Annotated in this window: 110 protein-coding genes and 5 tRNA genes (2 of these 115 cut by a window edge); 57 read left to right on the top strand and 58 right to left on the bottom strand. The window is 39.7% G+C overall.

The features are described 5' to 3' along the window. Positions 1-889: the 3' portion of a CPBP family intramembrane glutamic endopeptidase gene (locus tag DI060_RS15150; protein WP_108977780.1), read on the top strand. 5 nt of this gene lie to the left of the window's left edge; the window shows 889 of its 894 coding nt (coding positions 6-894); the start codon falls outside the window, past its left edge; its stop codon occupies positions 887-889. Then, positions 880-1,611 (top strand): hypothetical protein, encoded by a 732-nt coding sequence (locus tag DI060_RS15145; protein WP_108977779.1) that lies wholly within the window; start codon positions 880-882, stop codon positions 1,609-1,611. Before DI060_RS15150 ends, DI060_RS15145 begins: the two co-directional genes overlap by 10 nt. Here DI060_RS15145 and DI060_RS15140 read toward each other — a convergent pair. Then, positions 1,601-1,936: a hypothetical protein gene (locus DI060_RS15140; protein WP_108977778.1), complete on the bottom strand. Its 336-nt coding sequence runs from the start codon at positions 1,934-1,936 to the stop codon at positions 1,601-1,603. The genes DI060_RS15145 and DI060_RS15140 overlap by 11 nt on opposite strands. Positions 1,937-1,956: 20 nt before the next feature. Between DI060_RS15140 and DI060_RS15135 the strand changes: the two genes are divergently transcribed. Beyond that, positions 1,957-2,358, top strand: coding sequence for a DUF423 domain-containing protein (locus DI060_RS15135; RefSeq protein WP_108977777.1), 402 nt, complete (start codon positions 1,957-1,959; stop codon positions 2,356-2,358). Here the strand turns inward: DI060_RS15135 and DI060_RS15130 are convergent. Together DI060_RS15130 and DI060_RS15125 are read right to left on the bottom strand one after the other, a co-directional pair. Next, on the bottom strand, positions 2,337-2,666 hold the full coding sequence (locus tag DI060_RS15130) for a hypothetical protein (protein WP_108977776.1): 330 nt from the start codon (positions 2,664-2,666) through the stop codon (positions 2,337-2,339). The genes DI060_RS15135 and DI060_RS15130 overlap by 22 nt on opposite strands. A 7-nt stretch (positions 2,667-2,673) precedes the next feature. Next, the gene (locus DI060_RS15125) at positions 2,674-4,176 is read right to left on the bottom strand and encodes a carboxypeptidase M32 (RefSeq protein ID WP_108978162.1); all 1,503 of its coding nucleotides are present in this window, start codon (positions 4,174-4,176) and stop codon (positions 2,674-2,676) included. Between the two features lie 87 nt (positions 4,177-4,263). On the opposite strand from DI060_RS15125, the gene DI060_RS15120 reads away from it, so the two are divergent. The 3 genes from DI060_RS15120 to DI060_RS15110 all read left to right on the top strand — a co-directional run bounded on the left by DI060_RS15120 (position 4,264) and on the right by DI060_RS15110 (position 6,624). Beyond that, positions 4,264-4,334: transfer RNA gene (locus DI060_RS15120), tRNA-Gly, on the top strand. Between the two features lie 198 nt (positions 4,335-4,532). Next, complete coding sequence (locus DI060_RS15115) at positions 4,533-6,365, top strand: PAS domain-containing sensor histidine kinase (RefSeq protein WP_108977775.1); 1,833 nt, start codon at positions 4,533-4,535, stop codon at positions 6,363-6,365. Continuing rightward, entirely contained in the window at positions 6,346-6,624 is a 279-nt protein-coding gene (locus DI060_RS15110; protein WP_108977774.1) for a DUF3817 domain-containing protein, read from the top strand. The genes DI060_RS15115 and DI060_RS15110 overlap by 20 nt, the downstream gene beginning before the upstream one ends. An 8-nt stretch (positions 6,625-6,632) precedes the next feature. On the opposite strand, the gene DI060_RS15105 is transcribed toward DI060_RS15110, so the two are convergent. Then, the gene (locus DI060_RS15105) at positions 6,633-7,097 is read right to left on the bottom strand and encodes an ankyrin repeat domain-containing protein (protein WP_108977773.1); all 465 of its coding nucleotides are present in this window, start codon (positions 7,095-7,097) and stop codon (positions 6,633-6,635) included. A gap of 187 nt (positions 7,098-7,284) precedes the next feature. Between DI060_RS15105 and DI060_RS15100 the strand changes: the two genes are divergently transcribed. Then, the gene (locus DI060_RS15100) at positions 7,285-8,067 is read left to right on the top strand and encodes a hypothetical protein (RefSeq protein ID WP_108977772.1); all 783 of its coding nucleotides are present in this window, start codon (positions 7,285-7,287) and stop codon (positions 8,065-8,067) included. Positions 8,068-8,123: 56 nt separating this feature from the next. On the opposite strand, the gene DI060_RS15095 is transcribed toward DI060_RS15100, so the two are convergent. Further along, a complete protein-coding gene (locus DI060_RS15095; RefSeq protein WP_108977771.1) occupies positions 8,124-8,525 on the bottom strand; it encodes a YidB family protein in 402 nt (133 codons plus the stop codon). A gap of 43 nt (positions 8,526-8,568) precedes the next feature. Further along, positions 8,569-9,060, bottom strand: a complete 492-nt coding sequence (locus DI060_RS15090) for an ankyrin repeat domain-containing protein (RefSeq protein ID WP_108977770.1) — start codon at positions 9,058-9,060, stop codon at positions 8,569-8,571. Between the two features lie 25 nt (positions 9,061-9,085). On the opposite strand from DI060_RS15090, the gene DI060_RS15085 reads away from it, so the two are divergent. Next, complete coding sequence (locus DI060_RS15085) at positions 9,086-9,895, top strand: prohibitin family protein (protein ID WP_108977769.1); 810 nt, start codon at positions 9,086-9,088, stop codon at positions 9,893-9,895. Between the two features lie 63 nt (positions 9,896-9,958). Here the strand turns inward: DI060_RS15085 and DI060_RS15080 are convergent, their stop codons facing one another. The 6 genes from DI060_RS15080 to DI060_RS15055 all read right to left on the bottom strand — a co-directional run bounded on the left by DI060_RS15080 (position 9,959) and on the right by DI060_RS15055 (position 18,284). After that, positions 9,959-12,952, bottom strand: a complete 2,994-nt coding sequence (locus tag DI060_RS15080; RefSeq protein ID WP_108977768.1) for a TonB-dependent receptor — start codon at positions 12,950-12,952, stop codon at positions 9,959-9,961. A gap of 102 nt (positions 12,953-13,054) precedes the next feature. Continuing rightward, complete coding sequence (locus tag DI060_RS15075; RefSeq protein ID WP_108977767.1) at positions 13,055-13,627, bottom strand: hypothetical protein; 573 nt, start codon at positions 13,625-13,627, stop codon at positions 13,055-13,057. A gap of 68 nt (positions 13,628-13,695) precedes the next feature. Continuing rightward, positions 13,696-15,654, bottom strand: a complete 1,959-nt coding sequence (locus DI060_RS15070; protein WP_108977766.1) for a hypothetical protein — start codon at positions 15,652-15,654, stop codon at positions 13,696-13,698. Between the two features lie 144 nt (positions 15,655-15,798). Then, positions 15,799-16,071, bottom strand: coding sequence for a hypothetical protein (locus DI060_RS15065; RefSeq protein WP_108977765.1), 273 nt, complete (start codon positions 16,069-16,071; stop codon positions 15,799-15,801). Then, positions 16,071-17,087, bottom strand: a complete 1,017-nt coding sequence (mltG, locus tag DI060_RS15060) for an endolytic transglycosylase MltG (protein ID WP_439956935.1) — start codon at positions 17,085-17,087, stop codon at positions 16,071-16,073. Before mltG ends, DI060_RS15065 begins: the two co-directional genes overlap by 1 nt. A gap of 60 nt (positions 17,088-17,147) precedes the next feature. Beyond that, positions 17,148-18,284, bottom strand: a complete 1,137-nt coding sequence (locus DI060_RS15055; RefSeq protein WP_244594436.1) for a UDP-N-acetylmuramate dehydrogenase — start codon at positions 18,282-18,284, stop codon at positions 17,148-17,150. On the opposite strand from DI060_RS15055, the gene DI060_RS15050 reads away from it, so the two are divergent. After that, positions 18,268-18,627, top strand: coding sequence for a Spx/MgsR family RNA polymerase-binding regulatory protein (locus tag DI060_RS15050; protein WP_108977763.1), 360 nt, complete (start codon positions 18,268-18,270; stop codon positions 18,625-18,627). The genes DI060_RS15055 and DI060_RS15050 overlap by 17 nt on opposite strands. A 3-nt stretch (positions 18,628-18,630) precedes the next feature. Here DI060_RS15050 and DI060_RS15045 read toward each other — a convergent pair whose 3' ends face one another. The 15 genes from DI060_RS15045 to DI060_RS14975 all read right to left on the bottom strand — a co-directional run bounded on the left by DI060_RS15045 (position 18,631) and on the right by DI060_RS14975 (position 37,636). Next, the gene (locus DI060_RS15045) at positions 18,631-19,524 is read right to left on the bottom strand and encodes a transglutaminase family protein (RefSeq protein WP_108978160.1); all 894 of its coding nucleotides are present in this window, start codon (positions 19,522-19,524) and stop codon (positions 18,631-18,633) included. Further along, positions 19,517-22,051, bottom strand: a complete 2,535-nt coding sequence (locus DI060_RS15040; RefSeq protein ID WP_108977762.1) for a circularly permuted type 2 ATP-grasp protein — start codon at positions 22,049-22,051, stop codon at positions 19,517-19,519. The genes DI060_RS15045 and DI060_RS15040 overlap by 8 nt, the downstream gene beginning before the upstream one ends. 13 nt (positions 22,052-22,064) lie before the next feature. Next, positions 22,065-25,316 carry a transglutaminase family protein gene (locus tag DI060_RS15035; RefSeq protein ID WP_108977761.1) on the bottom strand — a complete coding sequence of 1,084 codons (3,252 nt, stop codon included), beginning with the start codon at positions 25,314-25,316 and terminating at the stop codon, positions 22,065-22,067. 1 nt (position 25,317) lies between these two features. Beyond that, positions 25,318-26,286 carry an alpha-E domain-containing protein gene (locus DI060_RS15030; RefSeq protein ID WP_108977760.1) on the bottom strand — a complete coding sequence of 323 codons (969 nt, stop codon included), beginning with the start codon at positions 26,284-26,286 and terminating at the stop codon, positions 25,318-25,320. Between the two features lie 8 nt (positions 26,287-26,294). Next, positions 26,295-27,719 (bottom strand): circularly permuted type 2 ATP-grasp protein, encoded by a 1,425-nt coding sequence (locus DI060_RS15025; protein ID WP_108977759.1) that lies wholly within the window; start codon positions 27,717-27,719, stop codon positions 26,295-26,297. 176 nt (positions 27,720-27,895) lie between these two features. Continuing rightward, positions 27,896-28,678 carry an SDR family NAD(P)-dependent oxidoreductase gene (locus tag DI060_RS15020; RefSeq protein ID WP_108977758.1) on the bottom strand — a complete coding sequence of 261 codons (783 nt, stop codon included), beginning with the start codon at positions 28,676-28,678 and terminating at the stop codon, positions 27,896-27,898. Between the two features lie 17 nt (positions 28,679-28,695). Continuing rightward, entirely contained in the window at positions 28,696-29,250 is a 555-nt protein-coding gene (locus tag DI060_RS15015; protein ID WP_439956925.1) for a YqgE/AlgH family protein, read from the bottom strand. 8 nt (positions 29,251-29,258) lie between these two features. Beyond that, complete coding sequence (locus tag DI060_RS15010; protein WP_108977756.1) at positions 29,259-30,221, bottom strand: Gfo/Idh/MocA family protein; 963 nt, start codon at positions 30,219-30,221, stop codon at positions 29,259-29,261. Between the two features lie 25 nt (positions 30,222-30,246). Beyond that, the gene (gene dnaJ, locus DI060_RS15005; protein ID WP_108977755.1) at positions 30,247-31,362 is read right to left on the bottom strand and encodes a molecular chaperone DnaJ; all 1,116 of its coding nucleotides are present in this window, start codon (positions 31,360-31,362) and stop codon (positions 30,247-30,249) included. 12 nt (positions 31,363-31,374) lie between these two features. After that, positions 31,375-33,297, bottom strand: a complete 1,923-nt coding sequence (gene dnaK, locus DI060_RS15000; protein ID WP_108977754.1) for a molecular chaperone DnaK — start codon at positions 33,295-33,297, stop codon at positions 31,375-31,377. Between the two features lie 22 nt (positions 33,298-33,319). Next, a complete protein-coding gene (grpE, locus tag DI060_RS14995) occupies positions 33,320-33,898 on the bottom strand; it encodes a nucleotide exchange factor GrpE (RefSeq protein ID WP_108977753.1) in 579 nt (192 codons plus the stop codon). 9 nt (positions 33,899-33,907) lie between these two features. Further along, positions 33,908-34,939, bottom strand: coding sequence for a heat-inducible transcriptional repressor HrcA (gene hrcA / locus DI060_RS14990; RefSeq protein ID WP_108977752.1), 1,032 nt, complete (start codon positions 34,937-34,939; stop codon positions 33,908-33,910). A gap of 115 nt (positions 34,940-35,054) precedes the next feature. After that, positions 35,055-35,987, bottom strand: a complete 933-nt coding sequence (locus DI060_RS14985) for a sensor domain-containing diguanylate cyclase (protein ID WP_108977751.1) — start codon at positions 35,985-35,987, stop codon at positions 35,055-35,057. After that, positions 35,980-37,170: a glycoside hydrolase family 172 protein gene (locus DI060_RS14980; RefSeq protein ID WP_244594435.1), complete on the bottom strand. Its 1,191-nt coding sequence runs from the start codon at positions 37,168-37,170 to the stop codon at positions 35,980-35,982. Before DI060_RS14980 ends, DI060_RS14985 begins: the two co-directional genes overlap by 8 nt. After that, positions 37,130-37,636, bottom strand: coding sequence for a hypothetical protein (locus DI060_RS14975; protein ID WP_135355069.1), 507 nt, complete (start codon positions 37,634-37,636; stop codon positions 37,130-37,132). Before DI060_RS14975 ends, DI060_RS14980 begins: the two co-directional genes overlap by 41 nt. A 22-nt stretch (positions 37,637-37,658) precedes the next feature. Here DI060_RS14975 and DI060_RS14970 point away from each other — a divergent pair, with 22 nt between their 5' ends. Both DI060_RS14970 and DI060_RS14965 read left to right on the top strand, forming a co-directional pair. After that, positions 37,659-40,208, top strand: coding sequence for a [protein-PII] uridylyltransferase family protein (locus DI060_RS14970; RefSeq protein WP_108977748.1), 2,550 nt, complete (start codon positions 37,659-37,661; stop codon positions 40,206-40,208). 1 nt (position 40,209) lies between these two features. Continuing rightward, positions 40,210-41,832, top strand: a complete 1,623-nt coding sequence (locus tag DI060_RS14965) for an alpha-glucosidase (RefSeq protein ID WP_108977747.1) — start codon at positions 40,210-40,212, stop codon at positions 41,830-41,832. Here the strand turns inward: DI060_RS14965 and DI060_RS14960 are convergent. The 7 genes from DI060_RS14960 to aroC all read right to left on the bottom strand — a co-directional run bounded on the left by DI060_RS14960 (position 41,829) and on the right by aroC (position 48,445). After that, positions 41,829-42,173, bottom strand: a complete 345-nt coding sequence (locus DI060_RS14960; protein WP_244594434.1) for a Zn-ribbon domain-containing OB-fold protein — start codon at positions 42,171-42,173, stop codon at positions 41,829-41,831. The two genes, DI060_RS14965 and DI060_RS14960, sit on opposite strands and share 4 nt — an antisense overlap. Positions 42,174-42,289: 116 nt before the next feature. Beyond that, a complete protein-coding gene (locus tag DI060_RS14955; RefSeq protein ID WP_108977746.1) occupies positions 42,290-43,504 on the bottom strand; it encodes an acetyl-CoA C-acetyltransferase in 1,215 nt (404 codons plus the stop codon). A gap of 65 nt (positions 43,505-43,569) precedes the next feature. Continuing rightward, positions 43,570-44,553: a hypothetical protein gene (locus DI060_RS14950; RefSeq protein ID WP_108977745.1), complete on the bottom strand. Its 984-nt coding sequence runs from the start codon at positions 44,551-44,553 to the stop codon at positions 43,570-43,572. Continuing rightward, entirely contained in the window at positions 44,554-45,081 is a 528-nt protein-coding gene (locus tag DI060_RS14945) for a NuoI/complex I 23 kDa subunit family protein (protein WP_108977744.1), read from the bottom strand. Beyond that, positions 45,068-46,519: an NADH-quinone oxidoreductase subunit G gene (locus DI060_RS14940; protein WP_108977743.1), complete on the bottom strand. Its 1,452-nt coding sequence runs from the start codon at positions 46,517-46,519 to the stop codon at positions 45,068-45,070. Before DI060_RS14940 ends, DI060_RS14945 begins: the two co-directional genes overlap by 14 nt. 60 nt (positions 46,520-46,579) lie before the next feature. After that, on the bottom strand, positions 46,580-47,305 hold the full coding sequence (locus tag DI060_RS14935; protein ID WP_108977742.1) for a response regulator: 726 nt from the start codon (positions 47,303-47,305) through the stop codon (positions 46,580-46,582). A gap of 9 nt (positions 47,306-47,314) precedes the next feature. Then, positions 47,315-48,445 (bottom strand): chorismate synthase, encoded by a 1,131-nt coding sequence (gene aroC / locus DI060_RS14930; protein ID WP_108977741.1) that lies wholly within the window; start codon positions 48,443-48,445, stop codon positions 47,315-47,317. Between the two features lie 99 nt (positions 48,446-48,544). On the opposite strand from aroC, the gene DI060_RS14925 reads away from it, so the two are divergent. Genes DI060_RS14925 through DI060_RS14910 form a run of 4 tightly spaced genes read left to right on the top strand, consistent with a single transcriptional unit; the run spans position 48,545 to position 51,248 of the window. Then, complete coding sequence (locus DI060_RS14925) at positions 48,545-49,033, top strand: LIC_10042 family TonB-like protein (RefSeq protein WP_108977740.1); 489 nt, start codon at positions 48,545-48,547, stop codon at positions 49,031-49,033. Next, positions 49,020-49,559 (top strand): UpxY family transcription antiterminator, encoded by a 540-nt coding sequence (locus tag DI060_RS14920; protein WP_108977739.1) that lies wholly within the window; start codon positions 49,020-49,022, stop codon positions 49,557-49,559. The genes DI060_RS14925 and DI060_RS14920 overlap by 14 nt, the downstream gene beginning before the upstream one ends. Next, entirely contained in the window at positions 49,556-50,524 is a 969-nt protein-coding gene (locus tag DI060_RS14915) for a KpsF/GutQ family sugar-phosphate isomerase (RefSeq protein WP_167837023.1), read from the top strand. The genes DI060_RS14920 and DI060_RS14915 overlap by 4 nt, the downstream gene beginning before the upstream one ends. Positions 50,525-50,528: 4 nt before the next feature. After that, entirely contained in the window at positions 50,529-51,248 is a 720-nt protein-coding gene (locus DI060_RS14910) for a type I 3-dehydroquinate dehydratase (RefSeq protein WP_108978157.1), read from the top strand. On the opposite strand, the gene DI060_RS14905 is transcribed toward DI060_RS14910, so the two are convergent. Genes DI060_RS14905 through DI060_RS14895 form a run of 3 tightly spaced genes read right to left on the bottom strand, consistent with a single transcriptional unit; the run spans position 51,220 to position 54,951 of the window. After that, positions 51,220-52,779 (bottom strand): tetratricopeptide repeat protein, encoded by a 1,560-nt coding sequence (locus DI060_RS14905; RefSeq protein WP_369689628.1) that lies wholly within the window; start codon positions 52,777-52,779, stop codon positions 51,220-51,222. The two genes, DI060_RS14910 and DI060_RS14905, sit on opposite strands and share 29 nt — an antisense overlap. Positions 52,780-52,831: 52 nt before the next feature. Beyond that, complete coding sequence (locus DI060_RS14900) at positions 52,832-54,439, bottom strand: GMC family oxidoreductase N-terminal domain-containing protein (protein ID WP_108977737.1); 1,608 nt, start codon at positions 54,437-54,439, stop codon at positions 52,832-52,834. 14 nt (positions 54,440-54,453) lie between these two features. Then, positions 54,454-54,951, bottom strand: coding sequence for a hypothetical protein (locus DI060_RS14895; RefSeq protein ID WP_167837022.1), 498 nt, complete (start codon positions 54,949-54,951; stop codon positions 54,454-54,456). On the opposite strand from DI060_RS14895, the gene DI060_RS14890 reads away from it, so the two are divergent. From DI060_RS14890 to DI060_RS14875, 4 genes are read left to right on the top strand one after another with little or no spacing between them, the layout of a single operon-like run. Next, entirely contained in the window at positions 54,902-56,320 is a 1,419-nt protein-coding gene (locus tag DI060_RS14890; RefSeq protein WP_439956924.1) for a peptidoglycan recognition protein family protein, read from the top strand. The genes DI060_RS14895 and DI060_RS14890 overlap by 50 nt on opposite strands. 8 nt (positions 56,321-56,328) lie before the next feature. Then, the gene (pepN, locus tag DI060_RS14885) at positions 56,329-58,971 is read left to right on the top strand and encodes an aminopeptidase N (protein ID WP_108977735.1); all 2,643 of its coding nucleotides are present in this window, start codon (positions 56,329-56,331) and stop codon (positions 58,969-58,971) included. 17 nt (positions 58,972-58,988) lie between these two features. Further along, positions 58,989-59,288: a TRL-like family protein gene (locus DI060_RS14880; protein WP_108977734.1), complete on the top strand. Its 300-nt coding sequence runs from the start codon at positions 58,989-58,991 to the stop codon at positions 59,286-59,288. A gap of 35 nt (positions 59,289-59,323) precedes the next feature. Further along, positions 59,324-59,623: a TRL domain-containing protein gene (locus DI060_RS14875; protein WP_209452054.1), complete on the top strand. Its 300-nt coding sequence runs from the start codon at positions 59,324-59,326 to the stop codon at positions 59,621-59,623. Here DI060_RS14875 and DI060_RS14870 read toward each other — a convergent pair. From DI060_RS14870 to DI060_RS14860, 3 genes are all read right to left on the bottom strand, one after another. Continuing rightward, positions 59,620-60,564 (bottom strand): glycerophosphodiester phosphodiesterase family protein, encoded by a 945-nt coding sequence (locus tag DI060_RS14870; RefSeq protein ID WP_108977732.1) that lies wholly within the window; start codon positions 60,562-60,564, stop codon positions 59,620-59,622. The genes DI060_RS14875 and DI060_RS14870 overlap by 4 nt on opposite strands. Before the next feature lie 66 nt (positions 60,565-60,630). Further along, a complete protein-coding gene (gene fliG, locus DI060_RS14865; protein ID WP_108977731.1) occupies positions 60,631-61,644 on the bottom strand; it encodes a flagellar motor switch protein FliG in 1,014 nt (337 codons plus the stop codon). Between the two features lie 58 nt (positions 61,645-61,702). Then, the gene (locus DI060_RS14860; RefSeq protein WP_108977730.1) at positions 61,703-62,287 is read right to left on the bottom strand and encodes a hypothetical protein; all 585 of its coding nucleotides are present in this window, start codon (positions 62,285-62,287) and stop codon (positions 61,703-61,705) included. Between DI060_RS14860 and DI060_RS14855 the strand changes: the two genes are divergently transcribed. Beyond that, the gene (locus tag DI060_RS14855; RefSeq protein ID WP_244594432.1) at positions 62,286-63,323 is read left to right on the top strand and encodes a hypothetical protein; all 1,038 of its coding nucleotides are present in this window, start codon (positions 62,286-62,288) and stop codon (positions 63,321-63,323) included. The genes DI060_RS14860 and DI060_RS14855 overlap by 2 nt on opposite strands. On the opposite strand, the gene DI060_RS14850 is transcribed toward DI060_RS14855, so the two are convergent. After that, positions 63,303-64,265 carry a M23 family metallopeptidase gene (locus DI060_RS14850; protein WP_108977729.1) on the bottom strand — a complete coding sequence of 321 codons (963 nt, stop codon included), beginning with the start codon at positions 64,263-64,265 and terminating at the stop codon, positions 63,303-63,305. The two genes, DI060_RS14855 and DI060_RS14850, sit on opposite strands and share 21 nt — an antisense overlap. A gap of 30 nt (positions 64,266-64,295) precedes the next feature. Next, complete coding sequence (locus tag DI060_RS14845; RefSeq protein WP_108977728.1) at positions 64,296-66,737, bottom strand: sensor domain-containing protein; 2,442 nt, start codon at positions 66,735-66,737, stop codon at positions 64,296-64,298. Positions 66,738-66,969: 232 nt separating this feature from the next. On the opposite strand from DI060_RS14845, the gene DI060_RS14840 reads away from it, so the two are divergent. Genes DI060_RS14840 through DI060_RS14825 form a run of 4 tightly spaced genes read left to right on the top strand, consistent with a single transcriptional unit; the run spans position 66,970 to position 70,984 of the window. Continuing rightward, the gene (locus DI060_RS14840) at positions 66,970-67,539 is read left to right on the top strand and encodes a hypothetical protein (protein WP_135355068.1); all 570 of its coding nucleotides are present in this window, start codon (positions 66,970-66,972) and stop codon (positions 67,537-67,539) included. Positions 67,540-67,550: 11 nt separating this feature from the next. Further along, a complete protein-coding gene (locus DI060_RS14835; protein ID WP_108977726.1) occupies positions 67,551-68,222 on the top strand; it encodes an HmuY family protein in 672 nt (223 codons plus the stop codon). Positions 68,223-68,229: 7 nt separating this feature from the next. Further along, positions 68,230-70,368: a TonB-dependent receptor plug domain-containing protein gene (locus tag DI060_RS14830; protein ID WP_108977725.1), complete on the top strand. Its 2,139-nt coding sequence runs from the start codon at positions 68,230-68,232 to the stop codon at positions 70,366-70,368. Then, entirely contained in the window at positions 70,289-70,984 is a 696-nt protein-coding gene (locus tag DI060_RS14825) for a hypothetical protein (RefSeq protein WP_167837021.1), read from the top strand. The genes DI060_RS14830 and DI060_RS14825 overlap by 80 nt, the downstream gene beginning before the upstream one ends. On the opposite strand, the gene DI060_RS14820 is transcribed toward DI060_RS14825, so the two are convergent. Both DI060_RS14820 and DI060_RS14815 read right to left on the bottom strand, forming a co-directional pair. Beyond that, the gene (locus tag DI060_RS14820; protein WP_135355067.1) at positions 70,981-71,772 is read right to left on the bottom strand and encodes a DUF7840 domain-containing protein; all 792 of its coding nucleotides are present in this window, start codon (positions 71,770-71,772) and stop codon (positions 70,981-70,983) included. The genes DI060_RS14825 and DI060_RS14820 overlap by 4 nt on opposite strands. Positions 71,773-71,855: 83 nt before the next feature. Continuing rightward, on the bottom strand, positions 71,856-72,077 hold the full coding sequence (locus DI060_RS14815) for a hypothetical protein (protein WP_108977723.1): 222 nt from the start codon (positions 72,075-72,077) through the stop codon (positions 71,856-71,858). A 188-nt stretch (positions 72,078-72,265) separates the two neighbouring features. Between DI060_RS14815 and DI060_RS14810 the strand changes: the two genes are divergently transcribed. Both DI060_RS14810 and DI060_RS14805 read left to right on the top strand, forming a co-directional pair. Continuing rightward, complete coding sequence (locus DI060_RS14810; protein WP_108977722.1) at positions 72,266-73,189, top strand: FAD-binding oxidoreductase; 924 nt, start codon at positions 72,266-72,268, stop codon at positions 73,187-73,189. A gap of 1 nt (position 73,190) precedes the next feature. Beyond that, entirely contained in the window at positions 73,191-73,412 is a 222-nt protein-coding gene (locus tag DI060_RS14805) for a transcriptional coactivator p15/PC4 family protein (RefSeq protein ID WP_108977721.1), read from the top strand. On the opposite strand, the gene DI060_RS14800 is transcribed toward DI060_RS14805, so the two are convergent. After that, positions 73,409-75,052 (bottom strand): anti-sigma factor antagonist, encoded by a 1,644-nt coding sequence (locus DI060_RS14800; protein ID WP_108977720.1) that lies wholly within the window; start codon positions 75,050-75,052, stop codon positions 73,409-73,411. The genes DI060_RS14805 and DI060_RS14800 overlap by 4 nt on opposite strands. Before the next feature lie 75 nt (positions 75,053-75,127). On the opposite strand from DI060_RS14800, the gene DI060_RS14795 reads away from it, so the two are divergent. Genes DI060_RS14795 through DI060_RS14755 form a run of 9 tightly spaced genes read left to right on the top strand, consistent with a single transcriptional unit; the run spans position 75,128 to position 83,032 of the window. Then, entirely contained in the window at positions 75,128-75,838 is a 711-nt protein-coding gene (locus DI060_RS14795; RefSeq protein ID WP_108977719.1) for a 7-carboxy-7-deazaguanine synthase QueE, read from the top strand. Beyond that, entirely contained in the window at positions 75,838-78,681 is a 2,844-nt protein-coding gene (locus DI060_RS14790; protein ID WP_108977718.1) for a DEAD/DEAH box helicase, read from the top strand. The genes DI060_RS14795 and DI060_RS14790 overlap by 1 nt, the downstream gene beginning before the upstream one ends. A gap of 42 nt (positions 78,682-78,723) precedes the next feature. Further along, entirely contained in the window at positions 78,724-79,971 is a 1,248-nt protein-coding gene (locus DI060_RS14785) for a dicarboxylate/amino acid:cation symporter (protein WP_108977717.1), read from the top strand. Positions 79,972-79,973: 2 nt separating this feature from the next. After that, complete coding sequence (locus tag DI060_RS14780; RefSeq protein WP_108977716.1) at positions 79,974-80,819, top strand: SGNH/GDSL hydrolase family protein; 846 nt, start codon at positions 79,974-79,976, stop codon at positions 80,817-80,819. Continuing rightward, entirely contained in the window at positions 80,816-81,724 is a 909-nt protein-coding gene (locus tag DI060_RS14775; protein ID WP_244594431.1) for a hypothetical protein, read from the top strand. Before DI060_RS14780 ends, DI060_RS14775 begins: the two co-directional genes overlap by 4 nt. Continuing rightward, the gene (locus DI060_RS14770; protein WP_108977715.1) at positions 81,721-82,038 is read left to right on the top strand and encodes a TRL-like family protein; all 318 of its coding nucleotides are present in this window, start codon (positions 81,721-81,723) and stop codon (positions 82,036-82,038) included. Before DI060_RS14775 ends, DI060_RS14770 begins: the two co-directional genes overlap by 4 nt. Further along, on the top strand, positions 82,035-82,283 hold the full coding sequence (locus DI060_RS14765; protein WP_108977714.1) for a hypothetical protein: 249 nt from the start codon (positions 82,035-82,037) through the stop codon (positions 82,281-82,283). The genes DI060_RS14770 and DI060_RS14765 overlap by 4 nt, the downstream gene beginning before the upstream one ends. Continuing rightward, positions 82,276-82,578 (top strand): TRL-like family protein, encoded by a 303-nt coding sequence (locus DI060_RS14760; RefSeq protein WP_244594430.1) that lies wholly within the window; start codon positions 82,276-82,278, stop codon positions 82,576-82,578. The genes DI060_RS14765 and DI060_RS14760 overlap by 8 nt, the downstream gene beginning before the upstream one ends. 34 nt (positions 82,579-82,612) lie before the next feature. After that, positions 82,613-83,032, top strand: coding sequence for an Ig-like domain-containing domain (locus DI060_RS14755; protein ID WP_167837020.1), 420 nt, complete (start codon positions 82,613-82,615; stop codon positions 83,030-83,032). A gap of 48 nt (positions 83,033-83,080) precedes the next feature. Here the strand turns inward: DI060_RS14755 and DI060_RS14750 are convergent, their stop codons facing one another. Further along, positions 83,081-85,228 (bottom strand): sodium-translocating pyrophosphatase, encoded by a 2,148-nt coding sequence (locus DI060_RS14750; RefSeq protein ID WP_108977712.1) that lies wholly within the window; start codon positions 85,226-85,228, stop codon positions 83,081-83,083. Between the two features lie 72 nt (positions 85,229-85,300). Between DI060_RS14750 and DI060_RS14745 the strand changes: the two genes are divergently transcribed. After that, a complete protein-coding gene (locus tag DI060_RS14745; RefSeq protein WP_108977711.1) occupies positions 85,301-86,464 on the top strand; it encodes a tetratricopeptide repeat protein in 1,164 nt (387 codons plus the stop codon). Here the strand turns inward: DI060_RS14745 and acs are convergent. Next, complete coding sequence (acs, locus tag DI060_RS14740) at positions 86,461-88,428, bottom strand: acetate--CoA ligase (protein WP_108977710.1); 1,968 nt, start codon at positions 88,426-88,428, stop codon at positions 86,461-86,463. The two genes, DI060_RS14745 and acs, sit on opposite strands and share 4 nt — an antisense overlap. 71 nt (positions 88,429-88,499) lie before the next feature. Beyond that, the gene (folE, locus tag DI060_RS14735) at positions 88,500-89,051 is read right to left on the bottom strand and encodes a GTP cyclohydrolase I FolE (protein WP_108977709.1); all 552 of its coding nucleotides are present in this window, start codon (positions 89,049-89,051) and stop codon (positions 88,500-88,502) included. Between the two features lie 146 nt (positions 89,052-89,197). On the opposite strand from folE, the gene DI060_RS14730 reads away from it, so the two are divergent. The 5 genes from DI060_RS14730 to DI060_RS14705 all read left to right on the top strand — a co-directional run bounded on the left by DI060_RS14730 (position 89,198) and on the right by DI060_RS14705 (position 93,090). Then, positions 89,198-90,298: a glycosyltransferase family 4 protein gene (locus tag DI060_RS14730; RefSeq protein ID WP_244594429.1), complete on the top strand. Its 1,101-nt coding sequence runs from the start codon at positions 89,198-89,200 to the stop codon at positions 90,296-90,298. Between the two features lie 229 nt (positions 90,299-90,527). After that, a complete protein-coding gene (locus DI060_RS14720; RefSeq protein ID WP_108977707.1) occupies positions 90,528-90,998 on the top strand; it encodes a WbuC family cupin fold metalloprotein in 471 nt (156 codons plus the stop codon). After that, on the top strand, positions 90,980-91,972 hold the full coding sequence (locus tag DI060_RS14715) for a CE1 family esterase (RefSeq protein ID WP_108977706.1): 993 nt from the start codon (positions 90,980-90,982) through the stop codon (positions 91,970-91,972). Before DI060_RS14720 ends, DI060_RS14715 begins: the two co-directional genes overlap by 19 nt. Then, positions 91,972-92,853 carry an alpha/beta fold hydrolase gene (locus DI060_RS14710; protein WP_108977705.1) on the top strand — a complete coding sequence of 294 codons (882 nt, stop codon included), beginning with the start codon at positions 91,972-91,974 and terminating at the stop codon, positions 92,851-92,853. Before DI060_RS14715 ends, DI060_RS14710 begins: the two co-directional genes overlap by 1 nt. A 33-nt stretch (positions 92,854-92,886) precedes the next feature. Beyond that, positions 92,887-93,090, top strand: a complete 204-nt coding sequence (locus DI060_RS14705) for a YgaP family membrane protein (protein WP_108977704.1) — start codon at positions 92,887-92,889, stop codon at positions 93,088-93,090. 54 nt (positions 93,091-93,144) lie between these two features. Here the strand turns inward: DI060_RS14705 and DI060_RS14700 are convergent, their stop codons facing one another. Beyond that, positions 93,145-94,290, bottom strand: a complete 1,146-nt coding sequence (locus tag DI060_RS14700) for a class I SAM-dependent RNA methyltransferase (RefSeq protein WP_108977703.1) — start codon at positions 94,288-94,290, stop codon at positions 93,145-93,147. A 42-nt stretch (positions 94,291-94,332) separates the two neighbouring features. Between DI060_RS14700 and DI060_RS14695 the strand changes: the two genes are divergently transcribed. From DI060_RS14695 to recR, 8 genes are all read left to right on the top strand, one after another. After that, positions 94,333-94,416 (top strand) — tRNA-Ser (locus DI060_RS14695). Positions 94,417-94,422: 6 nt separating this feature from the next. Then, positions 94,423-94,511, top strand: a tRNA-Ser gene (locus tag DI060_RS14690). A gap of 394 nt (positions 94,512-94,905) precedes the next feature. Continuing rightward, a tRNA-Arg gene (locus DI060_RS14685) sits at positions 94,906-94,979 on the top strand. A 4-nt stretch (positions 94,980-94,983) separates the two neighbouring features. Next, positions 94,984-95,421 (top strand): nucleoside deaminase, encoded by a 438-nt coding sequence (locus tag DI060_RS14680; protein WP_108977702.1) that lies wholly within the window; start codon positions 94,984-94,986, stop codon positions 95,419-95,421. A gap of 45 nt (positions 95,422-95,466) precedes the next feature. After that, positions 95,467-95,550, top strand: a tRNA-Ser gene (locus DI060_RS14675). A gap of 11 nt (positions 95,551-95,561) precedes the next feature. After that, on the top strand, positions 95,562-96,878 hold the full coding sequence (gene dnaX, locus DI060_RS14670) for a DNA polymerase III subunit gamma/tau (RefSeq protein ID WP_108977701.1): 1,317 nt from the start codon (positions 95,562-95,564) through the stop codon (positions 96,876-96,878). A gap of 8 nt (positions 96,879-96,886) precedes the next feature. Further along, a complete protein-coding gene (locus tag DI060_RS14665; RefSeq protein WP_108977700.1) occupies positions 96,887-97,234 on the top strand; it encodes a YbaB/EbfC family nucleoid-associated protein in 348 nt (115 codons plus the stop codon). A 12-nt stretch (positions 97,235-97,246) separates the two neighbouring features. After that, positions 97,247-97,840, top strand: a complete 594-nt coding sequence (gene recR / locus DI060_RS14660) for a recombination mediator RecR (RefSeq protein ID WP_108977699.1) — start codon at positions 97,247-97,249, stop codon at positions 97,838-97,840. On the opposite strand, the gene DI060_RS14655 is transcribed toward recR, so the two are convergent. The 5 genes from DI060_RS14655 to DI060_RS14635 all read right to left on the bottom strand — a co-directional run bounded on the left by DI060_RS14655 (position 97,837) and on the right by DI060_RS14635 (position 103,636). Further along, positions 97,837-99,375, bottom strand: a complete 1,539-nt coding sequence (locus DI060_RS14655) for a hypothetical protein (protein ID WP_108977698.1) — start codon at positions 99,373-99,375, stop codon at positions 97,837-97,839. The two genes, recR and DI060_RS14655, sit on opposite strands and share 4 nt — an antisense overlap. Further along, positions 99,372-100,217 (bottom strand): substrate-binding periplasmic protein, encoded by an 846-nt coding sequence (locus tag DI060_RS14650; protein WP_108977697.1) that lies wholly within the window; start codon positions 100,215-100,217, stop codon positions 99,372-99,374. Before DI060_RS14650 ends, DI060_RS14655 begins: the two co-directional genes overlap by 4 nt. Before the next feature lie 80 nt (positions 100,218-100,297). Then, the gene (locus DI060_RS14645; protein WP_108977696.1) at positions 100,298-101,551 is read right to left on the bottom strand and encodes an OmpA family protein; all 1,254 of its coding nucleotides are present in this window, start codon (positions 101,549-101,551) and stop codon (positions 100,298-100,300) included. A gap of 29 nt (positions 101,552-101,580) precedes the next feature. Next, positions 101,581-102,837 carry a serine--tRNA ligase gene (serS, locus tag DI060_RS14640; RefSeq protein WP_108977695.1) on the bottom strand — a complete coding sequence of 419 codons (1,257 nt, stop codon included), beginning with the start codon at positions 102,835-102,837 and terminating at the stop codon, positions 101,581-101,583. After that, complete coding sequence (locus tag DI060_RS14635; RefSeq protein WP_108977694.1) at positions 102,830-103,636, bottom strand: TatD family hydrolase; 807 nt, start codon at positions 103,634-103,636, stop codon at positions 102,830-102,832. Before DI060_RS14635 ends, serS begins: the two co-directional genes overlap by 8 nt. Positions 103,637-103,741: 105 nt before the next feature. Here DI060_RS14635 and DI060_RS14630 point away from each other — a divergent pair, with 105 nt between their 5' ends. The 4 genes from DI060_RS14630 to DI060_RS14615 are packed head-to-tail and all read left to right on the top strand — an operon-like array spanning position 103,742 to position 107,354. After that, positions 103,742-104,728 (top strand): M23 family metallopeptidase, encoded by a 987-nt coding sequence (locus tag DI060_RS14630; protein ID WP_108977693.1) that lies wholly within the window; start codon positions 103,742-103,744, stop codon positions 104,726-104,728. Then, entirely contained in the window at positions 104,728-105,081 is a 354-nt protein-coding gene (locus tag DI060_RS14625) for a bactofilin family protein (protein ID WP_108977692.1), read from the top strand. The genes DI060_RS14630 and DI060_RS14625 overlap by 1 nt, the downstream gene beginning before the upstream one ends. 9 nt (positions 105,082-105,090) lie before the next feature. Then, the gene (locus tag DI060_RS14620) at positions 105,091-105,555 is read left to right on the top strand and encodes a YaaR family protein (RefSeq protein WP_108977691.1); all 465 of its coding nucleotides are present in this window, start codon (positions 105,091-105,093) and stop codon (positions 105,553-105,555) included. Positions 105,556-105,560: 5 nt separating this feature from the next. Next, a complete protein-coding gene (locus DI060_RS14615) occupies positions 105,561-107,354 on the top strand; it encodes an ABC transporter transmembrane domain-containing protein (RefSeq protein ID WP_108977690.1) in 1,794 nt (597 codons plus the stop codon). Here DI060_RS14615 and DI060_RS14610 read toward each other — a convergent pair. The 3 genes from DI060_RS14610 to DI060_RS14600 are packed head-to-tail and all read right to left on the bottom strand — an operon-like array spanning position 107,310 to position 109,707. Further along, on the bottom strand, positions 107,310-108,203 hold the full coding sequence (locus DI060_RS14610; protein ID WP_108977689.1) for a ParB/RepB/Spo0J family partition protein: 894 nt from the start codon (positions 108,201-108,203) through the stop codon (positions 107,310-107,312). The genes DI060_RS14615 and DI060_RS14610 overlap by 45 nt on opposite strands. Positions 108,204-108,209: 6 nt before the next feature. Then, a complete protein-coding gene (locus DI060_RS14605) occupies positions 108,210-108,971 on the bottom strand; it encodes a ParA family protein (RefSeq protein WP_108977688.1) in 762 nt (253 codons plus the stop codon). A gap of 1 nt (position 108,972) precedes the next feature. Beyond that, a complete protein-coding gene (locus DI060_RS14600; protein WP_108977687.1) occupies positions 108,973-109,707 on the bottom strand; it encodes an RsmG family class I SAM-dependent methyltransferase in 735 nt (244 codons plus the stop codon). Between the two features lie 56 nt (positions 109,708-109,763). On the opposite strand from DI060_RS14600, the gene DI060_RS14595 reads away from it, so the two are divergent. Continuing rightward, entirely contained in the window at positions 109,764-110,525 is a 762-nt protein-coding gene (locus tag DI060_RS14595; protein ID WP_108977686.1) for a hypothetical protein, read from the top strand. A gap of 1 nt (position 110,526) precedes the next feature. Here DI060_RS14595 and mnmG read toward each other — a convergent pair whose 3' ends face one another. Beyond that, complete coding sequence (gene mnmG, locus DI060_RS14590) at positions 110,527-112,401, bottom strand: tRNA uridine-5-carboxymethylaminomethyl(34) synthesis enzyme MnmG (RefSeq protein ID WP_108977685.1); 1,875 nt, start codon at positions 112,399-112,401, stop codon at positions 110,527-110,529. Positions 112,402-112,546: 145 nt separating this feature from the next. Here mnmG and DI060_RS14585 point away from each other — a divergent pair, with 145 nt between their 5' ends. From DI060_RS14585 to dnaA, 3 genes are all read left to right on the top strand, one after another. After that, a complete protein-coding gene (locus tag DI060_RS14585; protein ID WP_108977684.1) occupies positions 112,547-113,470 on the top strand; it encodes a branched-chain amino acid transaminase in 924 nt (307 codons plus the stop codon). A 9-nt stretch (positions 113,471-113,479) separates the two neighbouring features. Then, positions 113,480-114,421: a hypothetical protein gene (locus tag DI060_RS14580; protein ID WP_108977683.1), complete on the top strand. Its 942-nt coding sequence runs from the start codon at positions 113,480-113,482 to the stop codon at positions 114,419-114,421. 135 nt (positions 114,422-114,556) lie between these two features. Beyond that, positions 114,557-115,343, top strand: partial view of a chromosomal replication initiator protein DnaA gene (dnaA, locus tag DI060_RS14575; RefSeq protein ID WP_108977682.1) — the 5' portion only. Its footprint extends 539 nt past the window's final position; 787 of the gene's 1,326 nt are visible here — the first part of the coding sequence; the start codon lies at positions 114,557-114,559; the stop codon falls past the right edge of the window.

Genomic DNA, 115,343 nt, shown 5'->3' with positions numbered 1-115,343 from the left:
TTCTCGTTTTTTTGAGATTTTTCGCCTGACAACTTTTGCCTTGGGCATGATTTTCATTGCGAATTTTACGTTCACCCTTATCTACCAGCAATTCATACACTCCGTCAATTTGAACGACAGAATACCAGAAGAACTCACGGAAAGTTTGAATGAAGATGCAGCCAACCCAGACGTATCTTTCAAAGAATCATTCAGCAAAGTGCGAAAGGCTATCGAAGGAATTGAGAATGAATACCTTGCAGAGGTAAAGGCTAATCCCGAAAAAAGTTTTGAGCGCTTTTATGATATTATGCTCAAAGACAAATTATACTTTCTCTTCCTCCAATCTCTGTTCTGGGGACTTTCCTATGTTGGTTTGGCTTACCTAATTTTGAAAAAAATTTTAAAGTACGACCTTTGTGATTTAAGTGATGAACTTTCCTTTCAAAATCTCTCCACCGGAATCAAAAACGGATTACTGATATTTTTTATTATTTTGCTCGTTGGGGTTCTGATCAAGTCCTTAGGCATTGAGGCCAATCCCGGACTTTTCCCTGCCAAACTATTCCACGAACTGCAAGGAAATGCCAATCTTCTCGCTTGGTCCATTTACACTGTTGGTATCATGACTGGGATTTTGGAAGAATTGTTTTTCCGTGGTTATCTTTTGAAAAGTTTTATCGATAAAGGCTATGGCCAAGAAGGACTTCTCATCATTTCCCTGTTATTTGGGTTTTTACATTTTGGTATTGGAACATCTGTTGTAGTTCCGTTTCTCATTACATTTGTGGGTTTATTTTTTGGTTTTTTGTACTTGAAGCATAAGAATATCTGGGTACCGATTGCCTGCCACGCAACATACAACAGCTTAGGTCTGCTCATTGCTTACTTTAGAGGTGAATCTCTGTGATCTGGAAATTCTGTATCATCTTATTTTTTCTTTTTCCATCACTGGTCTCGGCAGGCGAGACCATAGAAGTCCAAGGTTCACCAGAAGATTTAAACGTGAAACTACTTGCTATTTTAAATAAGCTGGATCCTGACTTCTACTCCGAAGAAAAAACGCGCGGCTTTGTGTATCGTTATCGCAATCGCTGGAGCAATCCTTTTGACTTTAACATTTACATAGGAAAGGTAAGTAAAACATCTCCAGATTCCATCTTGAGAGTTGAATCTCCGCGCACCGGGCAAGAACGAATGTGGAAACAAATCTTTGAACAAGAGCTTTTACAAAAAGATCCAGGTCCCGGAGCTGTAAAGCTCGGTACAAAATCACATATTATCTCCCAAGGATTGAATTTAGTCACTCCTATGGCATCGGTAGGATACAATTCATGGAACTCACCTCTCTTTAGCGGGAGAGATACCTTTGTGAGTATGGCAATATATTTTTTAACAGATTTAATTTTGGTTGGTGGAGCATATTATTACGCAGAGTCCAATCTTCCAAATAAAAACATTTGGGACAATTTAGCCAACCAAAAGGGTCCAGGAAACGTCTGGGATAGCCCGAACGCTGTAGGAATCTTCACTGCATTAGCAGTTTCAAGAACCATACGTGCGTTTGATGCTTGGGAAGACACAAGTGCCCACAACAAAGCAGCACAATTTAATTGGTCGTTTAGGTTTTAAAAAGATCCTTTACGGCATCGCGAGCGCTGGATTTCTCAAAGTCATCCCTCTCTATTAGCGTAAGGTCCAGATTTTCTTTTTGGATGCGTGAAAGTATCTTACCAATCTCTGCAGGATTGGTTAACTTTGTTGCCAAATATTTGAATGTTATGCCACACTGAGGGCAAGATTTATCCTTCAGGTAATTGAGTCCCAATCGTTTACAATTGCCGCAGGTTCCGTACAAATCATCTATATAGAGTAGATGCTTTCGGATCAGGTCTCCATCAATCTGCTTCCAAACTCGAATGAATTTTGAATTGTTTCCCTGATTCTCTTGGCCCATAATTGAAAGAAAGGTAATTTATGAAACTTGTCAACCAGCAATCATCTAAACTATATCTTGTTATGATAGGAATCAGTGGTTTTTTAGCAGTTGCCATTGGTGCTTTCGGAGCACATGCTTTAAAAGGTATCATTCCACCCGAGAGGATGGTAATTTTTGAAACGGGTAACAAATACCACTTTTACCATACAATCATGAGCCTGATCGCTATTTACTTTTCTGAATTCACCGACAATCGAATTTGGAAATGGGCAAGTGGTTTCTTTCTGATTGGCATAGTTTTCTTTTCATTTAGTCTCTATGCCTTAGCAATCACTGGTATCAAAATATTAGGTGCCATTACTCCTTTCGGAGGAGTATGTTTTTTGGTAGGATGGGCTTTCATTCTCTTTGCGAGTATTCAATCTCGCAAAGTTCCATAAAAAAATTGTCCTTTCTTCTGGATAAGATTTCTCGTAATGAGACCGTCCGCAATGATGAGTAGTCCTTCAGCTGCGGATTGTTTTGCTTCTTTTGGTGCATCTTTTTGCAAAGCCATCATTTCGTGTACGTATTTCCTTCGTTTGATGTCCAAAACACCTAACATAGATCCGCTAATCTTAGAATCTAGTTCCAAAAAGGCTAAGGCCAATGTTTGCGGTGGGGTTTCCAAACATAAATAATACAAAGCTCTATTGTCAAAATAGGAGAGTTGTTCGATTTTTTCGATGTGAGATTCCGAGCCTGACATATTTTGATTATCCTACTTCTGCCACTTTTGTTTTTAAATATTGAATGAGATGTTTTGCATCTGGCAACTCACCTGTAGCTTCCTTGATGAGATCTTGCGCATCCAATTCCTTTCCTCTCAGATGGATTTTTTTACGAAGCCAATCTAATAGAGAACTAAAATCTCCTCTTTTTGAAAATGCCTCATTATAATCAGGATTTTCACTTTCAAACTTAGAAAAAAGCTGAGCGGAAAAAATGTTTCCTAATGTATAGGTTGGAAAGTACCCGAATGCCCCCATTGACCAATGAATATCTTGCAGTACACCTTCCGCATCATTTTCAATTTTGAGCCCTAGATACTCTTTTATTTTCGAATTCCAAATCTCTGGTAAATCTTTGACTTTAATTTTTTCATTGATCAGATCACTTTCTATCTCAAATCGCAAAATGATGTGCAAATTGTACGTTACCTGGTCTGCCTCAACTCGAATTTTACTCTTTTGGGTACTGTTTATATATTGATATAAACTCTGAAATGTAATTTCGTTTTCATTCAATTGAAAGTCATTCATTACCTTGGGGTAAATAAACTCCCAAAAGGATCGACTTCTGCCAACTTGGTTTTCCCATAAACGGCTTTGTGATTCGTGCATCCCTAAGGAACAAAATTCTGCGATTGGGTTCGGCCAATCTTCAATTCGTGACAATCCTGCTTCATACAGTGAGTGGCCAGTCTCATGAAGAACTCCGAAGATGGAGGAAAGTGGATCGGATTCAGAATAACGGGTCGTGATACGTTTATCATATTTTCCTAAACTAGTAGAAAAAGGATGGTGGCTAGTATCCAAACGACTTTCACCACGGGACAGACCTAGAAGACTAGGGAGATCTTTGCAAAATGATTCTTGCAGAGCAGCTGGTATTGGTTTTGAAAGTGGTGAGGGAAAAGATTTGGCTGAGGCAACAATGGGAATGAGATCTTTCTTTAAGCGATCAAATAGTTTTGCGATCTCTTCTGTCTTCGCTCCTTTTTCATATCCATCCAAAAGTGCATCGTAGGCTGTGCTCGTATAACCAATATAATCTGCTTGTCTCTTCGAGAGTGATACAATTTTCTCTAAGGTAGATGCAAAATCAGAAAACTTTGCATTCTTTCTTGCTTCTGCCCAAACTCCATGCGCCTTGTTGGTCTCTTGTGCAAACTCTGCTACAAATTCTGAAGGAAGTTTTTTGGCCTTATCTCTTTCTTCGGCTAGGATGGCAAACTCTCTTTGCCATCTACTCCTTTGCGAGGGATCTAGACTCGAAATCGACTTCTCCGCCTCTTGGATCAATGTTTGGTATTCTTCACCCGTTAACCAATCGTGGGTCAATTGGCTTATGTCGGCAATTTGTTGGGAGCGATATTCGCTTCCCTCTTTTGGCATCGTTACCTCAGAATCCCAATGGAGTAAAGATGTGATATCTTGAAAGGATTTCAGTTTTCGAAAGAAATTTCGGTACGTAAGGATAGTGTTCGGGAGTGCCATTCTCTCCCATTCTGGAAAGGGAAAGGATTCTGAAATCAAAAATCATTGACCAAAGACCTCTCATAAAAACTATGTATTTACCCACTTGCGGGTGTGGTGTAACGGTAGCACAGCAGCCTTCCAAGCTTCTGGCGAGGGTTCGAGTCCCTTCGCCCGCAGATAAATCCAGACAACAAACATATATAAGGGACGAGAACGATTGCGAGGCTTTGCGATTGTAGCGACCCATAGGAAGCGTAGCAATCGCACCGAAGACAGGATGTCTGAGGAGCCGAGCAAGACGGGCGGAGTTCCGTAGGCACGAAGCCTATTTTTCTTGCATTTGTCTCGCACATAGAGAACCTTCTAATTCTCTCATGAAAGGAATCTCTTACCTTCCTACAGAAATATGGAGTAAAATTTTCCAACTCAGTCCGGTTGGAATCACGATTACCTCTCTCGTGACTGGTAAGTACGTAGATGTCAATGATCGTTTTTTAGAATGGCTCAAATTGGACCGAGAGCAGGTCATTGGAAAATCTTCACTTGAATTGAATGTCTATGCAGACAATCGTTCCAGAGAACAATTGTTTGAATTGATCAATCGTGATGGCCACATCGATAATTTTGAAATCAATATTAACCCACGCTATAGTGATCGTTCCATTCTCATAAATGCCAGAGTCATTGAAGATGGAAAGTATTTACTTTCGATCGGACAAGACGTAACCGAGTTAAAAGAGAAGGAAAAAAACAATCTCCTTTTGCAGCATGAACTCCAAGTAAAAAACCAACTCTTTGAGAACATGTTTCGACTGAACCCAGCTGCTGTAAGTTTGTCGGATGCAAGCACTGGGCTATACATTGACATCAACCAAGCATATTGTGATTTGATTGGATTTTCTAGAGAAGAAATCATCGGACATACCTCACATGAATTGAATATTTGGATCACACAATTTGACCGAGCTAGTTTAATGAAAATTGTCGAGGAAAAAGGATGGAGCACAGGTTTAGAAGCCTCTATCCGAACGAAAAATGGTGAGATCCGTCATGTTCTTTCTGGTAACACATTGTTCCATTACCAAGGAAGTTTGAAACTTTTAGCAATCCTTATCGATGTTACGGATTCAAAGAACAATAAGTCTGATCTCGAAAATGCTGTTTTTCTACGCACCAAGGAATTGGAAAAAACATTAGAAAATTTAAAGCTTGCTCAGGAGCAATTGATACAATCAGAAAAAATGGCAGTCCTTGGTCAGTTGGTAGCAGGAGTTGCCCATGAAATCAATAACCCTATGGGGGCTATTGCGGCACTCAGCCAAGATCTACAACATCGCAAATCAGAATTCTCGAATCACCTACTAAAGCTAATCACGGTTTTGAATGTATACCCACCTAACCGTCAACAGCAAATGATATCAATCATATCTGATCTCTTTTTAGCAAAGTTTGAACATTATGATTTTTTATTAGCTCGAAAATTACGAAAGGATCTTGCCATTGCCTTTTCGAATAGTCAATTTACCGATCCATTCCACTGGGCAGATGAAGTAGTCGATCTTGGTTTAGCAAGTGTGATTTCACAGAGACTCATGCAATTGGACGGCAGTATAGATTCTGAATTATTAAAAATAGTATTCTCAGAACTCCATGGTCTTAGGTCCTTAGATTTGATCCAAGAAGCAGTCGAGCGAACCTCTCGTATTTTGTATAGCTTACGAAACTACACCTTCCTCAATCATTCCAAAGAAAAGGTCAAAACTAACGTCCTCGATACGATCCAAACCGTACTCACACTTTACCAAACCAAAATCAAAATGGGAGTTGAATGTACAGTCATAGCTGAAGTAGAACCCATTGTAGATGCCTACCCCGATGAGCTTATCCAAGTCTGGACAAATTTAATTTACAATAGCCTCCAAGCCATGGACTTCAAAGGAAAACTTACAATTTTGGTCGAGAGTGGTGCACAGGAAACATCTGTTACCATCATAGACAATGGTCCAGGTGTCCCAAAAGAGTTGCGAGAAAAAATATTTGAGCCTTTTTTTACCACAAAAAGCCACGGTGAGGGCTCAGGCTTGGGATTAGGAATTGTAAAGAGATGCATTGAGGAAAATTTAAATGGGAAAATCTCACTTGATTCAAAACCAGGTGAAACAAAATTTAAAGTCATACTACCAAACTATGACAACAACTCGACTTAGATACCTCGGCCTACTCGAAGGACTCAGCCTCCTTTCCCTTTTATATATCACCATGCCCTTAAAGTATAAATACCAGATGCCTTTGCCCAACCAAATTTTGGGAATGGTGCACGGCATCTTATTCGTGTTTTACGTCGTTTTTTTGTACCAAATCAAAGAAGAACTTAATTGGTCTTGGCAGAAAACTATACAACTCTTCCTATGTTCCGTGCTTCCTTTTGGTTTTGTCTATGTGGAATGGAAAGAGCTTTGGAAGTAGCGCAAAACCTACATTAGATAACGCTTTCCTAGTTTATCACGCATCATCGGATTGGCTCCCATTTGTATGAGCAAGTCGCTAATATGGCCCATTTGGTCATAACTGTAACTGATATGTAAAGCTGTGACTCCATTTTCATCCGCCACATTGGGGTCAGCACCCTCGGTAAGAAGTAGTTTCAAATGCTCTTCTCTTCCATTTTCCGTGGCTAGGTGCACTAAAAACCGACCACTAGAAGTCTTTTGGTTCAGATCTTTCGCTAGAAACGGTTCTGCAAATGCTAGTTCCCTTCCCTCTTCGATCACCAATCCAAGAAAATCAATCTTCACGCTAGAAAACCTCGGATCCTCGCCCAATGTCTGGACCAAGGACAAAAACCTTTCTAGATCAGCACCGATTATGGACTGGCTCAGACTCCGTAACTGCACCTTCCATACATAATCCTTCCATTGGCTTTTTAGGTATTGGAACATTCCTCCATTCTGCGGGAGTCTCCAGAGGAGAAAACTTACTTTTGCCCAAAGAGAGTTCGGAAATAGATTTAGGTATTTCCCAAACGGTTTTGCACATTTGATTTATTTGTGTAAAAAATGTGTTAAAAAGATTGACAAATTGATTTACATATGGCAATTTCCCTAAATAGAAAAGGAAATTCAGGAAATGAAAAATATAATCGTAAGCGTAATCGCACTCCTATTCGCAAGTAGCGTCAGTGCACAAACCTATACCGTGTTCATCCACGGAAAATCAGACAAGAACCACAACGGCGTTGGAACCACAGACGTAAATGGATACTGGGGAACATCGGCAAATACCGTTTCTGGAGCGAAGATTTTCATTGGTTATGATGGAACATCTGACCCAAGAACCTACGGAAGCTCTCGTGCCCAAACCAATATCACAACCGGTCTTACAAACTACTGCAAAGGATCGAATACATGCAAAGTTGTCTGCCATTCAGCAGGCTGTTACGCGATTGAATTCTGGCTTTCCAACCTAGGCGGAACTGCATCTTCCAAAGGTTTCAACCTTACGAAAGTAACTGCGTTGGCAGCTGCCTCTGGTGGTTCCGAACTTGCCTCCGCTTTGAATGGAATTTCATTCGGATTTGGCGGAAATGCGATGGATAAATCCCTCATCGTTGGAACGGCACGCGGTGCCTTCAACCACAACAACACAGGCGGAGTTACAATCCACCATGTTCCAGGCTACAAAGGAGCATTTGGTGCCTCTGCAATCCTTCCTGGAGAAGATGACTATGCTGTCGCATACCACTCTTCTTGCGGATACAACCGTGCTGGAGGATTAGACAAATGCCAAACTTCGATTGTGAGTGGAGGAACTACGTATACCCAATACACTGGACATGTCAGAGCATCTTCACTTACATCCACTGGACTCTATAAAAACCACAGCGAAATCAAAAACGAAGGGACTCGTTAGTCCTACCAAAAAAAGGAAAGGTGGTTTCTCACCTTTCCTTTCCTAAACCAATCCATTTACTTTTGAAACAAACTTGCAAGAGAGCTTATTTGGCTAGCGATGTCTTGTTTTGGTTCTTGTCCATCTGGGGACAATTTATCAATCACAAGAGGTAGAAGCTGACTCACGATGCCTGCGGTTGCGTCTGGATCCAATCCCACTTTCTCAGAGAGCTGAGAGATTTGCTCCTTTCCTAGCACGGAAACAAGATCTGAGGATTGGATCGATTGGTTGTCACCAGTTCCAATCCAAGACGAAGCAACTTCTCCGAACCCTTTCTCTTTGAACTTCTGGACAAGACCAGAGACTCCACCGTTTTCTTCGATGATTTTCTTAATCCCTTCTACAATTTGGGGATTGTTTTGGACCAAATCTATTGCTTGCGAGGCAAGTGCTTTCAAACTTTCAAATAAACTCATAGACCAAAACTAAAGAATTTAGATCCTTTAGGAAAGTCTGAAATTATTTTTTGATGGATTCCAGATAGATTTGGATGCCTTCTTCGCCACGCTCATCCGCTAAAGCCATGGGGCTTAGCCCTTCGGCATTTTTGATCTTAGTTTCTGCGCCTTTTTCCACGAGAAGTTTTACCAAATCGATATTCCCTCGAAAGACTGCGCGGTAAAGAGCAGTTTCCCCCACTAGATTTCTGTGGTTGATATTTGCCCCCCGGCTGAGGAGGAAGAGTACCAAATCACGTTTTTCGTGATCGGTGGCCCGAATCAGAGCCGAATTTCCTAAAGGATCCTTTTGGTTGATGGGAACTCCTTTTTGCAAGAGTTCCTCAACTAAATTCACATCGCCGGCATCCACAGCCCGAAAGAATCGAATCTCTAAGGGAATCGGGTCTTTTTTCACCTGTTCTTCTCCTCCACAATGGAAGATAAACAGCAATCCGAAGGACATGATCCATGAAGAATACTTTTTCCAGTCTAACAAAAGGTTGGAACTCATAATACTAATTAGGCATGGTTAAGATATGAATCGTCGATCTTTTTTTCTCAGTCTCATCATTCTGTGTTTTTTCCCGGGATGTATAACCATCATCGAACCAGGTGAAGTCGGTTTGATGTGGAAACCTTATAGCAGTGGCTTAGGACAAAAGCCTCTCGAATCCAAGGTCCAATTTTATTTTCCCTGGAATAGTGTATTTACCTATTCCATCCAATGGAAGTCCTACCAAGAAAAGGTGGAGGTGCTCACACGTGATGATCTAACGATTGTTGTAACAGCACAAATCATAGCGCGGGCCAAGGAAAACGAACTCTATGATTTACAAATGGAAGTAGGAACCGATTATTACGAAAAAATCATCAGGCCTCAATTCCGAACAGCCATCCGAAATGTGCTCTCGGCTTATAATATGGTTTCGATTTCAAAGGAAACACCAAATGTTTCGATCCAAATCAAGAAAAACCTACTCGAAAAATTAACCAATAAACACGTAGACATTGATGACGTGATCATCGATGACGTGGAGTATAGCCCGTCAATTTTGAGAGCAATTGAAAACAAACTCACAAAACAACAAGAACAAGAACAAATGAAATTTGAAATCAACATTGCAAAGCGGGATGCGGAGATTCAAATCATTACTGCAGAGGGAAAGGCCAAGGCAATCCTAATCGAAGCCGAGGCTCAATCCAAAGCTCAAAAGTTATTGTCAGAGTCCATTACGCCGAAGTACATCCAGCTCAAAGCCGTGGAAAATCCCAACAATAAATTGATTATTCTACCTGGCGGGAAAGATGGTATGCCACTCCTTTTAAATGCAGATAGTGTGAAATAAAGACTTCTCTGCAAATCAAAAGAAAGGAAAGGAAAACCGGACAGATTGTCCGGTTTTTTTTTGTTAAAAAAGTTTGTAAGTCATACTCGCGCTAATAGTGTAGCCAATTCTATAGGCCATAAATAGCTTTTCTTCATTTGTTACTTCATCTCTTTGATAGACTCTGAAACGAGTATCGAAAATGTTTTTAGCCGCTAGCTTGAAATCTAAACGTTCGTCTTGCGTATAAGAATAGACTATATCCGTTAAACCAACACCGCGTTCGTATGCATCAGGAGTTCCATTCGCACCCACGGAATAAATCCGATCCCCAAAATAGTTGTAATATACTCCGATGGTTTGGTTTCTCTTTTTGGTTAAGAAAGTATCAAATTTTACGTTGTAGACAAACTCTGATTGGCCTTGCAAAGGTCGCGATGTATTGGTCGGATTGAACAAGGCAACAACAGAGTTTCTATCTATAAACCCACCTCGAATTGCTTGTAAGGTAACCCAATCGATCACATCAACTCTGGATTTGATGAAAAAGAAATTTGTTTCCACTCTGAAGCGTTCCAAAAATTCTTTCCTAAAATCTAATTCAACACCTCTGAGAGTTGCCTGCTCAGCATTTGTATAGCTGAATCTGTTTGAAATTGAACCTGCGACTGGAAATCCAACCATTTCAATAGGCGAGCTAAGATTTTTTTGAAATACGCCCACTCCTACATAGTCATTTTGTGTAATATAATATTCCCACCTTACATCATAGTTATGAATGTAAGTTCTCTTTAAGTTCGGGTTTCCAAAGATACGGTCTGCTCCAAAATATGGAGTAAAACCAAAGGGAGAAAGTTCGCGCAAATCTGGTCTGGTAACTGTTTGTGTTAAACCAAATCGCAAATTCATATCCTTATGAAATTCCCAAACGAAGTTTGCCGATGGAAGTAGATCTTTTTTTGCTAACTCACCGATACCATTGTTGTTTGCATCACATATTCTAGAATTAACCAAAGCTAACCTTTGGTCTTCATTATCAACCCGACAGCCATAGTCTAAATTTCTAATTGAAACTTGGTCCTTAAGAACAAATGTTTTTACTTTTTGATAGCTATCCTCATAGCGAACTCCACCTACAAATCTAAATTTGTTCACCAATGGTAAGTCAAACTGTATAAAATTTGCACGAAGTTTTTGCATCGCATCGTAAGCATTTGGTTCTACTTGACGTTCAAAAAAAACTTTATTTGCTAAGTCATTGTTATTTCTATTCGGCAAATAGTCAGTAGGTATGAAAGTCAATTCGCCTGGTACTGGCCATAAATCACTTACTCGAGATGCACTAACCCCGATCTGGGATCTTTGGTTAAATTCACGAAATCTAAAGTCTTTAAATCGATCGATATTCAAAGTTCCTATTTTTAAGGATGACTTTAATCCGTTCCACTGTTCAAAAGGAATCTCATATTTCAAACCTGTTTGCCTAACAGTATCTTGGGATTCTGAAAAGAATCGTGATCCATCTGGGTTTCCACCTAATCTTACAAAGGGGGTATTTACTGCAGAAGGTGGTTCACTACGTCTCCAAACCTGTTGTGTAAGATTTGGTTCATCTCTATTGGCAACAGAATATCCGAACTGCCATTCAAGTTTATGTGGTCTAGCCATCGATCCTAATTGTATTGCATGGTCTCCGCCTAAGACTGAATTGAATATTTGTCTGCTCGTGAAGGTATTGGTTTGCGCAATGAATTGAAAATTATCGATTCTGTTCACCCCAAAGTTTGTATCTCTTACATTTGTATCTGAGTTTACAGAATAAAGATTTTTAAAGTAAACTTGCTGACCTTTGGTGATCTCATAAGCAAAGTTTGCATTCGCGGCACTGTTTACCTCTTTATTGTAGATAGTTGCATTCTGTTCTTGAATTGGTGATAAAAATGTCGCGTCAGGTAAGGGCACCGACCCTACAAAACCCGGAATATATCTTACCTGTTTTTCTGTTTTGGTCCGATACTCGACTGCCCTTTGGAATCCAACAAATACACCCAATCTCTGACCAGAATCTGTTATTTTAAAAGTATTTCCAACATTGAAATTAAAACTCTTGTCATACCCAGCTTGGTCAGACGTTGGGGTCCACTGTTGGTTAAAGGTTAGTGCCCCGATGTTAACCAAATTTGGCGGTAGACCACCAAATCGGTTTCCAGGCTCAAAAACCACATAACTTGGGAGGCCACCTACTAAGGAAGGAAGTTGTTCATTCGCTGTAGGCCTTCCAAAAAAATCGCCTGCATCAAAAGATTTAAACTCTCTGTTAGTTGAAATCTTATTATAACTTAATCCTACACCAAGATTCATCTGGAACTGATCAGGGTATTCTTGAGTCTCAATTTTTACTAAACCTCCGGAAAATTCTGCAGGGTCTTCCGGAGAGAAAGTTTTCATTACCCTGATATTCTTGAGCATGCTTGAAGGAAAAATATCGAGTGGTACTACTCGTTTGTCTGGTTCAGTTGTGGGAACAAAAATGTCGTTTACTGTAGTATTGGAATACCTTTCCCCTAAACCTCGAACAAACACATACTTTCCGCCTATTAATGTAATCCCTGTTACCCGCCTAACAACGTCGCCTGCAGAGGAATCTGGACTTTTTTTGATAGCCTCTTGTGAAATTCCGTCAGAAACTGTGCCAGATTTTCTCTGTAAGGCAAGTAAAGCTGATTCAGTATTGTTCTTGGCTCGGTCAACAACCTCAACTGTTTCAAGAGTTTGTGCTCCAAAAGTAACATTTATTGTTTGAGGTTTTCCAGAGGTGATTGTTACTTTCTTTTTTTGTGGGCCGTATCCATACATTTGGTATTCGACCTCGTACTCACCTGGCGGTAGATCGAGTGAGTACTTGCCATCGAAGTCAGTTTTTGCAAATTTCTTTTCGCTACGAACGACAATTGTGGCACCAAAAACAGCTTCCCCGTTCTCTGAATCTATGATCGTTCCCTTAATCGAGCCATTTGCCTGCGCAAGAAGGGAGAAGGAGAACAAAAACAAAAAAATGTTTGCGAGAATTATTTTCATACAATTTCCTAAACGAGCCTGAGCTAGTTTGCGTCATCGTTTTTTTTGGAACCAGATTTACGAGTGATTGTTTTCTATTTTCTGTTACAAACCGGTGACAATTTAAGGAGCAATTACTGCTATTTTACATTTTTCTTTATGGCAAGCTACGAGTTTAATCTGTTCAAGAGTGAGTCCTGCTTTAGCATTTTTAGTTTCCAGAACTACAGAATCTAGCTTCCATGCTTTCCAGGGTCCATATTCTCTTGTTTCCGGCCGCCAATGAAACTCTTTAATATTTCCGTTAGATCTAAGTAAGCTAGCAGACAAAGACTCCATGCCCATTTTCTTCCTTTCTATAAATGAAGGCCAATATTGGTCCATAGGAGTTACGTCTAAAGAGGTCCCATGGCCAAGCGTGTGGGGAAGGAAATACTCTTTATACTCCTCATCGCTCAGAATAAACTTTGAGATTTCATTTTTTCTATTTTCCTTTAAGGCTACTAAAAAGGAGTGCACGGCACTTTCGCGATCCGTCATGCCACCACTCATCTGAATAGGAAGCTTTTGTTTAGACAAAGAATCTTTATGGATTTCTTTATAATCGACTGTTTTTAATTCATCTCTCCAATCTTTCTTTTTACAATCTAAAACAAAAAAAAAGAGAAGTGTTAATAGAATCTTAATTTTTTTCATTTCTATAAATTAAAAAAGCCCCGCATAAATGCGAGGCTTTTCATACCTTTTAATGTGTCACTGAATGATTATCTTGCTCGATAAACAGTCCAACCACTCCACCATCTTGAAGTATCAGAATTTTGTGCACCTCTGTTAGGAGCTCCAGAAATTGCTGCAAAATCTGGTTTCGTTGCACCGAATCCACAACCAGAATCTGCTACGTTTCCTAATGCTGTAATTGGTAAGGCTGTCAAAGTTGCCTGCACGTTATTACAAGTCGCAGCTCCTGCATTTGTTACTGCGCCTGATTGGCCAGCGTAAACCGTATTTGCCATAGTCACTCCACTGTTTGGAAAGCCAGAGTTGTTCGTGCACTCAACAGCCGGGCCTGCAAAATTCCAAATCAATCCATTAGAGAATGATCCGCGCATACCCTCACGTAATCTCATACCAGATCCACCAACTTGGTTTTGTCCTATGATAGTAAAGTTAGAAACAGTTGGATTACTTAAACAACTTGTTCCAGTTGGATCCGCTCCATTGGTCCCAACACAAGTCTGTCTTCCTGTTCCGGAGTTTGTTCCATCCATTTCAAAGGAGTGAGGATCAGTTGAAAAAGATCCACCGCATGCAGAAGGATACTTAAGAGCAATCAAGTTTGTAAGCGTTGCCGTTGAAGTTCCTGAAGAGTTCACTCCGTATCCTTCATCAGCATCAAAGTCATCATCTAAACCACCTGTCGCAACGAGGTAGCTTCCGCTAATAGTGCCGCCCCACCATTCAAAGCTGTCATCAAGACCTCGGTGTGTTTGAACATATTGCAAAGCTGCTCCAGAACCAGAATTGTCCACAGAATACATTGACAAGTTATTCAACTCATCACCTGGTGCTACCTCGTTTCCTGCGAACTCGATGATCGTATAACGTAATCGAGAATTGCTATTTGAACTACCAGGATAAGCAACAGGAGTTGTTCCCTCCGTTTGTCCAGCGGAGTTTCTGGAATTAAAACCATTTCCTACGAGGACGATTCCACCCCAATCTCCCGGAAATCGAGAACCAGGTGTAGCAGCAGAAGTAAAACATACCGGAGACTCAGCAGATCCATTCGAAATAAGAGAAGCTCCTCCGGTGAAGAATAGGGAAGATCCTCGTTGACCAAAGATAACTGTTCCAGGTTCAACTGTGATAACAGCACCGTTATTTACGCTAACTGTTCCAGAAAGTAAGATACCTCCAGACCACGTTTCACTAGCAGATATCGTACCTGATTTTGTTGTTGGACTTCCTGAGAGTCGATTTCCATCACAAACTTGTTCTCCTACTGTCGGACTCTCTAAATTATAAGTGCCTTTCTTTACAATTACAACTTTGTCGATTCGAACACCAAATCCATCTGTTGTCACAGATACTTGATCCTTTGAAGTTAGATTTGATTCATTTACTCTTACTGTAAGAGTTCCCCGTCCCTGGGAATTGGTTAGGGCATCCGCAGAAAAGTCGGGAACTGGTGTGGACGCTGTAGGTGAGCTCGTAGATGAACCTGTAGCAGAACAACTGTTTGTAGTAGCTGTTAAAACCGAAGCAAGATTACTTCTTAGTACTTCTATATCAAAAGTTGCATCCGCACGATTAATTCTAAAGTTGATAGTGAATTCGCCATTTGTATTTGCTATTAGAGACGAGTTGCTGCTACAACTACCAGATGTTGATGTTAAATAATCACAATTGTTGATCGCATAATGACTAGCAACGTTTGTAGCACAAGATGCACCATCTTGGATTGTTGTCGTTTCAACAAGAGCTCCCGATCCGCCAGATAGTTTAATCAAGCCATCTCGCATTCTCGTATTGGCCGGAGCACCATTGGAACCAGTATGAAGGATACCAGTAATAGTCACTGTGTACTCAGGTTGATTTAAAAATAGCAAAGCAGCCAACAGCAAACCTGTATTATCATCTTTATCTTTTGGACAGTTGATTAAGTTCAGAGAGACAAGCATCACTGTTGCCATCACTGTAACTTTCTTCATTAAATGTTTCATTTGATCCTCTTTCGATCTTCTCGAATTTGTTTTCTGGTGGGATTTCCCGTGCGGGAAAATGTGTAAAATTCCCTCCAGACGAGTGTAAGGATGCCATTTCTATGTTACGATGGCATTACAGAAGTATGAAGGTTTGGTGAAACCCTAATCGGAAGATTTTGTCTTTTTCAACTTTTGTAGTATTTTTCCAAGGTTGCTTTTGATCCGCCGGACTTGGTCCTCCGTCAGCACCAATTCACCTCGTTCCGCTTTTTCGATGACGAGCTCAGCTTTTTCCACAAATGTAATGGCTGCATCATCCACTGCCTCCTGATTTGCCTGTTTTTCGCGGTAAGCTTCCAAAGATTTTTGGACATCCAACAATTCTTTGGAAATTGAGCCAATGGTTACATTTAGATTGATGATATCTTCATTCATTATTGGTAGAGAACATCGATGTATTTTTTCTTTGCTTCTAAGTGCTCTTTAAAGGTAGCAGAAAAATGATGAGATCCATCCGGTTTTAATAAGAAAAATAATTTATCTGACTTTTCAGGTTTGAAAGCAGCAACCAGAGCAGGCAAACCTGGATTCGAGATTGGACCTGGTGGCCATCCACTATTCATATAGGTATTGTAAGGTGAAATGATCTTGAGATCAGTTTCAAAGAGTCTTTTTTTGGGTTTGTCAAATAAATACTGAATAGTCGCGCAAGATTCAAGATTGATGTTTTTTTCGATTCGAGTGAGAAAGACACCTGCCATCATAGGTCGCTCTTCTTTTCGAACCGCCTCCCTTTCCACTATCGATGCTAAGACAACTTTTGCATGTAAATCGGCAGGAGAGATACCTTTCGCTTCCGGAATTGTTTCCAATTTTTTTAGAAATCGTTTGATCATCATATCAACAATGCGATCAGCCGGGTAGTTCAAAGGAACAGAGTATGTTTCTGGAAAAAGATAACCTTCGGTTGTGTTAGATGGAATTTTATATTTGTCCAACAAAGCCTTCAATGAAGCAGCAGCTAAAAATTCATCTCTTGATTTAACTAATTTTTTAGTGATGAGGAGATCTGCTATCTGACGGTTGTTGTATCCTTCTGGTACAGTAAAGGTGACTAATTTCACCTTGCCAGAGACGATCAAATCAAGGATCTTTCTCGAACTCATGCCATCGTTGATCTCGTAAACACCTTGTTTGATCTTATTTCCAGCTCTCGTAAATTTGATAAGGTAATTGAAATAGACTGTTGATTTGATCATCCCTGCGGTTTGAAGGTCTTTTACAATAGCGGAAGAAGGTTGCCCAGGTTCAATGATGAGTTCATATGTATTTTGTCCATCACCGACTGCGCCACCCTTTCTCTCATCGATGATATAGAATGCTGTGATAGCTAAGGAAGAGAGAAAGAGAATCGAAAGCATTGCAATGAATGCTAATTTTTTGAAATTAATCTTCAACATATGGTTACATCTAACATCTTGGAATCTGCTTTGCTTTCCCTCAATATATTTTTAGCTCTTTAGGAGGACCGGTTCACGTTCAAGACGAATTCCAAATTTGGTCTGAACTTGCATGCGCACAATCTCTTCTAGTTCCAAGAGCTCTCGAGTAGTCCCTCCTCTATTGACCAAAGCTAAACAATGTTTCGTGGAGACTCCTACCGATTTATAGCTTAGACCTTTTGTGATTCCACTTTGTTCTAGGAGCCATGCGGCGGAGATTTTTGTATACCCATCCGCGTCTTTAAAAAGGTTTGGAGGATTTAGATTCAATTCTTGGAATCTATTCATTAATCTTTCCAAAGACTCTGGACTCAAAATAGGATTGGTAAAATAGGATCCCACAGACATTGTGTTCGGATCTGAAGGATCAAGGACCATAGATTTGGCCTTTCTTAGGCTAAGGATTAGATTTCTAAACTCTTCTAAGTCTTCCAATCTAGATTGAGTTACTGGTCTTTCCTTCTTTCGAGCGCTCCATGCATTTTCCACTTCTGGGTACTTCACGCAAATTGGTTCCACCTTTGAGAGTAAAAAATGTACACTCAATACGATAAACTTTTGAAAAGCACCAGATTTAAAGGCGCTGTTGCGGTAGGAAAAGCCACACTCTTCTCGGGAGAATTCATATATTTTTCTATCGGGACCCAATGCGGTAACAGATTCTATTGTATTGGAAACTTCTTGTCCATAGGCACCTATATTTTGAATGGGTGATGCACCGACAGTGCCAGGAATTCCAGATAAACATTCTATACCAGTTAATCCTTGTTTTATGGTCTGTTCAACAAATTGATCCCAGGACATTCCTGCCTCGACCGAGATCTGTACGAAGTCCCCCAGTTCCCTTTCTTGGATACCCTTGGTATCGATTTTGATGATCAGACCTTGGTATCCATCATCAGGAATGATGGTATTGGACCCTCCCCCCAAAATCCAAAAGGGAATCCCCTTCTCCTTTGCAAAATCTAGTCCGATGTGTACATCGCTTTGTGTCTTGCAGGAGAGGAAATAACGCGCAGATCCTCCAAGTTTTAATGTGGTGAATGGAAAGAGCGGAATGTTTTCCTGGATCGGCACAGATTCCAATAAAATGGTTTTGTTTGTTTCGTAAGTAAAAATTTTGGAAGAAATGAAAACTAAAACCAAAGTCTACCAATACTCTGGATGTGGAACCTGCAAAAAAGCTCTGCAATTTTTAAAACAAAATCAAATTGATTTCGAATCCTTACCGATTCGTGAAACTCCGCCAAGTTTGACGGAATTGAAACTAGCCCTAAAGAAAATCGGAGACCTAAAAAAACTATTCAACACCTCTGGCGTAGACTACCGAGAAGGCAATTGGAAAGAAAAATTGGATACTCTATCGCCAGACCAAGCCCTTTCTGCGCTTTCGAAACATGGGAATTTGGTCAAAAGACCATTTGTAATTTCTGGCGACACCATACTTGTGGGATTTAAAGAAGAGGAATGGAAATCTACTTTCGGCTGAATTTTATTGTTCGTTGATTTCCTCTCGAAATACATCAACTTCAACAATGAGTTTATGTTTTCCCCCGCCGAAGATGATACCTTTGAGTGGAGAAACGTCGGAATAATCCCTTCCAATTGCTGTAATGACGTATTCGTCTGTAATCATTTTCCCATTTGTCGGATCAAAGTCTAACCAACCCAAGTCGGGACAATAGACAGATACCCAAGCATGCGAGGCATCGGTTCCCCGCAGTTTTTGTTGGCCTGGAGGTGGCTGTGTTTCCAAATACCCACTCACGTACCTGGCGGGAACTCCAATACTACGCAAACAGGCAATTGCTAGGTGGCTAAAGTCTTGACAAACTCCCTTTCTCTCCTGCAAAACTTGTTCTATGGGAGTATTGATGGTTGTAGCCTTTGCATCGTATTTGAATGTTTTATACATATCTTGGATGAAATCTAAACAGGCTTGGAAAACAGGCTTACCTTTTGTAAAATGAATTTTCGCAAAGTCAGCAAAACCATCTCTAATATAAATGAACGGAGAAGGAAACAAATACTCTTGAGCATTGATATCCTGTTCCAAAAACGACTCTGCTATCAAACCTTTGATCTCATTCCATGGACGAGATCGAGAGAGATCATAACCAACTTCTTGGGAATGGGTCCGAATAGTAGATTCAACGGTCACTTCTAATGTTTTATGCGGATCTTCTACAGAAAATAAGAACACCTGATTTCCAAAATAGTCTCGTCGAAATGAAGAAACAACTGGTTTCGGCAAAACCGTAATATGTGTCCTAAAACATTCCTGATGTCTTGAAGTTAGAGGGTACATATGCGCCATGTTATGACAATAAGCAACATAGTCTTCATAGAAGTACTTTGTTTTATGCAGCACTTTATATTCAGCCATTGCCATCACCAATGCGAGTCTGCTCTTCCGCATAATTAAAGTAACGAAGTGATATTGATTCGGAAAGGCTTCTCAAGTGCTCATGAAGATCATCTAACCAAGCCATAATAGCTTTGTTTGGCTCTGGATCCGAAAATAATACATTGATATCTTTCATCTTGAATTTTGTGTAAAGAAGTAGAGTTGCTCTATCCTCAGGGTATGTGATATTCATCTCTTTGCCAGGCAAATGTGCAATGTTCTCACGAATTCTTTCTAATTGGTATCCAAGCGAACGTGGATTGGTGATATCGAATAGAAGGATATCCAATACAGATTCTTGGTCAATCCTGCCCCTATACCGCCTATTGTAAGTTATACGTATATCATTTATGTTTAATAAATTTTCGAATGAGCTTTTGTTTTGTAAGGAATCCCATCGTATCAATCCCTGTAAGACAAAGATTAAACCTATCGATCGCTCAAGTCTTCGTCCGAGTTCTAAGAAATACCAGCCTGCCTCTCGGCTCATATTTTCAAAAGAAAGTCCTGTTAATGAAGATAAATTCAAAATGATTTTGTGCAGAAAATCAATCAGGCCATCATAGGAATCGAAATTCAAATTCTGGTGGTCTTCAATATTGAGCATATTTTTTTTCATATCTTCCGAGAGCCTGTCTCGGACAGATTTTGAAGCTACGACAAGACTTCGTAAATTAAAGGCAAGGCTACCCACTAAATTTCGGTCAACTGCAAGTCGCTTCAGCTCATTCAAAGGGAAACTAAAAAGCTCTTCTGCGTCATCTCCAAGAAAGCCAGGATAGGAATTTGTAACATGTGTTACTAATTTGAGGATATCGCGTATTGCCGCTTTTTCAAAATTATCTTCAATCTGTAAGAACTTAAATGTAGCTTCTCTGAAAATCCTGGCTTGGTTCTCTGATCTTTCCATATATCTGGCAAGCCAGAACAGATTGTCAGCCACTCTGCTTGGGACGCCGGAGCTATGACGCGAAATGGATATATTTTCTGTTTTTGGAGCTAGTAATGTTTCCTCTTTTTGTGCTTCCGAAGCAAGGATCCAGAGATCTTTACTCCATGCCCCTCTCTGGCTTGTGACAAAAAAATCATCTAAACTTGGGGATACTCGAACCAATCCACCTGCCATAGTTTGGTAACCACTTCCAGAAGAAGTGACAAAGGTACGGATGATAGCTCTTCCAGGTCTAAATCCATTGTCTGTTAAAAAAGGCACCGTTGCTGACTCAATGACTTCTTGGGCAATGAAACGTTTAGGATTTATTTTTAATAGCTTAAGGAAATGATCCTTTCTTTCACCACTTAATTCTAAAAAGGTGACAGGTTCCATTTCATCATCTCTTGAGACAGTTTTAAAAACATATTTTTCTGGTGCTGAGAGAACAATCTCATTGTGTTCGCCATTGCCCAACCAATACGTATTTGCCATAGGTAGAATCAAATCCTCACCTAAATAGAACTTACATAGTTCTGAATAAAATGGTAGCAAGGCCCTATTTTCGAGATAAGCAGATCCAATAGGATTTCCTATTTTTACATTGCCTGAACGCGCAGCTTCTAACAAGCCAGGAACACCAAGAAGAGAATCCCCTTTAAGTTCCAAAGGGTCCATGTACAAATCATCAACACGACGAAGGATAAGATCTACTTGCTGTAAGCCTTCAACTGTCTTCATGAAAACTTTATTCTTTCTAACGGTAAGATCTTCTCCTTGGACAAGCGTATAACCAAGGTACGATGCTAAATATGCATGTTCAAAATAGGTTTCATTGCTTGGACCTGGAGTAAGTAATACTATGACTGGTTCACGATTTGAAATTCCAGATAGTTGAGTAAGAGCCTTACGTAGAGATCTAAAGTAAATCGCTACTCTATGCACCATTGCATCGCGGTACATAGAAGGAAAGATGCGAGAGAGAACGATTCTGTTTTCCAATGAATAGCCAGAACCCGAAGGAGCTTGCACTCTATCATTTAACACATAAAAGTTGCCATTTGCTGCCCTAATGATGTCGCAAACAAAGAATAAAAGCGCTGGATTTTTTGCTAAAAAGTGATTGGAATCATACATTCCTTCACAAGCTCGTATAAATGATGCTGAATTATAGATAAGCTCGGAGGGAATTTTTTTTTCGTATAAGACTCTTCGTTTAGAATAAAGATCTCTGAGTAAACTATCTAGAAGATCTGCTCTCTGGTTCAGTCCTCTCTCTAAAACTCGCCACTCTTCACTTTCCATAATGAGAGGGAAAAGATCTAAATTCCATGGTCTCTCTTTTGCTTCCGGGAGGTCCGATTGATAGATGTTATAAGTGACGCCGTTCTCTCTCAAGATACGGTCAGCATCCCTTCTTCTATTGATCAGCTCAGCAGGACCCAGCTCCTGGAAAGACTTAACAAGAAATTTGTACTTCTTCCGAACATTTCCATCTTCATCCATCAACTCATCGTATACACCTGATAAAGGCCGATAGTTTGCCGTGAGTACATATGGATCTTGGGTCATCATCACAAAGCCTAGATTATACCATTCTCAAGTCTAAGGTAGAAGGGAAACTTTTATTTTCAATTCTCAATGGAGGAAGGGTTTTTCCGATTCGATGGCCATGCGTCCAGAAACGTGAGATCCTTCTTGATTCGGCTTCATAAGAATTGACTGGGAAAACTCCGTATGCTAATCCACCCGGGTGAGAGACATGGTAGGTGCAGCCGCCCAAGGATCGGTCATTCCATTTATCATATACGTCAAACACAAGGGATTGTTGTGCTGGTAGATGTGGATGAAGTGTGAATACTGGAGTCCATGCTTTAAATCGAACTCCTGCAACATATTCGTTTAAGGTACCCGTCGGCTGGAGTGGTACCTCATATCCGTTGCAGCTAAGTGCATACCTATCTGGATGAAATCCTGTGATTTTTACTTGTAATCTTTCGACCGCTGAATCTACACCTCGAGCAGTGCCTTGCGCAGTATTCTCTTCACCTAACACATTCCAGGGTTCGAGAGCCATTCGCAATTCAATTTCCATTCCATCTAAATAAGTAATTCCATATTGAGGAAATCTAAATTCGAAGAACGGGTCAAAGTCCTTCTCTAAAAATTTAAATCCACTATTTTGTAGATCACGTAGTACTTCTTTAAAGTCTCGATAGACAAAGTAAGGTAACATATATCGATCATGAAGCTCCGTAGACCAATTGACAGGCAAACCGTAATAAGGTGATTCCCAAAATTTGCAAATGATTGCCATCATAAATGCATTCTGTACCGCATTCATTTGGTAATGAGGTGCCATCTCAAAAGCTCTCATTTCAATCAGACCCAAACGCCCTGTATATGAACCTGGATCATACAATTTGTCTATAGAGATCTCAGTCCTATGTGTGTTTCCCGTCAAATCAACAAGGATATTGCGAAAGAGTCGGTCAACTAGCCAAGGAGGTGTGTACCGACTCGAATCTATTTGCTGGAAGGCAATTTTGAGTTCATGCAATGAATCATTTCTTGCCTCGTCAATCCTAGGAGATTGTGAAGTTGGCCCAATAAACAATCCCGAAAATAGATAAGATAATCCAGGATGATTTTGCCAATACGCGATTAAACTTCGGAGAAGGGCAGGTTTTCTCAAGAAAGGACTGTCTGCTACTGTCACCCCGCCTAGAGTAATGTGATTTCCTCCTCCGGTTCCGGTGTGCCTGCCATCGATCATAAATTTTTCAGCAGTTAGTTTAACGAATGCAGCTTCTTCATACAAAGTTTTTGTTTTCTCGAGTACTTCTGTGAAAGAATGAGAAGGGTGTAAATTTACTTCAATAACACCAGGATCTGGTGTAATTTTAAAACGATTGATACGAGAATCAACCGGTGCTTCATATCCTTCTAAAACAATCGGAATATCTGTACTCTCTGCAGTCTTCTCCAAAAGGAATATTAAATCTAACCAAGCCTCCAAACTGGTGACAGGTGGTAAAAATACCCTTAAATTTCCATTGCGTGGCTCAAAACAAATTGCTGTCCTCGCTTGGCTTATGTATTGGATGCTGTAAGAGATAGCTTCTTGTGCTCCACGCATTTGTTCTAACTCTTTCCTCTTTGGAAGTGGAGGACGAGTTTGGTAAGGATCCTCTTGGTAGGGATAAGATTGGTTTTGCATTAGGGATTGGAACGGGAGACGAAATCCCATAGCCGAATCACCCGGCACAAGGTACAAACGTTTTCTGCGAAATAACCATTTATAGCTCTTCCACTTTTGCTGAAACGGATCATGTTCTAAGGGAATTGCGTAACCTACCTCTTGGTTAATGCCTTTTTCAAGGATTCTCAAGATTCGCTCTCGCTCCATTCGATTGTACTGGTCTAAACCCTTTAAGAGATTTTCATCAGATTCTGGTAAATTCCCCTCTTGCCATAAATAGTACAGATTGTCCTCATATGCTGGGTGAATCGATTCGCTTGAAAGATGAAGTAATTCGGCGAATTTACTTGCGAACTTTCTAGCATCCTCTACCGTAACCGATCCCACATAACGATCGTCAGCAAGAAGATGTTCAGATTCCCAAATCTTTTCTCCATCAAGCCGCCAATAAGCAATCATCGCCCATCTTGGTATGGGCTCGCCTGGATACCATTTGCCTTGCCCATATTGAAGGACTCCACCTTTTGCATAATGGTTCTTTAAACGTTTTAGTAACTGTTCGGATTTTGAATATTTCTCAAATCCTAATGCATCAAAATTCCACTCAGGAGCGTCTTTGTTCTCAATTGAGATAAATGTAGGTTCACCACCTACTGTTAATCGTATATCATTCTTTTTGATTCTCTGGTCGATATGTTTTCCCAAATCTAATAATCGGTTCCAGTCATCATCTGCATATGGAAGTGTAACACGCGGAGTTTCCTTCATACGATCCACTGACATATGAAAGGTGAACTCAGCCTTTGCTTTTTCCGTAAAACCAAAAATAGGTCCTGCAGACTCTGGCTCTGGCGTGGCTGCTAAGGGAATATGTCCTTCTCCTGTGAAGAGACCGGATGTAGGATCAAGTCCGATCCAACCCGCACCAGGCAAATATACCTCCGCCCAAGCATGAAGGTCCGTGAAATCCTTGTCAGGCCCGGACGGTCCGTCCAATGGTTTCACATCTGCTTTTAGTTGGATTAAATACCCAGATACAAACCTAGCTGCTAAACCAACATTTCTTAGAATTTGCACCAGCAAATACGCGCTATCTCTACAGGAACCCATCCTTCGTTTGAGAGTGATTTCAGGAGTTTGAACTCCTGGTTCCATTCGTATGATGTATCCAATATCCTGATATAATTTAGCATTGAGAGCAACAAGGAACTCTATTGTTCTCCTGGGACTTACATTGATTGTTTTTATATAATCCGCTAATAGTTTACTTGGCTTTTTCGGTTTTAAGTAGGGAGCTAACTCTTTTTTAAGATTCTTATCATAGTTAAATGGATATTTCTCGGCATACTCTTCCACAAAGAAGTCGAAGGGATTGATCACCTTCATATCCAAAACTAAATCTACAGCTACTTGAAAGATATTTGATTTCTCATTGAAAACTAATCTAGCAAGATAGTTGCCGAAGGGATCTTGTTGCCAATTAATGAAATAATTCTCCGGTTGCAATCTCAAGGAATAAGATACGATATGGTTTTTGGTATGAGGGGCGGGCCTTAGTCTTATTACGTGAGGGAAAAGCTGAATCTTTTTATCATATTGATAGGTTGTGATGTGTGATAATGCGACTCGTATACTCATATTAGTTTATAAAAAATCTCTCAACAATTTTTGAACCGATTTGATTTAGTTCGATTTGAATATCATCCAAATACTCATGTAAGCCTTTGTTAAAAATTGAATCAATGTTTTCGGACCGCAAACGATTCAAATATGTGGTTGCAGCTTCTTGTGCAAGATTCCTAGGAAGACCTTCTTTTGTACCAGATACTTTCTCCAAACTTTCTTCTATTTCTTGCAAACAAAAGACGATAGAACGAGGAAATGTTTCATTCAGAATTAGAAATTCAGCAATGTCTTTTGGATGAACTTTTTTATATCTATGGTTATACATTTCATGTGCTGATGCTGATTTTAAAAGTGAGAGCCATTGTAAGAGATCTAGCGTTGAGCCCACATCTTGAATGGAAGGAAGAAGAATAAAATACTTCATATCCAAGATACGAGTCGTTTTGTCTGCTCTCTCCAAAAATCTACCTAAGAGTGCAAAACTCCAGACCTCATCATGAGAAATGGTTGCATCTAAACACCCATAAAAGCTTTGGCAACTCTTCCTAACAAAGGCCAAAAACTCAGATAAACCTACAGAAATTCCATCTCCAGAAAGGTTTTGTTTCTCATGATAATTTTTTTTATGCTCTTTCACGAGCAAATAAAACTCATTCAACACTTCCCACATAGAAGTGGAGATATTTTCTCGTATCGTTCGCGCGTTCTCTCTCGCTCTTGACAAACAGTTGAAAATAGAATTTGGATTTTCTTCATCAAATGTCATAAAGCGAATTACATTCGCAGGGCTATGAGTTTCATATTTCTTTTGGAACTCTGCAGCATCGCCAGTGGTGAAAACCAGTGGCATCCATTGGTTGGGGAACTCGTCATTTAAATCCAAAGATAGTTGATGATTGACGTCTATGAAACGAGAGTAATTTTCTGCTCTCTCAACATAACGGTTCATCCAAAATACAGATTCAGCAACTCTACTTAACATGGTACCCTCTATCCGAGAACCCAGGTGTCTTTTGAACCGCCTCCCTGGGATGAATTTACGACCAAGGAACCTTTCCGTAATGCTACGCGAGTTAATCCACCAGGCATTACATATATTTCCTTGCCGTACAAAATGAACGGTCTTAAATCAACGTGTCTTGCTTCAATTTTATCTGCGATCAAAGTAGGTACAGTTGAAAGATTTAATACTGGTTGGGCGATATAATTTCTTGGATCGCCAATAATGAGTTTTTTGAAATCTTCTTGTTCTTGTTTGGTTGATTTTGGGCCTATGATCATTCCATACCCACCAGCTCCATTCGCAGCCTTTACAACAAGGTTGTGAATATTTTCTATAACATACTTAAAATCATCCTCTTGGGAGCAAAGATAGGTTGGAACATTTGGGATAATCGCCTCCTCACCTAAATAGTACTTAATAATTTTGGGAACAAAGGAGTAGATCACCTTATCATCCGCAACTCCAGTGCCTGGCGCATTGGCCAATGCAATGTTACCTTTTTTATAGGCTTCGAAGATACCTTTGACACCTAAAAGAGAATCTGGACGAAAGGAATTTGGATCCATGAATGTATCATCAATCCGTCTGTAGATGACATCTATTTTTCGAAGCCCCTTCGTTGTTTTCATAAAGACATGGTCTTTTTCGACGACTAAATCGGAACCTTCCACGAGGAATACACCCATCTTTTGGGCTAAGAAAGAATGCTCATAGTATGCCGAGTTGAAGACCCCCGGAGTCCATACAGCAATGACAGGGTCTTCAACATCTGCCAGATTTTCCAACATAGATCTGAGATGATATGGATAGTCGTACACTTGGCGTATATTGAGTTTGTCGAATAACTCCGGAAAGGTTCTCTTCATTACTTCCCTGTTTTCTAATACGTAGGAAACTCCAGATGGACATCGAAGATTATCCTCTAATACGTGAAAGGTCCCTTCCCCATCGCGCACAAGGTCTGTTCCTGTGATATGAATCCAAATATCCTTGGGAGGTTTTAGGCCAATACACTGTTTTAAGTAGCCAGCACTTGACTCCACAATATCTCTTGGAATCACTTTATCTTTAAGAATTTTCCCTTCACCATATAGATCTTTAAGAAATAAATTCAATGCTTGGATTCGTTGTTTGAGGCCACTTTCCATACGAACCCATTCTTCACTGGGCACGATTCGAGGAATGACATCAAATGGCATAATGCGTTCTTGTTGTTCACCTTCTCCATATAAGGTAAAGGTGATGCCCAAGGACATCAATGCCTTCTCAGCGGAAGAACTTCGTTTGACAAGCTCTAATCCACCAAGGCTTTCCATTTTACTTTTTAGAAAATGATAACTTTGCCGAGCGTTTCCTTCTTTAGAAAACATCTCATCGTATACGTTTTTAGATTCGTAATCTGCGATAAACATGGCGCATACTTCCTTTGCATAGAAAGGTAGCAAATTCCGTACCAATGTCTAATATTAGCGCATTTCTCCTGTTTTTGAGTATTTAGACATAATTTTGCTTAATATATAAACAAAGTTTGGTATACTAAGATAACTGTGTTTAAGTTTTGAACGTTTTGCTACTATAGTGTTGATTTCTACTGCGAGGACCCTTCACTTTCCGTAGATTTTAGCCACTTTTGGAAGTTCCAACGCTGCCAGAATTGGTAAAGGGGGAAAAAAAATGGGAAAAAATGGTTCAACACGAGTAAAATCCGAAAGGTTAGGGAAGGAAATACCGAATTTTTGGGCCGAACCAATGCTCGGATGACTTGTTTCGCTACATGATCGGCCGATTGGCTGGGCCATGGCAAAGGAACAGATCTCCCGGCCTTTTCAAAAAAGGCTGTTTTTGTTGCGATCGGATATATGAGAGTTAGTTTGTATTGCCCTCCCATTTCCATGCGAAAGGCTTTCGCAAAACTATGTAGAGCAGACTTGGTTGCCGAGTAGAGAGCATATCCCGGCAAAGGCAAATAAGCCATAGCAGAAGCAGTTACTAGAATATGCACACCTTTTGGCAATAGATGGCTCAATTTCTGGATTGTATAAATAGGAGAAAACACATTGGTTGCAAAGATTGATTTGATTCGATTCCAATCCTCCTCTGCCATTTTTTCATAATATGCAAAACCTGCATTGGCAATGAATGCATCTATCTTATCTAAAATCTCAATAGAACTTTCGATCAATCGATCGATTTCGGAAGGTTTGCTTACATCTATTTTTAATTTGTGGAGGTTGGGATGGTCTGGGATTGCATCTGGTCTTAAGTCACCCACAACAACAAGTGCTCCGTGTTTAAGGAGATGATTGAGTAATGCTTTCCCAATCCCGGAAGAGGCACCGGTCAGGATGACTTTTTTTGATTCGAGTTTCATACCAAACTTGTGAGATCTTAATTTAACAGGGGGTCTTTGGTATGTTCAACAAAATATTTATAGATTCCTCCTTTGGATCGGAGCGCATCTTTCCAGAGGTCTTCACTATCGGAAGCTTGGAAGATCATTTCTTCTTTTGGTTCAGCTAGGACCCAAGAAAGTTTTTCAAATTCCCCTTCTAACTGGCCAGGGCTCCATCCAGAATAGCCTTGGAACACTCGAAAGCTACATTCTGGTGATTGCAATACCTCGACCAATGTATCATAACTCCTAGCCATAAAGATACCAGGTATGATTTCTACACCTGGATCTCGTGAAGCTTTATGATTGTGTACGATTGTTACGAACATATTGTCCACTGGACCACCAGCGTATACTGTACGGTCTGCATGTTCGGTATCGGGTAAGTTTTTAATCAAAGACTCTAATGTTTGTTCTGTTGGTTTATTGAGAACAAGGCCAAAAGCACCATCTTCGTCATGATCTACCATTAGGATGATTGACTTATGAAAAAAGTCCTGGATAACACTAGAATTTGAAATTAGCAATTTACCTTTTGTTGATCCAGGCATTTCTGTCATTACTTTCCCTCGTGGATTTGTTGGAGTATTTTATAAGCAACTTCCAAGGTTTTGATATCGGAATCACCTTTCACCATTGGTTCAACGGAACCCTTGATACAATTGATGAAATGTTCCTGCTCTTGCTTTAGAGGATTATCCTTGTGCACAAATATCTTTTCCACAATGGATTCTTGTTTGTATCTGATTTCACCGCTACCCAATTGAGTTGTCGAACTTGCTTGTCTATGCAACTCAATCTCTTGGTTTGTGAAATCTAAGAAAACGTAAGAATCTTTTTGTGAAATATTTAAAGTTCTAATTTTAGCTTGGGACGCACGTGAAGCATTTAGACAAGCAACACAACCATTTGCAAATCGTAAAACAACACTTGCAATGTCTTCATGTTTTGAAACAACGGAGGAGCCTACCGCTTTTACTTCAATCACATCAGATTTTACTAAATTTAAGACGATGTCAATGTCATGAATCATCATATCTAAAACCACGCCAACATCCGAAATTCGTGAGTTGAAGGGAGCAAGACGCCTAGACTCTACAAGAAGTGGTTGGTCTGCAATCTTTCCAAGTTCGAGAACAGCACCGTTAAATCTTTCTACATGACCAACTTGCAATACAAGGTTGTTACGATTCGCCAAGTCCACCAACTCTTTAGCTTCTTCGACTGTTTGAGAAATTGGTTTTTCAACGAGGACATGCTTTTTTTCGGTTAATGCCTGTTTTGCGATTTTATGATGCAAAAATGTAGGTGCCGCAATCACGACCGCATCTACTTCTTTTAATAGATCAGCTTCCGAGGGAAATGCTTTCGTTTTATGCTTTTCGGCGATTTGACTCGCTCTTTCAGTGCTTGCATCAAAAATGCCTTCTAATGTAGCATCAGATAGCATCTTAGCCACGTTGACGTGGTACTGACCCATATGGCCAGTACCGATTACTCCGAGACGGACTTTTTTATCCATAGATAGAAATCATGAGAAAATGCACTTAGCGGAAAAACAACTTCGATTTTCCGCCAGCTCCTACCTTTTCTCCTGATTCTTTGGCAAATTCTTCCAGGAGTTCTTTTTGTCGTTTTGTCAATTTTTTAGGAATTTCGACTCGGATCACAACATGTTGGTCACCCTTTCCATACGAACCCAGGTAAGGTATGCCATGTCCCTTCAATCTGAATACTTGGCCACTTTCTGTTCCTTCCGGAATTTTAACTTGGATCTGTTTACCTTCAATAGAAGGTACCTCAATTTCTCCACCTAAGCAAGCCAGAGAAAGTGAAATGGATTTTTGTACGATCAAATCGTTGCCTTGTCTTTCAAATACCGGGTGTTTTTTGATATGGGTTACCACATACAAGTCACCATGTGGGCCACCACTTGGTCCAGCTTCCCCTTCACCCGAAACTTTCAATCGACTGCCGGATTCAACACCAGGTGGAATCTTGATATGGATGGTTCTACGTTTTTCAACTAGACCTTCTCCTTTGCAGGTTTTACAAGGATTGGTTATAATTTTTCCTTTGCCTTTGCACCGTGGACAGGTTGTAGTCACACTAAAAAAACCTTGTGTCCGTCTTACTTGCCCACTGCCAGAGCAATCTGGGCAGACAGTCGGTGAAGATCCTTTGGCTGCTCCTGATCCGTTACAATCTGTACAGGTTTCTGCTCTCGGAATTTCAATTTTATACTCTTTTCCTAGGGCCGCATCCTCTAAACTAATCTCCAGATTGTAACGAAGGTCCGAACCTCTTTGAGGTCCACCTCTTCTAGCTCCGCCACGTGCCCCACCACCGCCAAAGAATTCGCTGAAGATATCGCCAAAATCACCAAAGATATCTGAAAAATCGGTGTAAGCACCTTGGCCATAGCCTGCGCCTCCAGCACCTACACCTGCCTTTCCAAATTGGTCATAAGCGGCACGTTTTTGCGGATCACGTAACACTTCGTAGGCTTCCGTTGCCTCTTTGAATTTTTCTTCGGCTTCCTTATCACCCTTATTTTTGTCAGGGTGGAATTTGATCGCAAGTTTGCGATAGGCAGCCTTGATTTCATCATCCGAGGCGCCTTTGGAGACGCCTAATATTTCGTAATAACCGCGGTCGCTCATACTTCTTATCTTCTACTTTTTATCTTCGTCAACGACGGTATAGTCAGCATCGACTACCTTCTCGCCAGATCCATTGGACTCAGGCCCAGCCCCATTGTTACCTCCAGCGCTTGTCTCAGCTTGCGGACCTGCGCTTGCGTAAATCTTTTGGGCAATTTGCGTTGCTACTTGTTGGATAGAATCTTTCGCGGATTTCATTCGCTCAAGATCCTTGGACTCGATTGCTTCCCTTCCACGTTTTACCTCATCAGTCACACGTTGTTTTTCAGAAGCATCGAGTTTGTCTCCAGCCTCAGCTGCCGTTTTTTCCAAACTATAGCAAATCGACTCCAACTCATTCTGAGTATCCGCAAATTCTCGTGCTTTGCGATCTTCTTCAGCATGTGCCTCCGCATCTTTTACCATTTTTTTGATTTCTTCTTCTGTAAGACCGGAAGAAGATTCTATGCGAATCTTTTGTTCTTTGCCTGTTCCTAAATCCTTTGCAGAAACATGGACAATACCATTTGCATCTATATCAAATGTAACTTCGATTTGTGGAACTCCACGTGGTGCACTAGGGATACCAACTAAATCAAATCTACCCAATGTTCTGTTATGGCTTGCCATTTCACGTTCACCTTGCAAGACATGAACGGAGACTGTTGTTTGGTTGTCCGCAGCTGTAGAGAATACTTGGGATTTCCTTGTTGGAATTGTTGTATTTCTCTCTATGAGTTTTGTCATCACTCCACCCAAAGTCTCAATACCGAGCGATAAAGGCGTAACATCAAGTAACAATACATCTGTTACATCTCCTGCCAATACTCCACCTTGGATAGCAGCACCGACGGCAACAACCTCATCTGGGTTTACAGATTTGTTTGGTTCTTTTCCAAAGATCTCTTTTACGAGAGATTGAACAGCTGGAATCCGTGTTGATCCACCAACTAAGATGACTTCATCAATTTCACTTGCTGATAGCCCAGCATCCCGAAGAGCATTTACACATGGGATACGTGTCCTCTCAACTAGAGACTTTGTGATATCATCAAATTTTGCGCGAGTTAAAGTCATATCCAAATGTTTTGGACCTGAAGCATCCGCAGTGATAAAGGGAAGATTGATTTGAGTGGTTGTTGTTCCAGACAATTCGATTTTTGCTTTTTCAGCCGCTTCCTTCAATCTTTGTACGGTGTTTTTGTCCTGGGAGATATCGATGCCTGTTTGTTTTTTAAACTCATCGATCATCCACTGCATCACAACATTGTCAAAGTCATCTCCACCTAAGTGGGTGTCTCCGTTTGTTGATTTTACTTCAAATACTCCGTCGCCTAATTCAAGTATGGATACGTCAAAAGTTCCACCACCTAAATCATAAACCGCAATCTTTGCATTTGACTTCTTTTTGTCGAAGCCGTATGCTAGTGCCGCAGCCGTTGGCTCGTTAATAATCCGTTCTACTTCCAAACCCGCAATTCGACCTGCGTCCTTTGTAGCCTGTCTTTGTTCATCGTTGAAATATGCAGGAACAGTGACTACGGCCTTCTTTACTTCATGGCCCAAGAAGTCTTCTGCAGTTTTTTTCATTTTCATCAAAACTCTAGCAGAGATTTCTTGTGGAGTGAACTCACCAGATACAGTTTCAAATTTTACACCATCGTTTCCGGCGCGAATGACTTTGTAGGAAACCATCTTCGCTTCATCTTGAGACTCATTGAATCGTCTACCGATGAATCTTTTTGCAGAACGAATTGTATTCACAGCATTCGTTATCGCTTGGTTTTTTGCAAACTGACCCACAATGGTCTCACCCTTCGTCGTGTAAGCAACAATTGAAGGAGTTGTCCGAGCGCCTTCAGAGTTCTGAATGACAACGGGATCTCCACCCTCCATTACAGCAACACACGAATTAGTTGTTCCTAAATCGATACCTATAATTTTTTCCTTAGACATATACTATCTCCTTCAATAAATATTAACTTTGGGGTTTACCCACTTTTACTCTTGCTGGGCGAATCGGTTGCTTTGAATCTCCATCTTCAAAGTAATAACCCTTTTGGTAGGTTTCTACCACCGTTTCCTCTTGGAAATCCGGGCTTTCTTCCGATACAATAGCTTCCATAAACATAGGATCAAAGGCAATCCCAGTGGGATCTAACCTTTTGATACCTTCTTTTTCCAAGACACCCAGAAATTCTTTTTGGATCATTGAAATTCCATCAATAAATGCTTTCACTTCGTCTGAAGCATTTGTAACGGACGTTACTCGTTCCAAATTGTCCAAAGCACCCAGAAATCCCTCTGCAAATCTTTTTATAGATTCTTTTCTTGCATTCAATAGATCATTCGCTGTTCTTCTTTTGTAATTTTGAAATTCAGCTCTCTCTCTTAACCAAGAATCCTTAAGAGTATCGATTTCTTTTTTTGCTTTGTCTAGTTCTTGCTCAACACCATCCATGGCGGTCTTCATTGCTTCATCGGAAAGAACTTCTGTTTCTTCCACAGGAGCAGAACCCTCCACTTTAGTTTCTATTGTCTCATTTGTTTCTGACATCGCTCCTCCTTACCTACTCAACTTTGTGATCATTTCTGATACTAATTTAGAAGTGAATTCCAATAAAGGTAATGCTTTATTGTAGTTCATTCTCTGTGGTCCAATGATACCCATGGAACCAATTCTCTTTTCTCCCATTCTATAGTTAGTGGCTATGATCGTAACACCACCTAACTTCTCATCACCATCTTTTCCTATGATGGTATAAACTCCATCGTTCGGAACGTATTCGGAGAAAAAATTTCGAAGAAAATCTTTTTCATCGAATAAATGCAGAATACTTTCTAGACGTTCATCTTCGTCTCGGAAGTTATCATATAAATTTTTAAGTCCATCAATGTACAAATTGTCCGATCCGAAATTTTCGGATACCATAGCTCTTGCGATTGAAGGCGCTAAGCTTCCGAATCCTTCTGGACCATCTTTCTTCAACATCAATTGTGGAATCAGATTGCTTTGTATTTCTTGGATATCAAAGCCCTTTACATTCTCATTTAAATAACGAGATAACTGATAAAGAGATTCCTGTGAAATATGGTAATCAAAGAATATATTTCGGTGTAAGACCGTTCCGGATCTCATCACTAAAATCATTAGCACTTCGCCACCATTTACATGGATCAATTCCAAGTGTTTTAAAGTATCTAAACTCCCTTCCGGTCCCAGAACGACACTTGCCGACTGAGAAAGAGAAGCTAAAACTCGTGAAGTAGCGATCAAAACTTGGTCGAGCCTGAACTGCATCTTCAGATACTCTTCTTGGATTCTCTGCTTCTCTTTCATCGTTAGGTCAAACAAGGTGACCAAACTATCCACATAAAACCGATACCCTCGTTCCGTAGGAACCCGACCACCGGATGTGTGGCGAGAAGCGATGAATCCAAATTCCTCTAGTTCCGCTAAACAACTCCGAATCGTTGCAGGCGAAAGGCCGATCTCATACTTTTCCGAAAGTGTCTTTGAGCCAACAGGCTTGTTGTCAGCAACAAACTCATCGATCAAGGCTTTCAAAATGACCCGGTGTCTAGGTGAAAGATTCATACTTCGTATTCTTAGCACTCTGATGATTAGAGTGCTAATCTTACCTTAAAGTTTACGAGAATGGCGATTTTTGGTCAAGCAATTACAGGAAAAGAGTGCCAAAGATCAGGTTGGTTTACACAGGATAGGATTGGATTTTGTCTCTTCCTGAGTTTTTTGCCTGGTAGAGTGCGATATCGGCAAATTTGATCACTTCCTCGGGCTTATGGGTAGGGTGGACACGGGTATAGCCTATGCTCACGGTGACATTTAGGTAAAAGTTATCGAAAATAAAGAAGCGGTGGTTCCGAACCGATTCTCGGATCCGTTCCAAAACAATGACGGCTCCTTCCTGACTGGTATCGGGTAAAATGCATCCAAATTCTTCTCCGCCAACGCGGCCGACGGTATCTTCCTCTCGGAGGCAGTCCATGAAAATGTTGGCAATCTTTTTGAGGACAACATCACCAATGTCATGTCCATAGGTGTCGTTGATTCCTTTGAAATGATCGATATCAAGAACGGCTAGGATGGCATCTCGATTTCTTCTTTTTACAATGGCGATGGTCTTTTGCAAAGAATCATAGAAAGAGCGACGGTTGGGGAGTAGAGTCAACTCATCCATGTAAGCCAATCGTTTTAAGCTATTGATGAGAAGTGTCTTTTGCTCTTCTAATTTTTTCTTTTCTCGGATATCGGTGATCCTTACAGAATATTGCTTTCGGTTGTTTTCATCCTCGTTGATTTCAAAGATACGAAGTTCAATGGGAATCAGGTCCCCTTTCTTGGTATACAAATCAAACTCTTTGTGGTTGCCAGAAATGTAATTCGAGTTCTCACCGATGAGAAAATTCTCTACTTTAAGGGCTTTCGTTTCATCGGAATTGATTTCGTGCGGGAAGAGAAAATCTAAGGACTTGGAAATCAGTTCCTGTTTTTGGTACCCGCTCAGTTTCAATAAGGCAGGATTTGCATAGATCATCTTGCTATCCGAATCTAAAACAACGATCGAATCCAAGGACTTCTCTATGATATGCTTTGCTATCGTTTGTAATTGTGATTCAGTCATTTCCCCAGTCTTTTCCTTTTTCACTTCTGTATGCATCCCGCCACTTGTGGATATGACGAAAATTTATTTCTGGCTGGTTTTGCCTTCTATCCTTTTTTGCAAGGCTCGGTAAATTTAAGTCCGACGGGTCTTGGTACCAATAAGCAACCGATACCATATCTAAGGCCAAAGCGTTCGCATGTCCGTGTTCCAAAGCGAACAGTATGCTTTTTTCAAAGGTGATCGGTGACTCAATCCAAAACCGATAGAGATGGGTCCTTCCCAACCAGCCAGTTCCCTCACTCACCTTAGGGTAACCAAAGTAAGGGTGCATAAAAACTTCTTTGGGACTCCATGCCGTATTGAATAGATCTTCCGTTCCGGTTCCATGCAAACGTGGAGGCCAGGCTTCTCCATCGATGAAAATTTGGTCATCACCCTCTCCATACCAAATCGGACTCGGCGCCTCAATGTACAAATTCAAACCAAGGAAATGTCCCTTTCCTTTGGCATTCAAAACGATGTACTGATCTGTTATTTGCAAGGGAGCTTTTTCCGTTTCTCCAAGAAGTGCCCATTCATTTTCTTTACCTGAAACTAATGCAGATTTAGTGATCTTTCGATTCCAATAGGCAAAAAATCTATATTTAGTCGGAGGTGGCTCGGGCCACTTTTCATAATCGATGTAGAAGTAAAAATTTTGGATATCTGCTTCACTTTCATTGACGATTTCGATTTTTGCCCCTTTTGCAAAAGGCATAGAAAAGTAGGAATTTAAAGATTTTCCTTTTTTGGGAGCAGCAACTAACAATGCCGAGTTGAGAATATATTCTTCGCCCCAACCTTGCCCAAAAAAATCTCCAATTGGAACCTCAACCGCAGGTTTTTGGCTACCATCCCAAAACATCCGAATGACTGCATTTCTTCGGATCATTGGATCCTTTGCATTCATGGTAATCCAAATATGTTTGATAATCCCTGGTCCTGAAATCTCCGCAATTGTCTTGTTCGATTCTTTTGGAATCACAATGAAATCATCGTTACCACCAGTTTGGTCGTAACTTGATATCCGCTCCGAACGATATGCTCTTTCTTTCCAAAGAGGCGATAGATCGACTTGCGCCTCTAGGACAAAAGGTAAAAATAGAAATAGGAAGAGGAAACTATTGGATTTTTGTAACATAGCGTTTAAATAAGAAGCCAAAGAGTACTCCGCACACCGTTGCCTGGAAGCAAATCTCTGAAAAGACAAGCAATTGGATTCCAACCGAGAATTCTGATCTCAAAAAGAGAAATCCTTCTAAAGTTCCAGGACTTGGAGGCACCGCGACCAAACCACCTAAAATTGCCTTCATCCAAAATATAATCAGTATTAACTTCGCGTATGACAATCTCTGCAGGTAGTCATATAACATACCTAAGAAAAGTGATCCAAGGAGAGCCGAAATCATTTGCACAGGAAAGAAATACAGCATTCGTTCCTGCCAGAGATTTCCATCTAGTTCTGTCACCAAAAAGGAGGAAAATACCGGAGGATTTCCAATATAAAATTCTTTTAAGAAAAGATGGTAGTAAGGAATCGAAATGAAAAAATAAGAAAGAAGGTGACAAATGAGGTAAATCAGAGATATTCTCAATTGAACTTGTGCGTTCATTTTCATATATTCCATAAGTCTTTCCAATCTTCTTAAAATGAAATCAGAACTCAAGGCAAAACTAGCCAGAACCTTTCCCAAAATTAAAACAATTCAATCAGGAAGACTTTTCACTCGTCAGTTGAGTCGTTTGGTCGATGCGACATTAATTTCACTCTATGATTCCTTACATGCAAAGCTCTCTTTAGAGGATCATTTGTGTTTAGTTCCTATTGGCGGCTACGGCAGAAGTGAACTCGCTCCTTATTCCGATATAGATCTCCTATATTTACACGACGGAAAGTTAAGCAATCAAACCCTATCTACAGTTATTTCAGAAATTAACAATTACCTTTACAACAATGGAAAGGAAGTCGGCCATACCTGCAGAACAATCCAGGAATCATTTGATTATTTGGACAATATCCAGTCGTACCATGCCATTTTAGATTCACGCTTTTTGTGTGGGTCCTTGCCTTTGTTTTTGAGATACCAAAAAGACTTTTTGGCAAAAATTCCGAAGAAGAGATTGGAAGAATACAATCGTTGGAAATTGGATTATTTGGAAGATAGGATCATAGATTCATACACACCTCTTCTTCTCTCTGAGCCAAATATAAAATCCGATGCTCTTGGATTGCGCGATGTTCATTTCATGTATTGGATCGAAAGAACTAGCGAATATCATTTGGAACTTGACCATGGAGTTTTTGATTTCTTCTTGCGTGGTGATACGCTTCCCATCTTAAATGCTTATGATTTTTTATTGTTGGTAAGGTCTGCACTTCATATATTAAGTGACCGTAAAAATGACAGGCTTGATCTAAACTCACAAGCGGAGGTTGCTGAACTTTTAGGATTTGGGTCCTCGAAAGAATTATATTCCATAGAAAAGTTGATGAGCGTTTTTTACCGATGCCAAAAAGAAATATACTTCTATTTAGGAACCTATATTGAATCAAAACGTAACAACACACCACTTGGCGTGACAAATGCATTTGCCAATCCGGACACTTTGTATGATGATATCATCTCTTTCTTTTTGGAAGCACAAGTATCGAATGCAAAACCCTCTCGTATTTTATTGAATGATATACGTTTTGCATCCAATTTTATAGATGATGATTTTAAGAATAGTAAAACTGTCATCGATTCGTTTTTAACTCTGCTACAAAAAAAGTCTCGGATAGGAAAAATTCTGACTCTGATGCATGAGTGCAATATTTTAGGCAAGTTATTGCCAGAATTCGGTGCCTGCACAAATTTTCCGCTGTTTAGTTATCATCATGAATACACTGTAGATGAACACACACTTCTTATATTACGCGAATTAGATGTACTTATCGCGAACGAATGGGATGATCCTCAAGTACAGGAAGTTTTCAATCAATGCGAAAAGATTCATATCTTAGCACTTGCTATCCTAGTACATGATGCAGGTAAAGTCAAAGAAGGTGACCATAGCCAGTACGGGGCCGAACTTGCCATGGGCATTGCAGAAAGATTCCGGCTCTCGGAAGAAGATACTGAACTATTCAGATTTTTGGTAGCAGAACACATCATCATGTCGGAGCTATCATCCAAGCGAGATATCCACGATCCTGCCTTGATACAAAATTTTGCAAAAATGTTTCCAGACGTGAATACCCTTCGTCTGCTTTACATTCTGACAATCATTGACACCAAATCTGTTGGAAAAGGTGTTTTAACAAATTGGAAAAAAGAAATTCTATATCTACTCTATCAATCCACCATGACTGCCTTCCTAAAGATGAAAAATCCTATCGAGGAGATTGATCGTATCGAGCAAACCCTTGAATCTTATTTAAGTGAAAAAGAAGGTCTTGAGGAAAAAATTGTTAGCGCTATTGTTAAGTATGCGACTGATGTAGAACCGCAAACCTACCTTAGTTTTAATACTCCAAGACGTATCTTCCAACACTATGTACAATTAAAAGAATGGAATCATAGCAAAGAACCATTCCGTTTCTTTTTTGAATCCGAGCCAGCCTTTGTTACCATTACGATTTTCTGCCATGATGAATCAAAATTTTTACTTTTTCTTTGCGGTGCTATCAGCTCTCTGGGTCTCAATCTAGTGGGAATGAGATTATATAGGACATCCGTTTCCGATTTGATCTTACAAGCTCAGATTACTGACCAATTTGGATCTGGAACGATTGCGCCTGAACAGATGCAAAGAATTGAAAGTCAAATGCTACTGTTTATAAATGGGCAAGACGATGTAGAAGAGATTGCTCAGAAAACAGCAATTTGGGACAAGGCAATCCGCATTCCCGCTGGAATGGTAGAAGAATTGGTAAAAATATCGAATGATTTATCCCAATCCTACTCAGTACTCGAAATAAGAGTGCCAGATTCTATCGGACTCGTGTATAGGATTTTAAAGTCACTACTTGATTTCCAACTCAAAATCATCTTTATTCGCATCTCAACAAGCGCAGATTTTGCGTATGATTCATTTCATATTCAAACTCATGATGGAAAGAAAATTGAAAATTCAGAATTGATACTCTCAATAAAGGAGAAAATTTTAGAAGTTGCCCAGATGAAACAAAATAAGGGCATCTTCGAAATTAGTTTTTAATATGAACTGGTGGAAAGAAGCAGTCATCTATCAAATTTATCCACGAAGCTTTATGGATTCGAATGGAGATGGAATTGGCGACCTAGAAGGTATCATCCAAAAATTAGACTATTTAAAAGGCAGTAAGGAATCACTTGGTATTGATGCCATTTGGCTCTCACCAGTTTATCCTTCTCCAATGTTTGATTTTGGATATGACATCTCTAACTATGAAGAGATAGATCCTAATTATGGTGATTTGGGTACATTCCAAAAACTTTTAAAAGAAGCACATAAAAGAGATATCAAAGTAATCATGGATTTAGTTGTAAACCACACCTCTCATTTACATCCATGGTTCGTGGAGTCTAGATCTTCAAAGAATAGTTCAAAACGTGATTGGTATATTTGGAAGGAAGCCCCCCAAGGAAAACCACCTAACAATTGGTTGGGGGCATTTGGTGGACTAGGCTGGGAGTATGATAAACGCACAGGTGAATCATACTTTCATTCATTTTTAAAAGAACAACCCGATTTAAATTGGCGAAACCCAGAAGTAGAAGAAGCTATTTTTAGAATGATACGATATTGGTTGGATATGGGTGTGGATGGTTTTCGTTTGGATGTTGTTAACCTATACATCAAAGATGAATTCTTTCGAAACAATCCTTCTTATTTTATGAAGGGACCAAGGCCATATGACAAACAAGTCCACACATATGACCGTGACCGTCCAGAGATGCATGGCATTCTCAGACGTCTTCGGAAACTTTTAGATTCTTATCCAGAAAAAAAAGTATCTGTTGGGGAAGTGATGCAAGATTTTCCAGGAAACGTAGTTTTACCTGCAACCTATTGCGGAAGAAATGATGAACTCCATATGGCATTTAACTTTATGTTTCTTTTTTCTCCTTGGAAGGCAGAAAATTTTTATCAAATCATAAGGGATTTTGAATCGGCCTTAGGAGATGACAATTGGCCAAACTATACTTTATCCAACCATGATTTTCCTCGGCACATTACAAGATACGAAAAAGGAAAAGATACCATTCCAAGAGCCAAATTAGCGGCTGTTATGTTATTAACCCTCCGAGGTACACCATTTTTATATTACGGGGAAGAGATTGGAATGGAACGACAAAAAGTTCCTTTTAAAAAAATACAGGACCCTGTCGGGAAGAAGTACTGGCCCTTCCATCCAGGTAGAGATCCTGAACGCATCCCTATGGCATGGAACTCTTCCGATCATACCGGTTTTACAACTGGCAATCCATGGCTACCAAGCTATGAAAAAGCAAAAGAGACAAATGTCGAAGACCAAATACACGATAAGTCTTCTTTGTGGAATGTTTATAAAAAATTAATCGATATTCGAAAGGAAAGAAAGTCCTTAAGAAAAGGCAAACTTAAGATACATTTGAGTTCCGATAAACAAGTTCTTTATTACAGAAGGAGAGAGGGAAAGGAAGAATCCTATGTCTTTTTGAATTTTAGCAATGAAACTGTAGCGGTCTCGTATCCAAGAAAGTGGGAGCTAGAAGAGATCTTGTACACAACGGCACCTAGGCCAAGTTTTATTCCGAAAGATAGCGAAGATGGATTTTTACAATTATTGCCAAATGAAGCGATTATTTTTAGTAACTAAGTAGGGCTAAAGATTGGACCAATTTGGTCATCGATTCGTTTCAACTTAACTTGCGTTCCAATCTTTATTTTTTGTAGGTCGGAAACATCTTCTAAAACGGTTGTTAGTTTAGTTGCAGGATTCAATTCAATGATGGCGAGAATGTAAGGAGCTCTTTCCGCCATATAACCGAAACCCACATGGACAACTGTAAAGCTATATATGGCGCCTGTTTCAGGAATTGGGACAGATTCAAGATTAGATGAACCGCAAGATGGACAATCCAATACATCTTCGGCAACGATAAAGCCACATTCTTTACATTGTGTTCCTTTCCACTCAAGAGTGTTCAATGAAGCCACCGTCCTATACGATTCTTGTCCTAAAGTGAAACTTAGTGCTAAAAGAGTAAAGAAAAAGCCAGATTTCTTTTGAAAATCTGGCTTTTGGAGAAGGTATTATCCTAATTATAGAATGATTATTTTAATCTTTCTATAATTGTCGCAATTCCCATTCCTCCACCAATACAAAGAGTGATCAATCCGTAGCGTTGATCACGACGTTCTAACTCATCTAAAACGGTTCCCGCTAAGATTGCACCTGTTGCTCCGAGTGGATGTCCCAGTGCCATCGAACCACCATTCACATTGATTTTGTCCGCATCAATGCCTAGAGTTTTCTTTACATATAAAACTACGGATGCAAATGCTTCATTGATTTCCCAAAGATCGATATCTTTAACAGAAAGGCCTGCCATTTTAAGCGCTTTTTGAGAAGCCGAAACTGGGCCAGTTAACATGATTGTTGGGTCTTCGCCAGTCGCAACCGTTGCTACAATTCTTGCTCTTGGTTTTAAACCGTATTTTTTTAATCCGTCGTCGTTTGCTACTAGAAGCGCAGCCGCACCATCCACGATACCAGAAGAATTGCCTAATGTATGAATATGGTTAATTTTTTTGATTTCAGGATATGACTTTAAAGCTATAGCATCTAATTGTTGTTCACCGATAGTTTTAAATACAGGTGCAAGCCCTGACAAGAATGCGTAATCAGACTCAATCCGAGGATTTTCATCTTCTGAAACAATAGTTCCATCTTCCAGCTTCACAGGGATGATTGATTTTTTAAAATGTCCGTTCTTAGTTGCGTAATCAGCTTTTTTTTGAGAAGCTTCTGCAAGTTGGTCGGCCTCTTCTCGAGAGATGTCATACTTTGTTGCAATAAGATCAGCAGAAATTCCTTGTGGAACCAAATTGTAGTGGGCTGCAATTTTATCGTTTCCTACATTAAAGTCCCTACCCAACATATCATCGCCCATTTTTACACGGCTCATGGATTCAATTCCACCACCAACGGCTAGTTCCATTGCTCCAGAAGCAACATGGTTTGCGACATTATTCAATGCCTGCAACCCAGAGCCACAGAAACGGTTTACTGTGTACCCTGGAACATCTTTTGGCCAATGGGCCGCCATCACTGCATAACGAGCGATACATGCTGCCTGGTCTGCAACTTGTGTTACACAACCCATAACAACTTCTTCTACGTTTTTTGGATCTATGCCATTTCTTTCTTGGAGAGCTTTTAGTGTAATAGCGGAAAGCTCTTGTGGGTGAACTGCAGCGAGTGCCCCTCTTTTTTTACCCTTTCCCCGAGGTGTACGAACTGCATCTACGATATAAGAATTCCCCATGGTTTACCTCACTCTTGTGGAATAATTCAAAAACGTACGCGGTTCCTTAGGAGGGAACTAAAATTTCACTCTTTTGTAATGCTTTTCCGAAATTTGTTTGAGAAATACCTAACATTATGTCTGATTTGACATGCCTGGCGGTATAAAAATTGGTCCCATTCATCACCGAGAGCAATTGGGCCCTCTTTTAGCGTCCGGATGTATTCGCGGTTGGGCCGAAAGCTTTCACTATAACTACGGCGGTTCCAGTCCACAAACCTCCAGGCGCTAAAACTATGGTTCACACCTATTTTTTCATCGATTGTGCCGATGAGTTGAAATTGATTCCGACAGACAGATCGAAAGAACACGAAGCGATTGAAAAAATACAAAATATTTCTTTGCGGATTTGCCTCTAGAATCGCTCGGAAGTGTTCCTTCATTTCCTCCACAGTATAAAACAAATCAGGACCAGAATTTGTAGAACGGAAGATGATTGGGGAGGATTCCGATTCGCTATAATTTTTCGTTAAGATACGGATATAAGCAGGGTCATCAAGGAGAAGTGGGATTTCATTGAATGAAAACGGAAAAGGATCTCTCTCATATAGATGGATCTCGATATATCTGGTATGGTCAAAACTAGGATCATTGATGTCGGTTGCTACAATTCGGTAGAATGAATTTCTTAAAAATTCATCCTCATAGATATCGCGAACGGTAACAGCCCCTTCTTCGTATAAGATCGCACTACCAAAATCAATGAATGTCGCATTTTGAAATAACTGGGATAAATTGCCGAATTCTTTATGGTAAAGATTGCCCTGAAACAAAGCTTTTAAAATTAAATTATGGTCAAATAGTCTTTTTCGACCTGACCTCTGTTCCACGACGGTGTTCTTTGTTTTTTTTACCTTATAATAATGGATGTGGTTAGCCAATCCAAAGCGAAGCTTTTCAACAGAATGGTTTTCAACTAACTTCCGCTCATCATCTGGGTCTTCAATGATATTTGCTTCCGCAGAGAGAGAGAAGTTAGTGATTAAGAAAAAAAGAAAAACGAAGTGCAATTAATTTCTTTGGCCAATCAAAGGTCCTCCGACCTTTTCCATCATCCTTTCCTTTGTGAGAATCAAGTCCTCTCTATTGTCCGCAGCCATTTCACCGGTTCCGTCTAAATAAATGGCACCTTTTGGACAGGCCTCTTCGCAGAGACCGCAAAAGATACAGCGAAGCAAATTGATTTCAAAGGATTCTGCATATTTGTCTTCTGGGTGCAAATGCTGTCTCTCAGGTGTTACCTCCGCTGCGTGAATGGTGATGGCATTGGCAGGGCAAATCCACATACAGCAAAAACAAGCAGTGCAACGTTCTCTTCCTTGTTCGTCTCTTTTCATTGAATGCATTCCACGAAACCGTGTAGAATACATTCTCTTTTGCTCTGGGTATTCGATGGTCACCTGTTTGTTGAGAAAGGCTACTTTTAGAAAATGTTTTAAGGTGATCCAAAGACCTTTGCCGATGGACCAAAAATAGAACTTTTCATACCAGGAAAACTGATGGCGCTTGGCTACATTGACTACGTTAACGGTTCCCAATCAGAGCCTCCTTTTTGGAAATCATCACTTGCAACAACCTTTCAAAGAATTCTGCCGAGGACGGTAGGCCTTGGGGAGCTTCCATGGATTTTTCAAAATCTTGCTTAAGGCCGTTTTTGTTTGTAAACGAGCCAACTTGTTCGGCAAAAATTTTGATGGGAACGGAAAACTGAGCCCGATTAACCTCGGGAGTTTGGTTGGTATCTAGATGGACTTGTTTTACGGAAGCTCTCCACTGATCTGGAATGGACTCTTTGATTGAGAAAACCAAATCAATCTTTCCTTCCTTGATTTTGGATTCGATTTCACTTAGGCCACCAGCCAGGCTCAATCCCAAGTCAAGTGCACCCCTCGTATTCGGGTGACGATCCTTTGTGAGCAGAAAGTCTTCCTGCTCTGTGTCTTTGTACTGTGCATCAGTAACGCGAACTTCAAAGTAAGTGTTCACATTATTTGACTCTTTCGAAAGATCAGCTAACAAGGATTTTATCTTTGATAGTGATTCATTGGTTTCATGGGCTCCGCCGATGATAGCGATGCCTTTGCTCCTTTTAACTAAGGAGGCGATGGATTCTAAGACTTGCACAGATGTAGTGGTGGTGCCAGAATCCATAAAACTAAACAGTCTGTTTTCGTTCATCCAATCAATGTCAAATCTACCTTTGTCACACAGAAAGAACATCCCTTGCTCATAATTTTCCCGTACCATATATCGATACATTTTGTTGTCACGGACATTGGTGGTAACATTGCATCCTGTAGAACAACCATGGCAGACCGATTTGTGTGATTTGTACCACCACACACGAGACTTAAAAAGTGTCTTATGGTTTAATAAAGCTCCGACAGGACAAATATCAGCAAGTGCTCCCTGGAAGTTGTGTTGGATGGGCTCATCTTTCGCTAGGCCGATTAAGGAATGATTGCCCCGTTCGAATAAACCAAGGTTGGATTCTCCTACTTTTTCCTCTTCGAACCGAACACAACGATAACAGACAATACAACGATTGTGATTGATGATGAGATTGGTTCCGATCTCTTCCTGAGGTACGTTTCTCTTTTCAAATTCGAAACGGCTTTGTCCAGTGCCAGAACCGAAGGCGTTATCTTGTAGTTTGCATTCACCTGCTTTGTCGCAGACGGGACAATCTAATGGGTGATTGGCGAGCAAAAACTCCATTGTACCAGCCCGAGCCTCTTTGACTCGATCGGATTTTGTAATGATGCCCATACCTTCTTTAACGGGAGTATTGCATGCTGCTTGCAATCGTGGGACACCTTCGATCTCAATGAGGCACATCCTACACATCCCGACAACTGTCAGCGCGGGGTGGTAACAAAAATAGGGGATCTCCACTCCTACATCTTTCGCTGCATCGATTAGATTTTTCTTCTCATCGACTTCAAATTCGACACCGTCTATTTTGATTTTAACCAAAGAGAAAGCCCCCTCGGTATGATTAGACTAGAAATGAAGTATTCTGTCAAATCTTCCTTGCTAAATTATGAATACATCTTTGAGGCATTCGAAGTCCTTGAGACTTGGTTTTAATCTCTTCAACACGCCTGATTCAATTTGGATATTTTTGGATCGAATTTGGGTCTTCTTCGCCAGTGTACCCAGGAAATCTTCTAGGATAGGGAGTGCCTTTCCCTCCATAAAGAAATCAGAATCGATGATGATTTTTAACTCGGTAAAGGTGGACCTACCAGCCAAAAAGTGGCTAAATTGCTCATAAATTTGGCCCTTATCTTTTCGCCACGGGCAACCTGAAAGTTTCATTTCAATCTCAGATATGGAGTTGGATTGAAAGGCGATTTGTAAAGGAAGAGTTTTTTTATCGATCAATGATTCCTTTGTCATGTGCAGTAGGGAAAAAATCTTTTCCAAGAGTGTGGTTTCGGTAACTGGTTTCAAAAGGTATGCGGCAACGCCACTGTGAACCGCTCTGAGGATGACTTCTTTTTCGCCGGCTGAAGTGAGCATAATGGTGGGTGTGTGGTGAAGATATTCTTTTGCTTTTTCCAGAAGCGAGAGTCCATCCATATGCGGCATCATTATGTCACACACAAAGAGATCAAATTCATTTCCGCGTAACTTAGCCAAGGCGCTCACGCCATTGTTGACATGGGTTACTAAAAAATTATACCTTTCGAGAAAGTTTATGACGATAGCCGCATTGCTCGCATCATCTTCCGCTAATAAAACTTGGTAAACCTTCATCTGAGATTCTCAAGTAACTTGGTCCATCTTTGCATATTTTAATAGCCACTTTGGTTGTAAGGCTCTTTGGTAAAAGTATGCATCCACTAACACCAAATTAATCACAGCTTCCACAATGGGAACTGCTCTAGGAAGCACGCAAGGATCGTGGCGTCCTTTGGCCTTTAAAACAGTATCCTCGTTTTGGTCATTCACGGTTTTTTGCTCTTTTTTTATCGTCGAAGTAGGCTTAAAAGCAGCTCGCACGATTAGATCCATACCATTGGATATACCACCTTGGATCCCTCCGGAGTTATTTGTCCGAGTTTTCACCTGACCAGTGTTACGGTCGATATAAAATTCATCATTGTGTTGGCTACCTGTCTGCTCGGTTCCTAAAAATCCAGAACCAACCTCAAAACCTTTGCAGGCCGAAATGGATAGCAATGCCTTTGCTAAATCAGCGTCCAACTTATCATATACCGGATCGCCAAGTCCCGGGGGAAGATTCTTAACAATTGCTTTCACGATACCACCAACTGAATCACCTTCATCACGCAATTTTCTAATGAGAGATTCCATTTGGGTATTGGCATATGCCTCAGGACAACGAGTTGGAAATGTATCTACATAATCTCGACTGATCGGATATTTTGTATCGTCAATGTTTGAGGGAATTGTTCCGATTTGGTCAACCCAAGCAATCGTTTGGACACCTAACTCTTCTTCTAAGATCACTCGTGCTAATCCACCCGCCGCCACACGACCAATGGTTTCTCGAACAGATGCTCTGCCACCACCCACATGCGCTCTATGGCCATATTTTTCTGAATACGTATAATCAGCGTGCGATGGGCGAAAGACATGTGCCATCTCATCGTAATCAGATCCAATAGTATTCTTATTGTTTACTTTTAGTAAAATCGGACTTCCTGTTGTTTTATCCTGGAAAACACCAGACTCGACGATCAAGCGATCTTCTTCGTCCCGAGGAGTTGTGAGATCATTTTGGCCTGGTCTTCTGCGTGTTAGGTCTTTTTGAATCTCTTCAAAGGGAAATCGTTTTCCTGCCGGAACTCCCTCAATCACAACTCCAACCGAGACCCCGTGTGATTCTCCATATGTTGAGACTTTAAATATTTTTCCCCATGTAGATGGCATACTCCTACCATTAAATTCTCATTCAAAAAAGCTCCAATAAAGATTTTTATTCGTGAAATAGGAATTGGATGTTTCTCTTCTCTCTTGTTTCGTTGTCTTATGTTCCTTCACTCTAGAAAATGGAGTTTTTATGTCCTACTTTCATTCGGCATACATTTCTTTATACTTTTACTCTTCACTGGTAATCCTTGGAGTCAAAAACAAAAAGAACAGATACGATTAAAGGAAGGTATTTCAAAAGACTCCCCCCAACTTCTTTACTCGCTTCCCTTGGGTCTTGGAGCCAATGCATCTCCACAAAACAATTCTCCATTAGGCTCGCGTACAGAAAGGGAAGAGATAGAGGAATTTCAAAATGCTCTATCCTATCCGGAGCTTGCGCGGATGCAGGGTTGGGAAGACGAATGTAAGTTTAGAGTAACTGTTGCAGAAAACGGTGGGATAGAAAGTTTGGTAGTGGTTACTCCCTGCCAGCACCCAGTTTTCGAACGAGAAGTTCGGACCAAGTTGGAATCATGGAAGTTTGACACTGCGCGAGGAAAGGATCTAATTTTACCGATTCGATTTAAACTGTATGCAGGAGACTGACTCACCCATTCCGGATAAAAATTGGTACATAGTTTATACAAATCCAAGGGCAGAAAAAAAACTATCTGGGCTTTTAAATAAGTACAAAGTAGAAAATTACCTTCCTCTCATAACGGAAAGAAAAAAATGGAGTGATCGGATCAAAGTTATTTCAACTCCTTGTTTTAAGTCTTACCTCTTTGTGCGGATTTCATTTTGGGAAGAACGAATCAAGGTCCTGCAACTACCAGGATCGAATCATTTTGTCTATGCGAAAGGAGAACCTGCTATCCTTCCCGATACGACAGTTTCCGACTTGAAGGCACTTCTGGAAAACAGAGATGAATCTAGTAAAGTAAGAGTTGAAGAAGCACTCATTAAGGGCAAAAAAGTAAAAATCATTTTAGGCCCCTTTGCAGGTCGAGAAGCTGAAATAGTCGAAAGAAGAAACAAAGTCGGAATATTAGTTCGCATCAATGAAATAAGCAAAACCGCGGTTTTAGAAGTCAACATGGATCAAATTACTTGGGAGGATCTATCACTATGAAGGAAATAATGCCTATCGTTGAACGCGCACTAGATGACGAGATTCAATCGATTCAATATTTTAGAGAACGACTTGATCCCAATATAAAATTATGCATAGAACTCATCCTAAATTCTAAAGGTAAGGTGATCGTAACAGGTGTTGGGAAATCGGGAGATATTGCCAAAAAAATATCTCACACCCTTTCCTCTACTGGCACCTCAGCCTATTTTTTACATCCAACTGATGCATCTCACGGTGATTCAGGGATAGTAGGTGCTGAAGACGTTGTGTTGGCAATTGGCAAGAGTGGAGAATCTGAAGAATTAAACTCCATTTTACCTACGTTAAAAAAAATAGGGGCAAAGATCATTGGCCTGACTGCAAATACAAAATCCAAATTAGCCAGGTTATCCGATCTCGTCATCGAAACTCCTGTTCTCAAAGAGGCCTGCCCTTTAGCTCTTGCACCAACATCTTCTACTACAATTGCCTTGATGTTAGGTGATGCTATCGCGATGGCCCTCATGGAGCTAAAGAATTTCCAAACAGATGATTTTGCTCTTTACCACCCTGCTGGTCGCCTTGGCAAGAGACTCTCTCTATATCTTGACGATGTGATGAGAAAAGGGGAGAACAATGCGACGGTTCGAGAAGATTCCACTCTTGATGAAATTTTAAAAGAAATCACACAGAAAGGAATCGGTGCGACAGGTGTGGTAAACCAAGAAGGGAAATTATTAGGCCTTATCACTGATTTTGATATTCGAAAGGCACTAAGTGCGAAAAAAATTACAGCTGAGATTGTTGCTAAAGATATAATGAATGCAAATCCAAGTTCATTTTTTGCTACTGAAAAAGCATATGATGTTTTACTAAAAATGGAAGAAAGAGACAGACCAATATCCGTGGCCCCCGTTGTGGATACAAATGGGTTACTTTTGGGAATGGTATCTCTACATGATTTATTACAGAAAGGACTATAATAAGATGCCTGAATCTTATAAGATTATTGCTACTCTCGGGGAAGATGAGTTGAGACATCTTCAGAAAAAAGATACTAAGGATGTTGATGTTTTAGAGATTCGTCTTGATCTCTTTTCCAGAAATTATATCCAAAAAGAGCTTAAAAAGAAAATCAAGTCACTAGGTTTACCTGCACTGTTTACTTACCGCAGAGCGGAAGATAGTAGTGTAAAATCTTATGTAAAACTCTTTCCAGAGGATGTAGAAGGCATTTTAAAGGATTTTAATGACAATGCAAATTACTTGGATATCGAACTTAACCGAGAAGATTCTATATTCACAAATTATGAAAATCTAAACTTTCGCATCATTTACTCTTACCATTCTTTTAAAAAGTCAATCTACGCAAAAGAGATGAAAGAGTTCATTAGTAATGCAAAACCTGTCAAAAAGAAGAATCCAATTTTTAAGTTTGCGATTACACCAGAAGATATTAACGAAACGGCTGATTTCTTAAATGATATCAAACTCCTTTCCAAAACACATACAATGATAGGAATTTGTATGGGAGAACTAGGTATCATGTCCAGAGTCTTTGGCGATCATTTCCATTCCTCTTATACCTATATGACCTTAGGCGAACCGAAGGCTCCAGGCCAAATTTCTGTTGAGACCTTTAAAAAATTGAGAGGCGATTTGTTCAGAGTAAATTCAATTAAGGATTCGAAAGAGGAGGAGTTGTAGTCTCCTTACCTTTATTCACTAAAAAATTTTTGAATGACTCTTCCCTTTCAAAGACTTTGAAATCTGTTTCTTTTCGAGCGGTTTCCCAGTACTCATCTTTTAGAGATCCAGCATTTTTTAAATGGATTTTCACTGAAGCCAGATCTCCTTTTTTTGCGTAGGCTCTTGCCAATAAGTAAGAAGCAGCAGATGATTGATTCACTTTAGAAAGTAAAGAGATTGCTGGATCTATTTTATTGAGATAAAATAGATTTTTACCTCGATAGAATAAATACTCCCTTGTTTGGTTTACTTCCTCATCAGATTCCAAAACAGAAAAATATTTTTCGGCTGTTTGTTCTTTACCAACAACTGTTAATTGGCGAGCCAAACGAAGAAAACCAAGTCTATATTTATCGGGAGCCTTCTGTGGATTTGAAAAGTTTGTCTCTAGGTATTGGAAATAAGATTCAAAACTTTTCTCTAATTTGGTTCCAGATTTTTCAGCCTCGGCAAGACAAAGAAATCGAAACATGTGCGATTCTATTTGCGGATTGATTTGGAGAGCCGATTCTGCACTCTCTGCGCACTTTTGCCATTCGGATTTATCGTGATAAAGTCTTGCAAGTGCTAGAAGAGGTGTATCTTTATTTACCTGTTTATAAGCAGACTGAAAAGAGGATTCTGCCATATCAAATTGTTTTAATTTTTGATAGGCTATCCCCTCATTTAGGTATACATAATACAAAAAGACATTGGTATCCTTAGAAAAAGGATTTTTACGGGCTCGTTCGAAGGATTCGATTGCTGCTTTTGGATCATCTTTTCTGAGTTTAACGATTCCAAGTTTATAATGATATCTAGTTCGATTTGGATTTTTTTCTATTAATAGTAGAATATTCTTTTCTGCTAAATCATATTTCTTTTCTTCAAATAAGGCAAGTACGTATTCCCAACGAAGTTCTTCTTGATTGGGATTGTTTTTTAATTCTTCTTCATATTCTGCACTCGGTCTCACCTCATCTGAATCAGTATCAGGCGAGGCTTGTTTTTTAGGGTTTTGTTTGGGTTCTTGTTTAGGCTCGGGTTGTTTTTGAGGTACGTGATAGGCTGTGTGATTGGAATTTGGATTCCCACGGTTGCCTATAGCGCGGTTATATATTTTTTGCACTTCTTCATTTTGTGGGTCATATTTTAAGTACCGCGAGGAATACGTTGCGGCAGCGTTCCAATCTTGGTGGTAATTGAAGAAAAGTGCAAGCTTAAGCAATACAGTCTTTTTGTGGGATTTCTCCAGATTTAACTCAGCAGCTTTTCTGAAATTTTGTATAGAGTTGGGATAATCTTTTTTGTACTCATATATGTATCCCATATACATATATGGTTCTCCATCATTTGGATGTAGTTCAGCATACTTTGCAAATTTTTTGATCGCTTCCGAATATGCCTTTCTAGCGAAAGCTTTCTTTGCGTCCTTTAGGATTGGATTCTCCTCCGCTCCAATCGAAAAAAACCAAAGAAACGAAACAAGAATACAAACCCACTTTCCCACAAATTCCAAACTGTCCGAAAGTCATGGGAAAGAAAGGGATTTTTAAAAAATTTTACAACTCAGTCCTTTGCTTTTTCTCCTGTGCTAACTGTCTTGCTGCACGAAGTACTAAACTCATTGTTGTAATCTGTGGATTTACTGACAAACCTGTAGGATAAATTGAGGCATCCATGACAAAAATATTCTTATGCCCATATAACTCTAAGTTTAATCCAACCGCTCCCATCTCTTCTGTGCTAGCAGATTGAATGGAACCATGTGGGTGTGCTGATCCAACGGAGAGGTCACCTGATTGGATACTTTCTTGTAACACCCAGTCAAAGTTTGCGTTTTTCTCAACTTGGTATGGTTTTTCCATTCTGCTAAATGGAAAGATAAGCTCTTTTGCTCCCGCTGCGACGGTGATTTCGGCAAGTGCCTTCAATCCTCTCAGCATATTTTGGCCATCTTCTTTAGTTAGATTGAAGTAAACTTTTCTTCTACCAAAGCTCCACTTCACCGATGCATCTGCTTGACCCGCTGCACCATCACGAACAAGTACGATGCCCGCATTTAAATTTTTGTAGTTCTTCACAACTCCAAATTGCTGTTTGCCCACAAACGGCAACAATGCTGAGGCAAGAGTTGGGCGGTAGGGTGCGGCTTCTAACCAATACCCATACCCTGTGCCATTTTGATTGTGTCCGTCTTTGATGACGATTGATTGTGGTGGCCCTTGGAACATTTTAATCTCTTGGTCAAATCTTCCAAAAATTGTAGAGGTTGGGTGGACCTTAAGGTTCTTTCCCACCCAATCATTTCCAAGACTACTTCTTTGTAAGAGTGCCGGACCCTCAATTGCACCAGCACTCACAATGACGACCGGAGCTGAAATCTCCAAAGACTCAATATGAACTTGCGGTGCTTGTTCGTATGCATCTGGCATAAACTCAGCATAGACTCGTTTCATGCTGCCATCTTCGATTTTGATAGCTTTCATATTGGAGATAACGGTTGCGCCATTCGAAATAGCATCAGGAATCCATGTTAAAAATGCAGATTGTTTTGCGTTAATTGGACAACCAAGGCCACATCGACCAAGACCAATGCAACCTCTGTTATTGTTTTTGAGAATCTGTGGATTTAATCCTAATTTTTTGCCTCCCACCCGTAAAACATTGTTATTGGCATTCACTAGTTCATTGGGTACATCGTGTACACCTAATCGTTCGTGTACCTCACTTACAAAGGGGTCCATGACCTCTCTTGAGACAGGTTTCCAACCAAACCTTTTTTCCCACTCATCTGTCACGTAGATAGGTGGGTAGAGGGAAGTTTGCCAATTGATGGTTGTGGAACCTCCAACAGTACGACCCTGTAAAATAGATATCGTTTGGTCTTCGGAAACAATAAAGCCTGCATCACGATACAGTCTTGCTTGTGAAATGAATTCATCAGAATTGAATTGTGCTGGCGTAAAATAAGAGCCTTCTTCAATGAGAATCACCTTCCAACCTGCCTTGGAAAGTTCTGCTGCGGCTACTCCACCTCCAGCACCAGAGCCAATGACGACAACATCTGCTTGCAGTTTCCATTTTCCATCTTTGATAGCATTCTCTTTAATGATTTGTTCGTGTTTTTTCGGGGTTATGATTTGGCTATTTTCTTGTGGTATTCCCATATAGTATTTCCTTATTAGGCGGCATATCCAACATATTGTTGGTACTCTTTCGATGAGCTTAGCAAAAAGAATGAAAACTGTCTCAATATAAAGTAAAGTCCTCGTTTCATTGCAAGACTCGACTTTTTCCAAGACATCAGCCTCTCCATTCTCTCTTTCGGCGGAAGTTTTACGAGAGGGGTGAATGAAAAGTCAAGAGCCAAGGCAACCAAATAAGAGGAAGGGATAGAAGTTAACAATAATAAGACGTCTTCGGTTTCGAGAGGATAGGGGTGACCGTAAATGTATTGGTCTAATGCCAAGCCCAAATCAAAATCTTTGATAGGATTTTCGTCCAAGATCACTTCCTGCAGAGCCCTGAAATTGTGATATGCCTCTTCTGAGATACCACGCAATTTTGGTGTAGAAAGGCCAGGTCCGCAGTTGACCCCTTTCAAAGATATTGTTGTGAGAGCTATGCATTTGAGTGTAAATTTGAAAAATCGATTTCGACTGAGAGTAAAGGGTTCCAAGAAGACCGTCCTATTGTTATCAATTCCATTGCTATTTTGCCACAGACTTGTCTTTTTTTCATTATTTTTCCTGATTTCTCTCTCCTGTTTTCCCTTTTTTCGAAAAGGAGGGGAAGGCTTTTTGAAAGCCTTCACGGATCTAAAACCTATTCCAACCCTACTCTCTCCCAAAGACCTTAATAGCTGGAAGCCTATTGCAAAGAGAGAAGAACAACAAATCAGCGCCATTATTTTGCATTCGACAGATAAAAAACCAAGCACGGAGTATTTGAAACTCTCCTTGGAGAACGGCTTTTTTATCCACTTCCTAATAGATAAAAAAGGAGAGGTGTACTGGGATCCATCTGCCTTTCAAAATGTATATGCCGCTTCCCCTGGTATGGATGTGGTCAGTTTACACATAGCATACGAAGGTAGCCAAGAACAGCTTCTACAAAATAGTATCCAAAGCAAACGAATGGAGACTCTTGTGAAGGAGCTTACAGAATCCTTTGCAATTCCTAAGTCAAACTATGACATCATTTCCCAAAAAGGGGTCTTCACTCACAACCAAGCCAAACGACGATTTGGTGGTTTTGTAGATTTTTCACCATGTGGAGGTGAAAAAGCATTGGAGAGACTATTGATAAACATTGGAGGCGAGTATAAAGAAGAAGATCAATGGTACCAAAGGTATGAATCAGGTTGGGTACTAAAAAAAGAAAACAAACAAAGACTCCAAGAGACCTTCTTTCCTACGAACGGACGAGGGATCTCAAAACCAGAAAAGGTTTCTCTACCAAGCATAGAATCAGATGTGAATGGGTATCCAACGGAAGCTTACCGAGTCAAGTATACCTTTAGAGGCAAAATTAAACCAACTTGCATTGTCTTACATTACACTGCTATCTCCGATTATTTTCAGTCTTTGAAAACATTGGAAAATAGAAATCTCACTGCCACTCTGATGGTGGATAAAAATGGAAAGGCTTACCAATTGGTAGATTCGTTAGAAGACCGAGCGGCGGCAGCAACAGGTACGAATGACCAATGTATACAAATTGAAATCATCGCAAAGGACACTGCAGAATTGATCTCACAACCGGAACAAACGGAAAAAGTGAAAGTCCTTGTTCTTGAATTAGCTCAAAAATATAAAATCCCGCTCAATAATGAAGACATTCAATCTCTCTCCGGGATCTTCAGCCATACACAAGCAAAAAAACGATGGGGCGGTTCCATCTTTTTAAACGCGAAAGATTTCGATCCAGGCGAAGAATATATGGAACTCATACTAAATTCGATTGGAGGGAAATACTTTCCTGAATCAGAATGGAAAAATCGCAGCTCTTTGGATTGGGCTATCTTATATAAATCTTTTCAACCTTAGGATCCAAAATGAAAAATGTATTTAAGCCTTTGATATTTTTTGGAATGGTTTTTTTGATATGCCATTGCTCTCAGTATGATTCCCATTACCATCTAACACAAAAAGATGCGGAAAAAAGAGCCAGCCTCCTCTCTGATATCCATTACGACCTTCATATTAAACTCACAAAAGAATCTTATTTTGAGGGAAAACTTTCCTTAAATTTCCAATCCTGGAAGTCAGATACAATCCGCTTGGATTACTTTGAAGGAGATATTCAATCCATTATTGTAAACGGAAAGGATGTAAGTAAAGATATAAAGCTTGAAAAAGGATACTTACTGATCGATGGCAATTACATTCAAAAAGGCAAAAATGATCTATCTTTAGCTTTCAAAACACCCTATGCGAGAACAGGCAATGGTTTACATACATTTACTGATCCAGAAGACCAAGAGATGTATCTGTATTCTCAGTTTGAAGCCTTTCATGCAAATAAAATGTTTCCCTGTTTTGACCAACCTGACCTAAAGGCGACGTTTTCATTAACTGTCGATGCTCCCAATTCATGGAAGGTTATATCCACGACATTGCCTATCTCAATCCTTCCGAATCCCGATGATTCCTCTCAAACTAGACATACCTTTTCAAAATCAAAAAAGATATCTCCTTATGTTTTTTCATTGCATGCAGGGCCATATACCGTCTGGGAAGACAAATACGAACAAATTCCACTTAGGCTATTTATCCGAAAGTCATTAGCAAGGTATGTTGACCCTAAACTTTGGTTTCAATACACAAAAGATGGCTTCGGATTTTTTCCTACCTATTTTGATTTCCCTTATCCGTTTGAAAAGTACGACCAAGTAATCGTTCCTGAATTTAATTTTGGCGCTATGGAAAATGTAGCAGCGGTTACTTTTTCTGAGAGGTTTGTTAGCCGTAGTCCCATGACACGCTCACAAAAAGAGAATTTATCCGACGTTATTTTACATGAGATGGCTCATATGTGGTTTGGAAATCTAGTCACTATGAAATGGTGGAATGGTTTATGGTTGAATGAAAGCTTCGCAACCTATATGGCTAGTTTAGCCCAGGAAAAAAATTCTGAGTTCAAAGAAACTTGGGAATCTTTCTTTGAAAAGATGAAACAATGGGCCTATTTAGAAGACTCTTTTAGTACAAATCACCCCATCGAGGCAAAAGTAAAAGATACTGAGGAAGCCTTTATACAATTTGATGGAATCACCTATGGAAAAGGTGCCTCGGTCCTAAAACAATTGGTCTTTTTCCTTGGCCCAGAGGTTTTCCAAAAAGGAGTTCAGTCCTACCTGAAACGATATGCGTATTCAAATTCATCTTTATTGGATTTTCTCACCGAACTCGAATTAGCTGGTGGTCTCTCTTTGCGTAAATGGTCAAAAGATTGGCTAGAAACCAAGGGAACAAATGCGATTAAATTCGATTATTCTTGCAAAGACCAGTTCCTTTCTTGGAGCATAACTCAATTTGCAGAAGGAGAACAAAATCGTTACCGAGACCATAAAATTCAAATTGGATTGTATAAAATCAATGAAAGTCAAACATCCACAAAACTAGACTTTCAATCTCTCGCGCTCGTGTATACCGGTCGAAATACAAGTTTTGTAGAAAAGGTTTCTTTTTGCCCTGATTTTGTTCTTCTCAACGATGAAGACCATGACTTTGTCATTTGGCGTTGGAAAGGGACTCAAATAGAAGCACTCCAAAAAATTCTGTTGAATGATACAGATTCCTTTCGGCGTCTCATCTTATGGTCAAACTATTGGGACCAAGTGAAGTACGGACTTGTCTCATTTGATGAATTCTATCAACTTGCAAGAGCCGTTCTTCCGCACGAAAAAAATGTAAAAATCAAAAAATGGCTCCTATCAAATCTATCCTCAGATCGCTCGTATTCCTATTTCACAAGTCGATTTTGGAAAGAAACATCTGTTAGTGAAAAAGATCTAAAAGAACTTTCGAATTTTCTTTGGGACGGTTTAAAAGAAGAAGTAGCAAGTTCCGATGAACAACGATATTGGTTCCTTTCCTATTTAGATTCTGTGTATGGAAAAGAAGAGGCCATACAAATTTGGAATGTTTTACTTGGCAATATTACGATTCCAGGATTAAAATTAGACCAAGATCTCCGTTGGTCGATCCTCATCAAACTAAGTTCTCTAGGATTCAATGATCCTAATTTTGAAAGTATTTTAGAAAAAGAAAGAAAGCTAGATACATCTTCTCGAGGAAAAAATTCATATTATTCTGTGTTAGCTGCAAAGCCAGACCTTTCCTCAAAAGAAAAGTGGTTTCATTTGGTTTTAAAGCAAAAGTCCGAAGAATATTCAACAAGTACTCTACGAGTAATCGCATACCATTTATTTCCAATCTACCAAAAAGATATACAGATGCAATTTACAAAACCATTCTTGGACACTTTGGCCAATTTTGGACCAGAGGATGATGAAAATTATTTAGATGGCATCTCAAAAGCTTTAGCACCCGATTTTTGTAATCTAGAATCAAAAACAATTTTAAGTAAATTTGTTCAATCGCATCCAAAGCTACCTGCATCGATCAAAAAAACTCTAAAAAAGCAGATCGATTTAGAAGAGCGTTGCATTCGAATGAGAAAATTAGCGAAATAAAAAATACAGCATTTAAAATGAAATTTTTTCTTGTTTCTCTTTTTTTCCTTTTCTCCTGCGCATCCCCAGGCTATGGACCCTTCGGTTTTCTTTATTCAAATTCAAGAATAGGCATTTTTTCAAATGGAGAAAATTCGTCTTTAGAGAGTACAAGATGTACTCATTCTATATTAGGTCTTTTTGCGTTTGGTGACGCCAGTATTGAAAGTGCAAAAAAACAGGCTCAAATTTCGACCGTGACTGAAGTACATTGGAAAACGACTCAATTAACAGGACTGTACGCATCCTTGTGTGTCATCGTTTCAGGGAATCCATGAAAATTAGATCTTCGTTGAAGAGACACTACTTACTGATGCTAGTTAGTTTGTATTTGCAATGTATAAATCTTGGAAATACACAGGGTGTCGGTCCACGAGGTATCTTATATGCAGAGTATAAACTTGGCTACTTTGAAAATACACAACCCAATGCCAGTACTAAAATCGGTAAAGCATGTATCACTCGATACTTTTTCTTTTTTAGCAATGGCGATAGTAGTACAGAGGCAGCGGCGAGACAAGCAGGCATTACGCAAATAAAATCAATGCACAAAGAAGTAAAAAATTTCTTATCCATTTATACAACTTTGTGCACGGTAGTGAGTGGCAATTAAGGTTTTAAAAATGTCTCACGTAACATATCTGGATAATCTGATATGATTCCATCAACTCCGCAACTCTCTAGTCTTTTCATTTCTTTTATAGAATTCACAGTCCAAGGTATCACTTCGATCTGACTCGCATGAGCCGTTTCAACAAAACTTGGTGTTACATACAGAAAGTACGGAGAAATGATATTTGCTTTGATTCCCTTTGCTTTATCCAGTATTGTATCTCGATATCCATTACCGAAACCGATCGTCATCAAAAAGCCCTGGAAGTATGTGGGCGCAAAGAGAGCACTCGTTCTAATTTTAGAATTTTTCTTTTGAACATAAGGTAGAGTCCTTAGATCAAAAGATTGAATGGTTGAACGATCTGCAACTTTTGCTTTTTCGATCGCAGATACCAGTAAAAGTGTATGTTCTTCCACTATGGAATCTTCTACCATTTCTTTATCTGGAAATTTGGTTTCTATGTTAAATAAGTACTTTTGTTTCTTTTTCTTTTCTATCTCTGCCATTTTTTGAAAAAATTCTTCAATGCTCAGAAGTTTTGTTCCTGGAACGGGTGTTTGTTTCGGAAAGGCAGGATTCTTTTTGCTTCCACAATCTAGTTTCTGCAAATCAGACAGAGTTAATTCGTACAAAGATATCCGTTGTATTTCGCTTCCATCCGGATTCACACAAATCACTGGATTTGTTTCCGAGTCATGGTGGATTACAATTCTTTTATCTTTGGTAAGCACAGTATCGAGTTCCAAGGTTACCATATTTTGAGAAATAGCTTCTTCAAAGGCCGGCCAGGTATTCTCAGGTTTTAAACCTCTAGCCCCACGATGTCCCTGCAGATCTAAACTCTCACGGATAGGTTTTACTTTTGTAGGAACAGAACCACAGTTCCAAAATGATATGGAAATGGTGAGGGCGATGATCAGTTGTAAAGGCAAATTCATTGTGACTCCTTAGCCAGAAGAGAATAGAATCGGGCAAGGAAACTGCAAAGGATTTTTTAGTAAAAACTAGACTACCAGTTCGTCTTCGCCCGCACGTGCCACGACGATTTCGCCCGCTTCTTCTAGCTTACGTATGATATTTACAATTTTTTGCTGGGCGTCCTCGACGTCCTTCAATCGAACAGGACCCATAAAGTCCATGTCTTCTCGCAAAAGATTCGCCGCTCTTTTTGACATGTTTTTGAAAATTTTATCCTGCACTTCGGAGTCAACGGACTTAAGTGCTTTTGCCAAATCAGTGTTATCAACTTCTCGCATGACTTTTTGGATAGCTCTGTCATCGAGTAATACAATATCTTCGAAGACAAACATTCGTTTTTTGATCTCTTCCGCTAGTTCCGGATCTTCTTCTTCTAGAGCTTCAATAATGGTCTTTTCTGTTCCTCGGTCTACCAAGTTCAAAATTTCAACAACGGAATCAATACCACCCGCAGAAGTATAATCCTCCGAGGCGAGAGTCGAAAGTTTTCGTTCCAGTACTCGTTCCACCTCGCGTAAAACATCTGGAGACACCCTATCCATCGTTGCTATCCGTTTTGCTACCTCCGCCTGTATCTGGTGAGGTAGATTAGAAAGGATATTGGATGCTTTTTGTGGATCTAAATAAGATAAAATAAGGGCTATCGTTTGTGGGTGCTCACCTTGGATAAAGTTCAATAAGTGAGCAGGGTCAGTTCTTCGAATGAAGTCAAAGGGCCGAACCTGTAAACTTGACGTTAGTCGGTTGATGATATCGATTGCTTTTTGGTTACCTAGAGCTTTTTCCAAAAGGCCACGGGCAAAATCAATACCACCATTGGTGATAAATTCCTGAGCCATCATGAGTTCATTGAACTCTACGAGGACTTTCTCTTTATCTTCTGGTGTGATCTTATCTAATCGGGCGATCTCGAAGGTAATTTGTTCGATCTCATCTTCACGTAAATGTTTGAAGATTTCTGATGCAACTTCATTGCCCACTGCAACCAAAAAAATTGCAGCCTTCTGTCTACCGGTGAGTGTCGGTTTTTTATTGAGCATAGATCGATCCGATTTCCGTACTACTTAGAATATCGGCAAAGAGGGAAAAAACAACGAGTTATTTTCCATTTCCCTCTAAGAGACGTTTGAGACCTGACAATGATTGTTCCATTTTAGCCAGCTCTCCTTTGAGCACATCACGGTTTTCTGCTGCATTTTGGAAGGATTGGTGGGCTAAGGAAGCAAATGTATGGTAATCATGCCCCAACTGGAACAGTGCTGACTCCCAGTCTTTTGGGTTTGTCCTCCGTTTCTTCCAGTAATATTTCTTTGCAAAATGAAGGAGCAATTGGACCAATCCAAGGGAGTGAAGAGGAACCAAAATATACAAAGCCGTTTGGATGACTTTGGAATAGGAAACCTCTTTTGCGAATAGAGACCAAAAGTATATCCAGAGCGCAGACAAGATGACAATGGCCACCGTGAGATTCGCTTTGGGCGTTTGAGGAGAAAGTGAATTAAACAAGGAAAGGAGGATGACAGAAAAGAGCAATAATAGGAGAACTTCCCAGGGTAGGATATTAAAGAAAGAATCCCAGAATTCCTTGAAGTTTTGCCAACTTTTCTGCATTTCCAGGATGGTTGTTTGGATGTCTTGGATTTCTTTTTGGATTTTTTCGATAAACTGAAATACTGCGGTCATGAGACAAAGCCTCCATAGATTTTTAAATGCTGCAAGAGAAATCTTTCAAAAGCTAACTAAGAATTCACGTACAGTACAACTTGTCATTATCTTTCATTTCATTTCGATTCCATTTTTTATCTATCATGAATGGCATCTACCAATACACTACATCCTTTCTCTTGTAACACTTGCAAGCCTCTGTAGCACAATTCTAATCTATCTCACTTTGTACTTAATCGGTATCTATGTAAAAAATCCGTTTCACCCTGGCTTTGAGTTGCTCGCAGGAATTATCTTTATTTTCTCTCTTTGGCTTTCTGATGTATTTCAATTTCGCGCTGGAAAGGTTTTTTTCTTTATTTGTATTTCTTTCACTTTGATACTTCGTTTTCTTCAAATGGAGGCTATAGTAAGAATACTATTTGTATCCTTTTTGTTGATAGGTACTTCCTTGGTATCTTTCAAAGCCTTACAATCAGTAGAGATCGTTTCTTCTTATTTACTTTTTAAAAACAAATTTAAGTTTGAAGAAGTGGATGTGAACAATTGGGTAGTCCAAGATCGCAATTATTGGAATGAGGAAATACATTTAGGATTTACTCTGCCTGAAGAGTTCATTTTCTTTAAAGCATCCGATCTGAGCTTAGAGAACCAAACAGGAGTGGGGCAAATAGCTGGTATCATAGGATCAAGTGAACAGGATCCAAATCGTTATCCATTTATTCGTATGTTTTACTTTCCTGCGTACGTTCCCTTTGAAATCGAAGAAGCCAATCGAGACATTTCTGAATTTTTAAGAATACAAGTAAGCAAAGCTGAGATTGAGGATTTGCAAGAAATTGTTTTGGAAGATAAAACAATTTTGAACCTAGGAAGCAAGTATTGGACATTCTTTGATTTGTTGCGCCCGCGTTATGCGAAAACAGGTTTCCTATTATTGGAAAACAATCGACATGATAAGATACTTCTTCACATCACTGAGAATCTGGAAAAAGACCAAGTCCATGAAGAAGGAATCTTATCTATCTTAAAATCACTTCGCTTCAGCGATTGAGGTGAGCACCAATAACGAAAGTGGGTCAACCAAAGTATCTGCTACTTTTGCTCCTAAGTGAAGGTGAGGTCCTGTTGACATACCTGTTGAGCCAACTGTCCCGATCACTTGTCCCTTTTTCACCTTATCTCCAACTTTTACATCGATTTTCTCTTGGTGCATATAGAAGGTGAAAATTTTATTTCCATGGTCGATGATGGTAAAATTGCCTTCATAGTACATAGGTTGCGCCAAAACAACTGTGCCATCTTGGATTGCTTTGATAGGAGTGCCAACTTTTCCTCGGAAGTCTACCCCTCCATGTGGCCGACCTTTCTTTCCATTATAGTCTCTGCGAACATAAAACCTACTTGTGATGAATGTTTCATCTAAGGGATAATTAAAGTTTGTAGCAAATTGCAATTTGCTTACAGAGCCAAATGCTTGTTCTTTGGCTTCTTTACATTTTTTTATAAAATCCAATGTTTCCTGAGACAACTCTTCTGAAACAAATTTGTTTTCTACTTTCAAAGTTCTATTTTTAATAACTTGGAACTTTGTTGGTTCTAGATCAATCTGATACGTTTTGGTGCCTCGTTTGACAAAGAAAATCTTGGAATGGATATCCAATGTCATCGGTCCACCAGGAAAATCAGGAGAAATCGGAAAGAATGCAATAAAACTTTTTTCCTGTTTGGTTAGATATACATCTTTTCCCATCCAGACAACCTTAAATGATTCATGTATCCATTTTTGGTCTTTTGGGGTGAGTCTGAAAAAAATTACGTCACCTCTTCCAAACCGCCTTGCCTCTAACAAAAGAGAAAAATTCTTCTCTTCTTTTTTAACAAAGTAATTTGAATTTTCTTTTGGTGTTGGTTTTTTAGATGCCTTTTTTTTCACATCTGCACTTATCAATTGCACCGCAGAAAAAAGGAAAATGACAATAATCGAAAGTCTCATTAGTAAAGAAATCGGTATTGAGATTGATTTCTATGTATTAATTTTTTTTACGAAGCTTAGAAATTCCTCTGCAGGGAGAGGTTTACTGTAAAAATAACCTTGTATGATATGACATCCAATTGATTTAAGAAGTTTCATTTGCTCTTCTGTTTCAACTCCCTCCGCAATGACTTCCATTCCAAGCGAGACAGCCATGTTGACAATCGCACTACAGATAGCTCTGTCATCTTCATTGGTTTCAATATCTATCACGAAGGATCTATCAATTTTCAAGTTGTCTGCATCAATTTTTTTAAGATAGGAGAGGGAAGAATACCCAGTTCCAAAGTCATCAATTGAAACTTTCACACCTAAATTGGAAAGGTATCGAAAAGCTTCGATACTCTTTTCCGGGTTCTCCATAATCGAACTTTCTGTAAGTTCTAATTCAATTTCCTCGGATTTAATCGCGAACTGATTGATTGTTGCCTCAACGCGTTGTGCCCAATTGTTTCGTTTTAACTGTTTACCGGAGACGTTGATACTAATATTGAATCCATTTAGATTCATATCATTCCACTTTCGTTTATTGCGGCATGCTTCTTCCAAAACCCAATCACCAATTTTTTCTATGATCCCTGAGTCCTCTGCTACTGGAATGAACTCTCCAGGCGGTACCCAACCTCGTTCCGGGTGTTTCCATCGGATCAAGGCTTCCGCTCCACAGACCTTTCCAGTGGCTGTAGAAATCTGAGGTTGGAAGAATAGAATGAGTTCGTCATTCTGAATTGCCTTTCTGAGTGAGTTCTCTATATAAAGACGCTTTTCAGACCTTTCAATGAGTTCTGGAGTGTAGAAACGAAAGTTGTTTCTACCGACATCTTTCGCTTTATACATAGCCATATCAGCATTCTTAAGAAGTTCTTGAGCATTCTCGCCATCCGTTGGTGCTAAGGAAATTCCCATACTGATGGTTGTATAAAGATCTCTGCCTGTTATATGGAAAGGTTGGCTCAGTATATCTAATACTTTTTGGGCAAATTCAGCAGCTTTTCCTTTATTCTCAAGTCCCAATTTTAAAACAGCAAACTCATCTCCACCAAAGCGAGCAACAGTATCTACTTCGTTCATAATACGTTTCAATCGTGCGCCAACCATCTGTAAAAGCATGTCGCCTTTTGCATGCCCAAGGGTATCATTAATAAACTTAAAGTTATCAATATCGAAAAAATAAAAGGCAGTAAGAGTTTGTTTTGAATTGGGGTTTTTGAGAGCTTGGTTTGCATGGTCCACAAACAAAGTACGATTTGAAAGTCCAGTTAATGCATCATAATAAGCTAAATAAGAAATCCTTTCTTCTGCTAACTTTCGATCAGTGATATCAATTCCATAACTAATGATACGTCTTTTATGAGTTCCATTTTCAGTAATTGGAATGTACTTTCTTAAAACATATTTTTTATCATCATGATCATCTTGGATCAATTCTTCGAATTCTACGATATCATTTTCGCGAATAGCGATATCGATATACTTTTTCCTGATTTCTGCAAAGTCGGGCGGATAGTTCATCCGCATTGCAAAATCAAAATCGGTTTTTTGGTACAACCAATTTCGAATCTCCTTGCTAGAAACCAATTTTGGATTTGTATACTCATAACGATATGCGGTGTCCAACACAGATATGTCCGAGTCTATATTGTCCAAGATAAACTCATAAAAAGCCTTTTGAGTTTTTACCTGCTCTTGAGCTTTCTTTCTTTCCGTAATGTCTCGAAAGGTAGTCCAGATAGCCATTTTTCCATTCGCAGGAAATAATCGAAACGAAGACTCAGTCGGGATGATAAACCCACTTTTGGTTCGAAGGGCACTTCCAGCAATCATACTCCCTTCAAACTCTTGGTCTTCTGTAAGATCGATAGGTGGAACTAACACTGAGAAGTCTTTGCCAATGAGCTCTTCCCGCTCATAACCAAGAATATTGAGAGCTTGTTTATTGATGCCTATGATGTGTTTGGAGGCTGGGTCTACTTGAATTTGGATGTCTAGAGATTCTTCGAACACATTTTCTAGAACTGCTATTTTCTCTTTCATACGATCAAATTCAAAGGACCGATTCATGTCTGAAACAAATCGATCAGCGAAATCCAACATTAGCTGCAAGAGAAGTGGGGAATAGGTAGTCTCCGAAAGAAATAATTTCGTAGGGTGGCCAGTTCTGGCAAGAACCGCCTCATCGATATCTTTTGTCGAAAGTAGAATGTAAGGTATTTCTGGGAATTTTTCAAGCAGGTATTTTTGTTTGTCTAATGTCTCTTCATCTAACCAAAGCAATATGATTGAACCCAAATGGGCCTCGACGGAAGCTAAATCATTGGGTTCTAAAAGGAAAACTTCATTTAAATCTGCTAAATTTTTTATGTCCCCTTGAATTTTAGAGAAGAAATCCGAGCTGTGTTTCTCGAGGTAAATCGTGAGTCTTTGGAAGGACATGTGTTAAGAATAAATGACGAAAAATACTTCTCATTACAATTGATTTTTTTTATTCTCCGTTTCGGAGAGTGAAAATAAAGAGCGTAAAGCCTACTGCCCGTTATACGGCACATTTTCTTGCCTACCCTTTGGGAGTGTCACCAAATTGTCTGGCTTGAAAAAAAAGGACTTATCCAGTAAAATGCTCTTGAATCTCAGTCTCAAATTTGAACCTTGGACAAAGGAGAATCTAATGAACCATACAAAAACAAAAAACCTCCTTCTTATTTGCCTTCTCACAGCAATGTCATTTACATTGCTCAGTGGCTGTAAAGAAGACAAAGACGACGACGATACCACTAATTTATTAGTTTTATTAGCAGCAGGCACTTCTTCGGCAGGAGATTGTGTCGTAAATACGAGCGGTAGAGGCTCGATTTCTACATTTGTCACTGACCTTACCGTATCTGGAGCCTCAAAAACGGGCACCATTTCCCGCATCAGCACCATTCCTCTCATTGGTCACCAATCTTCCGCGATCAAATTCACAGTTACGGGTCCAACGACCGTCACACTCGCAGGGAATGCCTTCGGAATTCTCTATAAATCTGACGCTTGCCCATTGGCAGCAAGTTCTGCCCTATCCTATAACTCAGGATTTACAACGACAGCTTCAGATTCAAGTAGCGAATTTGCAACATCACATAAATTCACAAGCACGATCACGACGACTATTGTCACAACTGGTACCTATTACTATTTCTTCTACGCGATTCCGTCTAGAGGTCAGAACGCCTTAGTTACCTACACTGTAAACCCATAAGGAGAATTGGATTGAAGAGAATTCTGGTAAGTATTTTTCTTTTAGGTTCACTTGTACACTGTGCACGTCAAAAAGAGAGTATCTCTCAGTCGACACAGTTCACAAATGCCTATCTTATCAATCTCATCCGAGCCAACGACCCCAATTCGCTCGATAAAATTGTATTTTCTCGAGCGGATGTGGAAGGCACAACTTTAACTAGAATCAATAGCACCAACCAAGATTTTTACATTTACTTTAGCATGCAGACAAATTCCCAAATACCTGCCTCACAAGCAAGTAGCACTTCTTGGGATATCGCCTTCAATCGATACAAAATCGCAACCAACGGCGGGGGGACAAACTCATCTGGCAGAGGTGCCGTTTGTCTCTCTTCTCTGACATCAGTGAGTGTAGCAGCCTCAACTGCAAGGGCCGCTCAAAATTGTTCCGATGACAAGTTTGTCTCAGACACAAGAACAAGTACGCAAGGAATTGGCGGAGCTGTCGGTGAGTTTGTGGGGAACTCGATTCTAACAGATTGGTTCAGTTACCAAATTGGGAATCTGACAACAAAAGGTCTTGTCTACATTGTTCGGAGTGGAACTGGCAATCAATACTTTGCTGTGAGGATGGAATCCTATTACAGTGATGCAGGAACTTCAGGCTACCCTACCATACGTTGGAAAAGACTTTCTGAATAAACAATCCATGTCTTTTGTATTAAGATCTATTTTCATAGTCTGTCTTAGTTTATCATTTTCTATCTTCGCCCAAACCAAACCTAAACAGAATCCTAAAACTCCAGTAGAGAAAACTAAGGAGTCCGAAGCTATCCCTGTTGAGGAAACCACTAAAGTACCAGAAAACGCGGGTAAGGTGGAAGAAAAAGTAGAGGCAACGCCTACACCTGCAGAGGAGGACCACTTAAAAGATCTGGATAGCAAAAATGGAATTGTAGTTACAGGTTCAAGGGGTGAGCGTAGACTAAAGGATTCCACAGTTGCAACTGAGGTAATTTCCAAGAAGAGAATTGAACAAACAGGTGCTCGCAACTTGGGTGAGGTCCTCGAAACCCAGTTGGGCATTAGCGTACTCCCAAATGCCCTGGGAGGTTCGCAGGTACAAATGTTGGGTTTAGATTCAAAGTATGTACTCTTTCTGGTAGATGGACAAAGAATCGCGGGTAGATTGAACAATACTGTTGATCTCACTCGATTCAAAGTACAAAATATTGAACGGATCGAAATCGTGAAAGGATCCTCTTCTGCTTTGTACGGCGCGGATGCGATCGGCGGTGTCATCAACATCATCACCCGGCAGGCAGAGAAACCAGAGCACTACCAATTCAGAGCAACGTATGGCAATGGGCGGCAAATCCAATTTGGAACCCAAGGCGAAAAGAATATGATCGCAGATGTTGGCTTCCGAAACCCGTTTGTCGCCGCAAATTTTACAGGTGGTTTCAATCAATCTGCTGGTTATGATTTAGATCCGAGCACCAAAGCCACAACTGGGAATGCCTTCCAGGATTCAAATGTTGGTTCCAATATGACTTTTAATCCGGATGGAAAGTTCCAAGTAAAAACTGGAGTTTTTTATCTAAGTAGGTTCCAACAAGGTGTTATCTCACAAACATCAGGTGGTGTTTTTGACCGTACCAATGCTACCAATGATTTTCTCGGTTTAGGCGCCTTGGAGTATTCCTATGGGAAAAAAAATATGATCTCTTTCCGAGGAAATTATGCTAGATGGGAAAATAAATTTTCTTTAAACCAAAGAGGTTCCGATGAGTTGGATTCCAAAGAACTCACGAATGACCAATCCTCTCAAGGCACCATACAACTCGACCATGAATTAACAGACAGGCATATGATGACTGTTGGGTTTGAATCTTATGCCAATGAACTGGAATCTGATCGACTGACGCAGAGATTTGCTTACAGAACGAGAAGGGCTGTTTTTTTACAGGATGAATGGACTGCATACAGAAACGGAATCATTTGGCGCATCATCCCGGGCATTCGGCATGACGTAGACTCTCAATTTGGTGGTCAGACTACACCAAAAATTGCAACCCGCCTTGACCTAACTTCCCAAATCATACTACGAGCCAGTTATGGTGTTGGCTTTAGACCCCCTACCTTCCAAGAACTATATTTGCGATTTGAAAATCCCGGAGTCGGATATGTAGTTGAAGGGAATCCCCAATTGAGACCCGAAAAGTCTCGCACAGTGAATGCGGATATCGAATACAATCCCTTCAAATCATTGAGTCTTTCGATGAGTGTTTTCAGAAATGTGATCACTGATCTAATCCAATACAATTTTGGAACAAATTCAAGGGAATTTGCTACCTTTCAATTAACAAATATTAAAGAAGCCTATACAAGAGGGGCCGAATTCGGGATGCGAACCAAATTCCTGAAATACAACCAATTTGAACTGGGGTACAACTACACCGAGACTCGTGACCTTACATCTGATAGGCCATTGGAAGGAAGGCCTGTCCACCAGGCAACAGCTAACTACTTTTTGTTGTTACCCCAAGGCTGGGAGTTTGCTTTGCGAACAAAATGGGTTGGTCGGCGGCCGTTTTTTTCGCAAACCACTGACTTTGCTGGGGCAAGTACGAGTTTAATTGAGAATCGGAACGATCCATTTTTTAACAATAACAGAGCCGTCTATGGAAAAGAATTTCCGCTGATAAATGTTCGGTTTGAAAAAAAATTTTTCGACGGAAGGATGTCCTTGTTTTTAGGTGTAGACAATGTTCTGGATAAGTACGAGCTTATTTACAATCCGATCCGTCCAAGATTTTACTACGGCGGTTTACAGGCTCAGTTCTAAGTTTCTTATCTTTATTGCTTTTGCCTGCGGATGGTGCCTGTTAAGTGGCGGAACTCTCCATGCTGAAGATGGCCAGCTTTCACCCAAAGAATCTAGACTATTGACAGACACCTACCGTTATGTGGAGAGTTTAGAACCAAAAAAATTAAAAATTGATAAGAAAACGTACCAAACGCACTCCAATTTTGAGAAAATCTTCAATTTCCCTTTTTCTGGAAAAAAACTTAAACACTGGGTACAATCCAGAATCAAATCTTATTCTGTTGGTTCAACAGGTGATTACATAGCCTATTTCCATCAAAATGAGGTAGTCCTTGGGAAACAATTTTTCCAATTATCACCTTTAGACCGTTTTTTGGTTTTGTTACATGAAGCTAGGCATGCGGATGGCAAATCTTATTCCCATACAGAATGTCCCGACCAATATAAATTTCTCAATCCAAGAGATCTTCGGATTTCTCCCGCAAAACAAAAGGCATGCGACAATCGTGAAGATGGAGGGTATGGAATTTCAGCCTCTTTTTTGTTTGAGCTCGGCGCATATGGTTATCTCTCACATTCAGAAACCGCATATCGATACAATTCTGAACGAGTGCGTATTATCTTAGAAGATTAAAATAAATAAAGATATTGCAGTGTCAGATCATTCATGAACTGGGACTGTGAAATTCCCAATCTTAACTCTTGGTTCACATCCAAAGAATAACGTATCATTAGGGAGTTTTGAAAATCATTCCTCTCCCCCAAAGCACGAAAGTAAAAGTAAGTTGATTCTAGTATCAATTTATATCGTCCAAACTCATGTGTGTAGAGAAGGGATAACTGAGGACCCATACGTACATTTTGTTTGAAGGAAGGGTGGTATTGGGCCTTGATACCACCCAGAAAGGAAACGGAGTATCTTTCACCTTCTTTTGCTTGCGAACCCAAGAGAGAGTATCCTTGTTTCCAATCTATATTGAGTGCGGTGATTCTTTTTTCATCATTTCCATTCAAATTTAAAATTCGTGTCCTTTCTTGTATAGTCACGGATTCAAAGCCAAATTTGAACCCAACACTATTTGGAGTAAAGAATGAGTTTGTTTGGTTCAAGGAAAGGAATTGGTAAAAATCTAATTTAAATAATTCCCATTTTCCCTCCTCAGAATAATACCGCACTTTGCCTTTAAGTACAGAACGTTCGGAAAAGTTTTGGTAACCCTGGTTATAATTTAATAGATCATGACTTTTGTATCGGAAGTCGAGTTCTGAAAATGCTCCCTTGGATGAATGTCCCAGAGTCAATCCCATACCGTGATTTCCATGTTCTTGGGATCCAAGCACTTGAGCTGAAAGTGAATCTTCAATCAAAAGACTTAAGGCAGAAAAGAGGATGACTAACAATAAGAAACGAATCAGGAACATGATTGGGGTCAAAAAAGAGATAGGAGGAGCGGTAAGTCCCTAATCCATCCTAATCATGAAAGGAACAGAGAATGAGGTGCAGGCTAGAATAATGAGTCCAGTTCTTTGGGTTTTGGCGCCAATTTTCCCTGAGAGATCAATTTCCCACTCAGGTCAAAGACGCACCAAGTTTCTGCCTCGTTTCCCAGCGCTGGGCTGAAAGCGGTCAGGAGTTGTTTTGCATAAAGTTCCAGTTTTCGTTTCAAAAGAGGGTTTGTTTGGTTTGAATGAGCACGTGAAGAATCAGAAGGTTCAATAGAAAGCATACTCGTCTCTTTACTCTAGGCTGTTAGGAACATCGGCAGGAAAGGCCGGATGGCTAAAGACTAAAAACTTCCTCCGAAACGTCAATCAAGAGACATAATAATTGAAGAAAAAAGAAAGGGAAAGGCTTCCTTTTTGCTTTCGTTGACTCCTCCCCCTAGGAAAAAATCCTGAGGAAAGTAGGACTGATGTGTTAACACCCCAACTTAACTTATTCAAAAAATCGAATCCCATTCTCGGAACCGTTCTTTCCAATGAAAGGCTGACTCCAGCCAAAGGAGAGGGAAAACGACCCAGTCAGGAAGGAGAATCTGCGATCCATAGGATCAAAATTGCTCTATCACATGACCTATATCCTTATTTAATAGGCCAGAGTGCCGGTGTCATCCCCCCAGGAGAAGACCAGGCAAAAGTCGAAAAGGGATCCCCGGACACCTCCTATGCGGTTAGGTTGTATTCTATCGCCTCGCCTTCGCTAAGTTTTGGAAAAACAAAGGATAGCATCGAATTTATCATTAAACGAGATAACATCTACGACACGGAAGGCAATTTACTGCACTCTGGGGTCTGCTCAAATTATATGTGCAATTTGAAACCAGGTGACCAAGTTACCATGACAGGACCTGCAGGGAAAAAGTTCATTCTGCCTTTGGCTGATTTTAGCGGAGATCTCTTTTTTTGTGCCACTGGAACGGGGATAGCACCTTTCTTTGGTATGGTGGAGGAAATTCTCGAACATAAATTAATTCAATTCCAAGGAAATGTATATTTGATCTATGGCGCGCCCTACTCGGACGAAATTGTCTTAAAAGATTATTTTGAATCCATGGCCCAAAAGCATAAAAATTTTCATTTCATTCAGGCTATCAGTCGGGAAGAAATCAATCCTTTCGATGGTGGCAAAATGTACATTTCGCACAAAGTGAAAGAACTAGCCTCCATAATCAAACCGTCCTTAGAATCCAACGGAAGAGTGTACATCTGCGGAGGTCCTAAGGGAATGGAAAAAGGGGTCATCGAGGAGATGAGAATTGCTATGAATTCCTCAGAATCTTACGAAGATTTCAAAAAATCTTTGGAGTCCAAAGACCAATTATTTGTGGAGACTTACTAATATGGCAAAAACAGGCATCATTAAAGACATTGATAAAGGAAGAGGAGAAATCGTCCGAGTTGAAATTTCTGAGTACAAAGGACAAACCTTTTTCAACATCCGAGTTTGGTATACAGACGCAAACGGCGAATACAAACCCACTCAAAAAGGTATAGCACTCTCTCCTTCTATCATTGGCGAACTCAAAGATGCGATTGAAGAAGCTGAGCGTTGGTTAGCCTAAACCATATCTCCTTCCTTTGCCAAAGCGATTCTTTCTAGAACCTCTTTGGCATCACTCAGGGACTCACAGACACGGATATGGTTGTAGAGTCGTGTGATTTCAAAAACTTTCTTAACAGAATCTCGTAAATTGCACACGGAGAATTCTCCACCACGTTTTCTCAACCAACCTACGATTTGGATCAAAGTACCTATAGCTGAGGAATCAATATGTGCCGTAGCTTTCATATCAAATACCACAAAACGGAATCCCTCACCTAACTTTTTTTCTATGATTGATTTAATCTCGGGACATTTATAAAGGTCTATATCCCCTTGCGTTTGAAATTCAAAAATTTCATTATGCACCTTTATATCTTTTAGATCAATTTTTTCAGGACCTTTCGCAATCATAGAGGAACCTGCAAAGATATGTTTACTTAGATTACTTGCCTTTTCTTGTATTTTTTGGTCCATTGCAAATAATCTACTAAGTAGTGAATTTAAAGCGTTTGGAGAATAATGTTTGTTTGCTTCTATTTCTTTCATTAGACCAAAAAGAATGGTTCTCGCTTCATCCAAATTATCTCTGGCAACAGCATTCGAAATGAGATGAATCCCTCGAGCGGTTTCGGCTATGAGAATCTCAACCAAAACATCTGGATCTTGCTTACTTTCCAGATCAGAAAATGCCAAAGGAAAACTAGAATCAACTGACTCAAGTTTCATGTGGTCCAGAAGATTATAGTAAGTTACCTTTGCTTTGAATAAATCACCCTGAAAATCCTTCGCAGACTCGCCTATCTCAAGTTTAATGACTAAACTTCTTAAGTCATCAGAACGCAAATCTCCAACCTGGATATTAACTTTTTGTCTGGCTATATTTTCACCATTGCCTTGGAACTCGTCAATTTCCTCAGCTATCTGGATAGGAACATCATTGAGTATCTCTTTGCATTGGACTCCTGGAGCGAATTCAAGATTGATATCGATTGCTTGGGCATACAAAGCACCAATATCACCAAATTCTCTAAAAAAGATATCCGTGGCCATCTCAGGATTGTCTACATAGTAAAAGTTGCCGCCACCTGCTTTGGCAATTTCCATTAAAATTGCTTCGTTAAAATCATCGCCTACCCCGATTGTAGTGGTTGAAATCCCTCGAGAAAAGTGATCCTTTGCTATTTGAATTAAATCCTCTGGCTCTTTGATGCCAGAAGTCGGATTTCCATCTGTAAGTAAAATTACCCTTTTGTATGCATTTTTAATCTTGGATGACTCCACGGACCGTAGAGCTGATAGCCATCCACCGCTTAAATTGGTTGAGGTACCAACTTGTATATTTCGGATGCGATCAGAAACAGAAATTTTTTCAGTCAGGTGAGTAACTGGTTGTATCAGCTGAACATCAGCAGAGTAAGCAACAATGGAAAGAGCATCATGCCGAGTTAGCCAGTTGACAAGAGAACAAGATGCATCTATGACCGACTCCATCTTTTCCCCTTTCATCGACCAACTTTTGTCAATTGCTAAACCGATCACAAGAGGTTGCCGCTGCGTAATAGCTGGATTAGGTGGTGATTTCAATCGAAGGAGTAAATGATTGGATTGGGTTTTACCTGGCTTTATATTCGGGTATTCCAGTTTTCCATCAATCTGCATAACGGAATGAATTTATGTTTATTTTCACTTTCCGCAAGAACAATTTCTAATTTCCTGTATTGGAGAAGGTATACGATGCTAGGTTACGTACATGAGATTTATGAATCTATTTCTGGTGAGGGTATCTCCCAGGGAATCCCTACGATCTTTGTTCGCTTTGCTGGATGTAGTCTACGCTGTGGTTTGACAAAAGAAAAAAAACTATGGTGCGATACTCCCTATGCCTTAGGCCCGAAACAAGGTAAGGAGCTAGGCATAGAACAGATTTTGGAATCCCTTTCTCAGTTTCCGCAAGCTGATAAAAAACAAATTTTGATCACGGGCGGAGAACCTCTCGAAGGAGAAAACGGAACTAAAACTCGGGCCTTGAGTGAGCGAATCTATTCGTACCGTACCTCTCATTCCCTTCCTTATCCTGCCTCACGTATCGAAACCAATGGAAAGGAGCTCATCGATTTCTCCGAGTCTCGGGTCTACACACTAGACTACAAATTACCTGGCTCAGGGATGGAATCTGAGATGCATAGGGAAAACTTTGAAATCCTAAAAAAGAGACATAATATTCTTGACGAAATTAAGTTCGTCGTTCGTGATAGATACGATTTTCAGAGAAGTTTGGAAATCATTGGTGAAACCAACACCGACGCAAACATCCTTTTTTCAGCAGTATTCGAGGATTTAGATCCAAAAGAACTCGTGGAATGGCTAAAAATTGCAAATCCACCTAAGGCTCGTTTGTCGTTACAAATTCATAAGTTTCTCTGGGGTAATCAAAAAGGAGTTTAATGCAAATTCAGACACAGCTAAGTCTAGATTTTGAATCCATCTCAGTAAAAGATGAAAAGCAAGAATTTGCATTTTTAATCGATGAACCATCATTAGGTTTCGGTCAAATCGTAGAAGAAACAACTTCTGAATTTAAAATTTACTTTCCTTTCTCTGAATCAGAACGTTCTATTCCAAAGAAGAAATCAGAACTCGTATTATTACGAAACTATCCGAATGCTTTACGAGACTGGGAAGAACTACCCAAGGCGATGGAGATCTCGCTTGTTGCACACCAATTAAAAAAGACACATAACTTTAATAAACTTTCATCTCTTTCTAACTCAAGAACTCGACTTCTCCCCCATCAAATTGAATCCACATTCATCGTAGCCAATAGTTTAAAACCAAGGTTTATCTTAGCTGATGAAGTTGGATTGGGAAAAACAATAGAAGCTGGCTTGGCAGTTAAAGAACTAATCTTTCGTCGTGGGCTAAAGAAGGTATTGGTCGTAACACCCTCACCTCTACTTGTTCAATGGCAACACGAGATGAAAAACAAATTCAACGAACATTTTGAAATTATACGTAGAAAAAATTTCATAACAAATGGCGATCTGCATTGGAAAAACTTTAATAAAGTGATTACTTCTATCGATTTTATCAAAAATCCAAAGTATGCAGAAGAAATTTTAAAAGTAAAATGGGACATTGTTGTCTTTGACGAAGCGCATCGCTTAAGACGTGATTATTCCAAGGTCACCCGAAGCTATTTATTTGCAGAGAAAATAGCTCGCAAAACAGAATGTCTCCTTTTGCTGACTGCAACTCCGTTTCGTGGAAAACTTGAGGAACTTTTTTATTTAACTCACCTTGTGGATCCTAACATACTTGGTCCTTATCACAGCTTCGTTAACGATTATATTTTAGGAACCAAATCAGATCTTAAAGAAAAGATCTCAAAAATACTTCTACGTAGAAGAAAAGTAGAAGTAGGAGGATTCACAAAACGATTTGCAAAAACGGTTCGGATTGATCTATCGCCTATCGAACGTCAATTTTATGATGAGACTACCGATTATGTAAAACGTGAATACAATTTAGCCATGGGCACTAAAAACAGAGCCGTGGGTTTTGTAATGATCGTATTTCAAAAGTTATTGGATTCATCGGTGGTTGCCCTTCTATCAGCACTACAGAAAAGAAAATTCATGCTAGAATCAAAATTCCATTACATGAAAGAGCATTCTATTTCTGTCGATGATTGGGATTTAGATGAAACCGAAGGAGTCGAAGATTTTATCTCTGAATTGGAAGATGAGGAAATGTCAAGCTTCCAAAGAACCAAACGGGAACTCTTCACTCTAAACCGCTTGATCCACTTGGGAAAACAAATCAAAGAAGATAAAAAATCTATTAAACTGAAAGAGACTTTGTCCAAACTCAAAAAAGAAGGACATAAAAAATTCATCATTTTTACGCAATTTCGAACAACTCAAGATCATATCCAAAATCTACTAGAACCTGAGTTTACTGTATCTTCTTTCCATGGATCCCTTAGTATGGATGAAAAAGAAAGAGTGATCCAGAAATTTAAAGACGAAACAGAAGTATTGATTTGTACAGAAGCAGGTGGTGAGGGTAGAAACCTTCAATTTGCAAATATTTTAATCAACTATGATTTGCCTTGGAGTCCACTAAAAATAGAACAGAGAATCGGACGTATCCATCGCTTTGGACAAAAATACGATGTGTATATCTTTAATTTTGCCTCCAAAGATACCGTTGCGGAAAGAATTTTGGAAGTACTCACCAATAAAATCAAATTATTTGAAGATGCAATTGGTGCTTCCGACGAACTCCTGGGAACGATAGAAGAAGAGCTAGATTTTAACAGTAGTTTTATGCATTTCATTTCAGGGAAAAAGACCAAAGAAGAAATGGAATCTGAACTTGATCTTCGTATCCAAATTGCAAAAAAAGGTTTTGAAAAATTGAACTCTCTTGTAACTCCGAAATTATTAGATTTTAACCTAACGGATTATTACGAGCATACATCAGATGAACGTGAATGGAACAATAATCATTTGCAAGAAATAGTTATGCAAGGATCTAAGTTTTTCAGCAATTCATTGCCCGGAGTTTTGAAAACCAATCGTCAAGGGAACTTAGAATACACAAATGCAGAGGGCAAAACAAAATTAGCAACATTTGATTCAGATTTGGCTCTTACAAATGATACATTAGAATTTTTAGCTTTTGGCCATCCCTATGTGGAAAAGGTGACAGAACTTTTAACTTCTTCCTTAATCGGAAACAAAAAGAAATATGTCATCACACCAAATTTTAAAGATCGTTTACTTTTCATTTTTCTTGTCGAATTTCAATTTTCTCTTCTCAGACGTGAACTCTTTTTCCTCGAATATGACCTCAAAACAAAGAAAATCAGTGTGGTTAAAGAGTTAACTTCCGATTGGCAAAATGCGAAAACGTATGTCCCTGAGAAGGAACTTTCCATTTCAAAGTTAGAGCATGCATACATCACTGTTTATCCAAAAATCGTAGAAGAGGTTGGTGCGAGAAAGGAGTCTCTTGTAAACGAGACTCTATCTATTTTTCAAAAAGAAGAGTACAAAATGGAACTTTCACACCAGAAATTACTTCGCCAACTAGAAGAAAAGCTGATGCGACAAGAAGCTGCCTATAAGTGGGATTCGCGACCGGAAAAAAAAGCAGTGATGCACAGAACCCTCAAGGAAATTCAAACGGCTAAAGAACAATATGAAATTGAATTGAGGAAGATGAAGCAAGGGGCTCGTATTAACCAAAAAATCGAACTCTTTCAGTTATATATTTCCTATTAAAATAGATTTTACAATCAACCGCTAAATTGCGATTCTTATGAAATGTCTCGCATACCATTTTGGCTCCGCATTTTGGCTGCTCTTTTCTTAGGCATCGCTGCAGGCTTGTGTTTCCATGCTGAAACTGGCATAGTAAATGCTAAACTAGCTAGCGAAATCACGGTTTGGTTCAAACTACCGGGTGACCTCTTTTTGAATCTTCTTCAAATGATTATGGGTCCTTTGGTTGTAGCATCTGTTGCATTAGGAGTTTCTAGTTTGTCCTCACTCTCTGAGTTATATACCATAGGCTTGAGAACGATGCTATACTTTATCACTACTACAACCATCGCAATCTTGATTGGCATTTTTTTTGTTACTTGGATAGAGCCAGGGAAATGGATCACTGATGCTAGCAAAAACTCAATTTCCATTACGAATCAAATTCCCGTTAGCAACCAAAAAATGGAATCCATCCCACAAATGGTTAGTGAAACCATTCCGAAAAATATAATCCGAGCCTTTCTGGAAAATCGGATGCTATCCTTGGTAATTCTAGGAATCTTTCTTGGCCTTTTTTTATTAACTTCTCAAACAAGCGATTCACATACCTGGAAAGTATTTCTAAGAGCAATAGAATCATTTTCTCTGTGGACAATCGGTCTTGCCATGGCCATTGCTCCCTTTGCTGTATTTGGTTTGATTACTTTCTCGATTGCGCATATTGGATTACAATTGATCGCAGCTCTTTCGGCATATGTTCTTACAGTAATGATCGGATTAGTGACCGTGCTTGTTTTTTATATGATCATTTTGAAATCTTTTACGAAAGTTTCCATTTTAAATTTTTTAAAATCAATTCGTGAGGTACAAATTTTAGGTTTTTCAACTTCTAGCTCTAGTTCAGTATTGCCTGTATCACTTAAAATAGCAAAACAAACATTAAACGTAAAAGAGAAGGTTGCTGATTTTGTATTACCATTGGGTGCAACCATCAATATGGATGGTACCGCACTGTACCAGGCAGTAGCCGCAGTTTTTATTGCCCAAGTCTTTCAAATTGAGTTAAGTACCTCACAAATTTTCTTCTTGGTCATAACGGTAGTAGGTGCTAGTATTGGAACCGCAGCGACACCAGGTGTTGGGATTGTAATTCTCGGCTCAATCTTAGAAAGTTTTCAAATTCCTATAGAGGGCATTGCCCTTATTTTTGGTGTAGATCGAATATTGGACATGTGCCGAACAGCCATCAATCTTTCGGGAGATCTCGTTGCAACGGTTGTTATCGATTCATATACGGATAAAAAATAAACATGATAAATAAAATTCTCTACGTTCTCCTCCTATTTTCATTTCTTTCCTGTGATACAAAGAAAGAATTTTCACAAAATCTATCGCTCGAAATTCTATGTTATACATTGGCTGCCTGCAATGGACAGACTCCTTCACGAATCGGAATGGTGGGTGATAGTTGGACGGACTTACTTGCTGGTTATCCTTTCGTAGAGACACTCAGAGTGCAATTGGAAAAGTACCATGGTTACCAGGTTGTAGGTGCTACATTAGGAGGCCGAACCCTGCAAGATGCCATCAACCAAGGCCTTCATTACCAAGTCATAGATCAAGCTGGCCCACAAATAAGTGTTATATTTCTATCCTTAGGTGGAAATGATCTCTTAACGGATGTAAATCTATATTTTAATCGAGTGGATGCTGAGAGATCCAAGAGAATTGCACTCCTAAAGACACAGTTGAAAAATATGGTGGATACAGGAAATGCATATAAAATCAGTAAATATGGCGGAAACACTTTAAAATGGGTTATACATGGTTACGACTATTCCAATCCATTTATGCCTCAACTATCACCTACGATCACCTATGGTTGCAAGGCTTCATTTACGAATGCCGGATTTACGGAATCCGAAGTTCCAAGTATTACTCAAGGGACACTAGATCAGTTCAACGCAATGTTAAAAAAAATGAGCACGGAAGATACAAACTTTATTTATCTAGATCTACGTAGAACTTTGGGAGGCCCGCCTATTTCAGCCTCAGTCAATATGTTGGACTGCATCCATCCCAATGATCTAGGCTTCCGTATCTTAGGTAATCAAATCAGTACCTTTATTTCTCCGATCACAGGAGTTACCAAATGAAAGTTAGGATTTTTTTTGCGATTCTATCTGTATCCTCCCTTTCGAGTCTTTATGCGCAGTCCAGTGGATTTTCGCACCCCCTGCAAGTTGAACCGATTACAACTTATAACAAAATAAAAATCCAATACGGTTTTTGGGATAAACGCATATTAGGTGTTTATGAAGAAAATCGGAACATTCATTTTGAAGGAGAGTACAAGTTTTGGAGCAATTTTTCTATTCTAGGAAGTTTTGGTAGGAGTCGCTACTCAATCACAGACACAAAACCTGAGGTATCTTGGGATCGTTTACAAATAGGAATCAAATATGCAAAATCCTGGGATCTAGGTGGCGGACAGTTTGTTCTCGGGGGTGGCATCCGAGCTTTTGACCAAAAAAGAAATGCTGAAATCCGAGAACGTGAAAACCCAGACTACTACCAAATTCGTCCCAATATTGGAATAGGTTATATGTATGGGAGGTTTCAAATTCTATCTGAACTTCGATTCCAAACAGAAACAAATCGTAGATTTCGTGAATCTGAGCTAGAGGAATTTCGTAGATATTACCAATTAGGCATCGCCCCGTCCTTTGCCATTTCTGACTCCCTGCGAATTTTTTCTGAATTGGAATACCGAGAACCCTTCAACAAAACTGTCGATACAAAAACTCGTTTTGCAAATTTATACCCAGGGCTAAGTTTCCAAACAGAAACGTACGGAGCCTTTGCTTTCTCTCTGCAAGTACCTCTATTAAATAAAGACGAAAATTCGATGGATCGCGGTTGGCGATTTTCCTATTTCTATTTCTTCGATACTGTACCGAAAGAAGCGCCGCCAGAAAAACCAAACACACCTACATCCAAAGATGAAAAGACTGAAGATAAAGAAAATAAAGATAAGGAAAGTACAGTAGAAACACAATGATCAGAATAGGGTTCAGTCTATTGTGTATCTTTCTTTTTCGTTGTATTTCCGTACAAAATGGTTTTCCCTCGAACACAATTCTCTACAACAAAGGAATAGATGGGGTATATGCAAAATCGGCAAGTAGCAAGGATAACTTTCGAGTCGGAGAAAGTTGTATTCAATCGTATCTTGGTTTAGTATCCTTTGGCGACGGTAGTGCTGAACTTGCAAAAAACCGAGCAGGGATAAAAGAAATTACTTCTATCCAAAGGTCTCTCAAAACACAGTTTCTAATATTGCAAGAATACTGCACCCAAGTCTATGGATTATGACTGAAGAGTTTGATAAACTAGCTGAATTTTCAAAGCAATTGAAGTCAGGCGAGTTATACGAAAGTCTCGTTCATAAACTAGAAGAATTCCATAGAGAGAAAAAGGGGCAGAAACGAAATAAGGATATAGATTTGATCCAAATGCAAATTGAAAAGAAAGAAGAGCAAATCCAGAAATTGCTTGGTGACTTGATACGGCTTCAAAACCAGCTCTCCGATGCTCTAGATAAGGAATTACGTGCTTAAACAGCTCCCTTTCGCTCTATTCATTTTTTTTCTAAACTGTGCGTCCAATTTACACGGACCACAGGGATTGCTCTACACAAACCAGAGGATGAGTTTACAGGCTGAATCACAGGATTCCCCAAAGGAAGGAAAATCCTGCACATTTAGTTACCTGGGAATTTTAGCCTTGGGGGATGCAAGCATTGGCAGGGCGAAACTAGACGGTAACATAGACAAGGTCTATGGAATAGACCAAAGCACAGTTCAATTTTTAGGATTGTATGCAAAAGTTTGCACCATAGTTAAAGGAAATTAGTCGTTAATAGATATGTAAAGAAATGAGCCTACCCATGATAAAAAGAGCGATCCACTTTTTACTGCTCATTTCCACTTGCACCTGCACCCCAAAGCCAGAACCCTTACTGCTTGGTATCATAGCATTGCCAACGACCGCAACTGGTCCTTTCCAAGTCACATCTTCTGTACCGGCAAACCAAGCAACAGGTGTCAGCGTTTCCTCAAATATTGTCGTGACATTCAATAAATCTATCGATGTAAGTTCAATTAACTCAAATATTGCTTTCTCCCAACCTGCGAGCAATTCTATCTCAAGCTTAAATGCTTCTGCCAACAATCTAACATTGACTGTTCGACCAAATGTAAACTTCAATAGTGGGGCAAGTTATACAATAACAATCAGGTCTGCTTTCAAGGCAAATACAGGGGAAACTTTAGGTAGCGATTATCCGATTCAATTTACAACGGAATGAACCAAGAAGAGAATAGAGGGCCATCGAAGATGACCCCCTTCATAAATCTTATTTAAAAAGTGAAAGGAGAACCCCACCTTTTAAAACAAAGAATTCTGCGAACACGAGAGAAGTGATCGCCATTAATTTGATCAAGATGTTGATAGATGGTCCGGAGGTATCTTTGAAAGGATCACCTACAGTATCACCTACTACAGCTGCTTTATGTTTGTCAGAACCTTTTCCACCAGCTGTTTTCTCGATATATTTTTTTGCATTATCCCATGCTCCACCAGAATTAGCCATGGAGATCGCAAGTACTACACCTGAAACCAAAGCACCAGCTAACAGACCAGCTAAGGATTTAACACCGAAAAGATACCCAACTACGATTGGGCTTAAGAGCACAAGCATACCTGGAGGAATCATTTCTCGAAGAGCAGCAGAAGTAGAAATATCAACACATTTTGCATACTCCGGTTTTGCTTTTCCTTCCATTAGCCCTGGTATTTCTTTGAATTGTCTTCGTACCTCTTTGACCATATCGAGAGCTGCTTTACCAACTGATTTCATGGTCATAGCAGAGAAAATAAAAGGAAGCATTGCTCCAAAGAGTAGACCACCAAACACCCATGGATCCAAAAGCTCGATAGACGTAAGATCTATTGCTCCTTCGCCAAGGGACTTTGAAGTAGCCTGTGTTCTCGTAATAAACGCGGCAAAAAGTGCAAGTGAGGTGAGTGCAGCAGAACCAATTGCAAATCCCTTTCCGACGGCAGCTGTTGTATTTCCTGCAGCATCCAGATTGTCTGTACGATCCCGCACTTCCTTTCCTAATTCTGCCATTTCAGCTATACCACCTGCGTTATCCGATACGGGTCCATAAGCATCTATCGTAAGTCCGATAGCAATTGTAGAAATCATCCCAATGGCAGCTACAGCAATTCCATACATACCAGCGATGATATTGGAAACGACGATTACAATTACCAAAAGCACAACGGGAATAACCGACGATTTGTAACCTAATGCCAAACCATAGATGATATTTGTTGCAGCGCCAGTTTCACAAGCATCTGCGACTTCTCGTACTGGTTTGTATGAATGAGATGTGAAAATTTCTGTGATCCAGCCAATAAACATACCGGCAAACAGACCTAAGGCGACAGAAATATATACATTCCATTTTGTGATCGTTTGTTCAGCAATCTGGAAACTATCGACCATAAAAATATCTGTCACAAAATAGAGTGCAATTGCAACTAACACAGTAGAAATCCAGAGTTGTAATTTTAAGGCGGATTCAACATTGCCATTTTCTTTGACGCGAGCGAAAAAGGAGGTTATCAAAGAAGCTGGGATGCCTACTGCAGAGATTAAAAGTGGGTAGAGGAGTGCGGCTGAGTTGTCAGCTAATGCCGATGCAGTGGCTCCAATGACAAGAGCCGCGCATGTCGCTTCCGCCGCAGAACCGAATAAATCGGCCCCCATACCTGCGATGTCTCCAACGTTGTCACCTACGTTATCCGCAATGGTTGCAGGATTTCTAGGATCATCTTCAGGTATGCCCTTTTCGACCTTTCCCACAAGGTCAGCACCAACGTCGGCTGCCTTGGTATAAATCCCACCACCAACTCGACCAAAGAGAGCTACAGACGAACCTCCCAGACCAAAACCTGCAAGAGATTCCATCAGAATATGTTTTTCGACTCCAGTGTTCAATCCTACGAATGCCATGAAAAGTCCGATCAAACCCAAAACTGCGAGTCCAATCAGTCCAAATCCCATAACAGCCCCAGAATCGTAGGCAACGCGGAATGCTGCCGATAGAGATGTTTTTGCCGCCTGTGCGGTTCGAACATTTCCTGCCGTTGCGATCTTCATACCAATAAAGCCAGAAAGACAAGAGATCAAGGCACCTGATATAAAGGCTACTGCCGTATACAAGCCTTCGTTAAAATCTGTTTTGGGATTGTCTAGAAGAAGGAAAATGAGTATGGTCATAAATCCTATGAATAGGAGTATTACCCGGTATTCTCTAAGTAAAAATGCCATGGCGCCTTCGGCGATGGCAGACGCGATTTGATTCAATCGATTGTTTTGTTCCACATTGCCGCCCTCTGCGCCAACTTTGATGCGAACAACCCTGCTAGCGTAGAAAATCGCCGTGACAATGGATAGAATTGCCATGACAATGATAATCAGCTCTGCATTCATGAAGATCCTCTTTTGGAATGGAAATTTTGATTTTCTAAGATATTTTAGAAGAAGACCGATGAGAATCCTTAGATGAACTCACGGTCTAGGAGAATATGCATTTGGCTCGTTCTATTAACAAGCCTATTTCCATGGAATCTAGGAATTTCTTCTGAACCGATCATTCCAGCCAAGGTCCTTTTCACTTACGACCACCTATTGGATGTTGCAGAACAAAAAATTGAAATTGAATTACCCAATCAGGCCTTTTCTTTTTTAGCAAAGGCGAAAGAAATCAAACCTGAACTAGATTCACGTTTTCACAATATCACAGGAAATGCCCACTGGAAGTTGGGTAATTATTATGAGGCCATTTCTGCCTACGAACAATCGATTGCATTGGATGGAAAACAAAACGCACTTCTACTGAAAATTGCTGATTTTTATGATAAAGAAAGAAAGCCAGCTTTAGCTTTGAAGTTTACAGAACTCTACTTAAAGAATGCACCCACCGATAAAGCCAGATTGTTTAGAGCTGCGATTCTTAGTCGTCGCTCAGGCAAAGAGGATGTCTATCTATCTTACATTAGGTTATTGGAGAGTGACAAATCATTTGCCTCCGAAGAAGAGGCCTTACAGACTTCTTTGGCAAGAAATCTTAAGCTTAAAAAATGGAAGGAAGCTGAAGAATTAAGTCTACGATATCTTCCATTTTTCCCAAGAGTAGAAGGTATGTATGAAACTCTCATTATCGCTCGGAGAGGGAAAAAATCTCCTCTATTAGAAGAAGCTTATATGTTTGCTTGTGTTGCATTTAAGGAAGAAACACGATACTTTGTTCGTTATGGAGTCTACCTTCAAGAACAGGAAAGATACCTAGAAGCACTTTCTATGTTTCGAAGAGCTTTTTACCAGGCATTGAAATACAATGTCCAATCTGACTGGGGGGAATTTCTTTTCCTTCTGAGACAGACTTACACAAAACTTGGTTGGGTCGAAGATGCACTGGCCATGGATGTTTTGGTTTCTGATATAAAAAATAAAATGAATCTTCGCGATCAGGATGTACAAAACCATCTCAATACATACCGAAAAAATCGCGAATATCTTTTGTTTGGTGTATACTGGTTTAAAGATAAGGATGCTATTTTAGCAGATGAATATCGAAAATTATTGAGAGAAAGGGACGAAGAGACCTCTGAGAAAGAATTTCTCTTTGTCATAGGCCCCTTCGCCGTCGATCGTATGGAGTTTTAATTGTTATGGTACTTCTTTTTATCGTCTATCAGGTTCCCCACTACCGTTGGATCTGCTAAGGTAGAAATATCACCCAAGGTATCAAATTCATTGCAGGCAATCTTACGCAAGATTCGACGCATGATTTTTCCTGATCTTGTTTTTGGCAATCCAGGAGCCCAGTGGATAACATCTGGTCTTGCGATTTTACCGATCATCCTTTCTACAATCTCAACCAATTCTTTTTTAAGTTGGTCATTGGTCTGAACGCCTTGCTTGACTGTTACATATGCGTAGATACCTTGCCCTTTAATATCATGTGGGTATCCAACAACTGCAGCCTCGGCAATGGACTTGTGTTCTACCAAGGCACTTTCTACTTCTGCTGATCCGATTCTATGCCCAGACACATTGATCACATCATCAACGCGGCCAGTAATTCTAATGTATCCATCCTTATCTCGGATGGCACCGTCACCAGTGAAGTAATAGCCTTTGAATTGGGAAAAATATGTATCATAGAATCGTTTCGGATCCCCATAAACACCTCGCATCATAGACGGCCATGGAGAGGCAATGCAAAGATTTCCAGATACTTCCCCTTTCCCTTTGATCTCTTTCCCATCTTGGTCCACTAATACTGGTTTTATGCCGAAAAATGGAAGTCCTGCAGCACCAGGTTTTTGTGCTATTGCTCCCGGTAAGCCAGTGATCATAATGGAACCTGTTTCGGTCTGCCACCAAGTATCCACAATGGGACATTTCCCTTTTCCGATATGTTTATGATACCATTCCCAGGCCTCGGGATTGATAGGCTCGCCAACTGATCCTAATAGTCGCAATGATTTCAGAGATCTTTTCTGGACATGCTCTAAACTTTCTCGCATTAGGGCACGAATTGCAGTAGGAGCTGTATAAAAAACTGTGACAGAATATTTATCTATAACATCCCAAAATCTACCGTGGTCAGGGTAACTAGGTACGCCTTCAAACATGAGAGTTGTTGCACCGTTTGAGAGAGGACCGTACAAAATGTAACTATGGCCTGTCACCCAACCAATATCTGCGGTACACCAAAATGTATCAGTCGATTTATAATCGAATATCGCATGAAAAGTTAAGTTAGCTCCCAACAAATAACCAGCAGTTGTATGCAAAACACCTTTAGGTTTGCCAGTTGAACCCGAGGTATACAAAATGAATAGCGGATCTTCCGAATCCATTGCAACAGGCGCAAAAAAACTGGGAAGCTCTGGATCTTTCATTAAGTAATGATACCAATGGTCTCTACCTTCTTTAAAATGAAGAGTCGCTTCATCACCAGTTCTTCTAACGACAACAACATCCTCGATCTTTACTTTTGTCATTTCAAGGGCAGCATCAACATTTGCTTTCAAAGGGATTTGTTTTCCACCTCTGTAGCCACCATCTGAAGTAATGATTAAACTAGGTTTTGAATCTTCGATCCGTCCTAAAAGTGCCTCAGGCGAAAACCCTCCAAACACCACAGAGTGGATCGCTCCAATCCTTGTGCAGGCTAGGGTTACAATAGCCAATTCTGGAATCATGGGTAGATAGATAAGAACTCGGTCACCCTTTTTTACTTTTAGTTTCTTTAGAACGGATGCAAATTTATTCACTTCTCGGTAAAGATCATAGTAAGTTAATACTTTGCTTTCGTCTGGATTATCCCCTTCCCATATAATGGCTGCTTTATTTTTTGCCTCTGTATGGATATGACGGTCCAAACAGTTTGCGGAAACATTTAATTTTCCTCCAGCAAACCAAGTAGTCTTTGCATTTTTAAAATCATGGTTTAAAACTTTATTCCACTTTTTAATCCATGTTAGGCGTTTTGCCTGTTCTGCCCAAAATTTTTCAGGTTTATCTATAGATTCTTGGTAGAGCTTCTTGTAAGCTTTTTGGTCAATGTTTGCTTTTTTCTTAAACTCGGTGGACGGGGAAACCACTCTTTCTTTTGCCATAAGGGACTCCTTACGGCAATATTTGAATGCGAAAAGAAACTTTGTCGAGTCGGATTCTTAGCTCCTAGCCTTTAGTGGGAGCCTGTCCGGATCAAATCCAAAAATTCACTGCGAGTTGTTGCATCTGTTTTGAAAAGGCCAAGTAGACTAGAAGTAAACAATTCAGAGTTCTGTTTTTCTACGCCTCTCATCATCATACAGAGATGCTTTGCTTTGATTACAACGCCAACTCCCAGTGGATCGAGAGTCTCCTGAATCGCCTGCGCGATTTGGTCCGTTAATCTCTCTTGCACCTGCAATCGACGGGCAAATACATCGACTATCCTTGGAATTTTACTAATTCCTATGATTTTTTTATTTGGAATGTAAGCAACATGTGCTCTACCAAAGAACGGAAGCAAATGGTGTTCACAAAGGGAATACAATTCAATATCCCTTACCAAAACCATGCCAGTCGTACTTTCTTCAAAAATCGCTCCGTTTACAAGCTCATCAATATTTGCTTTGTAACCGCTCGTCAGGAATTCATAAGCCTTTTTGACACGGTTTGGTGTTTTTACCAAACCCTCTCGGTCTGGGTCCTCACCCACTTGCCTTAGAATCTCTTCAATTAAATTTTCCATTCTATACCTTAATGAAGACTAGAGGATGAAGCCACAAACTTGAAATAATGAATGCACTTTTACCACTACTAATTTGACTAGACTGTGTTATAAAAAGGAGACTTCATTCTCTTTTTTTCCATTTTTGTATTTTGAAAGGTGCTTTGATGTTAAAAGTTGGATTCGATGCGCGCATGATAGAGAATTCTGGGATCGGAATCCGCATCCAACACATACTTAAATTTTGGCCTTTGTCAAAAGAAGATGTTCAGCTCTTTATATTTGGAAATGAAAAGGTCCTAAAAAACTACAGCATACCAAATGATGCTAAGGTCATATCCTATGACCCACCTATCTACTCAATCCGAGAAAGTTTCGGACATCCAATGATGAAAGATATGGATCTACTTGAGATTCCTCACTTCAATGTACCCTTGTTATATGTGACAAAATGCCTAGTCACCATTCATGATCTGATCCCCTATCATTTCAAAGTAGCTCACTCCTCTCTAGTCAAACGACTGTATCTAAAGATAATCTTACACAGTGTAAGACTGTTCTCAAAACATGTGATATCCGTATCGGAATATACCAAACAAGATCTCATCCGTACATTTCATTTTAAGCCCAGCAAAGTGACGGTGATCTACAATGGCATCGATCTAAAACAGTTTAAACTCACCTCAAGTCAGAATCTAAATGAGTTTAAGGAAAAATACAAATTGCCAGAAATTTATTTCCTATCGGTTGGCATTCCGAAAGTTCACAAAAACTTTGAATTCTTACTGCGTTCACTCAATGCTATGTGGAAAGACAGGCTTACCGACATTCCCTTAGTGATTGCTGGCATGAAGGGTAAAATTCCTGACGAATGGAAAGCGATTGTGGAGGAACACCCGCATAGATATTTTTTTTTCCCGCAAATTGCATACGAAGATTTGGCAAAACTTTACCAAGGAGCAAAACTATTTCTCTATCCAACATTACTTGAAGGTTTCGGCTTCCCAGCTTTAGAGGCGCAAGCTGTAGGAACTCCTGTTCTTTGTTCCAATTCTTCCGTTTTACCTGAGATCTTAAAACAAAGCGCTGTGTATTTTTCGCCAACCAACGAGGAAGAATTTAAAAAAGCCGTTCTCTTGCTCTTAGAAGACTCCAAAACTTTGGAGAAACTTTCCCAACTGGGACTCGAAAATGCGAAATCCTTTACGTGGGATAGGGCAATCCGGAAACTCGAAAGCCTCTACCAATCTAATTTTCTGGCAGATTGAGGTGAAAAAGTACTTGAAGCAAACTCATTAATATAGAGACTGATTCTCAGAAACAAGATGATTAAGTGTCACTGTGCAGAGGTCTATTTCGACCAAATTTTGGAAGAAGTTCGCTTGAGCCAACGCCCGGTTCTGGAAGTCGCGCAGACTATGGGTGCTGCAGAAACTTGTACTGCTTGTGTGAAGGATATGCTACAATATATCCAGGACCATCTCGAGGAATTCACACTTGTCGGAAATTCAGCTCATCAACCATCAGCTTTTTGATACAATATTAAACCAGGCTCTGGCATCTCCCAGAAAACGAAGGAACCACAACTTCCACCAACTAACAGAAGTCTACCAACGATTCCTGAATGTGCTTACCAAAGATACTTTCATCGCTGTTCACAGGCATCTCTTAGACCCGAAACCTGAAACGTTTGTTATTTTGCAGGGAAAGGTAGGATTCTTAATCTTCAACGAGGATGGATCAATAAAAGAGAAACATTGCCTTAGTTCTGAAGGACCTGTCGTTGGGATTGATATACAAGCAGGTGTTTGGCACAATTTAATTTGTCTATCCAATTATGCCATCTGTTTTGAAGGAAAGTCAGGTCCCTACGATCCTAACATTGATAAAGAATTTCATCCCTCGTATCCAAACGAAGGTGATCCTGATCAAGATATTCAACTCAAACAATGGAAAGATCTCTTTTAAGGCCTCTCTGTTCTCTACTTTGGATGGTTCCCTTCATCGGAAACTGCCAATCCCTTCCGCGTTTTGTTCCAGTAACAGAACACAATAAGGAAGTAATACAAATAAACACTGATGAAAGAACTTTTTATTACTATGTTCCAAAGCAGATAGCAGGTCGAAGATATTCTCTTCTCTTTTTACTACATGGTGGAGGAGGCACAGGAGATGGAATGATCTATCTGACAAGGATTTCTGATTACGCCGAAGAACAAGGGTTTATCGCGGTATTCCCAGAGGGAATCGGTAATCGGTGGAATGATGGAAGAAATGTAAAGACATCACTTACCGACCAAAGAAATACGGATGATGTCTATTTTTTAAAATCTTTAGCCCTTCTTTTTCAAGCAAGATACCCAATCGATGAAAAGCGCATTCATATTGCTGGAATCTCCAACGGGGGGTTTATGACTCAACGTGTTTTATGTGAAGCAAATGATATTTTTGTTTCGGGATTTTCTGTAGCCGCAAACACCTCTCTGAATCTAAGTAAGTTTTGTCAGGTAAACCATCCCGTATCCATTGGTTTTATCTTTGGAAAACGTGATGATGTAGTTCCCTACGATGGAGGGGAAGTCAAAATTCCTTATCAAGAGGGTGGGACAACAAAACGCTTAGCAGGCGGCGAAACCATTTCTTTTCAAGATTCTATCCTTTTCTGGAAAAAACAATTGCAATGCGAATTTGAAACAAAAAAGAGACTCCCCAAAATGAATCGCTTCTGGGGACAGGAAATTCGATTTGAAAGTTTTATTAACCGAGTCACGAATTCTAAAGTGCATTCTTATTTGATTGAGGAGGGAGGTCATATTTGGCCTCATGGATTTTACTATGTCTCTGAAAAAAACTATGGATATTTTTCTGATGATCTAGATGCCACCAAACATATTTTAAAATTTTTCTCAGAAACAGCCCGCGAGCAACCCGAGGTTAACTAATGTTTTATTCTGAAATTAGAAGTGAATCCAAATCATTTTCAACTCTTGAAGTAGGGAGTGGTGAGCCAGTTTTATTTTTACATGGCTTTCCAGACAATTTTAAAACATTCACACAAATCCTCGAACCTATTTCGCGATCAGGCTATCATTGTGTGGCGCCAGCAATGAGAGGATATGAACCAAACACAATCTCTCATTGGTCGAAATTGCATATCAATGATCTTATGGTGGACGTTTTGAACTGGATGGAAAGTCGAAATTGGGAAAAAGTACATTTAGTAGGACATAACTGGGGTGCAATCGTGGCATATGCTTGTGGTATTTATTACCCAAGTCGTTTTGCATCTATCACTAGCATAGGAGTCCCTTTGTTAAAAAATTATCAGGAAATATTGCTTTGGGCACCGCAACAATCCGTATATTCTTGGTATTTACTTTTATTTCAAATTCCATTATTCGCTGAATTAACAGTTAGATCAAATGATTTTGGATTAGTAGATTATTTATGGAAGGAATGGTCACCTGATCTAAACGCAAACCAAGAGCATATAGCAGAAATTAAATCAACATTTCAAAATCCTGGCGTTCTTTCGTCTGCTCTTGCTTATTATCGAAATTTGAATGATATACTTACCGATTCCGGAAGGGAGAGTCTATTGGCCATAATTGATGCAGTCGTAGGTTCTCCCACGCAGATGCTCTATGGTTTAAATGATGGATGTTTCCATCGAAATCTATTCGAGCAGATTGTAAAGGAAGGAGATTTTAGTAGAGGTCTTCGGAAGCGAGGCTATGACCACTGCGGTCATTTTCTACACTGGGAAAAACCTGATGAAATCATTCAGGATATTATTTTTTGGTTAGCTAAACATAAGATTTAGGATTTTATCGTATAATAGAGATAGGAGATGTTTATGTTTCAAAATATGGGTGTATATGATCGTTTAGGTCGAGTTATCGTTGGATTGGTTTTAGGAGGCTTATACTTCGCGGGCGTTTTACAAGGTACCGTTGCGATTGTCCTAGCCGTTGTTGCGGTTGTTTTGATCGGAACATCTGCCGTCGGATTTTGCCCTGCCTATTTACCGTTTAAGTTTTCAACAAAAACTAAATCTTAATCATTCTAATTCTAAGCCTTTGCCTTCGCGGATCTTTCCCTTAGGCAAAGGAATCTAATCCCTCACTAGGAGTGCAAGTACTTCGAAATGATGGGTTCTTGGAAAAAAATCCACAAGGACAAGATCTTCTATTTGAAAGCCGAAGGTTTCTAACTCGATCAAATCCCTTTGCAAAGTGGCCGCATTACAACTCGAATAGATTAATTTCTTACATTGGCTTTTGCCAATCGAAGCGTTAATATCTTTGCTCAATCCAGAACGGGGCGGATTTACTATCCAGGTAGAAACCTTCATAAGGGAAACTGGGATAGGGTCTTTGTAAAGATTTGTACAAATATAAGAATATTGTTTAAGATTGTTTGCGCTCGCATTGAGATTGGCAAATTTTATACTCAAAGGATGCGATTCTAATCCTATCAATTTTTCTATATGTTTCTGTGCATACAATCCTATCATTCCGGAGCCACAAAATAACTCTGCAACCATTTCATTCGTGCTTAGGTATGAACAAATTTTATCCAACCAAGGTATCAATAAAAATTGATTAATTTGGGAGAATCCTCCCTTAGGTATGCGAATGATAGTCTCCTTCAAAAAAAATTCCGTCTCTTCCCTATCGTAAATAGAAATTCCCGAGTGAGAAAGTCGAAGCAGGATATCCTTCGTGTGTTTGATTTTATTTTGAATTTCTTTGCTCAGGTTGGATAACAATAAACGCGGATCAACGGTAAGACAGAATTGTGAAGTTCGTGAATCTATGTCATGGCTTCCCTTTTTATAGAATCCAACCTCTTTCTTTTTTTGTTTCCATTGAACATTGTTTCGATAGTGATTTTCGCTGCCCGAAATTAGAGAAAGGGAATCTTTCCATTTTGGAAATCTATCAGCTAACAAAGATTTCTTGATAGTGAGTTCTTCCTGGTAAGAGATATGACGGTAAGAGCATCCGCCACAGCTGAGAAAACTTGGGCAATCAACCGAGATTCGATTCGATTTCGTTTGCTTGAATCTTATGACAGTTCCAAACCATTCCTGTTTTGTGGTTTTATCAATCTTTATGTCTACAATCTCACCTGGAATCCCACCTATCACAAAAATAGTCCGCCCATCCCAATGGCTGATCGTAAAGCCATTTTGAACCCATTTTCCAAGTTCTAGATCTTCTATCACCATTCTTAGAGCCAATTCTTCATTATTCATTTGACAGTGCACTTGTATTTACGAAAACGGATAGGTACCTCTGGAGAAGTGGCTGAGTGGTCTAAAGCAGCGGTCTTGAAAACCGTCGTGGTAATCCCACCGTGGGTTCGAATCCTACCTTCTCCGAGAGCTGGAGACGTGCCTGAGTGGCCGAAAGGAGCGGTTTGCTAAACCGTCGTACGTGTTAAAGCGTACCCAGGGTTCGAATCCCTGCGTCTCCGAAATCATATGAATCGTATAAAACCCTTCCTCAAAACACTGAAACTACGTTGGACAGAGTTTCTGTCCAAAGAGGATTCCTATTCATTTCTAGCTTCTCTGCCACTTTTCTTTTCCTGGTTGCCCATCCTTACCTGGTTTCAAAAATCAAAACTGGTAAGAACCTATTGCCTTTACTCTGCTATTAACACTTGTTTGTTCTTTGTTGTACTTATTTTTGCTCAAATCCTCAGTGGTCTTCCTTATGTTGGGCCAATTCTAGCCACTCTGACCCATTTGGTATTCGTTTTAATTTATCTATCTATTTCGGGATTTTTGATTTACTCTGTTCGGTTGCAGAAAAACCTTGATTTACCGATTATTTCTGAATGGGTTAAGCATTTAGAGACATTCCTTGCGCCCATAGCTCAACTGGATAGAGTATCTGACTACGGATCAGAAGGTTAGAGGTTCAAATCCTCTTGGGCGCGATTCTTGGAAACACAGCTGTTTCTTCTTCGCTATAAAAGTTTAAAAGAGGAGTTTCCAAACGAGATTCCCTCTTTCACACAAATCTATGACTCCTCTGGTAAAATCATATCTGAAAGTTTTAACTCTGTCCAATTAGAACGCGATGCGCGTAAACACAGCGAGATGAAATGCATTGAAGATGCATTACGTGTAAAAAACGAAAAGTACCTAGTCGATGTAACGCTCTACACAAGTCTCGAGCCTTGTTTACAATGTGCTGGGGCGATTTGCAAAACAAAGATTCCTAAGGTCGTTTACTTTCTTCCAGCAAAACGCGGGGAGGGAATCTCTTCCTTATCTTGGGAAAATATCTATCTAATGAATCACTTCCCAAAGCTGATTTGGATCGAAAACCAAAAAATTCTTTCTGATTTTAAGAGCTTTTTCAAAGAGAAAAGGTAGAATTCTATTGACCATTTCTTTTCATGGATGTTCGTAGAACTCATTGGAGAGATGTCAGAGCGGTCTAATGTGCATGCTTGGAAAGCATGTGTGCCAAAAGCACCCCGGGTTCGAATCCCGGTCTCTCCGAAGGTTCAAAAATGTCTGAAAGCCACCAAGTCCTATTCCGGAAATACCGCCCTCAGTTTTTCCAAGATGTAATCTACCAAGATCTAGCGGTCAATTCCCTTACCAACGCTTTCAAAACCAAAAAAATTGGACATGCCTATATCTTTATTGGGCCAAGAGGTGTCGGTAAAACGACGATCGCTCGTATTTTAGCGAAACGATTAAACTGCGAAAACCCCAACGGAGTAGAACCATGTAATGTTTGTTTGTCTTGTCAGGAGATTACTAAAGGTATCTCCAATGATGTTTTTGAGATTGATGCTGCCTCCAACAGTGGGGTCGATAATGTTCGAGACCTTCGCGAGAATGTAAAGTTCAATGCAATGGGTGGAAAGTACCGAGTCTATATTCTCGATGAAGTTCACATGTTAAGCGGAGCAGCGTTCAACGCATTGCTGAAAACATTGGAAGAACCTCCTCCACATGTCGTATTCATTTTAGCAACTACCGAATACCATAAAATTCCTGAAACAATCCTCTCAAGATGCCAAGATTTTACCTTCCGAAAGGTGCCTGTTGCCGTATTACAACAATACATAGAAACTATCGCAAAAAAAGAAAATCTCAAATATGACTCAGAAGGATTATTTTGGATCGCCAAGAAAGGTGATGGCTCCGTACGAGATACCCTTTCTTTCATGGAACAAGCAGTCGTATTTACCGATGGCAACTTAACTGGCATAAAGTTACGTAAAATGATTGGATACCATGGTATTGAGGGATTTAAAGAATTTTTAAATGCACTTCTTGATTCAAGCCAGTCAGCAAATCTCTTTCAAAAACTAGAACATTATTTCGAAGAAGGTTTGGACTTAAATAAATTTCTCTGGGATTTTATTGAATTCCTCAATTCCCTTTTGTTGATTCGGGACAATCTTGCAGAACGCGAATCTATCAACATACCACAGGAAGACCTACAAAATCTAAAAACAGAATATAGGGCTGTAGATCCAGAAGTCATTATCCTTCTATCTGAACGATTATTCCTCGTGCATGAAAAAATGAACCAGATGAAATTGAGGAGTTCATATGAAGTTAAAGTTTACTTAGAAATACAATTTAGAAAACTTTTAATGGAAAGAGAAAAGCCTTCCGTGTCTGGACTTCTCACTAAACTTTCGGAAATAACCAAATTAATCCAAACAGATTTTAACCAAATGGAACCAAGTCATACAAAACAGGAGTCTATTCCTAAGGAAACAATAAAGCCAAAGCCTGATATGGAAAAATTTATCATGGAAACATTTGCCGCTACTGATGCAGATCCTGATCAATTTAAAAATTTGTAGAGGTAAGTATGGGTATCTTTGACCAGATTAAAAATTTAAAAGAAGTCTACTCCCAAATGGGAAATATCCAAGAAAAACAGGCTGAGCTACAAAAACGACTCTCTACCTTACAAGTAACAGCTTCCTCTGGGGCTGGTATGGTAGAAGTAACTGCAAATGCAGAAGGTACTATTGTAAATATAAAAATCAATCCAGTTGTGTTTGTTCCTAGTGAGCAAAAGTTAGTGGAGGATTTGATTCTATCTGCAACCAATGAAGCACTTAGAAAAGCCAAAGAAGCAATGGCTTACGAAATGAAGAATGTTTTTGGATTCAATCCAAAAGACTTTGAATCTATGTTCCAACAAAACCAATAGGCTGTTACTTTTTTGAGCGAGAATCAATTTCAAAAGTTAGTTTCCTCATTTTCCTCCTTACCAGGAATAGGAAAAAAAAGCGCAACACGTATTGCTTTCCATATGCTTAGAATGGACCATTCCTCATTCCAACATTGGATACAAAGCATTAGTGAAGCCAGGGAAAGTTTACAATTTTGCCAAGTATGCGGAAGTTTGACAGAGGAACCAATTTGTGATATATGTACGTCTGAAAAACGGGATGCATCTATCATATGCGTAGTAGAACAACCAGAAGACATTTTCTTTATCGAAAATACAAAAGAATACTTTGGTAAATACCATGTTCTCAATGGTGCAATAAGCCCTTTGGATGGCATCGGTCCTGACCAACTACGCATCAAAGAACTTTTAAAGAGAATCGAGCAATCGAGCGTCACTGAAGTACTCATTGCTACAAACCCGACCTTAGAGGGTGACGCAACTGCATCTTACTTATCTAATTTAATAAAAGCTTACCACATAAAGGTTTCGAGAATTGCTCACGGAATCACAATAGGCGGAACGATAGAATACTCTGACCAATACACTTTAGGCAAAGCAATCAAATCACGACTAACAATTTAAAACCTATGCTCCAGAGTTACGAAGGCTTCCCTCAATATCCTTCCATATTTGGAATCTAATAAAACAAATAAAGCATCACCAGCTACGTAATATCCTGACCTAAACACAATTTGAAAATCGGAAGTAACATTATATCGAATATTAAAGTTATATTCCATACCAAGATAAGTGGAAGTTTTGTATCCCGCCCATTCTGAAAACTCACGATTGATTCTTATCTCCGGAGATTTTGTAGCCCAAAGCTGGTAGTAACCAAAAGTAAATTGATAGGGACCAAAAGCGATCAAGTTGGCAAAGGCTCCATATTCATTTAGTCCAGAAAAACTGGATCCATTGAAAAGAGCATAGCCACCTGTGAAGTCTGTTGCAATGTTCGAGATAGAAAATCCCGGTGCTAAAGTCCGATAACCATTGCCTTTTAAATTTGCTTCTAAACCATTTTCGTCATAACCTGGCCTACCTGTCGTACCTAAAGCTATCAAATTAAAATTTAATTGGTCACTATAGCGATATGTAAATTGGAAGTCATACATTCCACCTTTTATGTAATGTCTACTTCTCGTATTATAGACTGTTAGACCATTGGTATCTGTGATAGATTTTAACTTTCGAACTGTTCCTGTATTGAGAATACCATGGACGATAAAGGAGAATGACTGGAAATTAAATTCGTTGAAAAGACCATACCAACCTAAACGAGCGGTTTCATTATCTGTTTTATCATTGTCATCCAAAAGGTAAGCATAAAATTCATTTCGGATATTTCGAAAGTATTCTATTTTCATACGATTATAAAAGATATTTGAATTCTGATAATTTTTATCAGCAAAGCCATTCTTATCGACATCCAGAAAGCTCTGGTCTCTTGCCCGAAGAACGCCAACATCCCATACCAATCGAAGAAATTGAAAATTTTTGACTATGCTAACCCCTGTTCCAGTAGAGAAGAGTACTCTACCTTGAGGGGACGAAAAAAGTTGCTGGCCTACTTTGATGAAAAGTGCCTGTTCTGGAATACGAAAGTTCAAATACAGAAAGTTAGTTTGCACATTGACTGCTGCAGTTCTGCCTCTTTCCCCACCCGAACCAGGTCCAATGATCCCCGGATCAAATCCATCTGGACCCGTTGCACGTAAGCCTTTTCCACCAAAGGGAATATCTCCAACTTGCATCCCCCATATTCCCTCTACATATTTGCTGGCCGAGAAACTCATGTTGTATAAAAAACGAGTATCGTAATAGCTAATATCTTCTCTTCTTGGTGTCAATTCAGAGGGCAATCCTAATCGGCGCCTTTCAAGGTCTTTATTTATAGCTTCCGCATCTTGTGCCTGTCTAGATAAAAATTCTGCTTCTGGATTGGTAACACGGGTAACGGGAGTTTGACGAGTTAATAGAACATCTCTTCCAACATTGGTTCCTCGGACACGAAAAGAACCACTAAAGTTTATATTTGTCTTTTGGGATTCTTCATCATCTGCCCACAAATGAAATGACGTTACAAAAAGAAACAAAATGATAAAACGAGATTTCATTTAGCTTCTTCTTTCTTTACCCATTTATCAGTTTTAAAGTATTTATTGATCAGGCTTTGCATTTTACCTGATCGTTTAAATTCTTTGATAAAAAAATTTAAGTGATAGATAAACTCTACATCTTTCTTGGCGACTGCCATGCTAATATGATCTTCTTGAACCGAACCCATTATAGGTAGATATGTAGCTCTCAAAGAAGGATTCTTTTGTAAGAGAGCCATGATATAATAATAATCAGCAACAAAACAGTTTACATTGTTTTTCTTTAGCTCATTAAAGGCTGCTTCGCTTGTAAAATAGGAATAGATTTGTGCCTTTGGAAATGTTTCCTTTAAGTAGAGATGATTGGAACTATTAGATAAGACTGAGAAAGAAATCCCTGAAACACTTTGCAAATCTAAAAGATTTCGGAATAATTGTACGGTTACAATCTGTCCTTCAGGTTCAGGTGGCAGTGAAGCCCGATTGACAAGTCCTGCAGGTGTAGAAAGTAAATACGGATCAGTAAAATATACATCCTTGAATCTTAAAATTGAACTAGATAAGCCTGCCAAAGCAATTTGAGAATCTCCTCGTTCTAACATTTTCGCATGTTGGTCAAATGTTCGCAAAGGAATCACACGAAGTTCTACATCCAAAAATTCCGCATAAGCTTGCGCAAGTTCTACATCTAAACCTGGGTATTCGGGGTTTGGATTTTCTATGTAAAAGGGATCGTAAAACTCATTTACAGATACTGTTAATACCTTTGTCTTCTTTATCTTATCGATCGTTTGGCTCGTTTGAGACAAAACTGGAAAAGCAAAAAAGAAAAATGGGAATAGGTACCTTAGGATCCGCATCTCAAACTTAGATTGCTTTCTATACAATTTTCCTTTCAAGTAAAAATAGCAAATCCTAGGCTATGGGAAGTCTTTTCTGTTCAATCCACCAATAGAAATTCCGTTCTACGGTTTTTTTTAGAAGATTCATCATCCAACTTGTCACTCACGGGCTGGGTTGAACCTTTTCCCTCAGTCAGAATACGCTTTTCCTCCACACCCTTTCTCGTGAGATAGTCTCTCACGGATTGGGCTCTTTCTCTAGATAGAATCAAATTGTCGTCATGGTTCCCATGAAGGTCCGTATGGCCAACAATCTTCATGCGTACCTTAGGGTTCTCATGCAAATAGTCGACTACCGAATCCAATGGTATCGTTGATTCATTTTTCAACCGTGCCGAACCACGCTCAAAATATATATTCTCCAGACTAACTTTTTTATCTTCCTTGAGTTTAGTTTCAATTTCGTTTGGTTTTCTAGGGATGTAGGCTGCAAAGATATCAAAGGATTGCCCTTCAATTCGACGACAGAAAAGAAATGTTTTTTTCACTTGTTGGTAGATGACATACGCTTCATCAGAGGCTGAGTTTATTTCAGAGCCTAAGTTTTCTATATCAACAAATTGATTCTCTTTCACTTTCGCCATATATATATCAAATCCTCCAAAACCTCCGCTTCGATTGGATGCGAAAAATAAAATTGTACCTTCATCATTGAAGGCCGCAGCAATCGTTGCATTTTCATCATTAATGGGGTTTGGTAAGGGAACCGGTTCAGTCCAGCTATTTCCTTTCCGTTTGGTAATGTAAATCTTTGCGAATTGAGGTTGTCCGAAAGGATAGCGAGTAAACAAAAGAGTATCGCCTAACATATGAGGATTTTCTTCTATCTGGTCAGTGTTGATAGTATTGGGGAGCGGTAGCGGAATAGACCAACGTGTTCCAAGCCATTGCGAGATGTAAATGTCCCTCGAAATGCCTTTACGCCCGTCCGTTAAGGAAACTTCTGTCGCTCCATCTCGATTGGAAGAAAACAGAATCATTTTTCCATCTCTAGTTATAAAGGGGCTTTGGTCATCAAATTCAGAATTGAGTTCTTCTACTTCTTCTGGAAAGGACCATGTATTGTCTTTTTGGAGAGAACTCCTAAAGATCTGCGTGTATAAGGATTCAGCACGCTTAGAATAGAAATACAAAGTCTTTGCATCTGGAGAAAGACTTGGGCCAAATTCTTGAAATCGAGTGTTGATGTTTCCACGAATCGGCTCTATCACAATGCTTGGTTCAGCTGATAGAGAGTAAAAAAGTGAAAAAAAGCAAAGAGCAATGTTTGGGAAAATCTGAACTTTGAGCATCGGAGACCAACCTTCTCTGCTCAAAATTTTTATCTGATGTACGATTTCAATACATCAGGTATTGCGAAGGTACCATCCTCTGTTTGGTAATTTTCAATCACCGCAGCCAGTGTTCTTCCGATTGCAAGTCCAGAACCATTCAGAGTATGTATGAGCAGGTTTTTTCCTTCCTTGCTCTTGTATCGAATTTTTCCTCTTCTTGCTTGATAGTCTTTGAAGTTTGAAACGGAAGATATTTCCATATATCGCCCTAAACCAGGCATCCAAACCTCTATATCGTAGGTTTTACTGGAAGCTGCCGACATGTCTTGGCTACAAAGCAACATTACCCTGTAATGGAGATTGAGTTTTTGAAGGATGGACTCCGCATCAGAGAGCATTTTTTCGTGCTCTGTTTGAGAATCTTCAGGTCGGCAAAACTTTACCAATTCTACTTTTTGGAATTGGTGGACTCGCACGAGACCACGTGTATCCTTCCCGTAAGAGCCTGCTTCTCTACGAAAACAGGAGGTATGGGCGCACATAGAAATTGGTAAATCCTTATCAGCAATGATCTCATCACGGTAATAATTTGTTAGAGGAACTTCAGCAGTCGGGATCAAATTCAATCCATCCTTCTCTAAACGATAAAAATCTTCTGCAAATTTTGGAAGCTGCCCCGTCGCAGTCATGGATTCATCATTAACAAGAACGGGAACCCACATTTCACGATAGCCATTTTCTGTTGTGTGAGTATCCAACATTAAGTTCATCAAAGCGCGCTCTAATTTTGCAGCCAATCCGGAGTATGTATAAAATCTTGCACCGGATAACTTAACTCCTCTCTCAAAATCGAAGATACCCATTGCCTCACCAATTTCAAAATGAGGTTTTACCGGAAACGTAAACGAGTTCTTTTCTCCGAACGTCTTAACTAAGACGTTATCTTTCTCATCCTTTCCAAAAGGAACACTGTCATCCAAGAGATTGGGAAGACCTATGTTGATATCATGTAAAGATTCCTCATAACTTGCCAACTCATCTTCTATAGCTTTGATTCTATCTCCAACCGATTTCATGGATTGAGAAATGGAGGAAATGTCCTCACCTTTAGCTTTAAGAATTCCAATTTCTTTTGATACTTTGTTACGTTCTGCACGTAACTCTTCGGATTCTAATTTTAACTTTCTCTGTCTGGAACTAACTTCAGAAATTTTAGATTCAATGTCTTTGGAATCAAATCCCCTTTTTTGAAGTGTATCTAATAAGACTTCCGGATTCTGCAGTATTCGATTGATATCAAGCATAGTAAGCCTTTCTTGCGATGAATTTTTCAGAGTTTTGCAATAGTTTTGATTCAATGACTTCATTACTCTCTGAACGCAATGAAAACATCTTTTCTAAAATATGAGGTAATTTAGAGGAATCATTTCTCTTTCCTCGAAAAGGTGGTGGAGCAAGGAAAGGTGCATCGGTTTCTATCAAAATGCATTCCAGAGGGATTTGCTTTGCTGCCTCTTGTATCTCAATCGCATTTTTAAAAGCTAAGATGCCCGAAAATGAAATGTAATACCCTAAATCAATAAATCGTTTTGCTGCCTCGAAATCATAGGTAAAACAATGGATGACTCCAAATGCTCTGCCTTTATATTCTTGCAAACCTTCCCAAGTTTCCTGAAAGGCATCCCGAGAATGGATCACAACAGGCAATTTGTATTCGCTGGAAAAATCTAAAAATTTCGAAAGTACATCGCGCTGAGCCTGCTTTTGGTCTGCATTGTGGTAGAGATCCATCCCTATTTCTCCAATCCCCACGAATCGTGGATCACTTAGGCGCGTTTTTGCCAATTGCAGTATTTCATCCGCTTTCGGAAATTCATGGGTTTCGGTTGGATGGCAGCCAATGGTATACACTATCTCTAAGGAATCTGAGGAATAGCTATCAGCGATTTGGATCGCTTTCTCTGAACTAGGCAGGTCTATCCCGATTTGAACGATTTTTCGTAAACCAGCATCCTTCGCTAAGGAGACAGCTTCCCCAATAGCTAGACCTTGTTCCTGTATTATGTCCAAATGACAGTGGGTATCGATCAGAGAATGCGCCATAAGGAGCAGGTTTTGTAAATTCCATGCAGTGAAAATGAAAATTCAATCGAAAGATATAGGGCAAGGGAGAAGTTTTGCAATATCTGACCTTTTTTTGTTAGTTCTATGAATTTGCGCCAGTTTATCAACCTCCAGTTTTACCGTCTGCGTTACAAGATGCAGGAATGGAAATTAAAACTATCGCAACGCTATGAAGATTTGGACAAAAAAGGCCGTGAGAAGCTGACCATCATGGTCATTCCTCATACAGATCGAAAGACAATCAATTTTGTCATTTCTTATAAGACGATTTCCATTTTCATCGGAGTGGTAGTTGTATTGTTAGTAATCAGTGCTGTGAATGTTCTTTCCCATAGTGGCTCAGTGCACCAGCTAACAGAATTAAACCTAACAAATAAAGACTTCATTCGCCAGTCTTCGAAAATGAAGGATGAGGTTAATTCTCTACACGAAACGATCCAATATTACTATGATAAGATTTCAAATCTTTACATAAAATTGGGTGGTGACCCAGCAAGAGTTTCAAAAGGAATGGGTGGTAGTAACCAATTCTTTGCTATGCAAGGAACTCCACAAACCAACATTAGTGAAGAGTCCTTCCGAATCAAAGAAGACATACATAACTTAAAGTTGTCTTCAGAGCTCTCAGATGAGATCATCAAACTCATCAAGAAACGTAAAAATATCATTCGTAATACACCTTCCATCTGGCCTACCAAAGGATACGTTCTATTTCCGTTTGGTAAGTACCTCTCACCCATTACCGGAAAAGAAGAATTCAATCGAGGTTTAGATATTGGTTCCTTTCCAGGGGCTGAAGTCATTGTTACTGCTCCAGGCATTGCCTATGAAACAGGCTTCTCGCCGGCAACAGGCTATTACGTGAAGGTGGCTCACCGATTTGGATGGAAAACCATTTACTCAAACTTGGATCGTATCAAAGTCAAAAAGATGGAAAAGGTTTCAAAAGGAGATGTCATTGGTTATGTTGGCAAAACTCCTGAAAATCCAATCTACCACCTTCACTATGAAGTGCATGTTGGTACGCAAGCCTTGAATCCATTTTCATTCCTAAACCAAATCCAAGAATAATGTCAAAAGAAACACAAGAAGAAGAGTATTTAATCAACAGTGTCATTGGTGAAGGCGCGGAATTCACTGGTGAATTTAAATTCCCAGGTCTCATTCGGATTGACGGAAAATTCCGCGGTGTCCTAGAAACAGAGGGAAAGGTACTTATAGGAAAATCCGGAATCGTCGATACAGATATTAAGGCTAGAGTAGTGGTAGCTGGTGGAGAAATCCGTGGAAATATCTATGCGACAGAGAGAGTAACTCTTCTTTCCAGTTGTAGGCTTGAAGGCGACATCGTAACTCCAAGACTTATCGTAGAGGAAGGCGTTATCTTTCACGGCAAATGCACCATAAATCCTACTCGCTCTTAGTGAGGATCTATGTTCGTTCAATCTGCACCTACCCAAACAAGTTCGTCTACGAACAAAAAAAAACCTAGCGAAGGTAAATCAGTCGCAGAAACGGATCCAGCCAAACAGAGTTTTTTCGAAATTCTTGATAGTATCGTTCCACATACAAATGACAATACAAAAGAACTTAATGAACTTTGGAAAGACCTGCCTGATTTAGAAAGGGCTTTGATCTCATCACAGAACCAAAAAACTCTTTCAGAATATAAAGATCACATCAAACAAATAGCTGAGCTTATCCTGAAAAAGAACCATAAAGTGATGAGGGCTCCTTCCTTAGGCCGCAACGATACTAAGGATATTCGTTATATTAAAGTTCTAGATGAAAAACTAGATCTTTTGGCAAACACAATGTTTTCACCAACAAATTCAGCCTTCTCAATTTTGAAACAAATGGATGAGATCAGAGGTCTATTAATTGACTTAAAAGGTTAATCCTGTTGCTCAATCTAGATCGTCCCAAAAGTAAAAACTACCATTCTTTACGTTCCTCGTTAAAGTACTTGTTTCCCTACCGAAAGGTTCTCTTTTTCTCCGCCCTTGCGCTTCTGTTTACTGCAGGTGTCACGCTCTCTCTCGGGCAAGGTATCAGGCATTTAATTGACGCAGGGTTCTCTGCTCGCTCAAAAGAAGAACTATTCATTTCCTTAGCCGTGATCGCAGGAATTGGCTTACTTATGGCAATCGGTACTTACGTACGCCACTATACGGTCTCCTGGATAGGCGAAAGAGTCTCTTCTGATCTTAAATTGGATGTTTTTTCCCATATCTTAACTCTTCCACCCAGCTTCTTTGAGTTAAATTCTCCAGGTGAGATTCAGTCACGAATTGTTGCCGACACAACTATTCTACAGACAGTTTTTGGATCTTCTGCATCCATAGCACTGCGTAATGTTTTGATGTTTTGTGGAGGAATCGTCTTTCTATTCTTCACGAACATTAAACTTACTTTAATCATTTTACTTTCTGTTCCCTTCGTGGTATTTCCCATTCTCTTCTTTGGAAAACGAGTGAGACGCCTATCTAGAGATACTCAAGATCGGATCGCAAATGTGGGATCTTATGTCAGTGAGGCATTATTGAATATAAAGGTTCTACAAAGTTTCACACATGAAGAAATTGATCGCATTAAATTCAAAGAAAATGTGGAACAGTCCTTCCAAACTTCGGTCGCGAGAATTCGACAAAGGTCTTTACTCATCTCTTCTGTGATCCTTCTCATTTTACTTGGAATCTGCTTTATGCTTTGGGTTGGGGGTCTAGACGTTTTGGAAGGAAGGATAAGCGCCGGGGAACTCACATCATTTGCTTTTTACTCCATTATGGTTGCAAGTTCCATGGGTGCCTTATCAGAAGTATTGGGTGATCTACAAAGAGCCTCTGGAGCAACCGAACGTTTAATGGAATTGCTGAATGCCCAATCAGATATACTTAGTGTACCGAGCGAGAGCATACAACAATATCCACCACCCAAGGGGGAAATTCATTTCCATTCTGTATCTTTCTCTTATCCCAGCAGACCAGAGCAGAGCATATTAAAAGAAATCAAGCTCCAAATTCCTGCGAAAAAAACGACAGCGATTGTTGGTCCCTCGGGAGCTGGCAAATCTACTTTGTTTGAATTACTACTTAGGTTTTATGACCCAGAATCTGGTCAGATCGAAATTGATGGGATCAACATCCAACGGCTACCTCTTAAGGAATATAGATCAATGGTTAGTTTCGTCCCGCAATCGCCGATTTTGTTTTCTGGCTCCTTGTACGAGAACATTTTGTACGGAAATCCTTTAGCTTCCGAAGAAATGGTAAAAGAAGCGGCAGAGAAAGCATACGTAACAGAATTCTTATCTCAACTTCCAAATTCTTGGGATACAGATTTAGGGCATTTAGGCTCAAGACTATCCGGAGGGCAAAAACAAAGAATTGCCATCGCAAGGGCAATCGTCAAAAACCCTCTAGTTCTGCTTTTGGATGAAGCAACTTCAGCTCTCGATTCCCAATCAGAGCAAATGATCCAGAAAGCATTAGATGGTTTTTCGAAAGAGAGAACGACAATCATGATTGCCCACCGATTGTCTACAATCCTAAAAGCAGATCAGATCGTTGTCTTAAATCAGGGAAGGGTTGAGAATGTTGGTACTCACGAAGAATTGATCTCTAGTAGTAAACTTTATGCACGTTTGGCAGAACTACAGTTTAATACCGAGGAGTTCCAGAACTCGTTCCATGTCTGATAGGTTTGCATAGGAGAAGGTTATCTTTCCTTTTCCATTAGATTCATTGTGAGCGATCTCGACTTTGGAACTGTATTTATTTCTGAGTTTTGTTTCTATTTTAGCAATACTTGCATCTTTACTCAGATCAGATTGTTTTGATTTTATCTTTTTATCAGGATGAAGAATTAGCGAGACATGGTTTTCAACATCCCTTGCCGTCCAACCTTCCTGGACAATCTTTGTCGCAACATCCAATTGCTTTTTGGCCTCTGGTAAAGAGAGCAAAGGTCTTGCTTGCCCTTCTGAAAGTTTTCCTTCTCTCAACCAATCAAGAACTGGTTTAGGCAAACTTAAAAGCCGAACCAAATTAGAAACTGTAGAACGATTTTTTCCAATTTTACTCGCGAGTTCTGTGACCTTTAATCCCTGTTTGTCGATTATTAATTGATACGCGAGAGCTTCTTCAACGGGATTTAGATCCTCACGCTGTAAATTTTCGATGAGAGCCATTTCCATCATTTCGTTTTCAGATACATCTTTTACGATGGCTGGAATTTTCAGAAAGCCTGCTAATTTGCAAGCCCTCATCCTTCGCTCCCCCGATATCAAAGTATAGCCAGTGGATGATTTATTTTTTTGAACTACAATCGGTTGGATAACACCATGGACCTGAATAGTTTGTGAAAGTTCCTGTAAACTCTCATTCGAAAATGTCTTTCTAGGTTGGAATGGATTTATAGAAATTTCGGATATTTTGATTTCTCTGAGTCCAGATAAATCTTCTTTGCTCAGTTCTTCATTTTTATCATTCACAGGTATGAGATTGCTTAGACCTCTACCCAGTACTTTTCCTTTGCCCAAAGCCATAAATATCTAAGCCTTCCCTATCAGTTCTTCTGCCAAACTTTTATAACTCTTTGCTCCAACTCCATCAGGATCATATAAATTGATAGGCTTACCAAATGAGGGAGCCTCAGAAAGTTTTATGTTTCTAGGAATGACAGTTTCGTACACTTTCTCTTTAAAAAAGTTTCTCACATCATCAGCTACTTGGTTAGCTAGGTTTGTCCTTTTATCATACATTGTTAACAAAACTCCTTCTAACTCGAGACTTTGGTTCCATTGGTTTTGGACTAATGAGATGATGCGCATCAATTGAGATAGACCTTCCAAGGCAAAGTATTCTGTCTGCAACGTGATCATCACTGATTGTGAGGCACACAAGGCATTGATGGTCAAGACACCTAGAGAGGGAGGGCAATCGATGAAAATAAAATCATATTGGTCTTTGATGGAAGTAAGTGCCTCTTTTAATTTAAATTCCTTTCTTTCTAGTCCGAGAAAATCCACTTCCAATCCAGAGAGGTTTATATTGGAAGCGATAATATCCAAACCTGATATGGAAGTTTTTTGAATCGCTTCTCTTGCAGAAAGTTCACCGATCAATAATTCATAGGTAGTCTTTTGGAGAGATTGGACTTCTAGGCCGAGTCCTGAACCTGAGTTGCCCTGAGGATCAATGTCTACAAGGAGTACGGTTTTCTGTAAGTTGACTAGATTCGATGCCAGGTTGATGGCTGTTGTCGTCTTCCCAACTCCACCTTTCTGATTGCTGATTGATATAATCTTTCCCATTTTAGCCTTTCGTATCTTTTACGATTTCTTTCCAAGGTCTGGGATAGCCAGGCTTTGGTTTTGAATTCTTTTGCAGTATCTTGATATGTCTCTTTCCTAAAAAGCTTAATTCCTCAATAGCGATTTCTTTTTTCAAGACAAAGCCTTGGTTCTGCAAGACCTCTTTCTCTAAGTCGACTGCGACAGAACTCTGCCCAAGATAGGGACATAATAAACCTTGGGTCTTGGTCAATCTACAGCATAGCTCTGCTGAATACGGATAAGGGATCACCGCTCTCAATGTGACTAAATCAAATGTAGATTCTACTTCCTCCGCTCGAGCATATAAAAAATGAATTTTTGGTTCACCGTAGAGTGATAGATTCGCAAGGTATTCTCCCTCTAATAAGGAGAGTTTTCTCCGTTGGGAATCAATGAGAGTCAGTTGTGGAGGTTCTTGTAAGCATTGGAATAAGAATCCAGGAAGGCCAGGTCCTGTACCCACATCTGCAACTTTTGTTTCACGTGAAACATAGCCTTCTCGTTTTAAGTACCAAACAAACAATAAACAATCAATGATATGCCGATCAAAAATAAGCTCCGAGTCTCGTTTAGAAAAAAATCCTCCGCGTTCATTTTCTCTTTGTAAGAAAGTTTCAAACAGAGAAACGAGATCCCAACGAAAGTCAGTCAGAATCTCTCCAGCTATCGTAGGTAAAAGTTGAATAATTTTATCTTGGTATTTTTCAGCAGACATAATCTCGTTTAGGATTCCTATAATTAGCCGAAGAATTCTATAGGAGAGTCCCACGCATGAGAATCATCTTTCTTTTTATCTTTTTGTTAGCAAGCTCCTTGTTTGCTTATACACCAGGAAAGTGGTCGTATAAAGACCAATTGATTTTTTCGAAACAAACAAAGTCTCCTCAGAAAGAAATCATCAGAAACGCAGAAGGAACAGTAGTCTTTGTCACGGACTTTATCTACGATGATGAGGGACGTTTGGTTGAAGAACGATACTCCAAAGGAGAGGGGATTAAGGAAGGAAGGACTGTCTATCGCTACCGGAACGGTCTAGTCATAGGCGAAGAGGTCTACTCTTCTGATGATACTTTGGTGGAAAGAAAAGAGTTTCTCTACAAAGGGAAATTCATTCAAAAAATCATAACGAAAGATGAGTCAGGAAAAGTTCTGATCCATTACACTCTGACCGTTGACAAGGAAGGATCGGTGATCGCTGGAGAAGGAGTTAATGCGGATACGAATGATTTAGAATCGTTTCGGTTTTCTCTCGACCCAAAACGACCCAATGTCCAGATCCAAACTATGTTTTCTGATAAAAAGAAAGCTCTTGGTGAAGTAGTCTTTAAATACGATACGAAAGGCCAGCTAGTAGAGAGGGAGTTTTCGCAAGGTGAGACTAAACGAGTTCACAAATTAAAATACAAACAAGATGGGCTTTTGGAAAGTTACACGTTTCACGTGAAACAATCAGACCAGTGGGTGCTTGAAAAAACACACACTCTGATCTATGAGGATAAATTTAAAAATAAAGTCTCCAAGGCAGAGAATTGAGCTAACGTCTTTCTACCAAATGATACAGCAATAGATCAACATCTGATGGATCTACGCCTGAAATATGGCCAGCCATCTCTAGATTCATTGGTCTATGCTTTTCCAACTTAATGATCGCTTCTGTCTTAAGTCCTTTTACAGATTTATAATCAAAGTCTTCTGGGATATTTAGAGAATAAAACTTCTTTCGATACTCTATCGACTCCAACTCTCGCTTCAAATACCCTTCATACTTTAGCTCCATCTCTAATACAGATTGAGCTTGGTAATCCAATTGGTTCAATTCAGGAAGGAAAATTTCGCAGTCTTGGATCCGCACTTCCGGTCTCTTAAGAAAGGCAGCTACACTATGCCCAAATTTAAAGTTTTGGATCTTTCTTTTTTCCAATACTTGCTCTAAACCTTCCACGGGTTTCATAGAAAGCGAATTCAATTTTTGTTTGAGATTGTCTATCAAGGCATAACGAGACTTCATTTTTTCAAAAGCATCCTTTTCGATTAAACCCATCTCATATCCATACTTCATCAATCGTTGGTCTGCATTGTCTTGTCGCAAGAGAAGTCTATACTCTGCTCTGCTTGTGAACATCCTGTATGGATCCTCTACTCCTTTGTATACGAGATCATCCACCAAAACACCTATGTATGATTCGCTTCTAGGAAACACAATCGGCGATTCCTTTCTTACAGAACGAATCACATTATAAGCTGCGACTAAACCCTGTGCTGCCGCCTCCTCGTAACCAGTAGTTCCATTGATTTGGCCCGCATGGAACAATCCTTTTACTTTTTTGGTTTCGAGTGTTGGTTTCAATTCCGTTGGGTCTACATAGTCATATTCAATTGCATACCCTGGTCTCATTAACTCAACGGATTCTAGTCCTTTGATCGTACGTAAAAACTTCCATTGGACTTCTTCCGGTAAACTAGTAGAGACTCCATTTAGATACATCTCATTGGTCTCATAACCTTCTGGTTCTATGAATATCTGATGCCTATCACGTTCGGCAAATCGTACGACTTTATCTTCTATACTTGGGCAATACCGCGGCCCAGTACTTTTGATTTGGCCAGAATACATTGGGGAGAGCGAAAGATTTCCCTGGATAAGCTCATGTGTTTTTTCATTGGTATAGGTTATGTAACAGGGGATTTGCCTTCGCGTGATTGTTTCTGTGGAGAAAGAGAACGGAGATGGATTTTCATCACCATGCTGTTCTTCTAAACCAGCTAAGTCGATAGAATTCTTATGAACTCTTGCGGGTGTTCCTGTCTTCAGACGGCCCATTCTAAATTTTTCATGAGCTAAAGAATGAGAAAGGCCTTTGGTCGTTGGCTCTCCTATCCTTCCTGATTCCTTCTGGTAAGTACCGATGTGAATCACACTTGAAAGAAAGGTTCCGGTTGTGAGAATCACATGATTGGTTTCAAAACTAAAACCTCTTCCTGTCTTTAGCCCGACGACTTGTTGTCCTTCAATGATTAAGTCTTCTACGGTATCTTGTCTGATGGAGAGATAAGATAACTTTTCTAATTCATGCTTCACCATTAGCTGGTATTGTTTCTTTTCTGCTTGAGCGCGCGGTGCCCAAACGGATGGTCCTTTTGAGGTATTCAGCATCTTAAATTGAATGCCTGTGGCATCGATCACTTTAGCCATTAATCCACCCAGGGCATCCACTTCTCTTACCATATGGCCTTTTGCAATTCCCCCTATAGCTGGGTTACAACTCATCTGCCCGATGGTGTCGAGATTCATAGTGATGAGAAGAGTTCGGATGCCAGCTTTTGCCGTAATATATGCTGCCTCGGAACCTGCATGGCCCGCGCCAACAACGACGCAATCAAATCGATGAGGATAAAAATGATTTTCCATATTATGTCATGTAACGAATCAGTTCGTGGTTTGGGAATCTATCTAAACGATAAGTGGAAAAGGCTCTAAAGCTTCGAGAGAAAAAAAGATAAAATTCATTTTCTAAATACCAAACTTTAAAAATTTAGTAAGCTTAGGAAAGCCAATGAGCACATCACACAAAGAACTTTGTTACTTCGAAGGAAAGATCATTCCCACCACTGAGGCCAAGATTAGTATCCAAACACATGCCTTCCAATATGGCACCTCTGTCTTCGGTGGGATAAGAGGATATTACAATCCCAAAAAGAAAAATCTCTACGTGTTCCGACTTTTTGATCACTTCAATCGTCTTGTAAATTCCGCAAAGATGATGCAATTGAACTTTAAAAAATCTCCTGAAGAATTGGTAGAAATTACTTTGGATTTGATCCGAAAGAGCCACTACCACCAAAACATTTACATTCGGCCGATCATCTATACCTCAGCTCTTCAACTCTCACCGAGGTTTCATGATGTAGATGTGGAGTTAGCGATCTACATTCTTAAACTTGATGATTATCTAGATACAGAAAACGGATTAAGAACCATTGTGAGTTCTTGGCAAAGGTATTCCGATAACCAGATCCCTTCACTAGCTAAAAGTAGCGGTGGTTATGTAAACTCAGCCCTTGCTAAGTCTGAGGCAGTGCAAGCTGGGATGGATGAAGCTATTTTTCTAGATGCGAATGGATACGTTTCTGAGGGCTCTGCAGAAAATATCTTTCTCGTCCGAAATGGACAACTAATAACTCCAAGTTTGAACTCTTCTATCTTAGAAGGCATCACACGAAGGACCATCATCAAACTTGCAAACGATTTAAAGATTCCATTGGTAGAAAGAAATGTTTTACGCTCTGAACTCTATATCGCTGATGAGATTTTTTTCACGGGAACTGGTGTGCAAGTCGCTTGGGTCAAAGAGGTAGACAGAAGGATCGTCGGAGATGGAAACAAAGGAGCCATCACTAAGAAAATCCAATCCTTATTTTTCACCATTGTGCGCGGTGAAGATGATCTTTACAAAGATTGGTTAAGTTCGGTATACTGATTTACTCTTGTGAGTGTTGCCCCATTTTCCATAGAAGAAACGAGAGGACAAGAAGTAGCCTTATCTTATTTGAGCTACTTTGCGAAATTCCCAGATAAACTTCCAGGTGTTCTTATCTTTCATGGGCCCGATGGAGTTGGTAAGTGGCACGCCGCTGAACGGTTCGCACGCCATCTGCTTTGCCTCCGGGGAACATCATGTGGAGATTGTGAATCCTGCCGCCTGTTTATGCGTGGCTTGCACCCTGATTACATCCAATTTCCAAGAAACAAAAACATAGCCATAGGTAAGGAAAAAGATCCAGACGAATTTACAGTACGTTGGCTTTTGTATCATAAGATACCTTTTAAACCTCACACGTCGCACAAAAGGATTGTTTTGTTCCCTGAATCACAACGTATCAACCATGAGGCGGAAACAACTCTCCTTAAGACATTGGAAGAGCCACCATCTCATACATTGTTTATCCTTCTCGTAAACGATTTAAATTTGTTAAAAAAAACGATAGTCTCTCGCTCCCTAGCGATTCCATTCCATTACCTAAATCAATCAGCTATTCGAGAAATTAGAAGCCATGTGAGTTTTGAAGGTAGAAAATTCTTTGGCGGATCATTGAATCCTTTTGAATTTGACCAAGACATTATCGATGAGTGGTTGGGAACGATACGAGAACACGCCTTCGATAGTTTACTTCTATTGAAGCTTGAGAATTGGGTCAGAGAAAGAATGGCCGATAAAAAATCATTCAAAGAAGTTTTGAGTACAATTGACTTTTTAGATTTATTCTCTCTGCTCCTTCTCTATGTATATAGAGAAAAAGATTTTGATTTGTATGCAAAACATATACAAGCAATCTTAGAATTTAAATCAAAACTTCACTCGCAGATTCCTGCCATCGAATACTTTTTGATTTCAAAACTATTTTCACAGCTAGCCTCTTACACGCATTAGTCGACAACAAAAGAGACATAATATTTTTATCAAGTTTCTTTAATTTTCCCTTTCGAGAACAAATCTGGGATTTTGATTTGAATTCTACCTACTGAATAGAAGTATAGTACCCGGCAAGGACGAGGTAACGGGGAATTGGATCAATCTTGGAAATCGATTTTAGAGGAAGTTTCTAAAAATATTCAGCCTAATTATTTCAAAACATTCATATCTCCTTTGAAATTGGTTACCATAAATGGTAGAGAATTGATTGTCTCGGCTCCCTCTCAAACCATAAAATCTCATATTGAAGCTAAATACTCAAATTTTTTAGAATCAGCAGCCTATCAAGTGATAGGTGACAATCTTAAACTCACCGTCATCACTGATAAACAAGAATCTTCTGATTCTATTAAATCCATTTTAGAGTCAAAATTTGATGATACATCCGCTGAGTTAAACTCCGATTACACCTTTGAAACATTCTTTGTTTCCGATAGTAATCGACTGGCATATACGGCGGCTCAAAGTCTCATAGAACATCCTTCTAAATTTAATCCTGTCTATTTCTTTGGACCCGTCGGAGTAGGGAAGACCCATCTTTTGCATGCCATAGGTAATGAAATCAAAAAAAGAGAACCTTGGAAAACTATCCGCTATGTAAGTAGTATTTCATTTTTAAATGAGTTTATCTTTAGCGTAAGGCAAAGCAATCGTGATGGACTCGAATCATTTAAAATAAAATACCAATCGTACAATGTCTTACTTTTTGATGACATCCAATTCTTAAATGGCGGAGCTGAAAAAACCCAAGAGGAGTTCTTTGCTCTCTTTAATTTTTTATATGAAAGAAAAAGGCAAATCGTAATCGCTTCAGATAGGCCTAGCGAAGAACTTCCTCTACATGACAGGCTAAAATCTCGATTTGTCCATGGGATTCGTG

Origin of the sequence: Leptospira ryugenii (assembly GCF_003114855.1) — a bacterium.
Lineage (GTDB): Bacteria > Spirochaetota > Leptospiria > Leptospirales > Leptospiraceae > Leptospira_A > Leptospira_A ryugenii.
This window is presented reverse-complemented; position numbering and strand designations above follow the sequence as displayed.

Excerpts from the sequence above, each read along its gene's own strand:
- DI060_RS15140 (WP_108977778.1), bottom strand. The coding sequence starts at position 1,936 with ATGGGCCAAGAGAATCAGGGAAACAATTCAAAATTCATTCGAGTTTGG.
- DI060_RS15135 (WP_108977777.1), top strand. The coding sequence starts at position 1,957 with ATGAAACTTGTCAACCAGCAATCATCTAAACTATATCTTGTTATGATA.
- DI060_RS15130 (WP_108977776.1), bottom strand. The coding sequence starts at position 2,666 with ATGTCAGGCTCGGAATCTCACATCGAAAAAATCGAACAACTCTCCTAT.
- DI060_RS15125 (WP_108978162.1), bottom strand. The coding sequence starts at position 4,176 with ATGGCACTCCCGAACACTATCCTTACGTACCGAAATTTCTTTCGAAAA.
- DI060_RS15115 (WP_108977775.1), top strand. The coding sequence starts at position 4,533 with ATGAAAGGAATCTCTTACCTTCCTACAGAAATATGGAGTAAAATTTTC.
- DI060_RS15110 (WP_108977774.1), top strand. The coding sequence starts at position 6,346 with ATGACAACAACTCGACTTAGATACCTCGGCCTACTCGAAGGACTCAGC.
- DI060_RS15105 (WP_108977773.1), bottom strand. The coding sequence starts at position 7,097 with ATGTTCCAATACCTAAAAAGCCAATGGAAGGATTATGTATGGAAGGTG.
- DI060_RS15100 (WP_108977772.1), top strand. The coding sequence starts at position 7,285 with ATGAAAAATATAATCGTAAGCGTAATCGCACTCCTATTCGCAAGTAGC.
- DI060_RS15095 (WP_108977771.1), bottom strand. The coding sequence starts at position 8,525 with ATGAGTTTATTTGAAAGTTTGAAAGCACTTGCCTCGCAAGCAATAGAT.
- DI060_RS15090 (WP_108977770.1), bottom strand. The coding sequence starts at position 9,060 with ATGAGTTCCAACCTTTTGTTAGACTGGAAAAAGTATTCTTCATGGATC.
- DI060_RS15085 (WP_108977769.1), top strand. The coding sequence starts at position 9,086 with ATGAATCGTCGATCTTTTTTTCTCAGTCTCATCATTCTGTGTTTTTTC.
- DI060_RS15080 (WP_108977768.1), bottom strand. The coding sequence starts at position 12,952 with ATGAAAATAATTCTCGCAAACATTTTTTTGTTTTTGTTCTCCTTCTCC.
- DI060_RS15075 (WP_108977767.1), bottom strand. The coding sequence starts at position 13,627 with ATGAAAAAAATTAAGATTCTATTAACACTTCTCTTTTTTTTTGTTTTA.
- DI060_RS15070 (WP_108977766.1), bottom strand. The coding sequence starts at position 15,654 with ATGAAACATTTAATGAAGAAAGTTACAGTGATGGCAACAGTGATGCTT.
- DI060_RS15065 (WP_108977765.1), bottom strand. The coding sequence starts at position 16,071 with ATGAATGAAGATATCATCAATCTAAATGTAACCATTGGCTCAATTTCC.
- DI060_RS15050 (WP_108977763.1), top strand. The coding sequence starts at position 18,268 with ATGAAAACTAAAACCAAAGTCTACCAATACTCTGGATGTGGAACCTGC.
- DI060_RS15045 (WP_108978160.1), bottom strand. The coding sequence starts at position 19,524 with ATGGCTGAATATAAAGTGCTGCATAAAACAAAGTACTTCTATGAAGAC.
- DI060_RS15040 (WP_108977762.1), bottom strand. The coding sequence starts at position 22,051 with ATGATGACCCAAGATCCATATGTACTCACGGCAAACTATCGGCCTTTA.
- DI060_RS15035 (WP_108977761.1), bottom strand. The coding sequence starts at position 25,316 with ATGAGTATACGAGTCGCATTATCACACATCACAACCTATCAATATGAT.
- DI060_RS15030 (WP_108977760.1), bottom strand. The coding sequence starts at position 26,286 with ATGTTAAGTAGAGTTGCTGAATCTGTATTTTGGATGAACCGTTATGTT.
- DI060_RS15025 (WP_108977759.1), bottom strand. The coding sequence starts at position 27,719 with ATGTTTATCGCAGATTACGAATCTAAAAACGTATACGATGAGATGTTT.
- DI060_RS15020 (WP_108977758.1), bottom strand. The coding sequence starts at position 28,678 with ATGAAACTCGAATCAAAAAAAGTCATCCTGACCGGTGCCTCTTCCGGG.
- DI060_RS15015 (WP_439956925.1), bottom strand. The coding sequence starts at position 29,250 with ATGCCTGGATCAACAAAAGGTAAATTGCTAATTTCAAATTCTAGTGTT.
- DI060_RS15010 (WP_108977756.1), bottom strand. The coding sequence starts at position 30,221 with ATGGATAAAAAAGTCCGTCTCGGAGTAATCGGTACTGGCCATATGGGT.
- dnaJ (WP_108977755.1), bottom strand. The coding sequence starts at position 31,362 with ATGAGCGACCGCGGTTATTACGAAATATTAGGCGTCTCCAAAGGCGCC.
- dnaK (WP_108977754.1), bottom strand. The coding sequence starts at position 33,297 with ATGTCTAAGGAAAAAATTATAGGTATCGATTTAGGAACAACTAATTCG.
- grpE (WP_108977753.1), bottom strand. The coding sequence starts at position 33,898 with ATGTCAGAAACAAATGAGACAATAGAAACTAAAGTGGAGGGTTCTGCT.
- hrcA (WP_108977752.1), bottom strand. The coding sequence starts at position 34,939 with ATGAATCTTTCACCTAGACACCGGGTCATTTTGAAAGCCTTGATCGAT.
- DI060_RS14985 (WP_108977751.1), bottom strand. The coding sequence starts at position 35,987 with ATGACTGAATCACAATTACAAACGATAGCAAAGCATATCATAGAGAAG.
- DI060_RS14975 (WP_135355069.1), bottom strand. The coding sequence starts at position 37,636 with ATGGAATATATGAAAATGAACGCACAAGTTCAATTGAGAATATCTCTG.
- DI060_RS14970 (WP_108977748.1), top strand. The coding sequence starts at position 37,659 with ATGAAATCAGAACTCAAGGCAAAACTAGCCAGAACCTTTCCCAAAATT.
- DI060_RS14965 (WP_108977747.1), top strand. The coding sequence starts at position 40,210 with ATGAACTGGTGGAAAGAAGCAGTCATCTATCAAATTTATCCACGAAGC.
- DI060_RS14955 (WP_108977746.1), bottom strand. The coding sequence starts at position 43,504 with ATGGGGAATTCTTATATCGTAGATGCAGTTCGTACACCTCGGGGAAAG.
- DI060_RS14935 (WP_108977742.1), bottom strand. The coding sequence starts at position 47,305 with ATGAAGGTTTACCAAGTTTTATTAGCGGAAGATGATGCGAGCAATGCG.
- aroC (WP_108977741.1), bottom strand. The coding sequence starts at position 48,445 with ATGCCATCTACATGGGGAAAAATATTTAAAGTCTCAACATATGGAGAA.
- DI060_RS14925 (WP_108977740.1), top strand. The coding sequence starts at position 48,545 with ATGTTCCTTCACTCTAGAAAATGGAGTTTTTATGTCCTACTTTCATTC.
- DI060_RS14920 (WP_108977739.1), top strand. The coding sequence starts at position 49,020 with ATGCAGGAGACTGACTCACCCATTCCGGATAAAAATTGGTACATAGTT.
- DI060_RS14915 (WP_167837023.1), top strand. The coding sequence starts at position 49,556 with ATGAAGGAAATAATGCCTATCGTTGAACGCGCACTAGATGACGAGATT.
- DI060_RS14910 (WP_108978157.1), top strand. The coding sequence starts at position 50,529 with ATGCCTGAATCTTATAAGATTATTGCTACTCTCGGGGAAGATGAGTTG.
- DI060_RS14900 (WP_108977737.1), bottom strand. The coding sequence starts at position 54,439 with ATGGGAATACCACAAGAAAATAGCCAAATCATAACCCCGAAAAAACAC.
- pepN (WP_108977735.1), top strand. The coding sequence starts at position 56,329 with ATGAAAAATGTATTTAAGCCTTTGATATTTTTTGGAATGGTTTTTTTG.
- DI060_RS14880 (WP_108977734.1), top strand. The coding sequence starts at position 58,989 with ATGAAATTTTTTCTTGTTTCTCTTTTTTTCCTTTTCTCCTGCGCATCC.
- DI060_RS14875 (WP_209452054.1), top strand. The coding sequence starts at position 59,324 with ATGCTAGTTAGTTTGTATTTGCAATGTATAAATCTTGGAAATACACAG.
- DI060_RS14870 (WP_108977732.1), bottom strand. The coding sequence starts at position 60,564 with ATGAATTTGCCTTTACAACTGATCATCGCCCTCACCATTTCCATATCA.
- fliG (WP_108977731.1), bottom strand. The coding sequence starts at position 61,644 with ATGCTCAATAAAAAACCGACACTCACCGGTAGACAGAAGGCTGCAATT.
- DI060_RS14855 (WP_244594432.1), top strand. The coding sequence starts at position 62,286 with ATGAGACAAAGCCTCCATAGATTTTTAAATGCTGCAAGAGAAATCTTT.
- DI060_RS14860 (WP_108977730.1), bottom strand. The coding sequence starts at position 62,287 with ATGACCGCAGTATTTCAGTTTATCGAAAAAATCCAAAAAGAAATCCAA.
- DI060_RS14850 (WP_108977729.1), bottom strand. The coding sequence starts at position 64,265 with ATGAGACTTTCGATTATTGTCATTTTCCTTTTTTCTGCGGTGCAATTG.
- DI060_RS14845 (WP_108977728.1), bottom strand. The coding sequence starts at position 66,737 with ATGTCCTTCCAAAGACTCACGATTTACCTCGAGAAACACAGCTCGGAT.
- DI060_RS14840 (WP_135355068.1), top strand. The coding sequence starts at position 66,970 with ATGAACCATACAAAAACAAAAAACCTCCTTCTTATTTGCCTTCTCACA.
- DI060_RS14830 (WP_108977725.1), top strand. The coding sequence starts at position 68,230 with ATGTCTTTTGTATTAAGATCTATTTTCATAGTCTGTCTTAGTTTATCA.
- DI060_RS14825 (WP_167837021.1), top strand. The coding sequence starts at position 70,289 with ATGTTCTGGATAAGTACGAGCTTATTTACAATCCGATCCGTCCAAGAT.
- DI060_RS14820 (WP_135355067.1), bottom strand. The coding sequence starts at position 71,772 with ATGTTCCTGATTCGTTTCTTATTGTTAGTCATCCTCTTTTCTGCCTTA.
- DI060_RS14815 (WP_108977723.1), bottom strand. The coding sequence starts at position 72,077 with ATGCTTTCTATTGAACCTTCTGATTCTTCACGTGCTCATTCAAACCAA.
- DI060_RS14805 (WP_108977721.1), top strand. The coding sequence starts at position 73,191 with ATGGCAAAAACAGGCATCATTAAAGACATTGATAAAGGAAGAGGAGAA.
- DI060_RS14800 (WP_108977720.1), bottom strand. The coding sequence starts at position 75,052 with ATGCAGATTGATGGAAAACTGGAATACCCGAATATAAAGCCAGGTAAA.
- DI060_RS14795 (WP_108977719.1), top strand. The coding sequence starts at position 75,128 with ATGCTAGGTTACGTACATGAGATTTATGAATCTATTTCTGGTGAGGGT.
- DI060_RS14790 (WP_108977718.1), top strand. The coding sequence starts at position 75,838 with ATGCAAATTCAGACACAGCTAAGTCTAGATTTTGAATCCATCTCAGTA.
- DI060_RS14785 (WP_108977717.1), top strand. The coding sequence starts at position 78,724 with ATGTCTCGCATACCATTTTGGCTCCGCATTTTGGCTGCTCTTTTCTTA.
- DI060_RS14780 (WP_108977716.1), top strand. The coding sequence starts at position 79,974 with ATGATAAATAAAATTCTCTACGTTCTCCTCCTATTTTCATTTCTTTCC.
- DI060_RS14775 (WP_244594431.1), top strand. The coding sequence starts at position 80,816 with ATGAAAGTTAGGATTTTTTTTGCGATTCTATCTGTATCCTCCCTTTCG.
- DI060_RS14770 (WP_108977715.1), top strand. The coding sequence starts at position 81,721 with ATGATCAGAATAGGGTTCAGTCTATTGTGTATCTTTCTTTTTCGTTGT.
- DI060_RS14765 (WP_108977714.1), top strand. The coding sequence starts at position 82,035 with ATGACTGAAGAGTTTGATAAACTAGCTGAATTTTCAAAGCAATTGAAG.
- DI060_RS14755 (WP_167837020.1), top strand. The coding sequence starts at position 82,613 with ATGATAAAAAGAGCGATCCACTTTTTACTGCTCATTTCCACTTGCACC.
- DI060_RS14750 (WP_108977712.1), bottom strand. The coding sequence starts at position 85,228 with ATGAATGCAGAGCTGATTATCATTGTCATGGCAATTCTATCCATTGTC.
- DI060_RS14745 (WP_108977711.1), top strand. The coding sequence starts at position 85,301 with ATGAACTCACGGTCTAGGAGAATATGCATTTGGCTCGTTCTATTAACA.
- acs (WP_108977710.1), bottom strand. The coding sequence starts at position 88,428 with ATGGCAAAAGAAAGAGTGGTTTCCCCGTCCACCGAGTTTAAGAAAAAA.
- folE (WP_108977709.1), bottom strand. The coding sequence starts at position 89,051 with ATGGAAAATTTAATTGAAGAGATTCTAAGGCAAGTGGGTGAGGACCCA.
- DI060_RS14730 (WP_244594429.1), top strand. The coding sequence starts at position 89,198 with ATGTTAAAAGTTGGATTCGATGCGCGCATGATAGAGAATTCTGGGATC.
- DI060_RS14715 (WP_108977706.1), top strand. The coding sequence starts at position 90,980 with ATGGAAAGATCTCTTTTAAGGCCTCTCTGTTCTCTACTTTGGATGGTT.
- DI060_RS14710 (WP_108977705.1), top strand. The coding sequence starts at position 91,972 with ATGTTTTATTCTGAAATTAGAAGTGAATCCAAATCATTTTCAACTCTT.
- DI060_RS14705 (WP_108977704.1), top strand. The coding sequence starts at position 92,887 with ATGTTTCAAAATATGGGTGTATATGATCGTTTAGGTCGAGTTATCGTT.
- DI060_RS14700 (WP_108977703.1), bottom strand. The coding sequence starts at position 94,290 with ATGAATAATGAAGAATTGGCTCTAAGAATGGTGATAGAAGATCTAGAA.
- dnaX (WP_108977701.1), top strand. The coding sequence starts at position 95,562 with ATGTCTGAAAGCCACCAAGTCCTATTCCGGAAATACCGCCCTCAGTTT.
- DI060_RS14665 (WP_108977700.1), top strand. The coding sequence starts at position 96,887 with ATGGGTATCTTTGACCAGATTAAAAATTTAAAAGAAGTCTACTCCCAA.
- DI060_RS14655 (WP_108977698.1), bottom strand. The coding sequence starts at position 99,375 with ATGAAATCTCGTTTTATCATTTTGTTTCTTTTTGTAACGTCATTTCAT.
- DI060_RS14650 (WP_108977697.1), bottom strand. The coding sequence starts at position 100,217 with ATGCGGATCCTAAGGTACCTATTCCCATTTTTCTTTTTTGCTTTTCCA.
- DI060_RS14645 (WP_108977696.1), bottom strand. The coding sequence starts at position 101,551 with ATGCTCAAAGTTCAGATTTTCCCAAACATTGCTCTTTGCTTTTTTTCA.
- serS (WP_108977695.1), bottom strand. The coding sequence starts at position 102,837 with ATGCTTGATATCAATCGAATACTGCAGAATCCGGAAGTCTTATTAGAT.
- DI060_RS14635 (WP_108977694.1), bottom strand. The coding sequence starts at position 103,636 with ATGGCGCATTCTCTGATCGATACCCACTGTCATTTGGACATAATACAG.
- DI060_RS14630 (WP_108977693.1), top strand. The coding sequence starts at position 103,742 with ATGAATTTGCGCCAGTTTATCAACCTCCAGTTTTACCGTCTGCGTTAC.
- DI060_RS14625 (WP_108977692.1), top strand. The coding sequence starts at position 104,728 with ATGTCAAAAGAAACACAAGAAGAAGAGTATTTAATCAACAGTGTCATT.
- DI060_RS14620 (WP_108977691.1), top strand. The coding sequence starts at position 105,091 with ATGTTCGTTCAATCTGCACCTACCCAAACAAGTTCGTCTACGAACAAA.
- DI060_RS14610 (WP_108977689.1), bottom strand. The coding sequence starts at position 108,203 with ATGGCTTTGGGCAAAGGAAAAGTACTGGGTAGAGGTCTAAGCAATCTC.
- DI060_RS14605 (WP_108977688.1), bottom strand. The coding sequence starts at position 108,971 with ATGGGAAAGATTATATCAATCAGCAATCAGAAAGGTGGAGTTGGGAAG.
- DI060_RS14600 (WP_108977687.1), bottom strand. The coding sequence starts at position 109,707 with ATGTCTGCTGAAAAATACCAAGATAAAATTATTCAACTTTTACCTACG.
- DI060_RS14595 (WP_108977686.1), top strand. The coding sequence starts at position 109,764 with ATGAGAATCATCTTTCTTTTTATCTTTTTGTTAGCAAGCTCCTTGTTT.
- mnmG (WP_108977685.1), bottom strand. The coding sequence starts at position 112,401 with ATGGAAAATCATTTTTATCCTCATCGATTTGATTGCGTCGTTGTTGGC.
- DI060_RS14585 (WP_108977684.1), top strand. The coding sequence starts at position 112,547 with ATGAGCACATCACACAAAGAACTTTGTTACTTCGAAGGAAAGATCATT.